Below are 115,343 nucleotides of genomic sequence, written 5' to 3' on the forward strand. Positions count from 1 at the left end.
CCCTGGAACAACTACCCGGGCAACAACTTCGACGGTCTCGTCGGCGGCAGCGGCATGGTCACTGGTGTGAACCAGTTGACCTACACCGCTCAGTTCGGCAACGGCATCTCGGGCACCGTGTCGCTCCAGGATCAGACCCAGTACTCTCAGGCCAACGTGATCAACACGAGTGCAGGCCTCGTCGCTCCCGCGGCCTTCGCAGGTGGCGGCTACGGCGCCAGCGATATCGGCGGCTCAAGGGTTCCGGATATCATCGGCGTGCTCAAGGCCGACCAGGCTTGGGGTATGGTCCAGTTGTCGGCAGTGGGGCATAACATTCACGCTGCTTACTACGGTGCCACTGAACCCACCGGTCATCCCAGCGACACGTGGGGCTGGGCTGTCCAGGGTTCGTTGCAGATCAAGAACATCCCGACCGGTCCTGGCGACACGATCAACATCCAGGCGGTCTACACCGACGGCGCAACCCGCTATAACTTCCAGAACCTTGCTCCGCAGGGCTTCGCGATGTACGGCAGCACCAACGTGCCGGGCGCCTACCAGAGCGTTGGCCTCGCTGCGGTAGCAGACGGGATCTTCGGTTTGGGAACCGGCATTTCCAAGGTTCAGACCTGGGGTATGCGTGGTGCCTTCAACCATAACTGGGATCCCTACTGGAGTTCGTCGCTTTACGGAGCTTACGCCCAGCTTAAGTATGGTAACGGCGGAACTGCTCTGCTCTGCGGCCCCGGCGGCGCTCTCACAGGCCTCGTAGGCGCTGCGGGTATCACCACCTGCAACCCGGACTTCAACGTCGCCCAGCTCGGTGTCGTCACCCGCTGGACGCCTGTGAAGGGCCTGACGTTCTCGGGCGAAGTTACCTATACCCATCTCGACCAGAAGTTTGTTGGCTTGATTGCTCCCGCGGCCCAGGCTGCTATCGCGAAGCCGGCAGCTACCTACGAGCTGAAGGACCAGGACACCGTCCAAGTGCTGCTCCGCGCTCAGCGCAACTGGTAATCCAGTTCGTCTGATCAACGTCTAGCTGAGCCCCCGGCGGGAAACTGCCGGGGGCTTTGCGTTGCGCTTCAAGAAGCTTCGGGGGGGAAAGTGGTTTCGGCTAGGCGTACGAGATCAACTTGAGAGTGAGTATTCGTTTTTTTAAATATCTCCCGAAGATGCCAGCGCGCGGTTGCCAAGGTCATGCCCAACTTTTCGGCGGCAATAGTTAAAGTATCTCCTTGAGCAAGAAGAGTGGTCAGCGCGCCTTGCCGCGGGGTCAAAAGAAGAGATTTAGAAAGCTCGATAGAATTGAAGTGGAGATTTGGTTTTACTTGCGGAAGAACAACCGGGTACCCAACTCGCGACGAACCATCAGCAAAAACCGCTGTAAAACAACGATTGGGGTGGTCGCGCCGTATGGATCCGTTCGTTTGACTGCTCGGTGGGGGGACCCCTGCCGTTGCGATCGTCAACTTCAAGATACCCGCTTTAACGATTCGTGAAATTTCTGCTCGGGTGGTGTAAATGTCGTCTTGCGATTTTTCCTGCTCGCTGTTTCGCAGCTTGACCAACTGCTCGATGAAGCCGGGGAGAACTCCACAATTCAAGAATTCAAAAAAAGAATTCTCGAAATCACCATAAGACCAGCCAAATCTGATACATCCGGTCCTTTCTACGACCGACTTGCAAATCAGGCTTTTAGAATTCCCGTTGCTATGAAATTTCACCGGGCTGTTGCAATAGGCGCACGTAGTAAGCCCGGCAAAGAGGTTCGTGATAAGTCGACCCTTGCGCCCTCGACCGATTGCCAAATTTCGCTGGCGGGCCTCCTGCGCGGCTTGGAATAGACTTTCCTGGATGACGGGTGGGTAATAGCCAGGCTCCGGATCTCCAACCGGATGCTCTTTGCCCTCTATAGTTTGCTTCCTTTGATATTCACCGATCGTTGCCCTGCTGCTCAGCATGTTGTGGATCGTCGATTGATCCCAACGCTTTGAAGTCCCAAATGCAGGAACCTTCTTTGAATTCAGCAATTTTGCGATCGTGTAGCCGCCTAAGCCTGCAATGCTCAGCTCGAAGATCTGTCTGACTATTTCGGCCCGTTCGGGGATGTAGACAAACGAAGTTCGGTCTTCAGACAAACCCAACCAGCCTGGAGCCTTCTTAATTTTCTTTGCCATCCGAGACCTACCGCAACGCGTACAGTTTACCGGACGGCCGAGAACGACGCGCGCTGGGAACGTGGCGAGCGGGGCGCACCGTCCATCGAGACGGCTAGAGGCGATGCCTGCCTCACGACTCTCAAATCAAGTGACCCATTCGCCAAGTCGAAGGGACATCCGTCACTCTAAGGCTAGAACAAAGTATGAAACGCCATGTTGCGACCGTGTTGCGTGGAGTGATTGGGAAAGGTTGGTAAGCCGTTGATTACGTTAGTATGCCCTTGCAACGTCTTGCAACACCAAAACAGGCAATAGAACGAAGCCATAACGGGCAAAATTGATTATTTGCCAATCACTTATGATGGCGCACTCGGAGAGATTCGAACTCCCGACCCTCGGAATCGAAATCCGACGCTCGGAACCTTGCAAGTATTCCATAACAATCGATAGCCGAATTTCAGCCGAGCGATCGATGCTGCTCGCGCCACGACAGCGGCAGAGATTTTGGGATCTGCTTCAGTTCAATCGTCGCATCGCCGTCCAAAGCTGCCATTGTCAGGTCAGGGGGCAGGAACGCCAGCCGCAGCCCTTGCCGGATTACCTTGGGATGGAGATCTGCTGCTGCGGCGAGCGCTTCGATGGATGCCTGGCGCCCGCTTGATAGGTCGTCGAGCCACGTATGAGCCCGGATAATCGATTTCACGAGCTTTTCATCGACCTTGGCGGTCGGTGGGGTATTTATTTCCGTCGAGCCCTTTGGCTTTGGAGTCCAAGGAATATCAATTGAGCGTTGTTTGCCTCTCGTCGGATTGAGCGCCAACCGGATCCGGTTGCTGGATACGGTGATTGTTTCGACCTGCTCAAGTATCTTGTCTGCTGGCAACCGGAGCTTTTCGCTGAGGGCGGTCTGGACCAGACCCTCAATCTCTGTCGCTGAAATTCGCGCAACAGAACCTGCCTGATGCTTCCGCCCGCGCAACGCCGTGCTGATATAGAAGCGATAGCGAACACCGTTCTTGCTTGAAAAGCTTGGCCCCATGCGATTGCCCTTGTCGTCAAACAGTTTGCCCTGGAGGAGGGCTCCGCTTTCAGAAAACGCGACCTTGCGCTTCACGGTGTTGGATTTGAGCAACTCCTGCACGCGATCGAAGGTCGATCCATCTAGGATGGCTTCATGCTCGCCCTTGAACCATTTGCCCCCGTAATGAGTTTCCCCAATATAAATTCTGTTCTTGAGGAAGTGAGCGAGGGGTCCATAGGTGAAGGGTATGCCGCCACGGTATTTTGCGACCTTCACGTTGCGTCGTTTGGTGACAATCTTCCGGCGGTCGAGTTCTGCAACAAGTTTGCTGAACGATCCTTGCTCCAAATAGAGCTTGAAAACCGCTCTTACCGTCTCGGCTTCCGATTTGTCGATGACCAACTTCTTGTCTTTGGTCACGTATCCAAGCGGCACCGTGCCGCCCGTCCATTTCCCCTTGCGCCGGCTGGCAGCCACCTTGTCCCTGACCCGCTCTGCCGACAGCTCCCGCTCAAACTGGGCAAATGACAGCAGTACGTTCAATGTCAGCCTGCCCATGGACGTGGTCGTGTTGAACTGCTGGGTAACAGCGACGAACGAGACTGACCTGGCGTCAAAGGCCTCGACCAGCTTTGCAAAGTCGGCGAGCGAGCGGGTGAGGCGATCGATCTTGTAGACCACGATCACGTCGATCTTGCCGGCGTCTATGTCGGCCAATAGCCGTTTAAGGGCCGGGCGGTCCAGGTTGCCCCCAGAGTACGCCGGGTCATTGTATTGCTGGGGCAAGGCCGTCCACCCCTGAAACGCTTGGCTCTTGATGTAGGCTTCGCAGGCCTCGCGTTGAGCATCCAGCGAGTTGAACTCTTGCTCAAGGCCGTGCTCGGTGGATTTCCGGGTGTAAATGGCGCAGCGAAGGACCTTGGCGTCATTTGCCATCGGGAGCCTCCTGACGCGCTGAGCGCAGCCCGAAGAACCTCGGGCCGTTCCATTTTGTGCCGGTGATAGTGGAGGCGATTTCGGAAAGGCTGGCGAACGTCTTACCGGCATGGAGAAAGCCATCAGCCGTCACGGTGACCCGATACGTCCTACGGTTCCATGTCCGCACCAGTTCGGACCCCGGTTTGATCCGCTGGGGCAGCTCCAGACGGCCGGCGGGCTTGGCAGAAGCAGCTTTCACCAGTTGGTCCAGCAACCGCCGTGTAGGCGAGAGAAGGCCGCCGTAGGCCTTCTCCTGAATCGCGTGAGCAATACTGCGCCGGAGCAAGTCCGGGCCGAAAGCTTTCGGTGGTTCGGTCCGGAACAGTTCGCGGTAGCGCTTCCGGAGGTCGACAATTGGCATTGCCGGTAGCCGATCCAGCTCCGCTTCGACGGCTGGATCGGCCTCAAACATCCCATTCTGGGATTTCACGAGGCTGCGCCCGATTTGCCGATCCGGTAAACGCGCGTGCTGTCTACCTTTTCCGAAGTGAGATTCAACTTAAGCTTCTTCTTCACCACTCCAGCAAAAAACCCGCGCACGGAGTGTTGCTGCCAATCGGTCGCCTTCATGATTGTATCGATTGTCGTGCCATTGGGCTGCCGCAGCAGGGCGAGCACCGCTTCCTGTTTGGAAGAACCGGCTGAGGCGTCCTTTGCCTTTGAGGCTGCAGTCTTGGTGGGCGCTGATGTCTTGCCGGGTTTCCCTACTTTAGGGGCCGATTGCCGAGACTTAGATTTCGAGGATTTTGATTTTGTCTCGGCTTTGTGGGTGGCCATTTAGCTCTCCATCGTTTCAACGACAGCATCGGGTGCTGCCACTGACACGAGCCCGGCTCTAGAAGCCGGGCGTGAGGGAGCCGAAGTAATCTCAGTCCTGGGCCAGCCTGTTCAATAGCGAGGCTGCGTCGTGAAGCCGCCCGGCTTCATAGATCAATTGCTCGATGTCCATCGAAACCGTGACCGCCTCAGAGAGGCTGCCGGCGCGTGCGCAGGCCTGGGCGGCCTTCGCTATTTGGGTGGCCTCGGATAGCCGCGAATGCACCTCATCAAGGCAGGCGATAACCGCATCGTTGAAAACCGGCTTGACCATCTTGTCCTCCAATTCACGAGGACAGTGACGCTCTGGTGGCCGCAGAAGTCGAGCGAATTCGACGCACCACGGTTGGCAATAACAAGGCAGATTAGCCGGCTTTTCGCCCGGTTTTAGCGGGCTTTCCGGCGGCAAAGTCGCGGAAGAGCCTGACCGGATCGGCGCCTAAGGCCCGAGCAATGGCGATGAACTCAACAACATCGATGCGCCGCTCGCCACCCTCATATTTTGCAACGAAGGACTGGGGTCGTCCGAGCTTTTTGGCCAAAGCATGCTGGCGAACGCCAGCGTCTTTTCGCACTGCGACAAGTAGCGCAATTAAGCGGGCGTATTCCGCCGATTTCAGGGACTTCTGCATGCACCGCCAGGCCAAAGATTCGGCGGCAGGCAATTTGATCCCGAAAGAGGATTATCCCAAAACTGGATAATCCGTGTTTCCTGAGCTATCAGAATCCCCGCAGAGGTAGAAGGAGGGGGATTTGGCTAGTTATCATTGTCGAAGCTGCGGTGCGGCCGTTACCCGAGCGGCTGTGTTTTGCTCCGAATGTGGTGTTAGAAACCCGGCAGCGGCCAATCCTTTGTCAGGGTTCGAAGGGTCGCAGCCGCCAAGGCCGCGTACTGGTGCGCCCGGCCCACGGAGAGGAAGTCAGGGCTTGATCCTCGGCGTAATTGGCTGCTGTCTCGGCATTCTCGGCATCTTCACGCTTGGCTTGGTATTCGTGCCGCTCGCAGTGCTATTCAGCCTCATCGGCTTGATGGTGGGGTTAGGAAGCCGAAGCACATCAGGCATCATAGCCGGCATCGGCGGTCTGACACTTTCGGCGATCGGATTTTTCTCATCCCCGAGCCTTATGTTGGTTGCCAGCGGCTTGCTTGTTGCCTCACAGACTGGCACCGGCTCGTCGGACAGCGCCCAAAAGCGGGCCACATCGCAGCCAGTCAATCCATCGCGGATTCCAGAGCAAGAGCAGCGCTTCTGTGACATTACCGCGAATGCATCCGCCAAATATTTTAGCCTCGCCGCTGACATGAAAAAAGCTCGCGACGAGAAGAACGGGATACTGGAAAAGCGTATTGAAGAGGCGATGGCTGCGACCAAGCGGGATCGAGACGCAGCAATTCTCAAGCTCGCTCGAGATCGCAATTTCAAAATTGACGATTGGAGCGTGCGGATGCTGAAGGTGGGTACCCCAAGCAGCAAGCGAGTGACGTTCTCAGTAAGGCCGCTCTGCTCAAATATCGTTACAATCCACCTGACGGCTTCTCCTAATGGAGACATTTTGGAGGTATTGGCCGCAAAGCGTGCGGGAGACGTCTTTCTCGTCTCCGGAGCGTTTGCGGGATCGCGGACCGATACCGACGATCCCTTCGTCGCCCCCGAGGCTGGCCGGCTGGAACAAAGCATAACGGAGCGAGGGGCAATGGAAGAGCCTGAGTACTGGGCGCTATTAAAGTACCAGAGAGAAGCAGGTTAGCGTTATGACATATGCAGGGCTAAAAGCCCTCACTGTCACCGAGCGAGACCGCAACTCCATAACAGAAGGTGTCGAGCAGATCGTCTTCGCGATCGCTGTCTTTGTCGCCGACGCGAAAGCTCTCCACCTGATCGAGCAGGTGATTGCGCGACTTGTTCTTGTAGACCGAAACCTTGTTAAATGCGTGTTCGGAATATTTCACCTTTCCCTGGTGCACATAACCGGACACCGAGATCGCGCGCTCGTCCTTGCCCAGTGCGGTCAACTTTGAATCGATATCTGTTACTGGCAAGCCTCGACGGCGAGCCTGCTGTAGAAGAATTGTCCCGGAATTCTTGTCTTCAATCAAAGCGCCGATAGATCCACCTCGTGCACGGCAGAGTCTGGCCAGTTCTTCCAATCGCTGAAAGACAGAGGGGAGCCACGTCTCTAGGGTCGCCCCTTCGATTTGGATGAGATCCCAGTCCAGGATGGTGAGCGGGGAGCCTCCCGAATAGGCGTTGTGGGCGAAGTATGTGACCGCGGTCGCGTCATGCTCGGTGCCGGTCTTTGAGGCTGTATCAATGACAGCAAAAACGACGTCGCAGGTGGCGGGGAAGGGTACAGGGTGGCCCTGCTCGAGCAATTTCTCGCGGCTGAAGAAGGCGACGCCCGACCAATCTACGAATTCCGCCAGATACTCTTGAGCATAGACGAGCGGATCGTTGTTCTTGATGAGGTCGACTTGAAATAGCTCCTTGCGCGCCGACCAATCTTCGATGCCCTCGTCCTGGAGGCGTTTCGGCAGGAGGGGATTGTCCATGGTTCGAGCGTGGTATTCTCTAAACCCGTACTGAGGATCCGTGCAGATGTTGTAGAAGAAGTTATCGGGATTCTTGCCGGCTGAGTTCGAGCAAACCAGAGCCTCACCGCCATAGTCGTAAAGGGTTGGCTTGATGGCCTTTTCCCAGATCTCCATGGCGGAGCCGTCGGCCTTATTATCGCCGTCCTTGGCGAACGCGGCTTCGTCCATGACGATCCGATGATAGCGACGACCGCGACCGGCGATCGCATTCTCCAAAGACCAGAAGTCCAGTCTCCCGCCGGTTTTTAGTTTTATTTCGCCAGCCGTCTTGGAGGTATGCTCAATGATGCCGACCAATGCCGACGTCGTCTCCGAATACACCTCCGCCCAAGTCTTATGCTGTGGAGCGAACCAAGCGCATTCGAACCCCTGAACAAGTCCTTCCTTGATCCAGGTTTTGGCCAAGTCGGTCTTACCAAAACGACGGCCGCACCGCAGTGCTTTGAAGCGGGAGCCGCGAAGAGCCAGAAAGGCTTTCACCTGTCCGGCATGGAGCGTTCCGACCGATAGTTTTTGTGACGACGTGTGGATCCTTCTCGACATCTGCGTACTCAATCTCTACTAAGCCGGTCCGCGGCAGGCTGGGACCACCACTCAGTCGGGGCAACGTTCCGCTTTCGTGCAAAATCGCGCGTTTTTTGCTCCGCGGTCTGACCGGGATAGTCTGGCAGCCAGTCCTCGACGACGACGCGCTGCTTGCCAGTCTTGCTACGCTCGGCGCGAATCCAAAGCCTAAGCACAGTCATTGCGGCATCGACGTCACCACGTACTCCCCTTTGGACAAGCGCTGTCAGATTGAGTTCCCACGCCGGGGTGGTTTTTTCCTCTCCACCCTCCCGGTGACGAATGGGGGACTCAAGAACGCCCAATATCACCAGAGCCAAGTCGGACGGCTCGGATTTCGGCCGCCCTCTTGGGTTACCTGAGACGCCGGACTTGAATTGCGATGCCTTGGGCGGTTTCCCGTATCCGATCTCGTAGTCAGACATTGTCGACCTCTCCCGAAGCTGCAAAGGCCGTCGTGTAGTCGTTGTCGACGAACACGACCTCCAGTTCTGCGGCGCTGTTCCGCTTTGCGAACTCCTCGAACTTTTGTCGGGTGCGCTCGGCCTTCTTGTCTCCGGCGAGCGACCTCTGCACGAGCTGAAACATGATTGCCTGCAGGGCAGGCATCCTTTCGGGCTGCCCATCCTTTACGGCAGCCACGGGCGCGCGAAGGAGCCGCTCGATCACCGATAGCTGGCTCTCGTCAGGCTTGTTTCGTGCCCGATCCTTGCGGGAATTGCCTTTTTTGCGCTTCTTTGGCGCACGAGGGCCGGCACGGTCGTCGTGCTTTGTTTCAGTCATTTGCGGCGCCCCGCCTGGATTTCACGAAATCGAAGCTCTCTCCGAACTGGCTGTGGGCCTTTCGTCCGGTCATGTGCTGCCAGCGCTCAACTGCCGTATCGACGTAGAGTGGGTCGAGTTCGACACCGAAGCAGCGACGACCCACGCGCTCTGCGGCGAGGAGTGTCGTTCCGCTGCCCAAGAAGGGGTCAAAGACGATGTCGCCACGGTTAGTCGAATCTTGAATGGCATCTGACACCATCAAGAGCGGCTTAACCGTGGGGTGCAGTTCGAGGTTACGTTTTGAGCCTTTGCGCGCGAAAGAATTACCACCGGCGTAGTTCCAGACGTTGGTCCGGTAGCGCCCAAACTTGCCAAGCTGAATATTGTTGAGGTGCTGTTCCGGTCCGTTTCTGAAGACAAAGACCAGTTCGTGTCGGGACCTGTAGAGCGAACCCATGCCGCCGTTGCTCTTGACCCATACACACAGGTTCAGCAACTCGCAGCCGGATGCCTGTCCCGCGGCAAGCGTTTCCGATATGTGGCGCCAATCCATGCAGACGTAGATCACGGCGCCGGGAACGGTGTGCTGGCAGATCTCGGATAGGCTTGATGTTAGAAACGCGGTGAATTCGGATTGAGACATCTCCCCCGTGGCCATCGGAAAATCGCGATGGTGGACGGTCCCCTTGCCACCAACGTGTCCGTCGATCTTAACGTTATAGGGAGGGTCAGTGAACGCCGCGACCGCCTTCTCGCCGACGAAAAGGTTGGACACGGCGGCCTGATCCAGAGCATTGCCGCACGCGATACGGTGGTCCCCCAGCTGCCAAATGTCACCTAAAGCGGAAACTGACGGACCAGTGGGAAGCTCAAAATCGTCACCCCGGTCAATTGCATCGAGATCTTCGAGTGACTGGATCCGGAAATCAATCTCGGGAGGCTCGAAGCCCGTCGCGTCGATGTCAAAGCTCAGGGCGAGCTCAGAAAGTTCCTTAAGCTGGACGGCTAGCGTGGCGTCGTCCCAAGTAGACCGATCTGTAAGTTTGTTGTCGGCCAGCATATAGGCCTTGGCTTTCGCCTCTGACAAGTGATGCAGAAAAATGACCGGGACCTGCAAAAGACCCAAGAGTTTCGCGGCTTCAAGGCGGCCGTGACCTGCGAGAACGTTTCCCTCTCCATCCACAAGGATAGGGGCATTGAAGCCGAAGGCGTCAATGCTTTTGGCGATCGCCCTGATTTGGGTAAGGGAATGCTTGCGGGCGTTGCTCGGATGAGCCTTTAGATCCGCAGGCGACTGCAACGCAATTTGAGGAATTTCGACAGCGGGATCTACGCCTGACCGTGCGCTGTCGTGATTGTGCTTGTTCATCGCGGAGAGCTCCAACTCACCGCAAGACTGTAGAAAAATCGCTGTTTCCGGAATCGAGTATAATGTGCGCGTTTAGATGCGAATTATTTCCGTAGAGAAAACAAAGACATCTCGATGTCGAGTTGCCGGCGTACCTCATGCCGCAACCTGATCAGCGAATCGTCGCCATTGTCGTCGAAATAGCTCTTCCAGCCGAAACGCCTAGTGTTCCCCCAGCCTTCCAAGGGGAGAAGTGACGTCCACAGCTCCGTTGCCGCGTCATAGAGCGCGGTCTTTGAAGGCGTACTGAATCCATTTTCTGCAAGGAACTGTGCCGCTTCCATAATGATCGCAGCGCAAACATATCTAGCCGGCGGCAGGGCACCGGGGAGACGAGCCCTACCTGCTCCGGATGGGACCTTCCCATGTTCATCGAGCAAGGTTTTGCGTGCTTCGTGAGTGGCGACTAGAATTTGGAGCAAAAACGGCTCGAACTGATGTCTTAACCCCTCACTCTGTGGCGAGTGCGCCGTTAGAAAGTCGGTAACAAACGGCTGCTGCAAGAACTCAAAAAGCCGTCTGGCATCGTGGTTTGCCGCGGCATTTGTCTCGAAATGTTGTTTTCTCGTAGGCGAAAAGGCATCAACGTGATTCTGCGTTTTCACGTCAAAGGAAAAACGCGAAAGAACCGCTATCAGGCAACTCGGCGCGGGTGAGGTCAGACATTCAGCAGCGCGCCTAATTCGGGCGCGGTGCGTTTCTTCAAGGCGTCTGTTCGCAGGTAGTTCTACGACAGAGGTGATTTCTACACCCATGAGTTCCTCACAAATGCTGTGCTCAGCAGCATCAGAAACCCTACCGGCCCGACTGGGAAGCCCAAAGCAGGAGCTTTTCCCCAAAGGAACCGACAATAGAGGATAAGCGCCGAATTCGCGTAATGAGCGTTTATGGAACGGCGGCTTCTGGCGCAAAGCTGCCGTTCAGCGCATTGCCGGCCGCCCATGACTACCATGATCAGAAGACGCTATTCTTGGTTACGCTCCGCCACAACTCAGACATCCAGTAGCCGATCACGCCATTCTATCCAAGGTTCGGCCTGCCAGTCGTGTACAAAACATCCGATCGGGATCCCGTCGATGACACGGTCACAGCCGGCGAGGCGCCGGAAGCGGGTACCTTCCAGCAAGGGCGCAAAATGATCGGGGTAGATCGGCGCCACCACATAGAATCGTAAGTTCGGCTCGGTGGCCCAGAGCATGTAGTGGCTGTTCTGCAATGCGTTCATCGCCGGATTCAGTCCGCGCCGTTCGCCCTCAGGCACCGTGAACCTGGACATCAATGAGGTATATCCATCCATCAGTTCTTGCCCCAGCACGTCCCGGACGGCGGATACCACCGGGTCGATGGCAGCACTTTGTTCGTCCAATCCATCGAGCCTGAGGATCTGAGTAACTCCGCACAATTCGCCGTATCGGCGGTGTGCCGTCAGAATCCGCGTTGCCTTGTGGTGGCGCCAGTGATCGAACAGCCTGCGTTCGGCGGGCGGTAATCCCGCATCCCGCAAGCGCGCGATGCCGTCCGCGTCGGCCGCTGCCGCTGGCTTAACCGAAATGCTGCCAAGCGCGGCAAAGTTGAAGAAGCGCTGCATCACGGAGGAGCGGCGCTCGATGTATTGCAATTCAAAGATGCTGTGCTGGATATTCAAGCCGCGTTGCAACTGCCGGATCAAGTGCCGATTGACGGCGTGTTGAAGCGCGCGCGAACCCTCCGGGTCTCGCCAGCGCAACTCCTCATCGATGGCGTCACGCACAAGCTCGTGTGGCCAAACTCCTTCCGGAACGGCGCTGACATAGCTCTGCTCTAGAAGCCACTCGAACAGCATGACCGCGCTCGATGCATCAACCACTTCTGACAGCAAGGAGACCGTCGTGGTACGCGCGCGAGCACATGCCTCAAGCGCAGCGCGGTGCAGCGCTGTCGGCGCTTGTGCGACACAACGCTTAGTCAACGCGCGCACTAGATCCGGGCCCAATTCCGTAGGGACTCGGCCAAGCCGCCGTACCTCGTCGGCAACTAGCACCAACGCAAGCGGGTGGCCGTGGCAGAGGTCAAGCACGCCGGAATGCGCGCCGGCGGCAACGCCATGAGCATCCAGCAGACGGCTGGCTTCCGGCTGCGAGAGCGAATCCAGGCCGATGCAGTGCATGGCGTCGCACCACAGCGGGTGCGCTGTCCAGCGCGTGTCAGGCACTCGGCGGCCGGCCAGTACAACGGTGACTTGCGAAGGTAGCGCTGGCAACAGCGTGTCGCGTACCCAGCCGCTCATCGGTTCCAGGTGTTCAAAGGAATCGACGATCAGCACGCTGCGGTGCTTTGAAAATCCCGCCACCAATTCCTCAATCGCGCCTGCGGGTTCGTTCAGGCCAAGAGCGGTCGACAGGGTAGCCAGCATGGCGTTTGGTTCGGGCGATACGCCCGTGGCGTCAATTCTCACAAAGACGGTCCCGTTGAGCGCAGCCTCTGCTCGCAGTTGCTCCAAAAGGGTTGTCTTGCCGATGCCGCCTGGACCGTACAACAAAAACAGCGGCATACCCGGCTCGTTCGGCGAAATCGCCTCGCGAAGGAGGGCGAGTTCGCTCTGTCTCCCGACAAAGCGCCTCGAGGCCCTCGCACTCAGGCGATCACCAATACTGGCCAATCCTTCCCGCGGGGGAGTTCCGGGCTTGCTCTCGTCGGGAACGAGCATATATCCGCGGCGCGGCAAGGTGCGCAGTGTTGTTCGCCCAGCCTCGCCCAGAGCTCTGCGAATGTCTCCAATCGCCTGGACGAGAGAATCTTCGGTTACTTCGCAGTCGGTCCAAACCTCATCCATCAGTTCGCTCTTGCCTACCAGCCGCCCGGCATGAAGCGCGAGAAACCTGAGCACCAGCCAGGCTCGCGGCCGCAGCGGAACAATAAAGCCGCCGGAATCGATCAGTGCCTCGCGGGATAGGTCAACCGCATGGCTTCCGATGACTATCGTCTGACGAGATGGGCTCATCTGGTTTCCGGCCGCCAGGATACTTTCGGAAAATTTCGGAACAATTTCGGGACGCGCCTCGTAATATGCTCCAAAAACGTCCCGAGGCCGTGCGTTCAGGGCCTCGAGATCTTCGAGATTATAGGGCTTGCATCATGAAGCTTTCAATGATCTTCGCGGCCGCCGCGATCCCGCTTTCGGTCGGCTTTTCGTCCGATGCCGTGGCGCAAAAAAACTACGGCCCGGGCGTTACCGATACCGAAATCAAGATCGGGCAAACCGCGCCCTATAGCGGTCCGCTCTCGTCGCTGAGCGTCTTCGCCAGGATTGAGGCGGCCTATTTCAGGAAGATCAACGAGTCCGGTGGCATCAATGGCCGGAAAATTACCCTGATCTCACTCGACGACGCCTTCTCGCCGCCCAAGACGGTCGAGCAAACGCGCAAGCTGGTCGAAAGCGACGAGGTTCTGGCTGTGGTCGGATCGATCGGAACGCCGACAAATCTCGCTACGTCAAAATACCTCAACAGCAAAGGTGTGCCGCAGATACTGGTTTTGGCAAGTACGCCGAAGCTCGACGACCCCGACAATTTGCCGTGGACCACAACGTTCATGATGTCTCAGCCGGCCGAAACCAGCATCTATGCGGAATATCTGCTGAAATCGAAGCCGGACGCGAGGATCGCGGTGATCTACCAGAACGACGACCTGGGAAAAGGCAATCTGGGCTGGTTCAAGGCGGCACTCGGAGCCAAGGCCTCGACCATGATCGTGAGGGAGGCGGCTTACGACGTGAATGAGCCCACAATCGACTCGCAAATTGTAGCTCTGAAAGCATCTGGTGCCGATACCCTATTCCACGCATCCAATGCACGGTTCGCCGCGCAGTCGATCCGCAAAGCCCATGAGCTGGGATGGAAAGTTCAGCATGTGCTGCTTTCCGGCGCCAGCGTTATTGCAAGCGTACTTCGGCCCGCGGGGTTAGAAGCGTCGACCGGCGCGGTAACAGCCGTCTGGCTGAAGTCGACTGAAAACCCGCTTTGGGACGACGATCGGGACGTGAAAGAGTATCGGGCTTTCATGAAGCAATGGGCGCCTGGCGAAATGATGGAAGAGTCGATCTTCGCATATGCCACTGCAAAAATGATCGTCGAAGTGCTGAAAAGATGCGGTGACGATCTCTCGCGCGATAACCTGCTGAAGCAGGCCACCAACGTGCGCGATCTGCAACTGCCCGCGTTCCTTGACGGCGTGACGATCAATATCTCGCCCACCAGCCGCGTCGCATGGCGGCGGGCCAGTATGGCGCGCTTCGACGGCACCAAATGGGTGCTGTTCGGCGATATTGTTGGCGGCCCCGCTGACAGCCCGGCGTCTCGTTAAAACGCGCAGACGGATCGACGATGACGGCGATGCTCGCCTTTTCGGACGGACGCAATGACCAACAAACTTCAAATCGCTATTGTGGGAGCCGGGATCGGTGGCTTGACCGCTGCCCTTGCCCTAAGGGCGCGTGGCCTGGGCGTGACGGTTTTCGAACGGGCGGATTCACCCCGCGAGCTCGGTGCCGGGGTTTCCATTCATCCCAATGCAGTGCGCTTGCTCAAGCGCATCGGACTCCGGGACTGGCTCGAGAATATCAACACCAGGAGCGTCGGTATTTCACTGCGGACGTCGCGCGGCGAACCCGTTCCAACGCCGATAGCCACTGCCGATAGTACAACCTACCAGGTCCATCGCGTGGAGCTGCTGGAAATGCTGAATGATGCGCAAGCGGACGCTGTGGTTCGCTATGGTCATCATTGTACCGGGGTGAGGGAAACGGAAGACGGTGTCCGGCTTACCTTCGGAAATGGCGTTACCGCCCGTGCGGACGTCGTGATAGGAGCGGACGGTATCCACTCGGTCGTGCAGCGCGAGATAGGGCTGACCGCGCATCCGACAAGTGAAGGGATCATGGCCTACCGAGGCTTGGTCCCGTCGGAGAAACTTTCATGGGCGAAGGACCTTCGCGGATTGAATATGTGGATGGGCTCGGGCCGGAGCTTCATTTGCTTCCCGATTTCACAGGGGCGCGTGATCAACATCGTCGCTTTCGTGCCAACCAACCTCGAGTCGGAAGAGTCGTGGTCGGCACCTGGGGATCTCAGAGCTCTGGCCGCTGAATATGTCGGTTGGGACGCCCCTGTGGTGGAAGCGATCGCCGCGCTCGACGAAGCCTTTCGCTGGGGCATCTACGATCGGGCGCCATTGCCCTACTGGTCGACGGCGCGGGTGACGCTGCTCGGGGATGCCGCTCACCCGGTAGTGCCGCATTTTGGCCAGGGCGCCGGGCAGGCGATCGAAGACGGTTTTGCGCTGGCTGTTTTGCTTGAAGATGCAAAGCCGGCGGACGTTCCGGTGCGGCTGAAAGCCTATGAGCAATTGCGATTTGGACACACCAGCCGGGTGCAAGCCGCCTCGCGTGACGCGGGCCGATTCTATCGATCCGAAAGCGAGGATGTGGCGGAGCGAAACCGGCGCATGGGCAAATGGATGTCGGCGGCAGGATGGATATTTCAGTACGACGTGGAGCAGGCCGCTGCGGCGTTGCTGTAGTGTTCACTGAAGCGATTTTGCGAAGATCAGTTCTCGGCTTTCCTCGAATAACCGAGCTTATCGGCATGTTGGGTCAATCAGGAATCACTTCAATTCTGAAGTGTTGTTTTCAGAGCACGATTAGGTCGTCAGTTCACTGACGCCTCTCAATGGAAAGCTTCGCCGAAGAGCGCTTACGAGGTGTGTACATCGCTAAGGAGTGGAGCGATGCCGATTGGAAGCTTTTTGCTCACGGGGCGATGTTCAAAACGGGTCAAAGGCACGACGCATGCACATTCCACTTGCAATCGATATGATCGGACAAGCAAAAGCAAAAACGAAGGGCTTCCGCATGGTGTGGCTTAAATCAGCTGTTGTCGCCGTAACGTTAGTCGTGGCCTGCTTTCAACCCGCGTCGACCCAGCAAAGTCCCATGCCGGAGGAAGTCGCTGCCAAGCTGCAGCAACTCGGCCGGGTCGTCGATGCGTCAAAGACCGGAGATGTCTATGCGCCGCTGCAGGAAAAAGAGCCGTACCAAGGCGTCAAGATCGAGCGGGACATCAAGTATGGTGCGGACGATCGCAATCTGCTGGACGTCTTTGCACCGGAATCGCGTTCTTCGCCTCGGGCAATCCTGATCTATATCCATGGCGGCGGTTTCGTACGAGGCCCCAAACGCGCCTCCGGCAGCCCCTTCAACGACAACGTCATGCTATGGGCGGTCCGAAATGGCTACATTGGCATCAATGCCATCTATCGGCTTGCGCCTAACGCCATTTGGCCGTCGGGAGCGGAAGATTTGGCCGCGGCGGTTCAATGGGTTTCAGATAATATTGGCGCGCGTGGCGGAGAGCCCGCACGCATTTATATGATGGGCCATTCCGCCGGCGCGGTGCACGTTGCCGATTACGTGTCGCGCCCGGAATTTCATAAGGTGAAAGGCGGTGGTCTTGCCGGTGCGATACTTGTATCAGGCATCTACGATATGCCGGCGACATCGGTCAACGATTACCGGGTTTATTTCGGCACCAATGCCTCACAGCATGCCGAGCAATCCTCGCTGTCGGGATTGCTGACGACCAAGACGCCACTGATGGTGGTTGCTGCGGAACTGGATCCGCCCGGTTTCGTGCAGCAATTCGAACTCTTAAAGCAGGCGAGCTGCAAGCGGCTGAGCGGATGTTCGCGCGCAGTCATGTTGCCGCAGCATAGTCATATGTCGGAAGTGTATTCGATCAACACAGCGGATACGCGCCTGACCGGCGAGATTATCGATTTCATGAACACGGGAAAATAACGCGACTACTCGGGAGTCCGTCTTGGGTTCAAGAGCCGATCTGGAATGCATGTCAGCTTCTGGCGCACAGCGGACATTCGTGACACTGACGATGTCGGCTAAGTGCCAATTTTGTCGCAAAAGTCGGTTGAGGCAGGCGACGAACCGTGATTCCGTTACGTTGACGCGAATCTCGGCGAGGTCGATCCATGATGGGCCGTCTGAAGAGTGACCAAGGTCAACTGTTCTACGAGTTTCATCTTGGCGACGCAGTCCCCGAAGATCATCTGGTGCGGAAGATCGGTGCTGCGCTCGATCTGTCTTGGCTTCGCAACGAACTTGCACCTCACTATTCGTCGATGGGGCGGCCGTCGATCGATCCGGAACTGATGATCCGGATGCTGGTGGTGGGGTATGTGTTTGCGATCCGCTCGGAGCGATTGATCTGTCGTGAAGTGCAGGTGAACCTGGCCTATCGCTGGTTCTGCAAGCTCGACTATTGAGGATGCTGTCCCGGATCATTCGGCATTCTCGCGTGCCCGGAACGAGCGTTTTCGCGAGGGGGATATTTTTCGCCGGGTGTTCGAGCGGGTCGTCGAGGCGTGCATCGCGGCCGGTCTGGTTGGCGGCGAAGGCTTCGCCGTTGATGCGAGCCTGATCCAAGCCGACGCCAACAAGCAGCGCTCAATCGCAGGTCAGGATTGGCGCAGGGATCGTGATCCGGCGAGATCAAGTCGCGCGGTGAAGGAGTATCTGGCGACCCTCGACGATACGGCGTGGGGTGCGGCCAGTGACGTTGTTCCGAAGTTCGTCTCGCCGTCCGATCCCGCAGCCCAGTTGACCCGGGCGCACAAGGGACCAGCATTCTTCGCTTACTCCGACAATTATCTCATCGACGTGAAGTATCGGGGTCATCGTTGACGTCGAGGCCTCCCGCTCCATTCGCCAGGCCGAGGTCGGAGCGGCGAGGACCATGATTGAGCGAACGGAGGAGCGCTTTGGTCTCAAGCCGGAGCGGCTTGTCGGGGATACCGCTTACGGGGCTGCTCCAATGCTGAACTGGCTGGTCGAGGCGAAGGGCATCGCGCCACATACCCCCGTGTTCGACAAGTCGAAGCGAGATGACGGCACCTTCTCGCGCAGCGACTTTCGATATGATCCGACCAGCGACGTCTACCACTGCCCGGGTGGGAAGCAGCTCGGAACGAGCGGCACGGTGCACGAGGGCAAGACACTTCTATATCGCGCCAGCAAACTCGACTGCGATGTATGTCCACTCAAACCGCAGTGCTGTCCAAAAGACCCATCGCGCAAGATCCCGCGCGACATCCATGAACGCGCCCGAGACGTTGCCCGGTCGTTTGCTGATACCGAAGGCTTTGAGAAGTCACGACGTGAGCGCAAGAAGATCGAGATGCGGTTCGCGCACCTGAAGCGCATCCTGAAGCTCGGTCGGCTTCGACTGCGTGGACCACGAGGCGCGCAGGATGAGTTTGTTCTTGCTGCCATCGCCCAGAACCTGCGGCGGCTCGCGTCGCTCGCCGCTCGTCCACCACCCGCTCAGGCTCTGTGTGTCGCGTAGCGTTCGAGTTGGGAGAGCGTCAGGGCCGGCGGATCAAAGCCGGTCGCCCCTAGCGAAGTAGCCGAACTGTCCATCGTAAACAGCCGACTTTTGCAACAAAATCTGCCAATTGCAGACATGCCGCCAACGGAATTCACGTTCTTGAGCGGCTGCACCTCCCGTCACTGATCGAGGCGCCCGACACACGCTGCTCCCGCCAGCAGCGCCGCCTCTGCGGGCATCACAACCTCGTTGAGAAACTTCGTGGCCCCTCCGGGAAGGGAAGAGGCGGATGCCAGTGCGATCACCAGGTTGCGGTCCGGAAAGTTCACAATGAGCTGGCTCTGCGAGCCGGAAGCAAAATAGGCCGGCGACCCGTCGCGTGTCGGCCTTGTCCACCACAGGTATCCGTAACCGGCGTGGATCGGCTCACCGCCGTCGATGTGCTTGCGCGTGGAATCGAGGACGTAGGCCCGCGATATCAGCTGCCGCTCCCGCCACCGGCCTTGTTGAAGGTAAAGCAGGCCGATCTTCGCCATGTCCCTGCCGGTCAATGAGAGGCCGATATGTCCGGGCAGGTTTCCATCCGCATCGACAGCCCACTGGTAGCGATCGATCTGCAGCGGCGCGAACAGTTCGTTCCTGGCAAACTCTGCAATGTTGCCGCCGACCGCACGCCTCAAGATGATCGCAATCAGCTTGGTGCCCTCATCGTCATAATAAAAATGCGTCCCCGGCGGATACTTGACCGTGCGCCTGATCATCCAGACGCTGGAATTCCAGATACCCGGCACCTCTGCCGTCTCGTGCGGAGCGAAGCCCGACGACATCGTCAAGAGGTCGCGCAGCGTGATATCGGCCGCGCGCGGATCAATGGTTCCTTCCGTCGCTTCGGCAGCCAGTTCGGTCAGCTTCTGATCCAGCCGCAACAGGCCCTTGTCGATGGCAATGCCGACGAGAATGGACAACACGCTCTTCGTCACCGAATACATCGGCCATTGCGCATCGGGCGGATTGGAGGTGTAGTATTCATGAAGGATGCAATTGCCGCGCGCCAGTACCAGCGCCCTGGCCGACGGGTATTGCTCCGCGATTGTCGCCGAGAGCTTGGCAAGTGTTTCTGCCGTCGATGCAATGGCTTGCTGTGCGGTGGCCTGCCGGGCCGGAAACCCTGCGGCAATGAACGAGATGCCGATTGCCGCCATAAAAGGTCGCGCGCTGCCCATCGCCCTTCCCCCGCCGTTCGGTCCGTACCGCCTCTTGATTGCCGAGTTGGGTCAAACCGGCAAGGTTTATTATTTCAGTGAGCTTTGGAAGTCCCATCATGACGAGGAATTCCCGCCGCAGCATGTGCATCCTGTCGTTCAGCGTCGACTCCGATTAGAAGCTTGTCCCAGGAATGAAGCAAAACACGACCTCCCCCAAGCCAAGCTTCAAAATCCATGGGACTCGCCGACTGCAGAGGTGGCTGCGACCGTCAGGACTCTCGCGATCATGCTCGATTTTAGACGGCGGAACTACGGTCCAAGAGCCGTCCTCGCCGACTTTGCGAGCAACCCAATTACCGTCTTCAATCCTAGATTCTGCCGGCGAACAGTCTTGGTTGCTGCAACATGGCACGGTGCGTTTGTCTGGCATCATCCCGGTGGAATAAAACCGCTCATGGATGGCCTGATCGTGCGGTGGATGATGATGTTGTTGCGCTATGGCAGAGCTGGCGGCGAGAATGAGGCTGCTCCCGGCCACACCGGCAACCGCGCGCGCAACACAGGTGGTGCAATCAGGGCTTCGCATGGCGGCCTGCTAAGAACGCGCGCAATCGATGCCTCGGAACTCTAACACTTTGCGAGAGGAAAGCCACTCCAAACACATGAATAATCGACCCCGCGGGTCATTATGCGAAGTCTGTTGTGGGTCAAAAGCTGACTTGGGTTGAACGTCCGATTCTGGCGCGAAGCGGACATTCGATCAGGCGCCGACAACGCTTAGGCAAATAGCAGAGAAACTGAAAAATATTACCGCGATATGCGGGAAGTGTTTCGCGATTTGGCTGGCGTGCCGTCGATCCATTCGACGCCGGGTGCCTGCGCTTGGTGCAGGGTGGTCTCGACGAACTGGGTCAACAGATCGCGCACCGCGTCCGCCGCATTGGCTAAAGGAAAATTGCCGGACGAGATGATTGAACAGGTGAGATAAACCGGCGGTTCGATTGCCTCGGGCGCGCCGAGATCGTCGCCCGACATGTCGGAAAGATCGCCCCTCGGCAGCACCGAGCCGCCGACGTCCGCACGGACCGCCGCGATGATGTTTGCCACGACGTCGGCTTCCATTACGACGTTCGGCGTGAGCTTTGCCGTTGCGAAAGCGCGATTTAGCGCGGTGCGCGTCATGTTCGGAGCAGGCGGCAGGATCAGCGGCAGCGCTGCAAGGTCGGCAAGCTGCACTGGCTTGCCTTTTGACGCCGCCTGGTGACGGATCAGAAACAGCCGCTGCCTGAACAGCGGCATGCGTGCTAAGGTCGGCGTAAGCTCGTCCTCCAGCACCAACCCAAGGTCGAGTTCATGTTCGGTCACACGGCGCTTGATGGTCGGGCTGTCGGAGACCGCCATCCTGAGCACGACATCGGGCAGCGACGCCTTGCATTGCTCCATGAATGCCGCGGGCGCCGTCGTCACGAAGGTTGACGACATCCCGAGCCGGACGACGCCCTTTGCCGTCCCGGTGCCGGACCGCACGATGCCGGGAAGTTGCTGCAACCGTTTCAGAATGGAAGACGCCTCGCGATACAGCACCTCACCCGCGGCGGTCGGGCGAACGCCACGTGCACTGCGCAAGAGCAGGCTCACGCCGAGTTGCTCTTCGAGTTGCGCGATCTGCTGGCTGAGCGCCGGCTGTGCAACGTGGATCGTCGATGCCGCGCGCGAAAAGCTGCCCGCCTCGACCACGCTGACGAAATAATGCAGGTGGCGGTACTGCATCATGTGATCAGCTCCGCGCCTGGCCGCGTATTCCCTGCAATTTGATCCTCCACGAAGCGGATCAACACTTTTTTCACGGCTTCGCCCGCATGCGTGAGCGGGAAATCGCTTGAGGAAACCAGCGAGCACGTGAGGAAGATCGGCGGCTCGATCAGCAGCGGCTCGGCGAAAGCGCCCGGATAGACGTTGGCAAAGGTTCCGGCGTTGTAGATCGAACATCCGACCCCGGAGCGCACCGCGGACAGCTCGCTCAGCCCGGCATCGGTCTCGGCGATGATGTTTGGCGTCAGCCCCGCCTGCGCAAAGGCGCGGTCGATGACGGCACGCCGGTGCCTGGGGAGTGGCGGGAGGACGAGCGGCAGTTTAGCGACCTGCTCGAGGGGGACCACCCCCCGGCACCCTGCCAGTGGCTCACGTGCCACCAGGTAAAGACGTTGCCGGAAAATGGGATGGCGTGAGAAGTTCGGCACGAAGTGATCTTCGAAGACCAGAGCCATGTCGAGTGTTTGCGCCTCGATCCTGGCCTGAAGCTCGTCGCTTTCGCCGTCTGAGAACTTCAACGTCACCTTTGGCAGGGCTTTCTTGCATGCCGCGACGGCAGGGCCCGCGATGCCGCCCGCAAGCGCTACCGTGATTCCGAAGTTGACGATGCCCTCAACCTCGCCGCTGCTCGACCGTACAATGCCGGGAAGCTGCTCGAGCTGGCGAAGGATTTCGGAGGCCTCGCGGAACACGATCTCGCCAGCGGAGGTCGGGCGCACGCCGCGCGAGCTTCGGTCCAGCAAGACAAAGCCAAGCCGATCTTCAAGCTCTCCGACCTGCTGACTAAGCGCGGGTTGTGCGACATGTATATCTGCAGCCGCGCGCGAAAAGCTGCCGGCTTCGACGACCTTCACGAAATAGCGCAGATGACGAAACTGCATGACCGCGTGCTTCTCCGCCGCTTTCTTCTTCGGGCTTGAAAGCCATCTTCCCGCCCCCTTCGACGGCGGACCCGCCGGTCCGTAATTTTGCATACGGCAGGCGGCTCCGCACCTGCAAAGTTGTCGCGATATCGTGGAAGGTTTTGCAAACTGTTAGATGCGGGCGGCAGCCAGCGCGTGGTTCGGCCTCGGGCTGAGCCTGGAAAGGTTCAATCGAAGGGACATCACAACCGCTTGATGACGCGACCGGCCATATCGGGCGCCGATACCTGCATATCGAAGCCATATTTGTTTTTGAACTCGGCTTGGATCATTTGTCCGCCTGCGCTGGCGGCGAACCATTCCGGATTGCCCTAGTCGATCAAGGGGCACTTCAATGCCAAAGCTCGTTTACCGTGTTATCTCGGCCTGTGGCGCACTCGGCTATGGCTACCCGAAGGAGTCGCTGGAAGCGGCCCTGCAAGGGCAGGTCGACGCCATCATCTGCGACGCCGGCTCGATGGATGCCGGCCCGTACTACCTCGGCACCGGCACCGAATATTTCGAGGGCGAGGCAGTCAAGCTCGATTTCCGTCATATGGTCGAAGCCGGTGCAAGGATCGGCTGCCCGGTGATTCTCGGCAGCTGCGGGATGGCCGGAGGCGACCGCAATCTCGACTGGATGATCCGCATCGCCAAGGAAGTTTTCGCGGAGCTCGGCATCAATGGCGCCAAGGTCGCGGTGATCCGCTCCGAACTCGATCCAGAGATCGTCATCAAAGAATTTCGTGCCGGTGCGCTGCGCGCCACCGGAGCCGGTCCAGATCTCGATGAAGACGCGTTGCGCGACAGTACCATCGTCGGCCAGATGGGAATTCATCCCCTGATCACGGCACTTGAGAGTGGTGCCCAGTACATCCTTGCCGGCCGGAGCTGCGACGTCGCACTGTTCGCTTCCGACATGATCCGGCGCAATATCGATCCGGGATTGGCCTACCATGTCGGCCATGTCCTGGAGTGCGGCGCGCTGGCTTGCGATCCCGGTTCACCGTCGGACTGTCTGGTGGCGGAAGTCTATGACGACGGCTCTGCGACCTTTACCGCGCCGAATCCAGCCCGTCGCTGCACGGCTTATTCAATTGCGGCGCATTCGCTTTATGAGGAAAGCCATCCCCAGCTGCAATACTATCCGGAAGGCATTCTGGCGATGGAGAAGACGCAGTTCTTTTCCCGGGACAGTCGCAGCGCCGGAATTCGCAACAGCCGCTTTGTCCATTCCTCAAAGCCATGGCCGTGCTCAATCAAGCTCGAAGGATCGCGCCGGCTCGGATCGCGAAAGGTTTCGCTGATCCATATCGATCCGGCCGATCTGTCGAAGATACCGGCGGATGTCCTGCTCTATGGCCGCAATGGCGTGCAGCTGCAGCCGGTCGAGGGCGTGGAGCGCGAATTGGGCATCATCGTTGAAACGACGGCCAAGACCCACGAAGCCGCTGTGCTGCTGGCCAGCCTGTTGACGCATTATCTCATTCACTACGGCTATCCCGGCCGAAAGGCGACCGCCGGCAATATTGCCTATCCGCTGTCGCCCAATCTCGTCAGCTTTTCGCGTGAGGACAGCACGTTCGGTGCCATTGTGCCGAGTGGAACACGCGATCCCGTGTTCTTCGAGAACTATGCGGCGATCAAGGCCGCCGTGCTCAAGCTGATCGCAGATGAGTTTCCGGACGCGCTTGAGAACGCGACCTTCGTCATAACCGACGCGGACGCCTCGCATCCCGTCGCGCTGCTCCGCACCGTCGACCCTGATCCGGCAGAGCTGGCCCAGCGTCACCAAAAGGAAATCGACCGGATCAAGGGTCTTGCTGAGCCACAATCCGGCTCGCTGTTCAGCCTCGATGCGCCTGATGCCTACGGCTGGTCGCTCTATCACCTGCTGCAGAACGAGGACGTGATCAAGAACACCATGTTCCCGATTACTTACTTTGCGGCCAACGGAGGTGACTGGACGGAGCAGGGCTCGGAACGTCCGCGTTACTTCGACATCGGCGACCGCGACTACCGCGGCAATGTCAACGGCCGGACACTGTCGCTTATCGCGGATCATCCGCCAATGGGGGCTCCGATCGGTTCGCATCCGTTGCTCGACATGGCGGTCGTCATCCGCAGCAAGGACGCCGGCATCAACCGCCTGACCTTCGACATCATCTTCACGTCGGGCGAGAATTACGAGGCCGCGCTGCACGCCAACGTATTCACCCGCGGCAATGTCGCCGAGATTCTCGGGGTGCGGCCGGAGAGCGTGGTCGGCAGCTATTTCGTCGATAGCTGCAACGCGATCAAGATTTCCATCGACCGTCCGAACATATCGGCTTCGATGGATGAGCGGGATGTGTTCGGTGCGCAGCAGCAGGTCGCGATCGAACGGATGAGCATCCCGATCTATTCCGCTGCGCTGGCGAGGGCGTCGTCTTTCTAGCGCAGCTTACTGTCCCCCTCACAGCCCCTGAACCAAAGCAAAAGGAGATTGCCATGTTGAAATCTGTTGTACTGGCGTTTGCGGCAACGCTCGCGCTGTCGAGCGCAATGCCCGCCAACGCCGAAAATCTCGAGACGGCGTCGATCGATCGATGATCGTTCCGGTGTCCGACGGCTGCGGCCCCGAAGCCTGGCGCGGTCCGTGGGGTCATTGCCGCGACACGCCCTATTACGGCCGGCTGCCCGATGGTGAATGGAAGGTAAAGCCGAGCAACGGAAACGGTTGCCCTCCCGGTTCATGGCGCGGCCCGTATGGTCACTGCCGTAACACGCCGTTTCATGGCCGGTTGCCCAATGGCGAGTGGACCTGAGCGTTCCACACCGAACATGCGGTGCGCCTTCCGGCGCATCGCGATCACAAGTTGGCGGCAAGTCGAGCAAGCATCATGTCCAATCGAATAGCCGTCCGAACCCGCAGCGACAGCCTGTCATCTCACATCCTGCCGGTGTCGGGCACGATGATCGGGGTTTGCACCACCCTGATCGGGCTGGTGAAGCTCGCTGCGACCAAACATGGCGCGTCGCATGTCGATGAATACGCAGCACTTGTGGCGGTGATGTTTCTTGCAAGCGCCATGACCTCGTATCTGTCGATACGCTGGTCGTATCGGGCGCGGTTGAGCATTCGCATCGAGCGCCTGGCCGACGTCATCTTTCTCTGTGGCCTGGTCGGCATCACGCTCGTCGCGACATTGTTTGCCTATCAGGTGATCTAGATCGGCATTCCCGCATCCGGGAGGCGGAACATCGCATCCATGCGGGTGCGTGACGGAAACATCACGATTTAATAAAGGAGATGGAAATGTATCGGAATTCGCTTCAATTGATTGGCGTTGCGCTGGTTGCGTTTACGATCGGCGGTGGTGGTGCGGCCTTCGCGCAAGGCTCGATGCAACAGCAGAACGCATGCCGGCCGGACGTGTTCCGGCTCTGCGGCAGCTATATCCCTGATGTCGGCGAGATCGTCACCTGCCTGAAAGGCAACGAGGCGAGGCTCAGTGAGCCGTGCCACGAGGTCATGTTCCCCGATCATGGCGGCCACGAAACATACCGCAGAGCAACACAGCTCCGCTCCGGCGAGCAATGAGGCGCGACCATGAACGTTCCCGTGAAATTGAGTGCCGGCTGCTTGCGCGTCACGAACTATCTCGTCGTGCTGCTATCTGCGGTCCTCTGCCTTCTGACCGGCGCCGCCCATGCGCAAACGCCATTTTACCATGCGACGGCGCAGGAACTCGCCGGGCCTCCCGGTTCGTTGATCCGTTCCGAGCCGATGATGTTTGCGCCTGCGGGCGCGCAAGCCTATCGGGTCCTCTACCGATCCGTCGGTATGCAGGGTGAGCCGATCGCCGTGTCGGGCGTGATCATCGTTCCGCCCGGGCCGGTACCTCCGGGTGGCAGGCCGATCGTGGCCTGGGCGCACCCGACCACCGGCGTGGTGCCGCATTGCGCGCCGTCGCTTGCAATCTTCGTCTTTCAGCAAATGGCCGGATTGCGCCAATTGATCGAGCAGGGTGCTGTGGTCGCCGCAACCGATTATCCCGGCCTCGGGACGTCAGGTCCGCATCCCTATCTCGTCGGCGACAGTGAGGCGCGGGCAGTGATCGATTCGGTGCGTGCCGCGCGGAGCCTGCCTGATGTGGGCGACGGCAACAGCTTTGCCGTATGGGGCCATTCGCAGGGCGGACAGGCTTCGCTCTATACCGGGCTAATCGCAAAAACCTATGCGCCGGAACTTCGCCTGGTCGGCGTCGCGGCGGCAGCACCGGCGACTTCGCTCGTCACCCTGATGGGCGACGACTTCAAGAGTTCGGGCGGCAAGAACCTGACGGCGATGACGTTGTGGTCGTGGTCGCGCGTCTACGGCGCACCGATCGACAAGGTGGTCCTCCCCGAGGCGATGCCTACCGTTGAGCGGCTTTCCAATGAATGCATCGAATCGATCTTCGACATCCTCGAGCGGCGGCAGACCGAGAAACCGCTTGAGCAGCAATTCCTGTCGGTGCCGAACATCGCCACCGTCCAGCCATGGCGATCGCTGGCGATGCGCAACACCCCGGGTACGCTCGCGCCGCAGATCCCGTTGTTCCTGGCCCAGGGCACGACGGACAACATCGTGCGGCCGGAAGTTACCCGCGGCTACATGCAGCGGCAGTGCAAGGCAGGCGGCGAGGTCGCCATGATGTGGGTGCCCGGGGTCGGTCATGGCTTTGTTGCCAAAGACAGCGCGGATGCCGCGGTGTCCTGGATAATGGATCGCTTCGCGGGGCGCCCCGTACCCAATGATTGCGGCAAGGCCGTTGCCGCAGCGACGCTGGCCGAGGGCGCAGCGCAATAGACCGATCAAACCAGTTTTAGTCCAGCAACGAAATACCGAGGTCTTTCCATGAATCCCGCTTTTACATCGCGCGTTCGCCAAAACCAAAAAGCCTTCGGGCGCTCAACGCTTGCCGGCCTTGCCCTGCTCGGCCTCGTGGGCGTTTCCCCGGCGGCCAATGCGGCTGGGAAGCCGCCGCTCGCGCCCGATACGGTCGCACCCTTCAGCACCCATTCGCGGTTGTCGGCGTCGATCGAGTTCAGCCTGCCGGCGCTCGCTGCCGATATCGAGCGGGATATCCCGCAGCGGCTCGCCAGCATCGACGAGAAGATCAGCTGTGTGCATCGCCGCGTGCTGTTCTGGAAGGTCAACGCCAATTGCGACGTGTGGGGTTATGTCGAGCGGTCCGGCCCGGTCTCGCTGTATGGCCGCGGCGACCGCGTCTATGGTTCGGTCCCGATCCATGGCGCGCTCGAGGGGCAAGGCGCCAACCGGTTCACCGCGCGCATCCATGGCGAGACCGAAGCCAGCGCGACGATCGAGGCTTCCGCCCGTCCGCAGCTCGGCCGCGACTGGTCGCTCGACCTCGATTTCAGCGACGGATTCCGTTGGAGCGAGCCGCCGGTTTTGCGGGTGATGGGGCACGAGATTCCGCTGGCGAAATATGCCGAGCCTCGCATCCGATCACAGCTGGCGGTGGTGCGTTCACACGCACTTTCTGCTGCGCGCCGCCTCGACTTGCAGGACAAGGCCGCCGCAGCATGGCGACATGCATTCGAGCCGATCCAGCTTTCCGACAGTCCGGCCGTCTGGCTGCAGATGAATCCGCAGAGCGTATCCTTTGCCGGCATGCGGGCGAATTCGCGGACGCTGCGTGGCTCGATTGCACTCTCCGGGACAGCCGAGACAATCGTCGGACAAAATCCGCCGGCGATGGCCGCAACACCCTTGCCGCCGCTCGATCACGATATCAGTGCCCCCGGCACGTTTGACGTCATCCTGCCGGTACGGATCGGCTATGGAATGTTCAAGGACAGGCTGACGCAGGCGATTGCCGCGATGCCGCCGCTGCCAGGCATCTCGGTTCGCGACATCGACGTCTATCCGTCGTCGGGCAAACTCGTCATCGGGCTTCGCGTCGCCAGGGCGGCCGATACCGATGCGGTCGCCGGCAAATGGGTCTATCTCTCGGCTGCGATCCAGGCCGATGCGGATGGTCGTGCCATCAGATTGTCCAACGTCGGCATCATGACCGATGACGAGGGCCTCGCTCCGCTGATCGAGCCGATCGCAGCGCAGCTCGGATCGAAGGTGAATGTCGATTATGGCATCGCCTGTGACAATCTGCTTAACGCTGCCAACGCAAAGCTCAATCGGCCGCTGAACGACGGCTTCCGCATTGAAGGGCAGCTTTCCTCCGCGACGCTGCAAAATGTCTACTTGCCCTCCGACGGCATCGTCATCGCGCTTCGTGCCAGTGGCGAACTGAACATCCTGTACGGGATGTGAATCGAACCCGCCGCCGTGATCGCGTGGTCGCGGCGGCATGCCTGAAATCAGCATCCATTGAATGACGTGAGAGACCGATGACACTGCAAACCCTGGCCTGGCTATCGATGGTCGCGTACGCGCTGCACATCATGGAAGAGTATACGTTCAATTGGCGCGACTGGGCGAGGGCGGTCATCAAGCTGCCCGTGGAGTGGAGCGATTTCTACGTGACGAACGCGATCGTCGTCGCCATGGGCATCGCCCAGGCGCATCTGGCTCCGGCCCTGCCGCTGGCGCCACTGATATTTGCATCGCTGATGCTGATCAACGCCGTAGTCTTTCACATCCTGCCCTTCGTGCGGGAAGGCGGGCGGTTTTCGCCGGGCCTCATCACCGCCGTGCTGCTGTTCTTTCCGGCCGGAATAGCCGTCTGGTGGAAAGCAGCGCACGACGCTCCCCTGGAATGGTCTACGGTAGGGCTCGCGATCGCCGGTGGCGCGGCTTTGATGGCCTACCCGATCGTAATGCTGAAGCTCAAAGACAGGCCTTATTTTCGGCAGAGTTGATCTTCCGGCCGCGTGGCACGTGGTGCTCTTTCTGGCCGCTGACGAGCGGGCCTATTGGCCCGTCAACCCGGAAGGGCTAATAATTGCAAGCGCATCGCGTCTCCTGCCATCAGGCCGCTTTTGGCGCAAAGCGGACAGTCGGCGGATTGTCGGTGAAAGCCAGGGCCACGTGTTCCATCCGTTTAGAAGGCGCCTGGACCCCCGTCGCCGAGAGCGGAGCAATCCGCCACGATGTTCGATCCAACTTTTCTCGGGCGGCAAGCGTTCCGTCGGCGGAACGTAACCATCTAGGCCCCGTGGACACGGGTGGCAATGGATACTGTCGACGCGGGATGATATCTGGCGTCAATTGTTGCGGTGCGGCGTGGCTATCGATGCCTCGGCATCTTGAGACCGGCTCGATTTTGACTTTCCACGCGGCTCGATTTGACGTTTTTCGTTTTGAGAACGACCAGATTTCATATTAGTTCGTTCTAACAAGAAAGGGAGGAAGCAATATGAGCCGGACCTCACTCACTCGCAGATCTCTGATCGGAGTGGCCGCAGCAACCGCCTTTGCTCCTTATGTGAAGCGCGCGCATGCGGCCGGACCGATCCGTGTCATCAGTCATCGTCAACCGGCATTGGAATACTATACGGACCAGATGAAGAAGGCCCTTCCCGAGGGACAGGTCTCGGTCGAACTGATGCCAATCGACAAGGAAGTCGAGCTGGCTTCGATCACGATGTCGTCCGGTTCCGACGCCATCGATGTCGCCTATCTGAACGATACCACGATGCAGAAATTCGCGGCCAGCGGCTGGCTGGAACCGCTGGACGATCTCTGGGCGAAGCACAAGGATGAATTCAAACTCGACGACTTTCCCAAATCCATCATCGAATCGGTCAGCTACAAGGGCCGCATCTACTCGATGCCGATCCTGACCAACACGGAGATGTTTTTCTATCGCGAGGACCTCTTCAAGGAAGCCGGCCTGGCGCTTCCAAAGACGATGCAGGAGTATCTGGAAGCTGCGAAGAAGCTGCATCAGGGGCGCGTCTCCGGAACGGTCATGACGCTAAAGCCCGTCGACGGCTGCCTGAATGAATCGCACTGGTACCTCAATGCGGTAGGAGAGGGCTGGTTCGACAAGGACTGGAAGCCGATCTTCAATCAGCCGGCTGGCGTGAACGCCATCACCATGATGAAGCAGATGACGGCCTTCGCGCCGCGCGGCTTCACTTCCGCCGCCAACGACGAATCGACTATCAACCTGCAACAGGGACTTGCCGCCATGGGCCTGCAATGGTTCACGCGTGCAGCTTCGATGGATGACGAGAAGAAGTCGCGCTTTGTCGGAAAGATAAACTGGATTGCGCCTCCCGGCGGCGGTCAGCGCATCGCCAACGATGGATATGCCATCTCGAAGTATTCGTCGAAGGACAAGGACGCGATCTTCAGAATGCTCGCAACGGCGGCCGGTCAAAAGAGCATGCAAAAGGGCGCGGAGCTGGCCATGCCGCCACGTCTTTCCGTGCTTGGCGATGCGGAACTCAACAAGAAATACCGCTGGTATGCGGCTGCCCGTGCCTCCCTCGAAGTTGGAAAGCCATTTCCCTCGATGCCTGATTTTCTCGACGTAGGGGCCATCGTCACCCGGTATATCCTGCAGGCCGTGACCAACGAAAAGGAAGTCAAGACCGCGCTGGATATGGCTGCAAAGGAAACCACCGAACTGCTGCAGTCCCGCGGCTACTACAAATAGTCCTTCGGATCAGCGGCCGGTGTGAACGCCGGCCGCTCGAACCGAGCCCTCCCCCAGAGATCTCCCGTCATGCGTTGGCAGCGCGGCCTGTGGCTATTCCTTGTTCCCAGCTTTGGGCTGATGGCGCTCGTCCTGCTGTGGCCGCTGGCCTATGCCGCCTACCTAAGCACGTTCGATTATTATCTCGGCTCCAAGGAGATGCGCTTTGTCGGGCTGGCGAACTACGTTCAGCTGCTGAGTGAAGCACGTCTGTGGCAATCGCTATGGACCACGATCATTATCGCCCTGGGCTCCGTCGGCGTCGAATTTGCCTTAGGTTTTATTCTCGCGTTCGCGCTTTACCGGCTGACGTTCAGTGCGCGCGTCTTCATGATCCTGCTGTTCCTGCCGCACATCATCACGCCTGTCGTGGCGACGCTTTTTCTGAAATGGATATTGACATCGAACTGGGGTCTGATCGACGCGACGTTGATGACCTTCAACATCGGTCCACCCGATTGGCTCGGTAATCCCTACTGGGCGAAGGTTTGCGTCATTCTCGCCGACGCCTGGATCTTTACGCCGTTTGTCATGCTGGTGCTCTATGCCGCCCTGCAGGCGCTGGACCAGGCACAGATCGAGGCGGCGAGCATCGACGGGGCCGATAGCTGGCGTCTCATTCGCCACATCATCCTGCCGTCCCTTGTACCTGTCATCGTCTTCACCGTATCGGTCCGGCTGATGGACGTTTTCCGGTTTTTCGACGCCGTCTATGTCCTGACCGGTGGCGGTCCTGGCACCGCCACCGAGACGGTAACGATGTACACGTATCAGCTCGGCTTTCAGCTGTTGCAGGTTGGAAAAGCGTCCGCCCTCGGAATCATCACGCTCATCATCGTGGCCACGATCATCGCGACGTTCAGCCACATCTTGCAGCGCGGTTACCGGAGAAGCGCATGAAGGCACGCAGAATGGCGCGTGTGCGCAACCAGACGCTGCTGTTTGCAGCGCTGACAGTCTTCACCGTCATGAACCTCATTCCGCTGATCTGGGCCGCCCTGACGTCCATCAAGAACCCCGCGGACGCGTTCACGATACCGCCGACCATTTTTTTTCCGCCGACGTTCGAGTACCATCGCCAGGTCTGGCTCGATCGCGGCTTTGCGCACTACCTGATCAACAGCCTGATCGTCTCGGCGGGCACGGTGTTCATCTCGGTCCCGATCGGCAGTCTGGCCGCCTACGCGCTGTCGCGCATGCCGCCGCGCCGCGCCTCCCCTGTCCTGTTCGGGCTGTTCACGATCCGCATGTTTCCCCACATGCTGCTGGCGATTCCATTCTTCGTCATGGGCAGTTTCCTTGGCATGATCGACACCTATCCGCTCCTGATCCTGGCGCTGGTGGCGATCAACCAGCCGTTCACGATCTGGCTGATGTACAGTTTCTTCCTGGAGATTCCGCGCGACCTCGACGAGGCGGCGGCCATCGACGGCTGCAATCTCTGGCAGACATTCTGGATCGTGATCCTGCCGCTGGTTCGCCCGGGCCTCACGGTCGCGGCGCTGTTCAGCTTGCTGCTTTCATACAATGAGTTCCTGTTTGCCCTCGTGCTGACGGGCATCAAGACCAAAACCTTACCCGTCGCGATTGCCGCCTTCGGAGGCGAGGACGTCAGCGACTGGTCGATTTCGGCGGCGGGCGCCATCGGCATCATGCTGCCCATCGTGGTGATCATGCTGTTCGTTCAGCGCCATCTCGTGCGCGGGCTCACCATCGGTGCCGTCAAGGGCTGAACCATCCAAGCTTACAAGCGTGACAAGGATCATCCATGACCGAAGCTGTCATCGTTCTCGATCCTGCCTTCGTGGTGGGAAAGACCGACCCCCGCCTCTTCGGCAGTTTCGTCGAGCATCTCGGACGATGTGTCTATGGCGGGATATTCGAGCCGGGGCACCCGACCGCTGACGATGACGGTTTTCGGCAAGATGTACTGGAACTGGTTCTCGAACTTGGGGTCACCGTGATCAGGTACCCCGGCGGGAATTTCGTGTCCGGCTACAATTGGGAAGACGGCGTCGGTCCACGCGATCAGCGGCCCCGACGTCGGGAACTGGCCTGGTTCAGCACCGAGACCAATGCGTTCGGCACCAATGAATTCATGGCTTGGTGCGCGAAGGGCGGTATCGAACCCATGATGGCTGTGAACCTCGGCACCAGAGGCGCAGACGAAGCCAGGGCGCTGCTGGAATATTGCAACGTCGAGAGCGGAACAGCGCTTAGCGACTTGCGCCATCAACACGGGCATCCGACGCCTCATCACGTCAGGCTCTGGTGCCTGGGCAATGAAATGGATGCGCCGTGGCAGATCGGCGCCAAGACCGCGCAGGAATACGGCGCGCTTGCGCGTGAATCCGCCAAACTGATGCGTTGGCTCGATCCCGACATCGAACTGGTCGCCTGCGGCTCCTCCAGCCGCAGCATGGCGACATTCGCCGAATGGGAACGAGTGGTTCTAGAAGAGACTTTCGACGTGGTGGAGTACATTTCCCTCCACGGCTATTTTTCCAAGCACGGTGACAGATCCCGCGACTTCATGGCCGAAGCCGATTGGGTCGGACGCTACATCGACGAGATCGTCGCCGTCGCTGACGGCGTGGCCGCCCGCCGGCGATCGCCGAAGCGGATCATGCTTTCGTTCGATGAGTGGAACGTCTGGTATCGCACCCGTGACCGCGCCACACGAACCAAGCCGGGTTGGCCCGAGGCGCCAGCCATTCTGGAGGAGATTTACACGATGGAGGACGCCCTGGTGTTCGGCAGCGCTCTCCTGATGCTGATCAACCGATGTGATCGGGTGAAGGCCGCGTGCGTGGCTCAACTCGTCAACGTCATCGGGCTCATCATGACCGAGACAGGGGGGCGGGCGTGGCGGCAGCCGATCTTCTATCCGTTCCAGCATGCGGCCCGTTGGGCTCGGGGAACCGTCCTCGACATGCGCCTGACCTGCGGGACCTTCGCGGCAAGCAATGGCGAATCGTTTCCCGATATCGTCAGCGCTGCCGTACTGGCCGAGGACGGCAACAGCCTTGTCTTGTTCTGCGTCAACCGGAATTTCGATCAGGCGATAGAGGTCGGGATCAATTTGCGCGGTTTCGAATTCAGCAATTTTCTCGAAAGTTTCGTCATGAAGTCGGATGATTTGAACGCGACGAACACCGCGGACGATCCGGAACGGGTGAGGGCAGAAGACGGCCCAGCCGCAACGGTCCGCGAAGGTGTTTGGCGCCTGACTGTACCGCCGGCATCGTGGAGTGTGTTCCGGTTCGAATGCAGGCCTACGAGGAATATCCCACTTGCCTGAATCGGCGATCATCCGTGGACGTCATCCAGGCCGAACGGCAACTGGGTCCTCGTTTTCAGGCGTGCGGTGAAAGCCGGCGATATTGCACCAGATCCGGTTGGATCAAAAGCAGATCAGTCGGAAATGTCCGCTTCTGGCGCAAAGCGGTCATTCGCTGGTTTGCCCACGTCTGCTAAGTGCCATCAAGGGAAGTGGGAAGCGGACTTCGGCCTCCAATGTTCCAGTCAAGAGCTTCGCTAGTCCGTGGGGCGACTTCCTCATCGCGTGGCGATTAGCAAATCGTATCGGCCCGCCGGAAACAAGTGCGCGACGTGAAGACCGGCACTGGTCACGAGCTCGCAATAGGCCGCTTCGGTTCGTTCGCGGCCGCCGGGCCCGCGCAACATGTTGAGGTCGCCCAATGCCGTCGACGCGGACCTGCTGGAAGAATCTCGCGGCGGCAAGAAGCGCTCGGCGATGACGACGCGGCCCGCATCTATCAGCGCTGAGCGGCAGTTGGCGAGCAGTACGGCGCAGTGTTCGTCGTCCCAATTGTGAAGCACGTTCTTGAGAAGGAGCGTGTCGAAGCCGGCAGGCAGGCCGGCAAAAAAATCCGCGGTGAGGAAGCTTGCGCGCGACTGCATGCCGGCGGCGGCTATGGCCCGCCGGGCAGCGGCTTCGCATCTTTCCAGATCGAGGATACTGCCCGACGTTGTGGGACAGGCGCGGAGTATCTCGATGAGCAATGTTCCGGCGCCGCCGCCGACATCCAGAATTCTGCCTGCGCTGTTGAAATCGCCGGCTGCGATTAGATCACGCGCGACGAGGCGTGTCATGTTTGCCATCGCCGCGTCGAACACCGATGCGGCCTCGGGATCACGATGCATTTGTCCATATCGTCCGCCTTCGGCTCCCACCAGCTCGGCCGCCGTTCTGCCGCTCCGTACAGAGTCGGCAAGCCCCATCCACGAACGCGACAGCATTTTTCCCTCGAACAGCGCCCAATTGCGCAGTGAATGGTTCGCGTCGTTGGCGAGGCATGCGCCCATATCCGTCAGTCGATAGCGGTTCGGGCCTGCCGATTGACAGATGCCGAGCGCCACCAGGGCGATTAGCAATCGATCGGTTGAAGGTGCGTGGGTCGAGCATTCATTGGCGACCTCGGTAACGGTTCGTTCGCCGGCAGCGAGCGATTCGACCACCCCAAGCTCAACGGCAGTGTACAATGCGGCGGTGACGCGGTGTCCGCCGAGGAGGTCCAGCAAGCGATCCGCGAACACGATGCCATCCGACACGGCGTGCCTTCCGTCTATCTGACTGACTTCAGGTCGATCGACCTCGAGATTTCGACAACACGCGCCGCCTGCTGCTCCACGAGTCTCCTCAGCACGTCGGGGCCGCCACCGATCACTTGCTGGCCTGCCGCCTTTAGTTTTCCGGTGATCACAGCGTCTGACAGCACCGCATTGACGTCGGCGATGACACGCTCGCGGATGCTGGCCGGCATGTCGTTTCCCACAAACATGCCCGCGCCGCCTATAAACGAGAGTTCGTCGTAGCCTGCCTCAGCCGCGCTGGCGACCTCGGGCAGTATCGTCGTGCGTTGCGGCTCGGTGGTCGCAACAAAGCGCGCTTTTCCGGCAGCGACCGCGGGCATCGACGTCGGAATGGCCGCGACGAAGGCATGGATGCGGCCTTCCCCAAGATCGGCTTGTGGTTGGGAGGCGTCACGATAGCCAACATAGTTCATTTCGAGACCGCGTTGCTTCAGGAACATCGTGAACACATAGCGCGGCAATGTTGGGCTGGAAGCCCATGCGAATTCGCCCGGTCGCGAACGGATGAGGGCTTCAAGTTCGGAAAGTGTTTTCACCGGAAGACTACTCGTGACGGATACGGCGACAACCACCGACACCGTAGGGACGAGTGGGACCAGGTCGGTTTGCGGATTGAACGGCAGGTTGTCTGCTGTGAGCGGCAGAACGGAGACCGTCCCGAACGTAGTGTAGAGCAGCGCGTGCTGATCGCGCGCGGAGACAAATGCACTTGTGCCAATGATCGTCTCTCCACCGGGCTTGTTCTCGATCACAACCGATTGTCCCCAGCGTCTGGCCAACCCATCGCCGATGATGCGCGCTGCGACGTCGATTGCGCTTCCGGCTGGAAAGGGGACGACGATCCGAACGGCACGCTGCGGCCAGCTTTCGGCGACCGCGAACCTTGATCCGCCAACAATGACGAAGACGAGAATGAGCGGGGACACGACTTTTCGAAGCCAACAGAGCATGGGAGCATCCTCATACGGCTACTGGTGATCTCTTCTTTCGGCCCGTGCCAGGGCGGGCAAGCACTTCGTTCGCGTTGATCACGCGGATCAGCATTTGGATGAAAAAGTCGCGCTCGGCAGCGCTTAAGCCCGAGAGGAGTGTGTCCTGGCCGCGGCGCACGATCGGCGCGAGGTGTTGGTGAAGCGCCTCGCCACGCGGCGTCAAGCGCAGCTGGCGAACGCGTCGGTCCGTCTCACTGAGGCGGCGAACCAGCAGGCCTTTCGCTTCGAGCTGATCCACGAGTAGTCCGGCGTTGGTGCGATCGATGCCAACGCGCAAAGCAAGTCCTACCTGATCGACGTCGGGCTCCCCCCACACATAGGCGAGCACCCCATACTGAAGCGGTGTGAGTTCGTTGCCTTCAAGCGACTCCGCCATCGCCGTCGTGCAAATCTGCTGAAACCGCCGGGCCAGAGGCATCGGCGCGAGCCGCACCGGAATTTGTGTCCGTTTTTCGGTGGGACTGGGCGCGCGTGTCATGTCGAGCTCTATATAATCAAATATTTTATCATCATATATTTGATTATATCTCGCGTCAAGGAGGGGTTGCCGGAATGTGGAGGTGTGAACAACGCTTGCCAGCGCGGAGTGTCCGCTTTGGGTCATCAAAAGCTGACGGAAAGGTCCGCTCCTGGCGCAAAGCTGCCGTTCGGAGGAATGTCTGCTCCTGGGGGTAGAACGGACATGCCGCACTGGCGGATTGAGGTCTCAGTTTGACCCAAAGCGGACTCGGGGCTACTCCCCGCCCGGGCCGTATTTGCATGGCCATTCCCAAGCTGATCTGGTTCAATACGACGCTTGCAGTCAGTCGTGAGAGTAGCGCCATGAAAGCACTCACTCACAAATTCTGTGGCGCCGTACTGGCTTTTGCATTGGTCGTTGCATTCGCACCAGCCAACGCTCAGCAGACCGCGCCGAAGTTTTCCACCGAAGAACTCGCTCGTCGAACACTGGAACGCCGCGCTGTCGATGCCGCGATCTGGGGCATGCCCATGATTGGCTTGGACGCGCTGCGGCAGGCCTACTACCGGGACGGCAAGGCAAAGAACGGCGACATAATTTGGTGGCCAAAAGGGAGCACCTGGAAGAACCAGTCGCTCACTCCCAATACGAGCCTTCGCTACCTCTATGTCTTCGTCAACACAAACGACGATGGGCCGGTCGTTCTGGACTTGCCGCCGGAAGCGAACGGGTCCAGTTTCTTGGGTACCATTTGTGATGCTTGGCAGGTGCCGCTTACTGATGTCGGCTTCGAGGGCAAAGGTGGCAAATTCTTAATTCTGCCTCCCGATCACGCGGGCGAGGTGCCTGCCGGCTATATCGCCGTGCGTTCCAAGACCTACAACACCTTCATGGGCATCCGCTCCATTCTGGCAAGCAACTCGACAGATGATGAGCAAAAGGGCAACGCGCTGGTGAAGCTGGTCAAAGTTTACCCATTGGCAAAAGCCACCAACCCACCTCCGCAACGGTTCGTGGACATGACCGACACCATGTATAACGGCCTCGTGCGTTATGACGAAAGCATTTACGCCAGTCTCGCTCGCATTTTGAACGAGGAGCCTGTGCAGCCCGAAGACCTGCAAATGATGGGTATGCTCTTGCCGCTCGGGATTGAGAAGGGCAAGGAGTTCAAGCCTGATGTCGCGACCGTGGCCCAGTTGAAGTCCGCAGCGGCAGAGGCTAAGGCTTGGCTCCTCGCACAGCAGGCCCAGATCGGTCCAGACTGGTGGCCGGGCAGTCAGTGGAAATTGCTGATCCCGGCGATTGGTCCAAAGACAGGATTCAAGTGGGCGGTCCCCAACTATTTCGATGTGGATACGCGCGGCGCTGCGTTTGCGGGCTTCTTCTTGCCTCCCGCGAAGCTCGGCGGAGGCAGCTTCTACCTCGCCGCGAACTTCGACAACAGCGGCCAGCCGCTGCGCGGCGAGAACAATTATCGACTGCACGTTCCCGCGAACGTTCCCGTGAGCCAATTCTGGGCCGTGACCATTTATAACAGTGAAACCTCGGCCCTCTTCCTCGACTTGCCACGCCCGACTCTAGACTCGTTGGACAAAGGGCTGCGTAAGAACACCGACGGCTCGGTAGATATCTATTTTGGACCGAAAGCGTCCGCTGGTCAGGAGTCGAACTGGCTTCTCACACCGGCGGGGACGAGCTGGTTCCCGTGGTTTCGATTCTATGGCCCTGAAAAGGCGGTCTTCGACAAAAGTTGGAAGATGCCGGACATCGAGAACGTGAAATAACACTACTCGGGCGGACGTCTCTTCGTGGCACTTTTCGGACCTCCGCCGCTCATCTGACCACGTCCGTTCACGGTGGCACAGCAGACATCGCCGATAGGAACGCCGACTTCCGAAATGACCCATAGCGGACGTCGCGATCCGCCCCCCCTCGACCCAACTCCCTCTATCTTGTTCGGCCCCGTTTGGCTCCATTTTGCCGTTCTATTTGAAATGGAGGTGGCGTATAAACGCTGCGCCGCGCACCCTCCACAGGCCACGACATGGCAATTGAGCGCACCAACAACTCGTTTGACCCTCTGGAGTTTCTCGCCAAAGTTGGGACGGGAAAAACGATATCGGTTTATCGCAAGGATCAGATCATTTTCTCTCAAGGAGAAGTCGCTGATACGATTTTTTACCTTCAAAAGGGCGGCGTCAAAATTGTCGTGCTATCTGACCAAGGCAAGGAAGCGGTCGTCGGTATTTTAGAACCTGGCCAATTCTTCGGCGAGGGGTGTATGAATGGCCATTCGATACGGATCGCGACGAGCACCGCGACGGAAGAAAGCCTAATCACCTCGATATCAAAGTCTGCAATGATTGCGGTCCTGCATGACGAACCGAAATTTTCGGAGCTATTTGTAGCTTATCTATTGACCCGAAACAGCCGGGTTGAAGACGATTTGATCGATCAACTATTTAATTCGAATGAGAAACGACTTGCGCGGCTGCTGCTTCTGCTCGCGAGATTCGGCAAGGAAGGCAGCCCAACACCTATCAGCCCAAATATCAGTCAAGAAACCTTAGCCGAAATGATCGGCACGACGCGATCTCGCGTGAGTTTCTTCATGAACAAGTTCCGCAAGCTGGGCTTGATCAGTTACAACGGAAAAATAGAGGTTCACAATTCGTTGTTGGACGCGGTCCTGCGTGAAAAGCCCCAACTACAAAGGGATGGGGAAGCAGATACCCCTGAGAAACGCGGTGCGTGACCCACCGCTACGCGGGCTCTTGCGTCATAGAACGACGCTGCATCAAGCACGAAGTTTCCTTTGAAGAACGACTGGCAGAACAGGCCCGAAGGTTTAGAGAGCAAGCCAAAACGCTACCGCCCGGCAAAGAGCGTGACGGCCTGAAAACGAAAGCGCACTACTCCTCGTCGGCACTGTTAGGGTCTAATGCTCCTGCGGGAACGTAGCGATCTTTCGGGCACCCTGCCATAGACATTATGGCCGTCTACAGCGGCGAGACGATTTTGCGAGACCGTTTTGGTGCCGTATGACATTCGTCGCTAGCGCGATTCGACATAAGCCGCACAGCGGTGGCGCGTTAACGCGCCACGTCATATTCTCTCCGCGCAACCTTTTATTATAGCTTCCTTGTAAACGTCCTTTAGCCCGGGATCGGCGAGAATAGCATCGCCTGCGTTGAAGGTGTTATCTTCAACCCACTCAGCAGCGGGCAGCGATTTAGACAAAGCCGCCTTGCTCGTGGCGTAAGCCACGCGAGTAGACGATTGGCCATATGGAACTTTTTCGTAGAATCGACGAAGCCGGTTCATTCATTCGATCCGTTGCGTTTTGCGGTGGCTGCATCCACCTCCTCGGCCAGCTTTTGCCACTCTTCGGCAATCTTGAGCCAATTCGCCTTATCAGCTGGCGTGCGAGCTTGCAGGGATCGTAGGCGGCAGTCGTCAGCATTGTGGCGATACAGTTCGACGTCCGTCACTTCTTCACACTCACCGAGACAGATTCCTTCGCTGCCTTAAAGCGCTCAGAAGGGCTCGTTCTGACGGCCCATCGCCACAAATTTCCCTCACTGTAATTCCTGCGTTGCTCAGAGACCAAAGTGAGTTTCAATTTCTTTACCCGAGCTTGGACGCCCATGAATGACCGCTTCAGCTCTTTGCCGATCAAGCGCGCGTCCCTTCCGGCGTGAACGAGAGACCGCAAGGCGTCGTCCTCTTCAGCCGTCCACCGGCGTGTCTTGTAGGGTGCCCTCTGAGTCGTCATTTACCCCCGCCGTCAACGGTCATCCCTGAATTTACGACCTGGGGGACTGTTTGAGCAAGTAGGGTTGCGGACTATGCCGGGCGGTGATCCCCGTGTCGATGCGATCCAAGTCGCCTGTTGGCACGAAGCTGAAGAGCCGAGCCGATCTGGCGATGTCCGTTAACCGGGGTAGACCGGAAGTGGCTGACCGACCGTCAAACCGACGCCTTTGACCCGGAACGGACGTCCAGACAATCGTTGTCCATGGTATTTTTCCGGAAGCAATCCGGCTAAGCTCCTCCTTCCTGCCAGGAAGTGAGCCGTTTTGTCCCTCGATGCTGTGTAATAATCACCCAACGCCAAGGCGGGACCGCACATGCGCACGCTGATTGCTGCATTCTGGTTGGCGATGGCCGGGCCAGGCGTGGCGGCCGAAATTGTCGTGACCAATGGCGATACGCTTCAATTGGATCGGACGATCTATCGGCTGGATGGTATCGATGCTCCCGAGATTGACCAGTTGTGCCTCGACCGACGCGGCGACGTCTGGCCGTGCGGGGCTGAGGCGCGCGATCGATTGAGCGGGCATATTGGCAGCCGTGCCGTTAGTTGCGAGGACAAGGGGCCTGACCCGATCTACAAGCACCGACAGATGGGGATTTGTTCGATCGAAGGTGAGGCCACGACACTCAATGGGTGGCTGGTTCGCGAAGGATGGGCTATCGGTTTGGAGCCTTCCGCAAAGGGTCGTTTTGCGGTCGAGGAAGCTGATGCAAGTGAGAACCGGCGCGGACTGTGGGAGAGCTGTTTCGCACAACCGCGCGACCTGCGAGGATGGAATCCCAGTGGAGCACGACTTGTTGGCCGCGGTTGTCAACCTGCCCATCAGAACCGGACGCGCGATAAGCTCTTCCGTGTCGACACCGCGATGCCGCAGGGATGCCCGATCAAGGCCAAGCTGGCGTTGCGGGCCATCGGCTATGAAGGCATTTATCACCTGCCGGCCTGCGGGAGCTATGGACGCGTAAAGCGGGTTAATCGGTGGTTTTGCTCGGAGGAAGATGCGTCGGCGGAGGGATTTCGCAAGGCGCTAACTTGTCGATAAGCCGCGCGCTCGACAAAGTTCCAACTTCCGAGATGGTATAAGAAGGTCGGCGACGCGCCGTGACTGCCCCTCTCCGGATCAGCGACGGACTTGTCCGCAACAGCGCTTGGCGGCGGTGTTACCGGCACCGCTCTCTATCACTGAAGCGATTGAGCGCGGCTGGTGACTTCCGGTTTTGGCACATTTGAGACATCCCGACGCACGGTAACGATGTCTGTTTAAAGGGGGTAGAGCGGAAGTCGTCGGTACGCAGCTAAACCGGACGCGAATGACCCAGAGCAGAACAGGGCTGCGGTAGCCTATGTTGAAATACTATTGGCTGAACGGTTCGGTCAATGGCAACATCCTCGCGGAACCATCGTCGCCGTAAACGGAGGATATTCCGATGGCAGCCGACAGCGCAGAGTTAGGCGTTAAAGCCGTACTGGGCAGGTGGGAAGCCGCCTGGAATGCTTCGGACATGACAGCAATGTGGCAATTAGCGACCGATGACGTTCATTGGGTCAACGTCGTTGGGATGCACTGGCGCGGAAAAGCAGAAGTACAGAGAGCGCATCAGTTTTACCAAGACCTGCTGTTCAAGGACAGATCGTGTAAGCTCGACGAGATTGAAAGCATTGTGCCATTGCCCGGCGGCGCGTTCGTTGCGGTCGTTCGCTGGGCGATGGGCGGCTATCGACGGCCAACTGGGCAAATGAGACCTCCCGGCAAGGATCGCATGTCGTTAGTGCTGGTCCCCCGGGGCGAAGGTCTAGCCATCGCGCATGGCGCGAACGTACTCATCGATGAAGAGGCTGAGGCCTTTAATCCGATCAAGCGTTAGCGGATGCTGCCCGCATAGATAACCCAATCTGTTTGCACGAACGGCTGCATGTCTGGATGTGGCACCAAACGGTCCAGTCGGGCCGGAGTGGTGATCAGGGCGGATCGGACGTGGGCGCTCACCGCCAAATGAGAATGACCCGGACCGATGTCGAGCAGCCTAGCTGCAACAACGTCATTTGCGATCTTAGCTAACGCCTTGTTCTTCAATGGCCGTCCAATTGGCGTAGCTATATTCGCCGGACCAGGAGTAAACCTCAATTCCGCAAACCTGACATTTGAAGCTGCCCGACCTTTGGTCCAGTTGCTTACGTTGCGTGGCTTGATAGCCCGCACCGCAGTTCGTGCAGCAAAATATGACGATGACCATTTGGGAGTTCCAATTTGCCAGAACTTTCCTCCATCAGGTCAAATAGCCGCTGCACATAAAGTTCCCGGCGGGTCGCTGGTGCCGGTTGTGCGATGCTGTCAGCGCGGGATCGGGGAGAATTTGATTAACGCTTCCCTGATATGGTCCGGATCGTCGCGGATTTGTTTCGCGTACCGCGACCATGGTGCCCGCATGCAAACTATCGAAATCACCAGTGCATTAGAGGCTCGACGTTGCCGCTACGCGCAATACCGGGGTGAAAAGGCGACGTTGGTGCTGAATGGACTGGCAGTCACCGGCATGGTCCGTGCAATCATGGAAGTTAAGGCCAGCGCTCCGATGCGATGGACTGTTACGATGGTGTCTAGCCATCACTAACTTAGCGAGGCTGACGCCACTGCGAGCCGCTTGGGCCGACGTGAAGTCACGCCGCCATGATCGTCACCTGGATCCTTGTGCCTTCCATCATAAACTCGGATTTTTCCCAGGCGCCCCGTCCTATTTCGCTATGCGAAATGGCGTCACTGGAGAAAATCGAAGCTTTCTAAAATCCGATCTGAACATTTCCAGCGTCTTCACGTCGTATTTAGTAGGGCCCCGGGGAATGTATGCGGTGCACTCAAGGAACGAGCGCGTGGAACTCGAAATGCAGATTATGCGATACCGGCAGTTCGCGAGCCGGACCACTGACGCAGACTTTCTTAAGCGATCAATGAGCGGATTGCGGAGCTGGAAAAGAAGCTCCGCGAAATAGATGATTAGCGAAACCCATTGCCAATTTCGGCGTTGCCAAAAAATGACTGATCCCGACCAATATCTAGCCGTGATTACATCATCGACCACCTTATTGCTGGTGGCCTGTGCGCTCGCATTTACGATGCTGTAAGGCCGCTCCTGTTGGCGGCCTCGAGGGGGTGGCCCCTTTTCGCTTTTATCAGCGGATTAAATCGCGGCCATGTGTGCACTAGTCTACATACTGCGGACGAAAATAGGTTTACGGTTTGATCATCACCGCTCCGACCAACGGTATCTCGCGGTGACTGTGAGTTCGGTAGTGCTCCCGCCCCATTCCAATGAGGGAGCCGCGCAATGCGCCGACGCTTCAAGCCAACAGCCCCACTCGATCAACGCTTAGCCGAACAAGCCGAGCGCCTGCGCAAAGAAGCCCAAGGCACCCCGCCAGGGGTTGCTCGTGACAATCTCATTCTCCGTGCCCGACAAGCGGAAGCGGCGGCGCAAATGCAGGAATGGCTTGTTTCGCCAAGCACGAAGGCCCCTGAGTAAGCTGCCTGAGTATCGCGCCTATATGTTTGCAGCAGATGGCCACATTCAACGCCGTGTGGAGATGGTCTGCGAGCACGATGATTCAGCTATAGCGTGGGCCCAGCGGCTAGTTGACGGCCACGACGTAGGACTCTGGCAGGGCACCCGAAAGCTTGTCCGATTTTTTCACAAAGAGTAATGAGTAGGACCGCCTCAGTTGGCGGTCTCTTCATGTCGCATGTTGGCACCTTTCGGACATGGCTAATCTGGTGAGCGATGTCCGCTTCTGAGTGAAAAGAAGACATCCCAATTGATCAATTTGCGACCGGCCGCTTCTGGCGCGAAGCCGACATCGTCGCCGGTGGTATTCTAACGTCACTCCTGAACGACTTCCGTCTCAATCAGACGATTGTCTTCAGATATAGGTTTGGATCGAAGTACTTGCTCGCTGGCGTGAAGTCCTTGATGTTGGCGTTCGCCATGAAGAAGTCGGTGGTCTGCTGTAGCCAGTTGGTGACGGTCCCGTCCGAATAGAGCTGCTTCCAGTCGCGTGAAGTGAACATCTTCTGCGCCTTGAAGGACTCGTTGATGTCGGCCAGCGGCGTCTGGCTGTAATGGCCCTTCTGCAGCTTCTCCATCGCTTCGTTGCTGTTCGCGATGATGTAATCGTTGGCGTCGGCCCAGCCCCTGATCAACTTAGCGAGAGTTTCCTTGTTCGGTTCGTAATAGTCGTTGGCTGCTGCCCAGCCGCCAATGATGGCGGCCTGCGGATAGTACGCAGACGCATCGGCGAGCTTTATCGCGCCGGGGACCTTGTCGCGGGCCGTTACGTTGAAAGGAACCCAAAGCGCCACCGCGGGTACGGCGCCCGACACGAATGCTGTCACCGCTGCAGGCATGGTTTGATTGACGAGTTCGACTTCCTTGGGGTCGATTTTGTTGGCGCGCAAGGCCTTGTCCAGGAACACGTGCGCCGTGGTGCCGGTCGCCGTTGCGATTCGCTTGCCTTTGAGGTCCGCGAACGACTTGATGCCCTGGTCAGATCGTACCCAGAGTTGCGCAGTCGCCACCTCGATGTCGTTGATCAGGAACACTTTGCCTTGGCCGCGTGCCGGAAAATTTGAAAGCACCGCACCCGTTGCCAACACGTCGAGGCTGCCTCCGATCAGGGCCTGGAAGATTTCGAGGCCGGTATTGAACTGCCGCAATTCGAGATTGAGGCCCTCCTTCTCGAAGGAGCCGCGGTCCATGCCGGTCCAGATCTGTCCGTCAACCGCGACGGTGTGTAAGTAGCCGACGCGAACCTTGGTCTTGGCTTGCGCGATGGCGGGCGCGGAGGCTGCAAACCCTCCGAGGGCGAGGCCCGCGGCAGTGTTTAGGAATTGTCGTCGATCCATGGCATTCCTCCTGTGCTTTTTCTGGTTTATTCCGAAAACGAGGCCGGCATTATCTGCGCCTGCTGCGCCTGGTATTCATTCATGACGAGTTCCCTAATATGGCTGCGCAGTTCGCCGAATTCTGGACGTTCCTGCAGCGATTCATTGCGCGGATAGGCGAAGGGAACGTCGATGATTTGCTTGATGCGGGCTGGTCGCGCCGTCACCACCACGATGCGTGAGGCGAGGTAGATCGCCTCTTCCACCGAATGCGTGATCAGCATGACGGTCTTGCCTTCCGCGGCGAGCACCTTCAGCAGCAGGTTCTGCATGTTGCCACGCGTCTGGGCATCGAGGGCGCCGAACGGTTCGTCCATCAGCAGAAACTGCGGCTTGACCGCGTAGGCCCGTGCGATCGCGAGCCGTTGCCGCATGCCGCCCGACAGGTGCTTCGGATAGGAATTGGCGAAATCCGACAGACCCATCAGCGCGAGATAGTGCTCGCAGATCTGGTGCTGCTCCTTTGCCGGAACATTATTAGCCTTGAGCTTGAGGCCAAACGCGATGTTTTCCTTGACCGTCAGCCAAGGGAAGACGCCATACTCTTGAAAAATCACGCCGCGTTCGGGACCCGGTCCCTTCACGGGATTTCCATCAAACAACACCTCGCCGGTGGTCGGCTTCTGAAATCCCGCGAGCATGCTCATCATCGTGGTCTTGCCGCAGCCAGACGGTCCGATCACGGCGATGAAGTCGCCGTCGTGGATGGCATAGCTGACATCGTCCACCACCCGCAGTTTTCCCTTGGGCGTATCGAAGGACAGCGAGACGTGGTCGAACTGCGCGCGTTTGGCGCTGACTGGACCGCTCATGCGACAGCTCTTTCCTGCCATACCAGCAGTCGCGCGCTGATCCGCCGCAAGATCGTATCCATAATCAGCGCAATGCAACCGATGCAGATAATGCCGACATAGATGACGTCGAGCAGGAAGTAGGTCGAGGCGTTCTGGATCATGGCGCCGAGCCCGCGCTGGGCCGCGATCAGTTCCGAAGCGACCAGGGTAGCCCAGGCCACGCCCAACGCGACACGGAGTGCGGTCAGGATATGCGGTACCGTCAGCGGGATGATGACCTTGCGAAAAATCTCGAGCTCACCGGCGCCGAGCGTTTGGGCGACGCGGATGTAGAGGGGGGTGATTTGCGAGACGCCTTCATACATCACGATCACGCCGGCGAAGAACGAGGCATAGAACAGAATGACCAGCTTGGCGATTTCGTCGACCCCGAAATAGACGATCACCAGCGGGATCAGCGCGATCGGCGGCAGCGCGCGAAAGAAGTTGATCATCGGATCGGCGAAGGTCCGCGCCGGCCTGTACCAGCCAAGTAGGAAGCCTACGGGAACGGCGACGAGGATGCCGAGCATGACGCCGAGAAACACCCGCCGCGTCGAAGCAAAGACGTCGTACAGCAGGCCTTCGTGCAGCAGCAATTCGACGAACTTGGCCGCAACCTGATGCGGCGACGGGATCAGGGAAACATTGACGAATCCGCTCCAGCGCACGGCGTACCACAACAAGATCGCGCCAACCCACGGCGCAAGTCCAAGTAAAAAGCGTCTTGCGACACTTCCGTTCATTTTGGCGCTTCCGGCTGCAATTGCGGTTGATGTGAGGAAGGTCATATTATAAATAGGATGACCATACAAGAGGCGGCGACGTTGCGCCGCGCTCCGGGTTCTTGAAATGACATCGCCGAACTTCACAGTCCGTAGCGTCCAGGCCTTCTGCTATCGCTATCCGCTGTCGACGCCGGTCGTCACCTCGTTCGGCCGAATGCTGGACCGGCCGACGGTATTCGTCCGTGTGGAAGACGCCGACGGAAATGCGGGTTGGGGAGAGGTGTGGTCGAACTTTCCATCCACCGGCGCCGAACATCGCGCGCGACTTGTGAATGAGGTGTTGGCTCCCGCGGTCTCGGGATTTGCAGTCGGGGAGCCGTCGCAGGTGTTCGAGAAACTCACACAGGGTACAAGCGTGCTCGCCCTGCAATGCGGGGAGCCTGGACCATTCGCACAGGCGATCGCGGGCATCGACCTCGCCATATGGGATCTCCATGCACGGCGTCGAAAGACAGCGCTATGGAAGCTCCTCGGCGGCGCCCGCCAAACGATCAGGGTCTATGCCAGCGGCATCAATCCGACCGGGTCGCGGCAAATGGCCGAAGCAGCGTTGGCTCGCGGGCATCGCGCGCTGAAATTGAAGATCGGCTTCGAGCCGGCGGCCGACCGCGCCAACCTCGCATCGCTTCGCGACCTCGTCGGCAACGGCATGCTGGCCGCCGATGCCAATCAGGGCTGGTCGATCGACCAGGCACTGGAGATCGCGCCCGGATTGGCTGAGTTCAATCTCGCCTGGCTGGAGGAGCCGATCCGTGCCGACCGGCCATGGCAGGAGTGGCAAGCCTTAGGGAAGCGCGCGGGCGTACCGCTCGCCGCGGGCGAAAACATCGCGAGCCGTGACGGTTTCAAGCAGGCTATCAGTGACGATACGTTGTGTGTGGTACAGCCCGATATCGCCAAATGGGGTGGGCTGACGGAGTGCAGCGCCATCGCCCGCAATATCATCAAATCCGGCAAGACCTTCTGTCCGCATTATCTGGGCGGTGGGATCGGCCTGCTGGCATCAGCGCATTTGTTGGCAGGGGTGGGTGAGGACGGCCTGCTCGAGGTCGACTCCAACGACAACCCGTTGCGCGATCGATTTTGTGGTCCCGTCGTCGATGTCCGCGACGGCGCGGTCACCTTGAGCGACGATCCCGGCCTCGGCGTCGAGCCGGACCTCGCTTCAATCGAACAGTACCGGACGGCCTGACATGACGGCGCAAGGCTACGACTACATCATCGTCGGCGCTGGGTCGGCCGGCTGCGTCGTTGCCAACCGGCTGTCAGCCGACCCCTCCTGTCGCGTACTTCTGCTGGAAGCCGGCGGTTCGGACCGGAATTTCTGGCTCAAACTGCCGGTCGGCTACTACCGGACCATCTTCAACGAACGTCTTTCCCGCCTGTTCAAGACCGAGCCGCACGAGACCACCGGCGGTCGCTCGATTGTCTGGCCTCGCGGCCGCGTGCTCGGCGGTTCGTCGTCAATCAATGGCCTGATCTTTATCCGCGGTCAGCACGAGGACTTCGATGACTGGAATCGGCTCGGCGCGTCGGGATGGAGCTACCGCGAACTGCTGCCGTACTTTCGGCGCTACGAACGTTATTCGGGCGGCGAAAGCCAGTACCATGGCGGCCTCGGCGAGTTTGAGGTTTCGAACCTGCGCAACAACAATGCTGCATCCGCGGCTTGGGTCGAAGCCGGCGTCGAGTTTGGACTGCCGCGCAATTCCGATTTCAACGGTGAGACGACCTACGGCGTCGGCAGCTACCAGCTTGGCATCGGCAAGCATTGGCGGACGAGTTCGGCGTCGGCCTTCCTGAAGCCGGTCGCGTATCGGAAAAATCTGTCTGTCATCACCGGTGCGCAGGTCAGCAAAGTTAGTTTTCGCGGAAGCGTTGCCACCGGTGTCGAGTGGGTCGCGAATGGCCGGACGTTCAGCGCCAGCGCGGACAGTGAGGTCATCTTGTCAGCCGGCGCGTTGCAGTCGCCGCAAATACTGCAATTGTCAGGCATTGGTCCGCCCGGTTTGTTGCGCGGGTTCGCCATTCCCGTCATCGCTGATTCCCCGGAAGTCGGGCGTAATCTGCAGGATCACTATCAGGCGCGGTTGATCGTGCGACTACAGCAGCGCATCTCGCTGAACGATCAGGTGCGCAATCCCGTGGAGCTTGCCAAGATGGGATTGCAATGGATGTTCGCCGGCAGCGGCCCGCTGACCGTCGGCGCAGGGCAGGTCGGCGGCGCTGCCTGCACGGAATACGCCGCAGGCGGGAGGCCTGACGTTCAGTTCAACGTCATGCCGCTGTCGGTCGACAAACCCGGCGATCCTCTGCACCTCTATTCCGGATTCACGGCATCGGTTTGGCAGTGTCACGCCAAGTCGCGAGGACAGCTTGCGATCCGTTCGACCGATCCTTTCGAGCAGCCGCGCATCGAGCCAAATTACTTTGCCGAGGAGATCGACCGCAAGACGATCGTCGCCGGCCTGAACATTCTGCGCAGCATTTACCGGCAGAAATCGTTCCGCGATCTCTGGGACATCGAGATGGTGCCGGGCGAAGCTACGCGTGGCGATGCCGGCCTGTGGGATTTTGCGCGCAAGACCGGCGGCACGGTTTTTCACTGCGTCGGTACCTGCCGGATGGGGGGCGACGAGACATCGGTACTCGATCCACAATTGCGGGTTCGCGGCGTCGAGAGACTGCGCGTGATCGATGCATCCGTGATGCCTCAGATCACATCGGCCAACACCAACGCCACCAGTCTGATGATCGGGGAGCGCGGTGCTTATGATGTCGTATCCGCAAGCCGGAGAGCGTGAGATGGAACTGATTTCCGACAGTCACGTCCCAAAATATGCACAGATTGCCGATATCTTCCGGCAGCGTATCGCGCGGGGAATATGGGCGCAGGGCTTGCGGTTGCCCGCGAACGAGAACCTGGCGGCCGAGTTCGGCGTCTCCCGCGTTACCATTCGCCAAGCAGTCGACCTGCTGGCTCGTGACGGCATTATCGAGGCCCGGCAGGGCCGTGGCACGTTTATCACCGGCACCTTGAAGCAGGATCGCTGGCTCAAGGTCGAAACCACTCTGTCCGACCTTGCGGAGGTTTACCGCGACACTTCGCCTGAAATCATCAACATTTCGGAGAGCCGCACCGATGCGCCGCTGTTGCCCGAAGACGGCAAGGCTGCGACAAATTATGTCTTCATGCGGCGCGTGCATTCGCGAGATAAGCGGCCTTATTGCGTGATCTCGATCTATCTCGACGAGAAGGTGTTCCGGAAATCGCCAAGGCGCTTTCGCAAGGAGACGGTGATTCCGATCCTGAAGGATATGCGCGATCCGACTATCAGCAGCGCCCGGCAGACGCTGACGATTGGCACCGCCGATCTCGAAGTCGCGAAGTTGCTGCAGGTGCCCTTGAATTCGCCCGTTGCCGAGGTCCGGCGGGTGTTTACGACCGCGGACCGAACAGTGATTTATTTGGGTGAGGTCACCTATCGCGGCGATTTTATCCGCATCGACATGGATTTGCGGCCGTGAAGGCTCCCTCATCGGAAGAACCGTTTCGGATTTTGAGCGAGGGTCCGCTTCTCGCGCCAAGCGGTCATTCGGTCGAACATCCATGTCCGCTAGGTGCCAATACCCGCAGTATGGCCGGAAGACGAAGCTCGTGTCGGCTATACCGGCGTCGCCTCTATGAGTGCTTCGGAGATATCCAAAGGTGTGATCCGTTGAAGTTGAAGACCGGCGCGGGCAAGAAGGCCGGCAAACTCATCGGCAGTGCGCTCCCGCCCGCCAGGCGTTCGCACCAGCATCATCAGGTCAATGAGCGTGTTTCTCCGCGCCGTCTCGGTGGGCTCGACACGCTCAGGCATCACACGATCAAGGATCAGGAGCTTGCCTGCGTCTGACATGGCTTGGCGACACGATTTCAACACTGCCGTTGCAGCCTCATCATCCCAGTTGTGCAGAATGTGCACCAACAAATAGAGATCTGCGCCTGACGGCACCGCGCTGAACATGTCGCCATCGACGAGGGCGCAGCGATCCCTGAGGTCCGCTCCGGCGATCTTACCGGATGCGCCCTGAATGACGGACGGCAATTCGAAAAGGGTGGCGCGCAGGTGGGGGTACGCATGCAGAATCGCTGCAAGAACCTCACCGTGCCCGCCCCCGACGTCGATCACCTGACATACGCCATCGAAGTCGTAACTCTTGATGATTGCCGCCCCCGTGAACCTGGACGCCGCGCTCATGCCATCGTTGAAGACCTGCGCCAGGTCAGGCCGACCTTGCAGGTAACTAAAACCGCTCTCTGCACCGAAGGCGATCTCGAACGCACTCCGGCCGGTGGCGATGCATTGCTCCAGGTGGCCAAACATCTGCCGCGCGTGCTCACTCCCGTACATCAGGACCAGAGGCCGCACGGAGCTAGTCGAATTGGAGGTCAGGCATTGTCCCACGAGGGTCAGCTCGAATCTGCCGGCGCCGACATCCCGCACGAGATCGAACGCCGCAAGCGCACGCAGCAACCGCTGCATGGACTTAACATGCGTGCCGGCCCTGCCGGCGATTTCGCTTATCGTGCAGACCTCGGCCGCCAGCAGATCCCAGATCCCCAGACGGGTTGCGACATAGAGCGCGTGGGACACCTGATAGGAGAGTGCAAGCCGAACGGCCGCAGCTGCTGCGGGCGCACCCGTCTCGATGCCTGTGCGGTTGCTCACCGAAGACTCCTTGTGCGATGCGATTGATCAGTTCGCGGCTATTATCCCGGCCGTCCGGATCACCCGCGTCCACTTCTCGCTCTCGCTTCTGAAAAAGGCCGCGCATACCTCCGGCGTACTGGCGACAGGTTCGAAGCCGAGCGCCGCGGTGCGCGTGGCAACGTCAGGCAGCGCCAGAATTGCAGCTATCTCCCGGTGGAGCGTGACTTTGACAGGTGCCGGCGTTCCCGAGGGTACGATGAATGCGAACCAGCCCTCGCCTTCGATTTCCGGATAACCCGCGTCTGACATGCTCGGCGCATCGGGTAGCGCCTGCGCCCGTGTGCGGCTGGTCACCGCCAGAGTTCGGAGACCACCGCGCTTGATGTGTTCGATGACTGGTGGAAGTGAGCAGAACAGGATCGGCGTATGCCCGCCCAGCGTTGAGGTAACGGCCGGGGCACCGCCACTGAAGGGAACGTGCGCGAGGTCGAGGCCCAGGGACAGGCGAAACTGCTCCCCAACAAGGTGCGGCGGCGTACCCACCCCCGGCGACGCGAAGCTGAACTTCGAAGGACTGGACTTGATCAGGGCGACGAGCTCGGAAACGGTGCCTGCGGCCACCGACGGATGCACGGCCAGCACAATCTTGGCGCTTACGGCCAACGTCACCGGATCGAAATCCCGAAACGGATCATAGGGCACGCTCGCATACAACACTGGATTGACAATGAGATTGGGCGGCACAACCAGGATGGTGTGCCCGTCGGCTGGCGCTTTCGCGCCTTGCCCCATCCCGATGCTGCCGCCGGCACCGCCGACGTTCTCAACATAGAATTGCTTGTCCATGCGCGCTGACAGTTTCTCCGCGACGATGCGGGCCAGTATGTCGTTTGGTCCACCCACTGCGAACGGCACGATCACGCGCACCGGCCTTGCGGGATATGCAGTTGCAAGAGAAGGCAGCGCGAAAGTGGCCGCAGCCGCTGCTGTACCTTGCAGAAATTGTCGCCGTTGCAATGTCATGGTTCACCTCCCGGGCCGGTAGACATGCACTTGCCATGGCAAAAAGGTACCACCGCCCACCAAAATCAGGTATGATATCCAAACGACAAAATTGATATCGCTGGTGATATGGCACTCGAGCTCAGGCATTTCCGCTATTTCGTGGCTGTGGCTGAGGAAGGCCACATCACGCGAGCTGCCGAGAGGCTGGGCATGCAGCAGCCACCTCTCAGTCAGCGCATTCGCTTCATCGAAGATGAGCTTGGTGCGCAACTCTTTTTAAGACGCGCGCGCGGCGTAGAGCTAACTCAGGCGGGCCGTGCATTTCTGGAAACCGCCCGATCGATGCTCAGCCAGTACGAAGGCGCCTATGAGACCGTGCGGCGCGCGGCGCGCGGCCAGACAGGGCGTCTGTGTGTCGGAGCTACGCCGACGAGTGCGTTCCATCCCATCGTGCCGCTGGCGATCCGCTCATTCCGCGACGAGTTTCCCCAGGTCAACCTGACATTGGAAGAGCGCTTGCCCGTCGAGTTGATCAGAGGTCTTCAGGAGAAGAACATCGACGTTGCCTTCTTACGGGCCGAGACGTTCGTGGAGGCCGAGCTTTCCGTCAAACCTTTGTTGGCCGAGCCGATGATCGTCGCTCTGCCAACCGGACACAAACTTGCTTGCGGCAACGGCGCAATCGCGCTGAGAGATCTGGCGCGGGATGCGTTCATCGTCTATGCGCGTCAGACAGGCCCTGCATTCTTCGAGGCAACGATCGCGGCGTGCCGCGACGCCGGCTTTTCTCCCACGCTTGGACAGGAAGCCCCTCGGGTCACGTCAGCCCTGAACCTGGTGGCCGCGGGGTTAGGTGTGTGTGTTGTGCCGGCCTCCGTCAGACGGATGGCAATGGAGGGTATCGTCTACCATCCGCTCAAGGGATCGGGGCAGTTGAAAGCGCCAATCAATATCGTCTCCCGCCGCGGCGACTCGGCAGCTGTCGTCCGCAACTTCCTGAACTCGATCAGGAGAGCGAAGGGGACGCTCGCAGACCCGCAATAACCGCTTTGGGTCAAATGGCGGCATCTTCGGAATGTCCGCTTCTGGCAGATTTTGTTGCAAAAGTCGGCTGCTACCGATGGATTGTTCGGCCATTTTGCTAATGACCACCGGCTTTGATCCGCCGGCCCTGACGCTCTCTACGCAACTCTAACGCTACGCGATGCACAGAGCCTGAGCGGGTGGTGGACGAGCGACCAGCGACGCGGGCCGCCGCAGGTTCTGGGCGATGGCGGCCAGAACAAACTCGTCCAGGGCACCTCGTGGACCACGCAATCGAAGCCGACCGAGCTTCAGGATACGCTTCAGGTGTGCGAACCGCATCTCGATCTTCTTACGCTCACGGCGTGACTGTTCGAAGGCTTCAGTGTCCGGAAGCGAACGGGCAACGTCTCGGGAGTGTTCATGGATATCGCGCGGGATCTTGCGCGGTGGGTCTTTGGGGCAGCACTGCGGTTTAAGCGGTCACACATTGCAGTCGAGCTTGCGCGATCCAGAAGCGTCTTGCCCTCCGGGATAGCGTCCGCGATACCGAGCCTGCAGAACCAGCGATAGGTCAAGTTCACCTGTACTTCACGGCAGATCAGCCGCTCCGAGCGGATCGCAAACACATACCCCACGACCAGCATCCGGATCATCAGTTCCGGATCGATCGACGGGCGACCCATCGACGAATAGTGAGGTGCACGTTCGCTGCGTAGCCAGGATAGATCGAGAGCAACATTCCGCACTAGGTGAGGGAACCGCGTCGCCAAGATGAAACTCGTAGAACAGTTGACCTTGGTCACTCTTCAGACGGCCCGATCATGGATCGACCCTACCGAGAATCGCGTCAACACAACGGAATCACGCTTCACGGCCTGTCTCAACTGACTTTTGCAACAAAATCGGCACAAAAAGGACACCGCAGAGTTGGCGGCCAATGTTCGATGTTGAGGGCACAGCGGACATCCTTGGACCGCTATAAATTTCCCAGAAGTGACACGCCCGTTCGACGGGCCCTCAACACCTCAGTCGCGATCGCAACCAGATCGACAGACCAAAGAAACTCCCTGTTACGTTGCGAGGATAGCCCTGTTAGGCCAAAAAAATTCCCTGTTAATTGGAGTGGGGAATTGACCCAGAAAACGGCTGACGTGCAGCGTTTCTGACTACTTGCCATGTCTCCTAGCCTCCAAAACCGCTAGATTCCCTGTAAAACTCCCTGTTAGCAAGGGAATCTGCGCGGAGACAGGTGCGATCAGCACTGCGTCGCCAGCCAGCCCCAACACTCTGAATTATCTACCGAAATGGCTTTGTTGTCGCGCAGGCTCTGAATGCATTTGGAAATGGTTTTCGCCCGCCATTTGGAAATTATGTGCTGCTTTCGTTTTCATCGGAAGCCCCAGCAGCTTGTTGAACGCAGAGTTGCTACTCGGCGCTCAGGCTGAACCAACGTTACGTAGTGCGCTGAGGGCTGCGCGTGGAACGCTAGCTCGTTGCGGAGCGATCTCGAACGGCGGCGCTGCCTTACGAAGTCGTGCGGCCAGACATTACCGGCATAGACAGTGCAGCAAGCGTCCGTCCCACTTGGTCAAAGCAGCTGGCATACGACGCGGCCAATGGCGCCGAACGGATCTGTTACATGGCCTGGGCATTACTTGGAATCGCTGGCGCTCTCGAAATCGCATTCGCCCGCTGGCCTGCCGTCAGCGGGCCACCAACGGTACGTAGTGTTCGAGTTCGGGGTCGGGGAAATGTACCGTCTGGCCGAGTTCCGCGGAGCGATAGAGTCCCATCAGCATTTCCATCACGCCGACGCCGTCATGAAAGGTTTCCGCGGGGCTCAGCCCGCGCCTGAACGCTTCCACCATGTGTCGGTTCTCGTCGGTATAGCCGTAGATGCCGGCCTCGTCTTCGACCACCGGCATCAGGCCCTGCTCGGCATTCTGCTTCTCGACGAGATCCTCGCCCTCCGATCCGGTAACCGCGCGCGAGAGAAACACCTTGAGACCGGTCGAGAGCGACGAGAATTCCATCGAATATTCGGGGCCGAGCAGCTCAAGCTGGATGCGCAAGCCGGCGCCGACATAGGCCCATGACGTCGTCGCTTCGATCATCAGCTGATGGCCATCGGCGTCCTCCATCGCAAGGATGCCGCGCGCGAAGTCCTCGACCGGGCGTTTGGCGAAATCGATGCCCATCCGCGTCTTCAGGTCGGCCGCATAGCGTGGCCGCGTCCATTTCAGGTTGGCCGTCGTCGCACTTGCGCTTACCAGCCGCAGGCTGTCGCGGGTCGCGCCCGGCGCGGTCAGCATGAAGCGCGCGACTTCGACTGAATGACACATCATGTCGGAGAGCACGCCGCCACCTTGCCTTTCGCCTTGCCAGAACCAGGGCTCGTGCGGGCCGGAATGTTCCTCCGCCGCACGGGCCAGATAGGGCCTTCCGCCCTGCGGCACGGCGCGCCGCCAAATGATGTCCTTGCCGCGCATCACCGCGGTCGAGAACAACTGGTTCTCCAGATAACCATGCAGCAGGCCTGCATCCTCGACGAGCGCGAGCATTTCGCGTGCCTCGGCGAGCGTGCGGGCGAGCGGCTTTTCGCAAGCGACGGCGCGCAGCGGCGCGCCGGCTTTCGCCACGCGATGGATATCGCGCATAATGTCGAGGCGGGTGTCGTTCGGCGTCAGCAGCCAGAGCGCATCGACCTCGCCCGACATCGCCATCGCTTCGATGCTGTCGAACACATGCGCCTGCCCAAGGCCGAGACTGCGCGCTTTATCGGCGATGCGCGTGCGCCGCTCGACCGAGCGGCTGTAGACGCCGCCGATGCTGACGTTGCGCACGCCGACCATGGATTGCAGATGGAAGGCGGCGATGAAGCCGCTGCCGATGAGGCCGACGCGCAGCATCGGGAGTTCCGTGAGCTTCGGCATATCAGAGACCTCTCCTTCAATGGCGTACGTCGTCGTGTAGGGCGTCAGGTGATACGAGCGGTGCCTTGCGCTGCCGGCCGGGGATGGCGGCCAGCAGCGCCTGAGTATAGGGATGCTCCGGCCGGCTCAGCAGGTCTGCGGTGGGCCTGATCTCGACGATTTCGCCAAGCCGCATCACCGCGATCCGATCGCAAACCTGGGCCGCGACATTGAGGTCATGGGTGATGAACAACATCGCCAGCCGCAGCCGCGTTTTCAAGGTCTCGAGCAGCGCGAGCACCTGGGCCTGGACCGAGACGTCGAGCGCCGACACCGGCTCGTCGGCCACCAGCACGTCGGGGTCGAGCGCCAGCGCGCGCGCAATGCCGATCCGCTGCCGTTGCCCGCCCGAGAATTCATGCGGGAAACGCTGCATCGCGCTCGGGTCGAGGCCGACCAGCGTCAGCAGCTCCTCGGCACGCGCAAAGGCCTGCGCCGCCGGGACGCCATGGGCGATCGGCCCGTCGGCGATGATCCGCCCGACGCGGCGACGCGGATTGAGCGAGGTGAATGGATCCTGGAACACCATCTGGATATGCTTGCGCGCGGCCCGCAGACCAGCCCCGCGCGCTTGCGTGAAATCCAGTTCGCCGACGCGCACGACGCCCGCATCGGCGTCGGTCAGCCGCATCACGAGCCGGCCGATCGTGCTCTTGCCTGAGCCTGATTCCCCGACAAGGCCGAGCGTTTCGCCGCGCCGGATTTCGAAGTTCACGCTCTTCGCAGCCGCGACCTCGCGCTGCGAGCTGAACCAATTGTTGCCGCGATAGGTCTTCGCAAGGCCGGTTGCCGCGCAGGCGACCGGCGCGTCCTCGACCGCAGCGCGCACCGGCGGGGTCAGGCCAGGCACCGCGGCGAGCAGCCGGCGCGTATAGGGATGCTGCGGACGTTCGAGCACATCCGCGACCGAACCCTGCTCGACGACGCGCCCTTTCTCCATCACTGCGACGCGGTCGGCAATGTCGGCGACGACGCCGAAATTGTGGGTGATGAACAGCACGGCCATGCCACGCCGCTGCTGGATGTCGCGGATCAACCGTAGAATCTGTGCCTGGGTGGTGACGTCGAGTGCGGTGGTCGGCTCATCCGCCACCAGGATCGACGGTTCGAGCGCCAGCGCCATCGCAATCATGGCGCGTTGACGCTGCCCGCCTGAGAGCTGATGCGGGTAGCTGTTGATGATCCGGTCCAGATCGCGCAGCCCCACTTCCTCGGCGAGCGCGCGCGTGCGGGCGCGCCGCTCGGCATGCGCGAGGTGCCCATGTGCCTCGAACGCCTCCATGATCTGGTCGCCGATCCTGATCACCGGATTGAGTGCCGTCATCGGTTCCTGGAAGATCATCGCGATGCGCCGCCCGCGCAATGTCCGCCACTCGGCTGCCGGCAATTTCAGCAAATCGCGTCCCTCGAAGCGAATTGCGCCCGCGACCGGTCGAATATCGTTCGGCAGCAGGCCCATCACCGCGGAAGCGCAGACCGTCTTGCCGGAGCCGGATTCACCGACGACGCAAAGGATCTGCCGCGGGTGCAGCGCGAGCGAGACCGCCTCGACGGCAAAGGCTCGATCGGCGTCGGCGGGCAGTGCCAGTGTCAGCTGCTCGATCGACAGAATCGCATCTTCCGCCACCGTCTCGCTCATGGCGTCCGGCCTGACATCATTTGCTCCATCCTGGTCACGCCGCCAGCGCGATGCCGTCCTTGCGATGGTCTGACGCACCATACATGACGCCGCTGATGGGATCGACCTGCACCGCCTGGAAACCGCCAAGCGGCTCGTCCGCCCACGTCACACGATGGCCGCGTCCGATCAGATCGTCAGCCACCGAGCCGGACACCGTCGGTTCGAGCGACAGCGTGCCGTCAAAGGCGAAGCTGCGCGGCGCGTCCGAGGATTGCTGGATGTCGAGGCCGCAGTCGAGCACCCCGCTCAGGATCTGCATGTGTCCCGCGGCCTGATATTGTCCGCCCATCACGCCAAATGCCATGACGGGTTTACCGTCCTTCGCGAGCAAGCCCGGAATGATGGTGTGAAAGGGACGCTTTCCCGGCGCGATGGCGTTGGGATGGCCTTCCACGAGACGGAAGCCCGAGCCGCGATTGTGCAGCAGCACGCCCGAACGGGGAGCGTAGATGCCGCTGCCGAAGGCGAAGAACAGCGAGTTGATGAAGGACACCATGTTGCCGTCGCGATCGGCGACCGCAACATAGGCGGTGTCACGATGGACGGGCATCTCAAAATCCGCCGGGGCGCTGGCGCGCTTCGTGCTGATGGTGGCGCGCAACGCGGTGATCGAGGAGTCCGACAGCAGCGCCTCGACATCGAGCGGATGGAAGGCCGGATCGGCGACCAGTGCGTCGCGTTGCCGGTAGGCCGCTTTGGTCGCCTCGGCAAGGAGATGAATGCGGTCCGCTTCGCCGAGCGCCGGGTCGGCCATGTCGAAGCCGGCGAGGATGCGGGCGATCAGCAGCGCCGCGACGCCCTGTCCGTTGGGTGGACATTGCCAGACCAGATGACCGCGATAGTCGGCGCTGATGGGCGCAACGTACTCCGATCTGGCGTTTGCAAGATCTTCGAGCTGCATCAGTCCGCCGAGCGCCCTCAACGTTGCCACGATCTCTTCGGCGACGGCGCCTTCGTAGAACGCGGCGCGTCCCTCGCGCGCTATTCGCCGCAGCGTTGCACCGAGTGCAGGATGGATGAGTTTGCCGCCGATATCAGGCGCAACGCCACCAGGCAGATAGACCGGGACGCCTGTCTGATGTCTTTCGATGCGGTCGGCATAGCGCGCCCAATCGAGCGCGGAGCGGGGAGGGACCACGAAGCCGTTCTCGGCCGCGCGGATCGCCGGCGCCAGAATCTCATCCAGTCCTTTCGAGCCATAATCGGCGGCAAGCCGGCACCAGGCGTCGACCGCTCCCGGAACGGTGACGGCATGGGGCGAATCGTCAGGGATCGACATCAGCCCCTGTTGCCGGAACCAGCCGAGCTCGGCCTTCGCTGGTGCTCTGCCTGAGCCGTTGATTGCGACAGGCTGGCCCGAGGCCGGAGCATAAATCGCAAAACAGTCGCCGCCGATGCCGGTCATGTGCGGATCGATGACGCCCTGGAGAGCGATCGCGGCGATGGCGGCGTCGACGGCGTTGCCGCCGCTGCGCAGGATGTCGATGGCGGCGAGCGTGACCGCGGGATGAGAGGCCGCGGCCATGCCGCGGTCACCCACCGCCAGCGAGCGTCCCGGCACCATGAAATCGCGCTGCCGCCAGCTCATGCCGTTCTCCGATTGTTGTTGTGAGGCCGGTTGGCGAGCGCTGCGGCGGCCGCTTCGTCGCAAAGGACATGAACATTGTCGTGCAGGCGGAGCGCGGAGGCGGGACAAGCCGGCCCGATTGGACCTTCAATGGCGGCTGCGAGGGCGGCCGCCTTCTCTGATCCGGTTGCTATCAGCAGGATGCTGCGCGCTTCCAGGATTGTCGCAATCCCCATCGTGATCGCACGCTCGGGAACCGATGCGAGATGAGGAAAATTGCCGGCATTCGCGATGCGGGTGGCTTCGTCGAGCTTGATCTCGCGGGTGCGTGACGCAAAATCCGAACCCGGTTCGTTGAAGCCGATGTGGCCGTTGGCCCCGATGCCGAGCAGCAGCAGGTCGATGCCACCGGCAGCCGCAATCAGCGCCTCATAGCGGGCCGCCTCGGCGGCGATGTCGCCGGCCATGCCGTCGGGAATTCTCGCCCGTCCGGCTTCCATGTCGACATGCCCGAACAAATGCTCTTGCATATAGCCATGGAAGCTTCCCGGCGATTGCGGCGCAACGCCGACAAATTCATCGAGGTTGAAGCTGGACACCGCCCTGAATGAGACATCGCCGGCGCGTGTAGCGGCGACGAGGCGGGCATAGACCGGTCTCATCGTTGCGCCGGTCGCAAAACCAAGTGTGACCGCGTGCTCGTTGCGCAGCCGGGCAACGATGTGCGCAGCCGCGCGTTCCGCGACGGCGGTGGCATTGCCCACAATCTCGATTTGCGGCGCGTGCTGTCTCATGCCGCGACATCCGAAGCTGTGAAGGGCAGGGCCAGCGGGCTCGCATCCTTGCCGATGCCAAACAGCGCGCGGTGCACGTGGTCGATCGCGCTGCCGATCGCGCCGATCAGCGTGGCGCGATTGCCGAGTGCGCTGAGTTCGATCCGAACCGGCTCGCGCGTGCAGCGTCCGAGATGCGCATCGATTCGGAGCTTCAATTCAGGACGCGCGCCGATGCTGCCGCCCATGATGATGATCTCGGGATCGAGCATGCTATGCACGGCAAGAATTGCCGTCGTGATGACCCGGCCGACCTCGTCGATGGTGATCCGCGCAGCCTCATCGGTCTCGAGCCGATCGAAGACGTCGCGCACAGTGCTGCCGGATGCGCCGCCGAGTCCGGTGTAGCGCTCGATGATGCCTGCGCTGCCGACGGCGGTTTCCAGGGTGCCGAGCCGTTGGCCACGCGCATCATAGGGGTCTCCGCCGAGCGGCAGGTAGGCGATTTCGCCGGCCGCGCCACGTGCGCCGCGGATAAGATGGCCATTCGCGAAGATGCCCATGCCGATGCCGGTGCCGAGGGCGATAAAGGCGAAGGTGCGGGCTTTGCGGCTATTGCCACGCCAATGCTCCCCGATTGCAGCAAGATTGACGTCGTTCTCGATGCCGATGTCGATGCCGAGCCGGGCGCGCAGCGCGGCGCGCACGTCCAGGCTGTCCAGTCCGGCGATGTTGGGCGCGATCACAATGCCGCCCGACGCCGGCTCAATGATGCCGGGACTTCCCATCACGCCGCCGCGCAGACGTTGCGAGGACACACCGGCGCGCTCGAGCAGGGCGTCGGTCATGCGCCCGATCTGAGCGACGACAGCGGCGCCGCCATCGCCTGCAGTCGCTTCGATGCTCTCGGCGACGGTCACGCCCTGCAAGTCGGCAAGGGCGACGTGCAGTTTGGTGCCGCCCAGGTCGATGCCCAGCACGAAGGCCGCGTCTGGCCGCAGCGCATAGGTTACGGCGCTACGCCCCACGGTGCCCTGGATCTGCCCGTCTTCGTACACCCAGCCATCGCGTTCAAGTTCGCGCATCACCTCCGAGATGGTCTGCTTGGACAGGCCTGTGCTGCGGGCGATATCGGCGCGGGACACCGATCGATCCCGCAGCAGGCGCTCCACCACGAGGCGGACGGATTGCTGTCGCGCAACGGGCGAGGATGGAGAATCTTGCATGAAGCCAGTCCAATTAGTCAAGGTGACGAACTAATATCCTTGGTTGAATGGCGTCAAGGGGATTTTGTAATCGCATATGTGCTATTTCTCCCTCGAATGCTACGAAATACCGGGTAGTTTGTTCGCAATATTTACAAATAGAGTCGAACGTGCTTGCTTTGTCGTCCGACGGCAAGGCCATGGGAGTCCGATATGAGGCGTGCAGCTACGGTGTTGACGGCAATTTCGATGACCGCATTGGCTCTGGTCTCGGCCGAGGCGGCGACGCTGCGGGTTGGCCTTCAGGACGATCCCGATGCACTCGACCCGGCGGTCAGCGGCACCTATGCCGGCCGTTTTGTGTTCGCGGCGCTGTGCGACAAGCTTGTCGACATCTCGCCCGACCTCAAGATCGTACCGCAGCTCGCCGAGGCCTGGGAGTGGGCTCCGGATGGCAAGTCGATCACCTTCGCCCTGCGCAAGAACGTCACCTTTCATGACGGTACCGCGTTTGATGCGGCGGCGGTGAAGTTCAATATCGAGCGCATGAAGACCATGCCGGATTCCAAGCGCAAGGCCGAGCTGGCGCCGATCGCGAGCGTCGAGGCGCTTGCGACGGACAAGGTCAGGTTCAACCTGTCGGAGCCCTTCGTGCCGCTGCTCGCCAATCTCAGCGACCGGGCCGGCATGATGGTGTCGCCCAAGGCCGCCGGCGAGAAGGTCGGCGAATTCGCCGCGGCGCCGGTCTGCGCCGGTCCGTATCAGTTCGTCGAGCGCAAGTCGCGTGACCTCATTCGTGTCAAGAAATATCCTGGCTACTGGAATGCCGGGCAGATCGGTTACGACGAGGTCGTCTATCACTATGTGCCTGACTCAACCGTGCGGCTGTCGCGGGTGCGGGCCGGCGATCTCGACCTCGCCGAACGCGTCGCGCCGACCGACCTCAAAATCGTGCGTGAAGACGCCAACCTCGCTTTGCATTCCGGCCAGGGACTTGCCGTCGCGCATCTGATGTTCAATGTCGGCGCGGGAGCGAAGGCCGACACGCCGCTCGGCAAGAACGCGACGCTCCGCCAGGCTTTTGAGCTGGCGATCGATCGCAACGTCATCAACCGCGTCGCCTTCAACGGGGAGTTTCTGGCCGATAATCAGATGATCCCGCCGTCGTCTCCGTTCTACGACCGCGCCCACAAGATCCCGGCGCGCGATGTGGCGAAGGCCAAGGCGATGATCGCTGCTGCCGGCATGACCCGAGTGCCGGTCGAACTCCAGTACGAGAACACGGCCGGCGATACCCGTGTCGCGCAAATCATGCAGTCGATGGCGGGTGAGGCGGGCTTCGATGTCAAGCTGTTGCCGATGGAGTCGGCTACGGCGATCGAGCGCTATATGAATGGTAATTTCGAAGCCTATATCGGCAACTGGAGTGGCCGTGCCGACCCGGATCCGACACTGATTGCTTTTTTCAGTTGCGCCGGCTCGCAGAACGTCAACAAATATTGCAACAGGGATCTCGATGTGATCTTGACCGAGGCCCGCGGTGAGGCCGACGAAGCCAAACGCAAGGCGCTCTACGTCAAGGCTACGGACATCTACCTCACGGCGCTATCGTCGATTCCCCTCTACCATCCAAACTGGTTCTTTGCGGCACGCAAATCGGTTGGCGGCATCGTCATGGTACCCGACGGGCTGCTGCGCCTTACTGGCGTCAAGCCTGCGAACTGACGCGCAACGCCTGGCGCGCGTCGGCGCGCCGGCCAAGTGAGGAACTGACTGCCAAGATGAAGACACTGCTTCTGCGCCGGCTCGGCGTCTCACTGCCGACATTGTTGCTGGTGTCGATGATGGTGTTCGGCCTGCAGAAGCTGCTGCCCGGCGATCCGGCGTTGGCGCTGGCCGGCGAAGAACGCAACCCGGAGGTCGTCGAGTATCTTCGGCAGAAATATCGCTTCAATGATCCGGTTCCGGTGCAATACGTCGTCTGGCTGAAAGGCGTGGTGCAGGGTGACTTCGGTACCTCGGTGCGCACCCGGCTGCCGATCGGCACCATGCTGGTTGAAAAGCTGCCGGTGACCATCGAACTCGCGATCCTGTCGATGCTGGTTGCGCTCCTGCTCGGGCTGCCGATCGGAATCTTCGCGGCGCTGCGGCGCGGAACGCCGTTCGATTACGGTGCCAGTCTGTTCGGACTGGCTGGCCTGTCGATTCCGCATTTCTGGCTGGGGATCATGATGATTCTGGTGTTCTCGGTGAATCTCGGCTGGTTGCCGGCCGGAGGGTTTGTTTCGCCTTTCGAAAGCGTGGGGCGCAACCTGCTTTCAATGCTGATGCCTGCCCTGGTTCTCGGCACCGGCACCGCCGCCATCATGATGCGCCATGTCCGCAGCGCGATGATCCTGGCGATGAAGCAGGATTATGTGCGTACCGCCCGCGCGAAGGGTGTCCGCGATCGCACAATCGTGCTGCGCCATGCGCTGCCGAACGCGCTGATTCCGGTGGTGACGCTGGGCACGTTGCAATTCGGCGAATTGCTGGCTGGCGCGGTGCTGACAGAGCAGGTTTTTTCCATACCCGGTTTTGGCAAGATGATCGTCGATGGCGTGTTCAGCCGCGATTATGCCGTGGTCCAGGCCGTGGTGCTGTGCACGGCGGCCGTGTTCCTGTTGATGAGCCTGATTGCCGACGTCGCCTATGTGCTGCTCAATCCGAGGCTCAGGTCATGAGTTCGATTGAGACGGCGCCGGTTGCAAGTCGGGTGCGCGCAGCCGGTTCTCCGGAGATTCGCCGCCTGTTGCGCGAGCCGTCCGCCGTGATCGGGGCTACGATCATTCTGTTCTTTGCCGTGCTTGCGGTGTTTGCCTCGTGGATCGCGCCCTACGATCCAAATGCGCCGGACTGGATGGCTATACGCGCGGCTCCCAGTGCAGCCCACTGGTTCGGCACCGACGATCTCGGCCGTGATGTACTGTCTCGCGTCATCTTTGGCACGCAGGCTTCGCTTGGAGCCGGTATGGTCTCTGTGACCGTCGCAGTTCTGATCGGCCTGCCGTTTGGTCTCGTCGCCGGCTATTTTGGCGGCCTCGCTGACATGGTGATCTCGCGCTTCGCCGATGCGCTGCTGGCTTGCCCCTTCCTGGTGTTGGCGATTGCGCTGGCTGCATTCCTGGGCCCCAGTCTCCAGAATGCGATGATCGCCATCGGCATTTCCGCCGTACCGGTTTTCGTTCGTGTCGCGCGTGCCGAAACACTGGTCGTCGGCACCGAGGATTACATCGCGGCGGCCCGTGCCCAAGGCCTCGGCGATCTCGCCATCCTGACCGGACAGGTGCTGCCGAATGTGCTTGCGCCGACGATCGTGCAGGCGACGCTCACCATGGCGATTGCGGTCCTGGCCGAGGCGAGCCTTGCCTTCCTGGGGCTTGGCCAGCTGCCTCCGGCCCCGTCATGGGGCGCCATGCTTGATGTCGCCAGGCAGTTTCTCAGCGAGGCGCCATGGATGGCGTTCTGGCCCGGGCTCGCGATCATCGCCCTCGTAATCGGCTTCAACCTGATGGGTGACGGCCTGAATGATGCTCTCAATCCCAGGCACTAGATGCGGGTTTTCGATTTGCTTCCTCCTTCGGACCCGTCGCTTGATGACATATCAGAATTCGGCGGCATGGTTACAGGCGCCGCGGATTTCATTCGCCTCCTGATGCGGACTTGACGTTCGGATCCCAGCGGCTTGTCACTTGCCGCCTTCGTTCGGGGGCGTTGACGCGGTGGATCGCAGGCCATGAATGGTCAATTCGATCTGGTCGTATCCGAGACGCGCGGCGCTGCGTTAACGGTTGTTTATTGAAAGCTCCCAAGCAGCATGGCAAGACGGTGCGGGCGACGCAGCCGATTTTGGACCAATTGTTCGGTCGTGGATCTCGACTTTTACAACGGCCATCGTCCGCATTCGGGCCTTGACGACCGCACCCCGGATCAAGCCTACTTCGATCTTCCTCCGCTCAGCGCGGCGGCCCAACCCTGCCAGAGGCTTCACCTATCGACGCGGAAAATCTATTCAGCCGGGACCACTTCATTTTGCCGAGTTGCCGGATGGCTGCAACGCCGGAGAAAGCGGCATGGTGTTATAGACGCTGATGCGACCTGCTTCGCTGTGAAGGAATGTTGTGGTGACCGCGTCGGAATATAATCGCGCGGCGGTCGCGCTCAACCGATCGGCCGACAACAGCGCCCCCGTCGCGACCAATGCGGACGACAAAGCGTTGAACAACCCCTGAGAGGCGATCGGATCGAACGCCATCGCCGCATCGCCCACTGCGATCCACCCCTCGCCCGCAGCCTCCGAGAGGACGCATGCGGATGCGTCCTCGCTGCGCAGCGCGTCTCCAGCTGGCGTCCCGGAGGCGCGGATGCGCCATGTCTGCACACGACCTCGCGGTCCACGGATGCGGTAGGACCAGGTCGGTCCATCGCTGCGGTAATCGAGCCACAAAGCGGAGTCGGCGGTCGCGTCGACAGCCGCATCCTCGACCAGTTCGGCAACCATGCGATCCCGGGCAGCCACGCGCGCACCCAGGCGCCGCGCGATCGCGCCGGCGCGGCCCGTGGCATCGACGACGATTTCCGCACGGACGAACTTCGTCGTGGCGCTATCGCTCGCACGACAGATGACGCCGCGGTCCGGCGTGACGCCGATTGCGCGCAGCCCCCAGAACGTAACCCCGGCAGCGACAGCCTCTTCACGAAGACGCGCGTCGAAACGTGCGCGATCGACCACATGGCCAACACGGCAGGGATGACGCAGGAAGTCCTCGTAGTCCAGTTCGCCCGAGCGGCGCGTTCGCCGAATGCCGAGACACCCTCGGGCAATCGCCGGATCGTCAAGCAAATGTTCAAGTCCTAGCGCCGCGACGGTGACAAGCGACGCCGGGGCAAGAAGCTCGAGACGAGTCGTCGGAGCGGCGCCGGAATCTGCAACGACAACCGTGCGGCCCTTGAGAGCCAGCAGTCGTGCGGCGGTCAAGCCGGCAGGCCCCGCGCCAACCACGAGACAGTCGGTGCGCAGCTCCTCCAAGGTCAGATCTCGCCCTGGCGGTAGGTTCGCTTTGGCGGCGGAGCTGTCTTGCGAGCGGCGCGCCGCTGCGCCAAGCCCGCTGTCGCCTGCGGCGAGAACAGGCTCTCCATGTTTTCGACGGCGTGGTACTTCGGATCGGTCGTGACATCGATCGGGACGCCGTTATCGCTGCGTCCCTGCTCGACGCGCACGTCCTGCACCGGCAAAGATGCAGGAGCGTTCTTCACTGGCAACACCATGCCGAGCTCAGACCATTCCGCAATCATGTTCGACAGGCGGTCATTGTAATCGTTGCCGCGCACGTCGCGCAGCCAATCGACCCGGTTCATCAGGTGCTTGAAGGTCTGCTGTTGGGCTGCCTGACCGAGAGGTGCGATGGCGGCCGCACGCAGATAGTTTCCGTCTGCCAGAACCTGATCCGGTGCACGCGGTCCCCAGAACGTCGGCGTCGACAGGAACGTCGACGGGAAATAGTCGGCCGCTGAATTGCACGAGGTATGATCGGTCTGCCACGGCACGCCGAGGAAGCGGGTGAGGCAGCCTGCAGCAACACCATCGTGTGGACCGTTTGCGCCGGTGCAGACCGCCGGCGTGAGAGCACTCCCGAAGTCCTGCCGCGCCGGTTGCTCGCCGGCCAGGATTTTCAGACGATACGCCGACGTCCACATCAGCGGAACCCGCATCACCCATGTCATCTCCATCGCGGGATGGAATGGGCCGCCGAGACAATCGTGCAAAGGCGCACGCTCGAGATGCTCCACCTGGATCTCAGGAGGCAGGGCAGAAAAGCTCTGCTGCCGTGCCGGTGCATTCGACCCATCGGCGTCAAATGTTCCAGCAGCCCAGCGCTTGAGATGCGCATACTGGGTCTTTGTCACGGCAAGCAGCGAATTCGGTGGCTTCGGCGGATTGCCGAAAAACTCGTCGACGGCATCGCCGAAGACCTGCGGGATCTGATCTTCGATCAGCGCGCCGCCGGCACCCGGATCGCGAAACAACGCCAGCACGGCGGTGCGCCACGCCGCATTCGCAGGAGACGCGTCGTTGAGCTTCGCGACGACTTGCGCATTCTGCGCGTCGAGTGGTGAGCCAAAGCCATGAACGACGAAGAGCCCATGGTTGACCCATTGCAGTCCGGTCAGGCGCTGAAACACCGGCAGCACGTCATTGGTGAATGAGGTCTTGACGGGTTGTGGAATCCATCCCTTGTCGTAGAAGACTTCCCGCACCACGTCGTCCATCGTCACGAGACCGAACAGGCCCGGCGCGTAATTCGGCGGCGTGACGCAGACGTAGCCGGGCTCCGCATCGATCGGTGTGTGCCCCGGGAATGTCACTTGGGCCCGCACCGGCCCATCGCTGACGTCATCGTGCCAACCTGGATTGTTGGCGAATGTGAGGGGGCGTGTCCCGCTGCGGAATGGGCGCGAGACTCCGTTGCCGCCGAGGAAGATCAGCCGTCCGTCGCCGTCGGTGCGAAGCTCGCCGAGATAGACCGGCGAGGCCCAGAATGCGCCATCGTCCAGCCTGATCGGGCCGGCCTTCTGCCCCGCAATGCTTTTTGGGGCTGGCGTGATGTCGAGCTTCCACCTGCTGTCCGGCGAAACCAGATCGCGGTTTCGTCGCAACGCGTTCTGGCTCAGCGGGCCGAGGTCCATCGCCTGATTGAAATCGTACCAACCGGCCTTGAGGTTCGCGATGGTGACGCGCCACTCGATCCTCGCGGATGCGGCGGTCACCTCTTGCACGCTGCCGTCCTTCATATGGGCGTAGATGCGGAAGCGCGCGGCCTGCCGCTTGATCTCTCCGTTCGGGGTGCGGAAGTCCTCGACAAACCGAGCCGGCTGCTCCGGCATCGTGCCGGGCAAGGTCGGCGCGCCGCTGATAATTTCGGGGCCGATGACGTAGTCGTCGGCGCCCTGCGCATTGCCGACGCGGGCAACGCCGATGGGCGGATAGACTTTCAGCGCTGCAATTGCGTTGGGATCGATCATCGTCTGACCTCAAGATCAAAAGCGATTGTCCAAAAGCGAAGATGTTCGCACCAAAAGTGCCGCGAGGCATTAGCGCGGATGGTCCGGCTCCTCCATCGGCTGCCCGTTCAGGCTGCGCCTCACGGCGGCGGAGGCCGGATAGGAGATACGCCTTGCGTCGGCAATCGAGCCGAGGGGCCTGTTCTCGTACAAAGTCCGCCACGGCGAGAACGCGAGGCCCTCGCCATACGCGGCCTGACCCGCCTGATCGATGTCTTGCGCCGGAATATCCAGCCGGGCGACCGGCACGAAAGGAGAGATCGCCTCCTCCCACCGCTCGGTTGCGCGATCGATGGGCGTGACACTGTTGTCAACGAATGACTGCGCTTCCATCACGAAACTGATCGCGCCGGCCTTGAGCCGCACCTTTAGATCCTCAGCGAGGTAGATCGGAGACGGGCCCGGCGCGGCGGTCTGCACCGGTTGTGCGGCGATGAGACGATATTTGACGATCTCCTCGCCCGCCGCGTATGGAAGTGTGCTGTAATAGCGCGCCGCCGCGAGACTTTTTTCTTCCTTCGCCATCTCATTCAGGATCAGCAGCGACCGCTTGTGGATCGCGGTGAAAGCATCCGTTTCGTCTTCCGACGATATCGCCGCCATCTCCTGCGCGTTGTCGACGAAAAAGATGTCGCTGTTCTGGAAGATCAGGTCGGCCGTAGACGCGAGCGGATTGTCGGTTGCCAGCGTCGGGCCTTTGACCTCGAACAGCTTGAGCGCGAAGCCGAGCGTATTATTCTTCTGATCCGGAACGTTTGGCGGCACGTCGCTGGACCAGCGCATCCAGACGTCATAGGGGCCGCCTTGCCACAGCCCCTTGCGAAACTTCGGTGGGCACTCGTTCGCGACTGTCAGCTTGCCCTTCGCGACGCCGTGCTGTTTGCGGAAGACGGCCCGTTCGGCGGGCTTCTCGCCTCGCTCGATCCGCCGCCTCTGAAATTTGTCGATGAACGAGGCGCGGATGTCCTCGATCGGCTCGATCACCGAGCGTGGCGGCACTGTGCTCTGCGGAGCGGCCGCCGCGCCGAGCCCGCGCGACTGAAAACGATGCAACATCGAATGTCCTCCTGGGGTCACGCAAATCGTTCGTCGCGGAACTTACTGCGCCGGAGCCGTTCGCATCCGGCACCGGCGACAGGCTACGTCAACCGTGCTGCGTCGAAATGACCGACCAGCGGGAGCTTGGCTTGATTCAATTATAGCGAGTACTATAATATCAATGTAGACCTGAAGTCCACACGACAAAGCGAAGCTGCGCTCGTGTTGCGGGTCATGAAAGCCGGGACAACACCATGTGCATGATGTGCGTGAATCACGGCTCGGGCGTTCCCAGACTAAAACCTCGCAAGCGCCGCGCGCTCGGCCTTGCTCAGCCAGGGGCCGGCGTGGAGGTGCGCGGCGTCGAGATCGTCCAGTGCGTTCAGGACGTGACGAACTCGGTGCCGCTGGTCGCCGATAAGGCGACGCTCGTTCGCCTCTATCTTGACCCGACCTCGGTGTCGCAGCCCGGCCAGATCACCGCTGAGATTGCGTGGAGCCGGAGCGGCGGAGGAGACACGTTCCTCCCGGCCATCAACTCGCTTCGGCTGGACCCAAGCTCGCCCTTCAGCCTCGGCGAACAGCGGGAGGACATCGACAAGAGCCTGAACTTCCGCCTGCCGGCCGCGGCCATCGGCGCGGGCATACTCAGCTTGCGCATCAGCCGCATCTTTCAGCCCGGAGGCAGTGAGCTTCCGGCGGCGGCGTTCAACATCGCGCCCGTAACATTCACGGCGGCGCCGCTGCTGCGCATTCGGGTGATCGGTCTTCGGTACAGGGTGGGCACGACAACCGTCACCCCCGCTGCGATCCACTTTTCGTATCTCAGGTCGTTTCTCAACCGTGCCTATCCCGTCGCCGCGCTCGAATGGTCCCACATGGTGGTGGACGCGGACTTTGCCGCACCGTTCGACGACTCGACCGTCGATCTCGCCAATGCGCAGATCGCCGCGCTGCGAAGCCGCGAGGTGAGCAGCGGCGTCGATCCGCGCACACACTATTACGGTCTCGTCGACGACAACGCGTCCAACAACTTCATGCGCGGAAAGGCATTCGCCATTCCGGGCACGCCCCAGCCGGACACCGTCGCTTCCGGACCCGCGGGCGTGCCGAACGGCTTTGCCGGCGATCGCGACGCGTCATACGCCGATTGGTACGGCGCTCACGAGCTCGGGCATACGTTCGGCCGGTTTCATCCGGGATTCCCTCCCGGCGCGCAGGATGCAAGCGATCCGACATTCCCTTATGAGAACGGTTGTATCAGCCGGCCGGACAACAAATATGTCGGTGTCGACACCGGAGATCACGAACTCGGTTTGGCGGCCGCTGCTTTGCCGGGGCTCACATATCACGATGTGATGACTTATGCGGACAACCAGTGGCTATCGGCGTATACCTATCAGGCGATACTCGCCCGGCTGCTGGAAGAGAATGCCCTCGGTTCGCCGGTCGCCTAGGAGGATCCGATGAAGGCCGAAATCAAGACCGGATCGTTCGTTCACGTCGTCGCCACCATCAACAAGACCGCTGGTGACGGCAAGATCATGTACGTGAACCCCTCGGTCTCCACCGTCGCGTCGGACGCCGCCGCTGACAAGGACGTGGAGCTTGTGGCCTACGACGACAACGGCAAGGAAGTTTATCGTGAACCAGTCGTTGTCCGCCGGTCATCCGCCGAACCCGACCGGCCGAACGATGTCGGTCTGATTCAGGCGGACCTTCCGCGCGTGGCCGGCATGAAGTCGGTAAGCCTCCAACTCAAGGGGCAAGAGATCAGCCGGTACGAGGCCGGAGCGGCGGCACCCGGGCCGGCCGCAGGTGCTGCCTTCGGACTCGAGCTTGCTGGAGCTGCGGCAGCCAGCCGGCGGCCATTGAAGATCGACCAACTCAGCGGCTTGCAGCCCGTCGCCGGCGTGACCTACTCGGTCCAGGTCAGGCCGGACAACAAGTCGACGTGGGACACGATCGCGGTGAGTCGCCCCACTCCCGAGGTGGACGTCGATCGCAATCAGTTCGCGGGCGCCACACACGCCGACGTACGGGTGTTGCGGACGACTGGATTCGACGAAGAAATCATCGCGGAAGGTACAGTCGACTTGAAGTAGGCGCTCACGACAGAGTCGTTGAGCGTTAGAAACACACGACTCCGCGGTCGATCGATCCGCAGGATAACGTCGGCTTGAGCTGCGCCGTTCCGCCGTGGCGCAGAAGCTGTCAAACCGTGCCGCGAAGGCAACGTCGTCTCCGGCATGGCTTGCGGCCATCAAGGCGACGCGTACCAACTGATCGACGCTCCAGTCGCTGGGATCGAGGCCGGGACGCAGCGCTTCCGCCCGCGCCAGGTCGATCTTGGAGAGCGAGAGATCGGTCTTACCGAGCCGCTGGGGCGCAAGGCCGATCGCAACATTGAGCGGCCGTTCGTTACCGGCTTGCGCGACATCGCGGATGGCCCCGCGGAACCATGCCAGGCCGCGATCGTCTGCTTTTTGCGAAACCCACTGATCGGCGAGCTGGAGGAATCCGTCCAATGCTCACGTCGAGCCAGGAGCTGAACAATGCCACGCTGCCGTTCGGTCTGGCGTTAGCGAAGAAGGGATTTGCAGCCGTGCTGGAGGATCCGCATCTACGTGCTGGTCTGAACGTCTACCGGGGCCGGCTGACCTACAAGGCTGTTGCGGAGAGCCTTGGTCTACCGTTCTCACCGATCGAAAAGGCTGCGGCCTGATCCCCAGAGGTCCCTCGTGGACGTTTCCTCCCTGACTTGGGCCACTCTTCGGAGTGGCCCTTTTTTGGAACAGCGCGGCGAGCGGACTTGAGCACGCGATCGTTGTACCAAACCGTCAATGGCGTTCGATGGTAGAGGCGGCGAGTTTTGCGGGTCGCCGCTCTCAGCTGTCTGCGGCGCAGAAGCGTTCGCGGCTTGCCACCAGATATTGCCGGGACTGATCCCCCCGTTGAGGCCGTTTTTTCATTTGGAAACGAGCGCCAAGCTATCGAAATTGCTGGCAGGGATCTTTCGCCGTTTTTTCAAATGCGCATTGAAATCATTGAATAATCAAACGGATTTTGATTCCGCCATTCGGAGGTTCGATCCCTCCCGCCCCAGCCAGGCAGTCACTCAACCAGAGAGAGTGGCCTCATATTGGTCAAATATACCGCATCTAATAGGGTTTTGGTGCGATTTTCTCGAGTCTCTAGTCTCCAGAAAGCGGCAACCTCGGCGAGAACATGCCGAAAGTCTCCAGCCCAAACCGCAGAAATTCCCGTTTTCGTGGAGACGATTGGCAGAGACAGGTTCGATCACTACTGAGCGGTAGGGTTGGCAGTACATGCTGGCGGTTCCCCGACGGATAATCTGATGAAGCTTCGGCGTAAGGGCGGACCTTTGATTTGGAAGAGCGTTTCGGTGTGGCCTGCGTTCATGGCTCGCGATAACAGCAGGTCGGCAATCGAAACAATACTACCGCGATGTAGGGGTAGTGTTCAGCGATTCGGCTCGCCCGGCGTCGATCCATTCGACACCGGGCGCCTGCGTTTGGTGCAAGGTGGTCTCGACGAACTGGGTCAGCAGATCGCGCACCGCCTCCGCCGCATTGGCCAGAGGAAAATTGCCGGACGAGATTATCGAACAGGTAAGATAAACCGGCGGCTCGATGGCCTCGGGCTCGCCAAGATCATCGCCCGACATGTCGAAAAGATTACCCTTCGGCAGTACCGCCCCGCCGACGTCCGCACGCACCGCCGCGATGATGTTTGCTACCACGTCGGCCTCCATCACGACGTTCGGCGCAAGCTTTGCTTGCGCAAGAGCGCGATCGAGCGCGGTGCGCGTGATGTTCGGAGGAGACGGCAGGATCAGCGGTAGCGCTGCAAGATCGGCGAGCTGCACCGGCTTGCCTTTCGACGCCGCGTGATGGCGGATCAGAAACAGCCGCTGCCTGAACAGCGGCATGCGTGCGAAGGTCGGCGCAAGCTCGTCCTCCAACACCAGTCCAAGGTCAAGTTCATGCTCGGTCACACGGCGCTTGATCGTCGGGCTGTCGGAGACGGCCATCCTGAGCAAGACATCGGGCAGGGACGCCTTGCATTGCTGCATGAATGCTGCGGGCGCCGTCGTCACGAAGGTTGACGACATCCCGAGCCGCACGGTGCCCTTCGTGATCCCGGTGCCGGACCGCACGATGCCGGGAAGCTGGTGCAGCCGTTTCAGAATGGAAGACGCCTCGCGATAGAGCACCTCGCCTGCGGCGGTCGGGCGAACGCCGCGAGCGCTGCGCAAGAGCAGGCTCACGCCGAGCTGCTCTTCGAGTTGCGCGATCTGCTGGCTGAGCGCTGGCTGTGCCACGTGGATCGTGGATGCCGCGCGCGAAAAGCTGCCCGCCTCGACCACGCTGACGAAGTAATGCAAGTGTCGATACTGCATCATCGGATCAGCTCCGCGCCGGGCCGCGTATTCTTTGCTATTTCGTCCTCCACGAAGCGGATCAGTACGCTTTTGACGGCTTCCCCGGCATGCGTGAGCGGGAAATCGCTGGAGGAAACCAGCGAGCATGTGAGGAAGATCGGCGGCTCGATCAGTAGCGGCTCGGCGAAGGCGCCCGGATAGACGTTCGCAAAGGTCCCGGCGTTGTAGATCGAATATCCGACCCCGGAGCGCACCGCGGACAACTCGCTCAGTCCGGCGGTCTCAGCGATGATGTTCGGCGTCAGCCCCGCCTCCGCAAAGGCGCGGTCGATAACGACACGCCGGTGCCTGGGGAGTGGTGGGAGCACGAGCGGCAGTTTCGCGACCTGCTCGAGGGATACTACGCCCCGGCACCCTGCCAGTGGCTCACGTGCCACCAGGTAAAGACGCTGCCGGAAAATGGGATGGCGCGAGAAGTTCGGTACGAAGTGATCCTCGAAGACCAAGGCCATGTCGAGCGTTTGGGCCTCGATCCGGTCCTGAAGCTCATCGCTTTCGCCGTCGGAGAATTTCAACGTCACCTTCGGGAGTGCTTTCTTGCATGCCGCAACGGCAGAGCCCGCGATGCCGCCCGCGAGCGCTATCGTGATTCCGAAGTTAACGATGCCCTCAACCTCGCCACTGCTCGACCGCACAATGCCGGGAAGCTGCTCGAGCTGACGAAGGATTTCGGAGGCCTCGCGAAACACGATCTCGCCGGCGGCTGTAGGGCGCACGCCGCGCGAGCTTCGATCCAGCAAGACGAAGCCGAGCCGTTCTTCGAGTTCCCCGACCTGCTGGCTGAGCGCGGGTTGTGCGACGTGGATCGCCGCAGCGGCGCGCGAAAAGCTGCCGGCTTCGACGACCTTCACGAAATAGCGCAGATGACGAAACTGCATTACCGAGAGCCACCCTGCGGCTTTCCTGGTCGGACCTGAATGCCGTCCTCCCGCCCGGTACGACGGCGGATTCCGCTGGTTCGTAATCTTGCACAGGGCAGACGGCTCCGCACCCGCAAAGTTGTCGCGATATCATGGAAGGTTTTGCAACCTGATCGCTGCGAGCAGCAGCCAGCGCGGGCTCTGCGTCGGGCTGGGCGCGGAAAGGTTCAATCGAAGAACATCACGACCGCTTGATGACATGATCGGCCATATCAGGCGCCGATACCTGCATATCGAAGCCATATTTGTTTTCGATCCCGTCCTGGATCATTTGTCCGCCCGCGCTGGCGGCGAACCATTCCGGACTGCCCCAGACGATCAAGGGGCACTCCAATGCCAAAGCTCATTTATCGCGTTGTCTCGGCCTGCGGCGCACTCGGCTACGGCTACCCAAGAGAGTCGCTGGAAGCGGCCCTTCGTGGCGAGGTCGACGCCATCATCTGCGACGGCGGCTCGATGGATGCCGGCCCTTACTACCTCGGCACCGGCACCGAGTATTTCGAGAGCGAGGCGGTCAAGCTTGATTTTCGCCATATGGTCGAAGCCGGCGCCCGGATCGGCTGCCCGGTGATTCTCGGAAGCTGCGGCATGGCCGGTGGCGATCGGAACCTCGACTGGATGATCGGGATCGCCAAGGAAGTGTTCGCGGAGCTTGGCATCAGGGGTGCCAAGGTCGCGGTGATCCGATCCGAACTCGACCCCGAGATCGTCATCAGGGAATTCTGTGCCGGAGCGCTGCGCGCGACCGGTGCCGGTCCCGAGCTCGATGAAAATGCGCTGCGCGAGAGCACCATTGTCGGCCAGATGGGAATCCATCCCCTGATCACGGCGCTGGAGAGCGGCGCGCAATACATCCTGGCCGGACGGAGCTGCGACATCGCGCTGTTCGCCTCCGACATGATCCGGCGCAATATCGATCCTGGATTGGCCTATCATGTCGGCCATGTCCTGGAGTGCGGCGCGCTGGCTTGCGATCCCGGTTCACCGTCGGACTGTCTGGTGGCCGAAATCTATGACGACGGCTCGGCGATCTTCACTGCGCCGAATCCTGCCCGCCGCTGCACGGCTTATTCAATTGCCGCGCATTCGCTTTATGAGGAAAGCCATCCCCAGCTGCAATATTATCCGGAAGGCATTCTGGTCATGGAGAAGACGCAGTTCTTTTCCCGGGACAGCCGCAGCGCCGGAATTCGCAACAGCCGCTTTGTTCATTCCGCGAGGCCATGGCCGTGGTCAATCAAGCTCGAAGGATCGCGCCGTCTCGGTTCGCGAAAGGTTTCGCTGATCCATATCGATCCGGCCGATCTGTCGAAGATACCAGCGGACATACTGGTGTATGGCCGTAATGGCGTGCAGCTGCAGCCAGTCGATGCGTCACAACGAGAACTCGGCATCATTGTCGAGACGACCGGCAAGACGCGCGAGGCGGCGGTTCTGCTTGCAAGCCTTTTGACGCATTACCTCATTCACTACGGCTATCCTGGCCGAAAGGCGACCGCCGGCAATATTGCCTATCCGTTGTCGCCCAATCTCGTCAGCTTTCAGCGCCAGGACGGTACGTTCGGTGCCATCGTGCCGAGTGGAACGCGCGATCCCGTGTTCTTCGAGAACTATGCCGCCATCAAGGCCGCCGTCGTCAAGCTGATAGCCGATGAGTTTCCGGACGCGCTTGAGAACGCGACTTTTGCCATTACCGATGCCGATGCGTCGCATGCCGTCGCGCTGCTCCGTACCGTCGACCAGGATGCCGACAGGTTGGCGCAGCGTCACCAGCAGGAAATCGGCCGGATCAAGGACGTCGTCAGACCCGGACCCGGTTCGCTGTTCAATCTTGATGCCCCTGATGCCTATGCGTGGTCGCTCTACCACCTGCTGCAGAACGAGGACGTGATCAAGAACACCATGTTCCCGATCACCTACTTCGCGGCCGAAGGAGCCGACTGGACGGAGCAGGGCGCGGAACGTCCGCGCTACTTCGATGTCGGCGATCGCGACTATCGCGGCAATGTCGACGACCGGACGCTCTCGCTCATCGCGGATCATCCGCCTGTGGGGGCTCCGATCGGATCGCATCCGTTGCTCGACATGGCGGTTGTCATCCGCAGCAAGGATGCCGGCATCAACAGGCTGACCTTCGATATCATCTTCACGTCGGGCGAGAATTACGAGGCTGCGTTGCACGCCAACGTATTCACCCGCTGCAACATCGCCGGGATTCTTGGCTTGCCGCCGGAGCGCGTGGTCGGCAGCTATTTCGTCGATAGCTGCAATGCGATCAAGATTTCCATCGATCGACCGAACATCTCGGCTTCGATGGATGAGCGCGACGTGTTCGGTGCCCAGCAGCAGGTCGCGATCGAACAGCTTAGCATTCCGATCTATTCCGCCGCGCTGGCGAAGGCATCGTCCTTCTAGCGCAGCCCAGCACGCCTCACAACCACAAACCAACCGAAGATAAGGAGATCCTCCATGTTGAAGCCTGTTGTTCTGGCTCTCGCTGCCACGCTCGCACTGTCGGGCGCATTGCCCGCCAATGCCGAATATCTTGAGAACGGCGTCGACCAATCGATGATCGTCCCGGTGTCGGACGGCTGCGGCCAAGAAGCCTGGCGTGGCCCGTGGGGGCATTGCCGGGATACGCCGTATTATGGCCGGCTGCCCGACGGCGCATGGAAGGTGAAGCCGAGCAGCGGGAACGGCTGCCCTCCAGGTTCATGGCGCGGCCCGTATGGTCACTGCCGCAACACGCCGTTCCATGGCCGGCTGCCCAATGGCGAGTGGACCTGAGCGATCCACCGAACGTGCGGTGCGCCGGTCCGGCGCATCGCGGATCGCAGCAATCGGCAAGTCAAGAAAACATCATGTCCAATCGAATAGCCGTCCGAACCCGCAGCGACAGCCTGTCATCACACATCCTGCCGGTGTCAGGCACGATGATCGGAGTTTGCACGACCCTGATCGGGCTGGTGAAACTCGCTGCGACGAGGCATGGCGCGTCGCATGTCGATGAATATGCCGCGCTTGTGGCGGTGATGTTTCTTGCAAGCGCCATGACGTCGTATCTGTCGATACGCTGGTCGTATCGGGCGCGGTTGAGCATTCGCATCGAGCGCCTGGCCGACATCATCTTTCTTTGCGGCCTGGTCGGCATCACGCTCGTCGCGACGTTGTTTGCCTATCAAGTGATCTAGATCCGCATTTCCGTATCCGGGAGACGGAACATGCGCATCCATGCGGGTGCGTGTCGGAAACAACAAATTTCAAAAGGAGATGGAAATGTATCGCAATTCGATTCAAGTGATTGGCGTTGCGCTAGTTGTGTTTGCGATCGGCGGTAGTGGCGCGGCTTTCGCGCAAGGCTCGATGCAACAGCAGAACGCGTGCCGGCCGGACGTGTTTCGGCTCTGTGGCAGCTACATCCCTGATGTCGGCGAGATCGTTGCCTGCCTGAAGGGCAACGAGGCGAGGCTCAGTGAGCCGTGCCATGAGGTCATGTTCCCCGATCAGGGCGGCCACGAATCATACGGCAGAGCAACACAGCTGCGCTCCGGCGACCAGTGAGGCGCGACCATGAACGTTCCCGTGAAATCTGGTGCCGTCCGTTTGCGCGTGACGAACTATCTCGCCGCGCTGCTATGTGCGGCGTTCTCCCTTCTGACCGGCGCCGCCCATGCCCAGACGCCGTTCTATCACGCGACGGCGCAGGAGCTGGCCGGGCCTCCCGGTTCGTTGATCCGTTCCGAGCCGATGGTGTTTGCGCCGGCAGGCGCGCAGGCCTATCGGGTGCTCTATCGCTCGGTCGGCATGCAGGGTGAGCCGATCGCGGTGTCGGGCGTGATCGTCGTCCCGCCCGGTCCTGCACCTGCGGGTGGCAGGCCGATCGTGGCGTGGGCGCATCCGACCACCGGGGTGGTACCGCATTGCGCGCCGTCGCTGGCGATCTTCGTCTTTCAGCAGATGGCCGGGTTGCGCCAATTGATCGAGCAGGGCGCCGTGGTCGCCGCGACCGATTATCCCGGCCTCGGGACGCCAGGCCCGCATCCCTATCTCGTCGGCGACAGTGAGGCGCGGGCGGTGATCGACTCGGTGCGTGCTGCGCGCAACCTGCCTGGTGTGGGCGACGGCAACAGCTTTGCCGTGTGGGGCCATTCGCAAGGCGGCCAGGCTTCGCTCTACACCGGGTTGCTCGCCAAAACCTATGCGCCGGAGCTGCGCCTAGTCGGCGTTGCAGCGGCAGCACCGGCCACCACGCTGGTTACCCTGATGGGCGACGACTTCAAGAGTTCGGGCGGCAAGAACCTCACAGCCATGACGCTGTGGTCGTGGTCGCGGGTATATGGCGCACCGATCGACAAGGTGGTCCTCCCCGAGGCGATGCCCACCGTCGATCGGCTTTCCAATGAGTGCATCGAATCGATCTTCGACATCCTCGAGCGGCGGCAGACCGAAAAGCCGCTTGAGCAGCAGTTCCTGTCGGTGCCGAACATCGCCACCGTCCAGCCGTGGCGCTCGCTGGCGATGCGCAACACGCCGGGTACGCTTTCTCCGCAGATCCCGCTGTTCCTGGCCCAGGGCACGACCGACAACATCGTGCGGCCGGAAGTCACCCGCGCCTACGTGCAGCGGCAATGCAAGGCGGGCGGCAAGGTCGCCATGATGTGGGTGCCCGGTGTCGGTCATGGTTTCGTTGCCAAAGACAGCGCGGATGCAGCGGTGTCCTGGATGATGGACCGCTTTGCGGGGCGGCCCGTGCCCAATGATTGCGGCAAGGCGGTCGCCGCAGCGCAATAGATCGACAGAACCAGCTTTGTATCCACGAAAGAAAAACTGAGGTCTTGCCATGAAGTTCGCTTTCACGTCGTTTGTTCGCAACAACCAAAAGGCCTTCGGGCGCACAACGCTTGCCGGCCTTGCCGTGCTCGGCCTCGTGGGCTTCTGCCCGGGGGCCGATGCGGCGGACAAGCCGCCGCTGGCGCCCGATACCGTCGCCCCCTTCAGCACCAATTCGCGGCTGTCGGCGTCGATCGAGTTCAGCCTGCCGGCGCTCGCGGCCGATATCGAGCGGGATATCCCGCAGCGGTTTGCCAGCATCGACGAGAAGATCAACTGCGTGCATCGCCGCGTGCTGTTCTGGAAGGTCAACGCGAATTGCGACGTGTGGGGTTATGTCGAGCGGTCCGGCCCGGTCTCGCTGTATGGCCGCGGTGACCGCGTCTATGGTTCGGTGCCGATCCATGGCGCGCTCGAGGGGCAGGGCGCCAACCGGTTCACCGCGCGCATCCATGGCGAGACCGAAGCCAGCGCCACGATCGAGGCTTCCGCCCGCCCGCAGCTCGGCCGCGACTGGTCGCTCGACCTCGATTTCAGCGATGGCTTCCGCTGGAGCGAGCCGCCGGTTTTGCAGGTGATGGGGCACGAGATTCCACTGGCAAAGTATGCCGAGCCTCGCATCCGATCGCAACTGGCGGTGGTCCGATCGCACGCCCTGGCCGCGGCGCGGCGCCTCGACCTGCAGGAAAAGGCCGCGGGAGCATGGCGACATGCGTTCGAGCCGATCCAGCTTTCCGACAATCCGGCAGTATGGCTGCAGATGAATCCGCAGAGCGTGTCCTTTGCCGGCATGCGGACAAATTCGAGGACGCTGCGGGGCTCGATTGCACTTTCCGGGGCAGCCGAGACAATCGTCGGACAAAATCCGCCGGCGATGGCCGCAACCCCCTTGCCGCCGCTCGAGCACGATATCAGTGCCCCCGGCACGTTCGACGTCATCCTGCCGGTACGGATCGGCTACGACGTGCTCAAGGACAGGCTGACGCAGGCGATTGCCGCGATGCCGCCGGTCGCGGGTATCTCCGTTCGCGACATCGACGTGTATCCGTCGTCGGGCAAACTCGTGATCGGGCTTCGCGTCGCCAAGGCGGCCGAGACCGATCCGTCCGCCGGCAAATGGGTCTACCTCTCGGCTGCGGTCCAGGTCGATGCCGACGGTCGTGCTGTCAGGTTGTCCAACATTGGCATCATGACCGATGACGAGGGGCTCGCTCCGCTGATCGAGCCGATCGCAGCGCAGCTCGGATCAAAGGTCAATGTCGATTATGGCATCGCCTACGACAATCTGCTCAACGCTGCCAATGCAAAGCTGAATCGGCCGCTGAAGGACGGTTTCCGGATGGAAGGGCAGCTTTCCTCCGCGGCGTTGCAGAACTTCTATTTGCCTGCCGACGGCATCGTCATCGCGGTTCGCGCCAGTGGCGAATTGAACATCTTGTACGGGATGTGAACCGAAACCGCCGCCGTGATCGCGTGGTCGCGGCGGCATGTCTGCAGCATCGAATTTGAATGATGGGAGCGACCGATGACACCGCAAACCCTGGCCTGGCTATCGATGGTCGCGTACGCGCTGCACACCATGGAAGAGTACACGTTCAATTGACGCGACTGGGCGAGGGCGGTCATCAAGCTACCCGTGGAGTGGAGCGATTTCTACGTGACGGACGCGATCGTCATCGCAATGGGCATTGCCCAGGCGCACCTAGCACCGGCCCTGCCGTTGGCGCCGCTTGTGTTTGCGTCGCTCATGCTGATCAATGCCGTGTTCTTTCACATCCTGCCCTTTGTGCGGGAACGCGGGCGGTTCTCGCCGGGCCTCGTCACCGCCGCGCTTCTGTTCTTTCCGGCCGGAATAGCCGTCTGGTGGAAGGCAGCGAACAGCGCTTCGCTCGATTGGCATACGGCCGCGCTCGCGGTCGCCGGTGGTGCGGCGTTGATGGCTTATCCGATCGTCATGCTGAACCTTAGAAGGAGGCCTTACTTTCAGCAGGTATAACTGGGGCCGACAGATCTCGCGCCGCATTCAGGCGCCTTTTTAGGATACAGTGCGGATACGGCGTTGGCTTCGTAAGTGCGCCCGCGGTTGGCACAGAGTGGATCCTTCCAGCCTGCATCGACTGCGTCCTTTCAGGGACGGAGCAGACTGCGCGGTGTGCCATCGAGTGCTCGAAAACGGCCTAATTCGTTTTTCACGGAGTCTCCCGGCTCCCACTTCGATTGTGAGAAGGCCGAAAAGTCTCCGGGCATGAAAACGAGGCTTTCGAGGCGAAATTCTCTTGATATTTCAAAGGCCGAAACTCAATCGGGAATGTCTGAGTTCGATCCCTCCCACGACAGCCACGCACTCGCTCAACCGGAGAGAGTGGCCGAATAATCGCTGAAATTGCCGTATTTCATAGGCTTTTCTTACAAAAGTTTCGAGTCTCCGATCTCCGAAAAATGGCAACCCTAGCGAGAATTCACCGAAAGTCTCCGGCTCAAACTGCAGAAATTCCCGTTTTCTCAACAAGTCGCACTCCACGAAGCCGCGGAAGTTTGCGAATGGGCTATTGGGGATCCAGCGGATCAGGCGCAGTGGTCTGCTGCGTCATCAATACGACATGCAGGTTGTACGCATCGTCGAACTCCAAGTCAGTGCCCAGTAGCGTCTCAGTCCGGGTAATCACTTTCTGCGTATCTTCGATCGTCTGGAAGGTAATTTTTTTGAAATCCGTATCTTCGAGGGCAGAGGAAATTGCTTGTTTTATAGCAGCATCATTTTCCGGTCGCAGGTCATTCTTAAGATACCAACGCCAACGTCTGACCAGCATTTGATGCTTTCCTTTGGCGAAACTCACAAGGTCATCTTTGACGACAGGCACAGTCATGGCCTTGGAAAGGGTGACATCGAACTTGCCGCCGGGACTCCCCGGCGCTGTGGGCGTTGTAGTAACGGTTGTGCCGCGCTCAATTTTCTTTCTTCCTCCTTTGATGCAGCTAACTGCCGCGCCCGCGTCGATAAAAGTTGGGATCGCGGCTATGCCCGCAGGAAGCGCAAATCGCAGCACCGTGGAAGATACGACGGTGTCGACCTTCATTGTCGCACTGGGGTAAAGTACATCGTTTCCCCCGGCGGGCCATGTTGGTGTTGTTCCTCCTGTGGGTGGGATAGCATTCTGTGCTATGAACGCGTCCGAAATCTCCAATAAGCCATTTGCCGCTTTTTTGAACGATTGAGAGAGAAATTCACCGCCACTATTTTTTACCCTTCGCGCCAGCGTAATGCCCGCCGCGGCGTCATCAGAAAAAACGTCATTGAACCACCTCGCGAGCCGCTGCGTCCCCTTGGTCTGAATCAGTCCGCCCATTTTTGTCTCCCGATTGGTACCATTAGGTTACGAAAGTTTATTCGTACAATCCATGGCTGTCATCAGAAATCAAAGCGAAAGCCTCTAGCGCACAGCTTGGCATACCTTGGCCGAGTGCGCCCGAGCGCAAGATGCGATATCGGCAATCCGGCGACAGGTCGAATTCGTCGTCCTCGATCTGGCTTGCAACCATTTTTTGTAATTCCACGATCTCCCGAGCCGCCCTCAATGTCGCTTCACACGCACGAGATCCCCAAATTCTCGGCATCGCAACACTCGCTGCCCAATAGTCTGCCTGACCTTGCCAGGTCAGCCATGGCATCGCGGGATCGCATGGTGGGCCTCCTAAATGATGACCGGTCTCGTGCGCCAGCATCAGAGCTATGCCACATTTTGTAATCGCTTGATGACGTACCAATCCGCCATAAACTCGAACATAACGATCTGAGCCGAGACGCCAAGCCTGAGCATTGACCGACGGCGATTCCCAAAACAATTCGTAGGTTATTTCGGGAAATGCTTGGGCGAACTGGTTCAGCAGCGTGAGGGCAAGCGCTTGCCTTCGCTGACGAGCACGCTGACTGAGCTCATTTTGTTCGACAGGCCAATTCAAGAAGCTCATTCAATCAACCTCGGAAACCGCATCGATATCAATCACGTTTAAGAGCCAGTGAGCGGGCCGTAAGGAGCCGTCTGGTGGTCGCTGGGAGGGGAGAGGGTGCGCTGTCATTTGCTTCAACTCGGGGCACTGAAAAGGTGATAGGTAGCTCAGCGTCGGGAAATAGTATCCTATTGCCGAGCAGCATAGAATTGATCGTAATATAGCGCTATATTTACACTTAGATGCAGACCCCTGTCCCTGCTATCTGAGAGGCCACTGATGCAATGTCTGGGTTGCGGTTGCCAGAACAAGGCGACCAATGAGTATTGCGAAGGATGCGGGGCTACCCTCGGAATTGAGTGCAGCGCCTGTGGTCACTTCAATGGGCCGACAGCTCGCTTTTGCGGGCGATGTAGCGTTGTCCTGAAGCCAACATCCACGCAGATATCCAATCAATCGTGGCAACAAGTCCTAAAATCCCTTCAAGCCAAGGGCGGAGAGCGCAAACACGTTACGATTCTATTTGCCGATATTCGCAATTCCACCGGTCTTATGGATAGTTTGGGCGATCCCGAATTAGGAATGAAACGTCTTCAGCCCATTCTCGACCTAATGAATGAAGCCGTGGTTCGCTATGACGGCATCGTCAACAAATCTCAAGGCGACGGGGTGATGGCGCTATTTGGTGCCCCACAGCCTCATGAAGATCATGCCGTTCGTGGCTGTCTCTCAGCGTTGGCAATGCAAGATGGAATGACTCGCATTGGCGATCGTGATTTGCAAATCCGAGTCGGAGTTCACACCGGAGAGGTTGTTGTTCAGGCGATAGAGCATGGGATGTATCAAACCTATGATGCAGCTGGTGCAAATGTGCATCTCGCGAGCCGAATGGAGCACCTCGCAGAGGCAGGCAGCATCCTGATTTCCCGAGAAACGTATGTCGCTGCGAAACAGTTTGTCGAAGTCGAGCCGCTAGGGCCGCAATCTGTTCGTGGGATCGCGGCACCCGTTGAGGTATTCAGCCTAAAAGGACTCCAACATGCTCCATCGAGCGGAGTTTTTCGAAGCGGGATACGGCTGAGTCCGCTCACAGGTCGGTCGGAGCAAAACTCTGCTCTTTTGTCTGAGCTAGAGCATACCAAGAACGGCGATGGTCGGGTCGTGGGTGTAGTCGGTGAGGCTGGAATCGGGAAAAGTCGCCTCTGTTTCGAGTTCGCCGAAAGCTGTCGGGGAAAAGACATCCGTGTGTTTGAGGCTCGCGTCTTGGCGCACGGTAAGGCCACCCCATTTCAGCCGGTACTAGAATTGTTGCGCGACTATTTTGGACTGCGAACGAAAGAACTGGCAGACGTCTTGCGCGATCGAGTCCGTGATAGGTTAGCAGCCCTTTCAGTTTCGGAGCAATTTTCGCTCATACTGCTGGAGTTCCTAGGACTGGGCAATCCACAGCACCCGGCTCCCAAGCTCGATCCAAAGGCCAGGAAAACGCAGCTCCTCGACTTTGTAAGAACGCTGCCTCGTTCAGGAAGTAGTGTCGTCATCATTGAAGATTTGCATTGGATCGATTCAGCCAGTGAGGAGTTTGTCGAGGCACTAGCCGATGCCGTAGTCGGCACGAAAACGCTCTTGGTCCTCAACTTCAGACCCGGCTTTGTGGCCCCACTGATGCAGCGATCGCACTATAGACAGATCAGCATGCCGTCGTTGGGCCCAGCGGAAGCGACCTCTCTTCTGCAAGATCGTCTCGGCAATGATACATCATTAGCGTTGTTGACTAGAAACATCGTTGCGCGCGCCCAGGGCAATCCATTCTTTATCGAGGAGCTTGTCAATGCACTTGTGGAGCGGGGCGACTTCGAAGGAGAGGAGGGTGCCTACCGCCTGAAAGGCGGTATTGATGCAATCCCGCTACCTTCCACTGTGCAGGCGGTGATTGCAGCTCGGATTGATCGACTTGAGGAGGATGCAAAGCAGGTACTCGAGGTCGCGTCCGTGATAGGTCGAGAAATTTCAATCTCTGTTCTAGAGTCCGTGTGCGGCTTGGATCAATCAGGGCTTTCCCAGGCAGTTCAACGGTTGAGACGGTCAGAGCTGCTTTATGACGTTCCGCCCTTCGAGCAGCGGCTGGTCGCATTTCGTCATCCCCTCATACAGGAGGTTGCTTATAGATCGTTACTTCAGGACCGTCGAAGGGAACTCCATTCAAAAGTGGCTCAAGCGATCGAAACGCTCTTCAAGGATCGCGCCGACGAGAGGGCGTCTCTCTTGGCATATCACTTGGAGCAGGCGGGCGAAAATCTGAAAGCAGCTCAACAGAATATGCGGGCGGCGGTTTGGATTGGCACAAACGATCCAAGTCAAGCACTGAGGAGCTGGAAGAAGGTTCGCGAGTTGTTGTCGGATCTGCCATCGTCTCAACCAATAGACTATTTAAGGATGATGGCTTCCGGCCAAATCGTAAACTTTGCCTGGCGCGAAGGAATTCCGGCGCAAGATGCTCTGATCTACTTCGAGGAAGCTAAACAATTAGCACTGGCCTTAAGCGATATCAGAGCCAATGCGCTGATTCATGCGGCTTACGGAAGGATGATAGCGAACGGCGGATCGGCAGATGAGTATGTCGAGAAAATCCGAGAAGCTAAAGCGATCGCCGATAAAGGCAACGATCCAAGCGTTCAAATCACGCTTAAGGCGGTACTCTGTCACGCATTGCGGCTCTCAGGTCGCATGTTGGAAGCGCTGCAGATGAACACCGAGGCCATGGACCGGGCAAACGAGATCGTCAAATTCGACCGACAAACACTGGGCTTCGACGTTGACATATGGCTGACTGTGATGCGTGGCCAAACCCTGGTGATGCTTGGTCGAACGGAAGAAGCTTGTCCGTTACTTGATCGCATCATTCAGTTAGAAAGTAGCCAGGTTGATGCCATTAATTACGGCATTCCGAGTTGGGCGTATGTGGATCTCGCCTGGGCTGAGGGAAACATCGGATTGGCTCAAGAACATGCCGATCGAGCGTTTTCTATCGCTGTGAACGCCGGTAATCCCTACCTGCGAGTCTATGCCCAAGCCTGTCGTGGTGTTTCTCATATCGTCGCGGGGAGGCTGACTTCAGCCGTAGAAGACTTGTCCGACGCCCTCAGCTTTGCTCGATCGCGAAAGGCCGGTCTAGAAAACGAACCCCGTATTCTAGCTGACTTAGCAAACGCCTACAGACTGAATGGCGATACAGCAACTGCGCTGACCACCGTTGATGAGGCGATCAAGGTTGCGACCGAACGTCATGCCCGGGTTCCTGAATGCCTCGCCCGAATTATCCGCGCAAAGCTGTTGTTACGATCTGCAAAGAGCGATGAGAAAGCCGAAGGAGAGCAGGAGTTAGATCGCGCAAGAGCGCTAACGCGAGAGACTGGGGCTGTGCTTTTTGAAGCTTTTCTCAACGACACAAGCGTTCAGCAGAGCGGCCTATTGCAAACATCGACCAAGGTCAGCTAAGCTGATGGCAGGTGGCTGATTTAGCCGAGAGGCGATCTTTTTGGGAGGTCTGCCTTCATTAGTGACTAGCTGGAGTGAGCATCCTCCAACTTGTGCATTTGCCCTCTCATTCCGCTAACCCCTTCGAGGAATGCTTTCCGAACTCAACGGGGTTAGTTTCGCTCGCGCTTCTTATTTAATCAGTAGGTCGGCAAGACCGGAAGCCATTTGATCAAAAGTGGCTCGTCGGTCCGATACATTTGCACTAAAAACATCGCTGCGGCGGCGATACTAACGACACCAGTTTCAACACTCCGGCTCCAGCCGAAAGGTTTTGTTTGAGTGGGAGAGGAGGCCTCAGTCTTTTTCGACATACGGAACTCCCTCTGTTTTGATCACGGGTTCGTAAAGGCTAATGTAGCTGTGCGCTCGATTGCAACTGACGGTAACTAGTGGGGGTCAGCGAAAAGGGCCCCCATCTGCTAGAAAAGTTGCTGCTTTTGGCTTGGCTCACTTTGTTCGGCCGTCAGCCATAGAGATAAAGCAGACTGCTTGGGGTGCCATCCAGTGCTCAAAAAAGGGCCCTAGTTCGTTTTTCACGGATAGTCTCCCAGGCTCCCACTTGGATTGTGAGAAGGCCGAAAAGTCTCCTGGCGTGAAAAAGAGGTTTTCGAGGCAAAATTCTCTTGATATTTCAAAGGCCGAAACTCAATCGGGAATGTCTAAGTTCGATCCCTCCCAAGGCAGCCAGCCAGTCCTTCGTATGCCCATAGTTTGCAACCTGCGCCTCACAGGCCCGGAAATCCGGGCTTTTCGCGCATTCGACTTTGTCTCCATGCTCCCGATTTCCCAATCCCAAGGGCGAAATCGTCGAAAGTCTCCGGCCTTGACCGCGGAAATTCCCGTTTTGGAGAGATTATCGGCAGAGACCGGTTCGATCACGACTGCCGCCCGACCGAGGCACTCTTCCTAGGCCAGTTCGTCCGGTCGGGCTGCACTGGAAGAGGCGATCAAGCGCGGGGGGTGGGAGCGGACCGGATAGCTGCACACCGAAGCCCGAAATGCGCAAGCCGCGCGACATGTATGTACCGGACTTGCATATCGACACGTTGAATTTGAAGTCGCGGAATTTTCGGTAACTTGCATCAGACATACCGAAGGTATTGTTCACCTCTGACTTCGGACAGAGCTACATCCAGTTCATACTGGAAGTCAGAGGACGAGAGACGCGCTTCGGTTCCTATCGCATTCCGTGCGACAGCATATCCTGCCGGATCGAACCAATAGGTGAATTCCTGCTGTTGGATTGGAAACACGACCATGCGCGCTTGCAAATAGTTTTGCGCAGGTCGTGCTAACTGAACGGCCACTCGCATCGACTCTTGCCTTGCGCTGCGCTCTCCCACAGGTCGAATGGCCTCAACCCAATCTCGTATACGACGGGGATCGAGCCGATCATTCGCCGAAACATCCAAGGCCAAGGAGCCGTAATATGCCGCCGCCAACGCTTCTGCTTCCGGTCTACTAACAACTTGGCCGCGCGCGAGTAGAAACGCAGCAACGGGTTCCAACGTACCCCACGTAATTAATTCCTTTAGCCAGAACGCTATCCAGGGAAGGCCGCTTCGAGGCCAATCATCGATTTCTAATGCTCTGATTGGCTGACCATCCTGCGTAAGATCGAGGAGAAGCCCTAGGGCACTGCCTACACCCCATACTCCCCTATATATAAAATTCGTCGCGACGAACTCATACCAATTGGTGACCTGCGAAGGCGTGGGCTGAGTACGCAGCGTCGTCTTCGCTAACCACCACCGAAGAACGTTTTGCCACTCCCTAAAAGACCTCGCCCTGCCCATTTTTGTGCTGATTTCAAAGGGTCGAATACCAGACAGGAGATCAAGCACCTCGGCAACGAACATAAATTTGGTTTCGGTCGTGCTTGCTGGCGGAATGCTGACGATAAGCACGGAACGGTGCACGTAGCTCGAACCTGACAAGGTCGGTGCGGCAGGACCACGCTATGCCGATGGCCCATTTAGCAGGGCTCTTGCCGCGCGCAAATCTGGCGCATCGAACCCTTCGGTAAAGCGATTATAGACTCGCGCCAAAGTGCGCCTCACCTCGTCATGGTGACCCTCGGCCGCGCATAACTGGGCACGGCTAAGGGCAATCCGCAGCTCCCAAAACAAGGCGCCCTGCTCACGAGCGATTTCGTTTGCTATCCGAAAGCACTCTTCCGCCTCGATAGCGGGCGAAGTTTTCGACCGCAGCATTAATTCGCCCTTCATACGCATAAGCTCCGCCTTGTACCAACCCTCTTCGTTTTTGCCTGCCCACGCGATTGCACGCTGCAAAGTCGAGCCAGCCTCCTCAAGACGACCAAGCCCGGCCAAGCCTTCTGCAAGACAACTGAGGAACTGGACATAGTGCATCTGCCAACCTGACCGCTCGCAGGCTTCCAATGTCTGCGATATCAACTCAACGCCTCGACCGAATTCACCACGTTCGATCAGCAGCTGTCCTTTCCAGCAGGTCGCCATCATCTTCCACAGAGTTGCATCGAGGCGTGCCGCCCAGTCGCTCATCGCCGCGATAGCGCGTTCGGCGGCTGCAAGATCACCCGTCATCAGCGCGATCGGGCACAACGCATCGTGCACGACCCAGCAGACGGTGATTCCCGCGCCGGACGATTGAGCCATCTCGAAGCTGGACCGGGCCTCCGCGTAGGCTCGATCTATGTAGCCACGAAGGCTGAGCACGCGCGCTAGTCTCACGCGCGCTAACACTTGCGGGTCGCGGCGGAACAGCATCGAGTGATGCCCGTCCGAGGGAGCGACATAGAAGTCGACCACGCGCTGGAGGTAGTCTTGTGCGTCGGTCAACTTGCCTGCAAAGAGCAGAGAGGCGCCGAAAATGCGGTCGCCTACTAACTTCATGGTATCGCCGCCGCGTGTTGTGACGGCGGCAAGGTGCTGAGCGGCAGTCAGTGCGGCTTTATGGTGGCCAGACGTGAACTCGAGGGACCATTGCAAGTAGAGTAGGCCTGCCTGTAAATCCAGGTCATCGATGTCCGCAGCGAGATCTATCGCCTTCATGAGCGCAGCGCGAGTGCGCTCGACCGGCGCAAATGTCATTGTGAGCGCCTCTTCGTAGGCAATCCACATGCGAAACTCCGTCGCCTGGCTCAACTGGAGGCCAGGCGACCGCGTCGCCAGCATGCTTTCGACACGGTCGCGACACTCTCCCATCAGCGACAACATCTGGCAGATGGGCGCGAACGCAGCTGTAAGCTTCGCGCCGATTTCGGCATCGCCACCGGGCGAGAACGTCCAGTCGAGCGCAGCGCGGACATTGTCGAGTTCGCGACAGCAGCGCGCCACATCATCGCGACTGAGCCACGCTTTCGCGCCGGCCGCTATTGGAGAAACGAGATCCTGGAGATATTCGGCATGGCACCGCGCGGCGCCCGGATACTCACCATGTTGGGTGAGCTTCTCCAGCGCGTACGCGCGTATCGTCTCGAGCAGGCGCCATCGCATTGGCGGCGTCGAATTGACGCGCTCGCAGAGCGACTTGGACACAAGGCTGGACAACTCCTCGACGATCGACTGACCGGATCGGCCTATAACGCCCACGGCCTCGGCGGCCTCGAACGTAAATCCCGCTGGGAAGACTGCAAGGCGACGCAGCAGGCGTTGCTCTTCCTCCGAGAGTAGCTCGTAGCTCCAGTCAAGCGCGGCGCGCAAGGTTCGATGCCGCGGGATCGCGGTGCGACGTCCACTGGTCAGCAGCGCAAAGCGATTGCGCAGGCCGGCAGCCACCTGTTCGGTTCCGACAAAGGCTGCGCGCGCCGCAGCAAACTCGATGGCGAGCGGAATGCCGTCGAGGTGTCGGCAGATCTCGGCGATCGACAGAAGATCCTCTGGCTGTGGCGAAAAATCGGTGTCCAGTGCCTTTGCCCGGGTGATGAACAGCTCCACGGCACTGTGGCCGAAGATGATGTCGGGTGCCTCTTGGTCAAGCGCGGGCACGTCGAGCGCCGGCACGCGGTAGACGGCCTCACCTTGGATCCGCATGACTTCGCGGCTGGTCGTCAGAACCGTGACGCGCGGGCACAAGCGCACCATGGCCTCTACCAGGTTGGCCACCGCGTCGATCAGATGCTCGCAATTATCGAGCACGAGTAAGAGTTGCCTGTCGCCGATGCCGTGCGCGAGCGACTCCGCCGTGACCCGCTCGCCGCCGAGCTTCAGTTCCAGCACGCCGGCCACCGCGGACGGCGCGAGAGCGGCGTCGGAAAGCGACGCCAGTTCGACGAGCCACGCGCCATTCTCGAAGTCGGTGAGCAAACCGCGGGCGGCCTTAACAGCAAGCACCGTCTTTCCGATCCCCCCCGGTCCGGTCAAGGTCACCACGCGATAGGCGGAGACGAGGTCACGCACGTGCTGCACCGCCGTCGACCGGCCGACGAGCTGGCTGACGATCACTGGGAATTTGGTGGACGGGCGCTCTGCGGATTGGGGGCGGGGCAGGGGCGTCGCCTCGGTCGTCTCGCCGTGCCGAACGGTCCAATCTCCGACCAGTCGGTACCCCCGACCGTGTGACGTCTTCAACATGCCACGATCCCTGCCGAGCGCCTTGCGGACAGCGGATATGTGAACTTGAAGCGTATTGTCCCCGACGATGGCGCCTGGCCAGATGCGCTCCATCAGATCATCTTTGGTGACGAGCTGACCGCCCGCCCGGATCAGGACCTCGACGATCTCAAACGCACGGTTGCCGAGGGCTATGGGCGCACGGCACGACCGAAGCTCACGTCGGCCGAGATCGACCTCCCATGGCTTGCAGGCGTAGATCAGATTTGGAACTACTCCGGACATCCTGAACTCTTGGTGGGGACTGCTCACGCCGCGTACAATTGAAGCTCGAAAGCGGTATCAAAGCACCGTTAAGCCAAGCTCCCACCCGTGTCGACGGTTCCCACGACTAGCCCGTGTCGGCCAGATTGCGGACCCGTCCGCGCATTTCGCCCCCGAAATTGAATGCTTAGCAGCTTTGCTGACAACGGGCGGCGGTGCAAGGCGCTGTGCCGGTTCCCCGTGCACCGCCGTTCTGAGGCGGCCGCTTCGCTTAAGAATTCTTAAGCCCCTGCCCAAGGATTGGCTGCAGGCGAACAGATAAACGGGCTTCTCTCTGTGGGGAGTAAGACATGGTTGGATCCGATGCGAACATCAAGTCGCCCATCCTCGGCCCCGCCCGAGGCGGTCTCGCCCCAAGGCAGGTGAAGCGCGCCTGCGAAAGGATTGAGTCCGAGCTCAACGGGAAACTTTCATTGCGAAAGATCGCGGCCGAGTTTGGCCTCTCGGTCAGCCAATTCTCTCGCGCGTTTCGGATTTCTACTGGTCTGCCGCCATACCAGTGGCTACTTGGGCAGCGCATTAGCGCGGTTAAGCAAAGTGAGGCGCGAAAGACAGCGATCCTGAATTCAGCGCTCGACTGTATCATTACGATCGATCACGAGGGATCTATCACTGAGTTCAACCCGGCTGCCGAGCAAACCTTCGGCTATCGCCGGGACGACGTCCTTGGCAAAGATCTGGCCGCCATTATCGTCCCGCCTTCAATGCGGGAGAAACACCAGCATGGGTTAACCCGCCACTTGGTGACCGGTGAGGCGAAAGTCCTCGGAAGGCGCGTCGAGATGACAGCGATCCGCGCCAACGGCAGCGAGTTTCCCGTGGAGTTAGCAATCTCCCGTATCCCGCTGGACGGCCCGCCGTCATTTACGGGCTATCTGCGTGACATCACCGAGCGAAAACAATGGGAAGAAGAACTGCGGCGAAGTGAGGCGTTTCTCAGCGAAGGGCAACGCCTCAGTCGTACGGGCAGTTTCTCATGGTGTTTGGCGACAGGCGACATTATGTGGTCTGATCAAGTTTATCGTATTTTCGAATTTGATCAGGCGGTTCCTGTAACGCCCGAACTGATTGCCACTCGCGTTCACCCAGAAGACGTGCACCTGTTGCGCGACATGATGAACCGGGCGAACAGTGCAGCTGACGGTTTCGAGTACGAACACAGACTCCAGATGCCGGACCATTCGGTGAAGTATCTGCACCTCGTCGCTCACGCGACCCGAAACCAACATGATCAGTTAGAATACATTGGTGCTGTTCAGGATATCACGAAGCGACGCCTCGCGGAAATGGCGCTCGGCGAAGTCAGATCAGAGCTGGCTCACGTCGTGAGGGTCGCAAGCCTTGGTGCATTGACGGCGTCGATCGCGCATGAAGTTAACCAACCTCTGTCGGGTATCCTCACCAATGCCAGCACCTGCCTGCGAATGTTGGCTGCCGACCCTCCCAACGTTGAGGGAGCGCGCGAAACTGTGCGTCGGACGATTCGCGATGGAAAACGAGCGTCGGATGTGATCGTTCGATTGCGAGCGCTATTCGGCAAGAAAAGATTTGCGATCGAATCAATAGATCTGAATGATGCGACGCGAGAAGTGATTGCGCTGTTGTTGGTCGAGCTTCAGAGAAATCGAGTTAGGCTTCAGACGGAGCTTGTTGAAGGCCTTCCGCTAGTTATGGGCGATCGCGTACAGCTTCAGCAGGTCATCCTGAACCTGCTCCGAAATGCGTCAGATGCAATGAGCGCAATAGAGGATCGACCGAGGCAATTGTTCGTCCGAACCATGCGAGACCGTGACGATCATATCTGCGTGACTGTGCAGGATGCCGGTGTGGGTTTTAGATCGCAGGATGCCGGCAAGCTATTTGATGCATTCTATACCACCAAGGCTGGCGGTATGGGGATCGGCCTATCCGTAAGCCGTTCCATTATTGATAGTCACCGTGGCCGGTTGTGGGCGACTGCGAATGAGACTCACGGTGCTTCTTTTTCATTTTCGATTCCAGTGAAACTTGAGAAGGACGGCCTTACTGACCTCAGGTGAGGGAGTAGGTCGTGAGGGGTCCGTGATGTCCGTTCGTTTGCTTGTTGCGGGTGCAACAATGGCCCGGGCCTACTTAGACGGAGCCCCTTCGTCACCGGTTTCGTTGGTGTGCCTAAGTGGACAAGCCGAAAGAGCCGAGCGTGTGCTGGAATGTTTCGGCCAGAACAAGTCGAATTTGCTGGCCGTGCGGGAGTGCCCAGTTATCCGCGAGCTCGCCCAGAAGGGTATTAGTTGCCGTCACGACGATGCCTCCCTGCATCATGCGCAAACGAGCGGCATCTTCGGAAATCTGAAAAGGCGAGCCGCCAGCATCGAGGACCGCGTGAACTTCGTAGCCAGCCCGCCGAGCGCTGAGGGCGGTATAGAGCAGGCAGCCGTCATTGGTGGTCCCAGCCATGATCAAGCTATGGCGTCCCGTTGCCTCGACGGCACGGACAAAGTCCGGATCGTTCCAGGAATCGACAATGCCGGTGCGCTTGATCCGGCGCGCATAGGCATCGCGGTTGATCTCTTCCAGACCTGGCATCCACCAGTCCTTGTTGGCGTCCTCGTTGCTGCTGGTCCAGACACTGGGAATGCCGAGGATTTTAGCCGCCTTCACCAGGGCGATGTTGTTGTGCTTGGCGATTTCAAGGGCTTGGGTTTTGATCATGGACATCGAGATGATCTGATGATCGATCAGGATCAGGGCACAATCCTGGGCCTTGAGTGCCTTTGACATATTATTCTCCGGTTTCGTTTGGGTCGAGTGGCCGAAGCAGACGTCCTGAGGCTTATCGGCCAAGTCCGCTTATGACGCGGAACACACGATCGATGCATCACGTTTTTCCCCGCAAATTTCGTTTTCAAGACTGGTTTACAAAAAGGCTTCCGTTGAAAGCCATCTCGATCGCACCACACTAGGTCGCGATACGAATGCGACGTCGGCTTGTGGCACGACGATGAGCCTATGCAGCAACTCCGGTTCGCGCCGAAGAAAGCGGGAGGTGTACGGAACGCAGTATGATGAACCTAGTGAAGCAAATCTTTGATGCGTGCACGATATTTCAGTTTCGGCGGGGAGCTCGCCAACGAAGCCGGACTCGATCATGATGTGCTCTCGAGGATGTCTGGCAACAAGCCTTCGACTGCAGGCAAACGACCGCGCACAAATTGCTGCGTGACCCTTGCCACGCGCTCGCCGAGGTATTCGGCGGTCAGAAGATCGGATTCGGGTGGGGCAAAGTCAGGCCCTTGATCGTTGTTCGACTGTGCCGCGGCGCCTAGCCAGAAGCCAAGCCGATTGAGGTCGTGATCTGAGCCGTACGTACTGTTGTTGCCGGACGGAAGACCGAGATTGACCCAATGCATGCGGTGTTGCGCCGCGAAGATGGCGAATTGGGTCAGTGTAGCGAGCTTGTCACCCGACTTTGACCCCGAGTTTGTGAAGCCTGCCGCGATCTTGTCCTTCCACGCGCCCGTAGCGTAGGGTTTTGACGTCGAATCCATGAAGGTTTTGAACCGTCCGGACACGCTTCCCATGTAGGTCGGGGCGCCGAAGATGATTGCGTCTGCAAGTTTAAGGTCATCCAAGCGGCCCTGAGCCTCGTCTGATGTCAAAAAGAGGACAGATGCGCCCGCGACCCGTTCGACACCACGCCGCACGGCTTCTGCCTGCCGAGCAGTGTGGCCAAAGCCGCTGTGAAATAGCACGGCAACCGTTATTGGAATGGCTGGTACTTCGTGGTTCATGGTTGACACCGATCGGAAATGTGTTCTGTCCCCTTTTGGGCTCGGTCAGTGCTTAGTCCGAACAATGCGCGATCGTCTTTCATGTTGTCCGACCAATGTCGAGAATGCACGACCTGCTGTGCTGGACCGATCAACGCCGGCTCGGATGTTACCGAAGCGGTGATGGCAAGTTGCTCCAGCCTGCGCGTCCTGGCCGCTTCGAAACCATGCATGCCTGTCTGCCACTGCAGACCGACGATTGCGCCCTTCGTAGGTTGCAGAAGGCCGAGCGAACTCACGAGAGTTAGTGGTAGCCAGATCAGCGCGTGTAGCCAGTAAGGTGGCGAGTAGGCAACTTCGACGGCCAGAACGGCCGGAACGATAACATGGCCAACCACGATGATGACGAGATAGGCTGGCAAGTCATCGGCACGGTGGTGATGAAATTCTTCGCCGCATTCTTCGCATTGATCAGCAACCTTCAGATATTTGCCGAACAGATGACCTTTGCCACAGTTCGGGCATCTGCAACGAAATCCACGCATCATCGCCTGGTAAAGCGAGGTCGTTTCTTCAGGGCGGGCGGGCGCTGGACTGATTGTCGCCCGCGCCACAGGGATTGTTTGCGTCATCTCGATGCCCTCCTCATTGGCAGCACCCATATCCTCGCCTTCTGATCGAATTTATTCTTCCTGCCTTGAACTGTTTTTTTACATTCGCAGGTCAGTCGGCCGATGGCACTGAAGTCTTGACGACACCTTGGTCCAATAGATTCGCGCTTCGCTTAACATCATCCTTTATCTCACGGTCCCGGTATTCCCCGGCCTCACGAGAGCTATTCTGAATGGATTGAGGGGCTCGGACAGACTATGTTTCGTATGATTGCCGGGTTTCCCCTCTCTGCGTGGGCATTTGCGTTCCGGACGTGGGCCGCCATGGTGACGGCCCTGTATGCGGCTTTCTGGCTGCAGCTCGACAGCGCGTCGTCCGCCGCGGTTACCGTCAGCATTCTCGCCTTACAGACGCGGGGGCAGGTCTATCAAAGGGCGCTATACCGAGTTCTCGCCACTATCATCGGGATTATCGCGTCTATTGTGATTGCTGGATTGTTCGCGCAAACTCGTGAGCTGTTCATAATCGTCTTCGCGGCTTGGCTCGGACTCTGCGTTTACGTCGGCGGGCTTTTGGAGGACAGCAGGGCCTACGGCGCCGTGTTATCCGGTTATACGGTTGCTCTGGTGGCTGTGGTCCAGATCGACTCGCCTCAGAACATCGTCCTGGCCGGCTTTAACCGCGGTGCGGCTATTGTGGTCGGAGTCGCCGCGCTCGCTCTGATCGGCGAAGTATTCGGTGCTCCGAACTTGGATGCGAGTCTGTTGTCCAAGCTCACAACCATCCATCGGCGAATAATTGCCGTTGCACTTGCTATCCTCGGTGGCAAGAGCGCCGACCCGATCCGGTCGGCTAATCTGCTGCGTGAGATCACAGCGCTTCGTCCCGACATCTCGGCCCTTGCGGTCGAATCGGGTCGTGGGTCGGCGCGGCGCGCGGCAGCCCGTAACGCGGCCGTAGCATTGGTCGGTGTAGTCAGCGCCGTAGGCGCATTGGCATCACTCCCCCCGACGACGTTGCGATCTCTCCGAACCGGGCTAGGGGAGGCACTCGACAATGGCCTGGCGGAAGAGAACCGTGTTTTGCCTGGACGCCTGCAACAGCATGCGAATTCCGATAACTTCGACCCGTACGAGGCGATTTTCGTCCGTTACGCTCTAGAATTGCTGGTCGAGAACCAAAGAGCTAAAGACGCTATTGGAGCTCTCCAAGCAGGCCGTCGCCCTACACATGAGTTTGATGCGCCCATCTACCGTTCGAGCCGAGTGGCGGCACGAAACGGGCTGCGCGCGTTTCTGGTAGCGCTGACGATCGCGGCCTTATTGTCCCTTGGCGGCTGGCCGTTCGCATCGCTAGGCATCGCTTTGACAGGAGTGATCATTGCCCTGAGTGCCAACGTTCCGAACTCGGGCGCTTTCGCCACAGCAGCTGTTATCGCTGTACCGATCGCTGTGATGCTTGCGGGTGTAACCGAATTTTTTATTCTGGACGGGGTCGACCAGTTTCCTCTCTTGGCGATCGGTATAGCACCAAGCGTCATTGCCACCGCCCTCCTATGCACGGCGCCCAACCCGAGACTGGCCGTGACCGCGTTCCTTGTGCTGGTTGTCCTTCCCGTGATGCTCTCGCCAACGAATCCGCAGCGTTACGACCCCGAACCCTACCTGTTCTCCAGCCTTATTGCGATCGCATCGGTTATCCTGCTGTTCGTCCTTCTCCGGGTTATCCTTCCAACGTCCGATGCGCTTCGGCGGCACTGGTACCTGATGTCGGCGCAAGCAGAGATGCGCGGACTCCTTACCGATGGCTACTCTCGGCGCCCAAATGAAGAGGCCCTGTTCCGAGACGCGGACCGCATTAGGCAACTCGCAGCGCTGCAACCTTCGTCAGATGGACACCGGGATGACCTCCGTCAGGCTATGGAGTTGTTCGGACGTGCGGCGGCTGTGCGCCGGGTTCGGACAACGCTGACCGAACTAGTTGCTCGAACGGGCTCACGGTTGATGGTCGAGACCAATGCGGCTCTGGCTGCCTGTGATCCCCTTCGCCTTCGCCGAATTGCCGACGATCTCGCAGGCGCGACCGCTGGGTTCAGTCGTGATGACCTGGCCCTCGCTCGCGCGGCCCGCCTGGATCTGATCTGGGCTGCTTCCCTGATCGACCCCACCGCCGCGCTCGGCTTCCATCCGCATGGGTCTTTTGCCTCATGATGCATACCTTCTCTGAATTGGTCCTCGACGGGGTGCTCGTCTCGCCTTTCGTCCTCTATGCAGGTGCCGCCCTTGCAATCTTCGCTGTGCTGCGTCCCTTGCTGTACCTCGTATCGTTCGAACGCGCCTTCAGTAATCCGCCGGCGGCGGAGTTGAGCCTCTACGTCTTGGTTCTCGCGCTTTTGATTGCGGTGTTCTAGAGGGAGAAGGTCTTGCAGCTGCACGATACCATCACAGACGACCGGACGAAGGATAACACAGCCGATACCCGCGCCACGGTGGCTGAGCGCTCTGTGAGTAATGGCGGCCTCGCGCCGGGCGGAGATCAGCCTGGCGTTACCCTTGAACGGAATCTGAGCGTCGAAAGGCCCGTTTTGAAAGGGCAGGTGACTGGGGTTCGAGGCCCTACGGCTCGCTTTGCTCGGGAGGTGTTCAAGCGCGCGACGACGGCGGCCATCCTTGCGCTCGCCGGGTTAGCCGCTCTCCTCATCTGGGACGTTTATGTCAACGCGCCGTGGACGCGAGACGGCCGCATCCGCGTGCAGGTAGCGAGCATTGCGCCTCAGGTGTCGGGGCAAATTACGGAAATCCGAGTCGTCGACAACCAGTTCGTTCGCGAAGGTGACGTGCTCTATGTGATCGATACGTTCGACTTCAAGGTGGCGCTCGACACGAGCCAAGCGATATTGCGTCAGAAAGCCACCGATTTGCAGGTCAAGCGAATCCAATCGGAACGGCGAATGCGGCTCTCCGACCTCGCCACGACACCCGAAGAGCAGCAAGTGTTTGCCGGCAATGCTAACCAGGCGCAGGCGGCCTTCGACGCTGCCCAGCAGCAAGTTGCACAAGCCGACATTAATCTCAAGCGGACGCAGGTGCGCAGTCCCGTCAATGGCTATGTCACCAATCTACTGATGCGGGTCGGAGACTATGCTCACGCTGGCGCGACCAACATTTCGGTCATCGATGCGGATAGTTACTGGATTGACGGCTACTTCGAGGAAACCAAGATGGCTCATGTCTGCGTCGGCATGCATGCCGAAGCGGCACTGATGGGATATCGCGACCCGATCCTGGGGCTGGTCGAGAGTGTGACCCGCGGCATCAGCGTCTCCAACGCCGCACCGAGCACCCAGGGGCTGCCCAGCGTCGATCCGGTCTACACCTGGGTGCGACTGGCGCAACGAGTGCCGGTGCGCCTCAAGATCACCAATGTACCGGCCGGGGTTCCGCTCGTTTCGGGAATGACTGTTACGGTGACGATCCGCGACGAGCGGGCGAGTGACAGTGGTGGCTGGCTTCACCGGCACTTTCATAACCTTACGAATCGCTTGAGTAACGTCATTCACGGTCCGCAGGGTTCACCCGACTGCGCACCCCGCGGTAGGTGACAAGAACTGCGCGATCGCAACCCTTCTTGCTTCAGTGAACAGGAAAGCTAATGCCTTGTCCAAGGAAGACAGTCCAAGGAAGTCACACCAGCCTATCGCGATAGTTCGCGTATGAAGTCAGGGTCCGTTTCCGTGTTCCGCTATGACGTTCTAGCGAAGTCAGGCGCTTTCTCGAATCAAGTCGGAGGCCTTTTCGGCAATCATGATTGTCGCGGCATTGGTGTTGCCGCCGACTATGGTTGGCATGATCGACGCATCAACCACGCGCAACGCGCCAACACCCCGCACGCACAGCTTTGCATCAACCACGGCCGTCGAATCGCTTTCCGGGCCCATTTTACAGGTGCCGATCGGGTGATACTGCGTGTCAGCGCGGCAGCGAATATCCTTCTCCAAGCCGGCGGGATCGTTGGATCGCGTCGGGTACAGCATCTTGCCGCGGAGCCGATCGAAAGGTCGGGATTCGATGATGCGTTGCTGGATCTGGGCTCCCTTGACCAGCAGTTTCAGATCGCGCTCATCTGAAAGGAATTTGGGATCAATTCGGGGAGCATCGCGCGGGTCGGTGCTGTCAAGTCCAACGGTGCCCCGACTGTACGGGCGCAAGACGTCCACATGGCAGGAGATGCCATGACCCATGTGGAGTTTGCGTCCGTGATCGTCAACTATCGCGATGACGAAGATCAACTGCAGATCGGGAGCTGGGGCATCGGGCGACGAACGGATGAATGCGCCGGAAGTGCCATAGGTCGTCGTCACGAGGCCTGTGCGCGCCTTGCGCCATTCGAAGATCGCGCGTGTCAGCTTCAACGCGCCTCGGAGCGAAATGCCAACTGTTTCAGTATCGTTCGGCACGCGCCACGATTGAACGTAGTCAATGTGGTCCTGTAGATTCTTGCCGACGCCAGGCACGTCATTCTCGACTGGAATGTCGAGCTTTTTCAGCTCTTCGCCGGGCCCAATGCCGGAAAGCTGCAGTAGCTGCGGTGAGCCAAAGGTCCCGCCCGCCAGGATCACTTCTCGTCGGGCTCGCACTTCTTTCAATCCGCCTCCTTGGTAGTACATCACGCCACATGCACGGCGATTTTCAAGCAATACCTTCGCCGAGATGGCATGGGTCAAAACCCTGAGATTTTTTCGCGAGAGGTTGGGGGTTATGTACGCCTTGGCAGCGCTCCAGCGCTCGCCGCCCTTGTGAGTGACCTGATATTTGAAGGCGCCCTCTTGTTCGGCTCCATTGTAATCGGGGTTTGGCCGAATCTGGTGCAGGGCAGCGGCCTCTAGAAACAGGTTGGTGAGCGGACTCTGGTGTCGCGGATAGGTAACGTTCAGTGGACCACCCTGTCCGTGGAAGTCATCTTTGAATTCTTCGTTGTTTTCAGCGCGCTTGAACAGCGGCAATACCTCGTCATAAGACCAGCCCGGATTGCCGAGCGATGCCCAGTGGTCGTAATCCCACCTGTTTCCTCGCACATAGAACATCGCATTGATCGAGCTCGAGCCTCCAAGCGTCTTGCCGCGCGGTTGATATCCGCGGCGGCCATTCAGGCCGGACTGAGGTACCGTCTGATATGCATAGTTATTGATTTTGGTTGGCACCATCGCGACGAAGCCAGCCGGCGCATGAATCAAGACGCTGGAATCCCGCCCGCCGGCTTCCAACAGGCAGACCGTAACGTTTGGATCCTCCGTCAGGCGAGAGGCCAATACGCACCCGGCCGAACCGGCGCCAACGACGATGTAGTCAAATTCACAATGGTCCATGGCGCGCTCCCGTCGAGATAAGATGCGTTCTTCAATGAGAGATCGGCTGTCCCAACGCGCGGTTTCACCGACGACCGCTGCTTGGGACTGCCGAGCTTCGATGCCGTTGCGAAACCGCCTCGCATGGAATGGAAGCACCGAAATTGCTGACCTGTGATTACGCAGGATCGAACGTGAATCCATTGCACCTAGGTGTTGTGGGGATTTGCATCCGGTGTTTCTGGATGAGCGATCATCCCGCTCGCGTCCATCAGCGAGCGTCCGACGCTGCCCATAAGTGCTGGATATATCGGGTGAAAATCGGTTGTGGCTCGGTCGTTGGGCGGAGTATGCTGGCAGAATGTCAACTGCTCAACCGACACCAAGGTATCATCGACCTCTTTTCGCAATTTAGAACACTATCGTATCATGGCGATCGTCGAGAAAGGGTCGACATGAAAGACGATCTTGGTCCCGCTCTTCACACGCTTCCCGGATTGGTGTGGACGACACTGCCTGACGGGCATGTTGATTTCCTCAGCGAGTCTTGGCGTGAGTTCACAGGACTCAGCATTGATGATCTGCTCAGAACGGGGTGGTGCGCGGCAAGCCACCCCGAAGATGTGCCTAAACTGATCGCGTGGTGGAAACCCGGCCTGTCGGTTGCCGAACCGAGGACAATGGAAGCGCGGCTCCGTAGCCGTGATGGGGAGTATCGCTGGTTCGTTTTCCGAATGCGTGCCGTGGTCGATGCGTCTGGAACGGTAACCAAATGGTGCGGATTAGGTTTCGATATTGAAGACCAAAGACAATCAGCAGACCCCTTGGGACCGCGCCATGAGCAACACCGCAATGTCACCGACACAATCCCCGCCTTGATGACGTTCTTGACGCCGGCTGGCGAGATAGAGGATGTCAACCGCCATTATCTGGAATACGTCGGTGCAGATGCAACGCCCCAAACTCTGAATGAATGGAAAACGAGTGATCTGGTTCATCAGGACGATCTTCGCTTTGTGACAGGTGCCTGGGAACGCGCGATAGCCACCGGGGAAACTTACGAAATCGAGCATCGAATACGACGGGCGGACGGCGTCTATCGGTGGTTCCATGTCCGCGGATTGCCTCTTAGGGATGCGCGCGGTCATATCGTTCGTTGGTACGTGCTGCAAACCGATATAGATGACCGAAAGCGAGCTGAGGCGCTGCTCGCCAGCGAGAAGCGGCTTCTTGAGATGGTGGCAGGACGCCAATCATTGTCGGAGATACTCGAAGTGCTCTGCCAGTTGGCCGAAGACACCATGGATGGCTGCTACTGCAGTATCCTGTTGGTCGATGCCACTGGTAACAAGTTCGAGGAAGCGATAGCGCCGAGCCTCGCGGCTGAATTCAACGAGGCAGCGCGCGGCTGGTCCTTGCAGGATAGGGGCGGCCCATGCGTAACGGCCGCGCGGGAAAAGATACAGGTAATCATGTCGGACGTTGCGACCGACACCCGCTGGCGCAATGGATGGCGCGATCTCGCGAAACGCCACGGTCTGATCTCGTGTTGGTCGACGCCGATCGTGTCCTTGACCGGAAAGACTCTGGGGACCTTTGCGCTCTATTATCGCGAGCCGCGATCACCCACGGTGGAACATCAGTCACTTATTGAGCGATTTACGCACATCGCCAGCATCGCCATCGAACGTTCGCAGAGTGACGCGGCGCTGAAGCGAAGTGAGGCACGGAAGACGGCGATCCTCAATTCAGCGATCGACTGCATCATTACCATCGATCATGAGGGATCCATTACCGAGTTCAACCCAGCCGCGGAACGGACTTTTGGCTATCGAAGAAATGCCGTCGTTGGCAAGCAATTGGCCGAAGTTATCGTCCCTCCCTCAATGCGGGAGAAACACCAGCTGGGACTAGCCCGTCATTTGGCGACAGGTGAGTCCAGGTTAATCGGAAAGCGCCTTGAGACGGTCGCGGTGCGCGCTGATGGAAGCGAGTTTCCGGTTGAGTTGACGATCTCTCGTATCCCGCTGGACGGGCCGCCATCGTTCACAGGCTACCTGCGCGACATTATGGAACGAAAACAATGGGAGGAAGAACTACGGCAAAGCGAGGCATTTCTCAGCGAAGGGCAGCGCCTCAGTCGTACGGGTAGCTTCTCATGGTGTTTGGCGACAGGCGACATCATGTGGTCTGATCAGGTCTATCGCATCTTCGAGTTTGATCAGGCGGTTCCTGTAACGGTCGAACTGATTGCCACTCGCGTTCACCCGGATGACATGCACTTGCTGCGCGACATGATGGCCCGGGCGAACAGTGCAGCTGACGGTTTCGAGTACGAACACAGACTCCAGATGCCGGACCATTCGGTAAAGTACCTGCACTTGGTCGCTCACGCGACTCAAAACCAGCATGACCAGCTGGAGTACATTGGTGCTGTCCAGGATATTACGAAGCGCCACCTCGCGGAAATGGCGCTCGGCGAAGTCAGATCAGAGCTGGCTCACGTCGTGAGGGTCGCAAGCCTTGGTGCATTGACGGCGTCGATCGCGCACGAAGTTAACCAACCTCTGTCGGGTATCCTCACCAATGCCAGTACCTGCCTTCGGATGCTGGCCGCTGAGCCCCCCAATGTCGAAGGAGCGCGCGAAACCGCGCGGCGCACGATTCGGGACGGCAACCGCGCATCCGATGTCATCGTTCGGTTGCGTGCGCTCTTTGGCAAGAGGAAGTTCGTATTCGAATCGGTTGACGTGAGTGAAGCCGCGCAGGAGGTGATTGCGCTGTTGTTGGGCGAACTTCAAAAGGACCGCGTCTACATTCAGGCCGAATTTGCAAATGAGCTTCCGCTTGTCATGGGCGATCGAGTTCAGCTGCAGCAGGTTATCCTGAATCTGATCCGAAATGCGTCAGACGCGATGAGAGATGTTGAAGATCGTCCGAGGAAGCTGGTTGTCAGAACCGAGCGAGATCCTGATGATCAGGTTCGTGTGACTGTGCAAGACGCAGGAGCAGGATTCAATCCTCAGGATACCAACAGGCTGTTCGATGCTTTTTACACGACCAAGGCTGGCGGCATGGGGATCGGCTTGTCGGTTAGCCGCTCCATTGTCGAGAATCATCGTGGCCGCCTTTGGGTGACGCCGAACGAAACTCATGGCGTTTCATTTTCGTTTTCCATTCCGCTTGGATTAGAGAGCGACCACAATCAGGAAACGAGCACAAGTCGGACACTCCCGATAAGAAGCTGAGCATGAGAGGCGTTTGAAGGCAATTTCTGGTCGTTGATTGCTGATTGTGACCAGTCGTTGCCTGGACAAAAAAAGCCCGATGACTGTTCAGTCATCGGGCCAGTTCAGGGGGAGGCGTCCATGGAGAGGCCCAGGACGGCGAGGGGCCGATCGGTAATCTCTCCATGACGTCTTCTTCTATCGGATCCAGACGATGGCGTATTTCGCGCGACTCTCGCAATTTACAAAAAGAAACGATGCCGTTTGCATTGGCGAGTTGACGGCTCTTACTCAGGTGGCGGTCTACGTGAAGCAACCGATGAAATATTGAAGGCGGAAATGCCGCGGCCGCTCCTAATTATTCTCCCGGCGCAAGATGGAGTGTCGCGGCCATCGCCGCCAAGTCGACGAGAGAGTCGGCCTTCATCTTTTGCATTACCCTGCCTCGATGGGCTTTCACCGTGATCTCGCTGATGCCGAGCTCAAACGCGACCTGCTTGTTTAATTGTCCAGTCACGACCAAGGCCATGACCTCCCGCTCTCGGCGGCTAAGTGACGCGTAACGGTCCCGGATCATTCGCACCTTCGCGCCGTGATCAAGGACGCCGCGGCTGCGCTCGAGCGCGTGTCGAATAGCGTTCAGCAGCACCTCGTCGCTGAATGGCTTCATCAGGAACTCAACCGCTCCCGCCTTCATTGCCTGGACGGTCATGGGCACGTCGCCGTGACCCGTAATGAAAATGATTGGCATATCAATCCGGTCGGCAGCGATGCGCTTTTGCAGGTCGAGGCCGTTGAGGCCCGGAAGGCTGACGTCCAGCACCAGGCAGTTCGGGACGACAGCCGGGGCGCGCGACAGAAACTCCTGCGCCGATACGAATGTCTCCGGCTCCCAACCCGCAAATCGAATCAATGCTTCCAACGATTCGCGAACGGATATGTCATCGTCGACAACGAACACAATTGGCGTGGCGAGTGACATGAGTACCGACCCCGAGCTATGGCCAGGCGCACTGAATAATTTCATTAGATTCCCTCCCGTGCAATAGTATGCCCTGCCGCTATTTCGTTCCAAGCGCGGCGTTGATTGCCTCCCGGAGAGCCGTGTCGCTGAAGGGCTTGGACAAGCATTCGGTGGCGCCTCGCTCGAGTAATTGCGGACGGATGGCTTCGCATTCCTGGGCGGTAATGAAGACGATCGGTATTTTCTTCTGACGTTGCAGTAACTCCTGTTGCACGGCAGGCCCGCTCATGCCGGGCATTGCGATGTCCAGGATCAGGCACGCCGTCTCGGAGACGTATTGAGACGCGAGGAACTCTTCGCCCGAAGAGAACGTCTGCACGGAGAGGCCGAATTCCTTCAGCAGATCTGGCAACGACTCGCGGACCGACTCGTCGTCGTCGACGACCGATACAAGCGGGCGCTTGGTAATCACGAGTTCCTCATAACGCACTGCGTATCTGCCGCCATCGTTGCCGGTCACCATCACGGACTCTGCGCCAATCTACGGGTCAAGGTCGATCATACCTTGGTGTCGGTTTGGGGGGGCTTCATTGAAGGCCCCCAATCGCATTCCAGGTCCTCAGACCGGAGAACTCGTAGCGGGACCGCCTCCGCTGCCTCGGTAACCGTCTCGAAGGAACGCCGGCGATTGGGCTGGGTACGTTCTCCAAGCGCAGGGATGCCGGCACAGCACGGACTACCGAAAAGTATCGACGACACCATGGTGTAATAGATTCGCGTGTGCGCTTCCCGCATCGTGCGATCGCAAGCGAAAGTCGATCAAGGTGAGAAAAGGTCAGTTCAGTTCAAGATTCAGGCTAATCGCACAAACCCACAAATTATTCAGGATTACGCTATGCGGGCGATCCGATTACAAAATGAAGTCGCGGACGTTGTTGCGTCCAGTGAGCCGATGAAGACGAGCGAGTATCTCCTGGTTCGCGAGCTCGCACATCGAATCAACAATGAGTACGCCTCCCTTATTGGAGTTTCGTCAAGGATGGCCTCGCGCTCGAGCAGCGATGAGGTGAAGGCGGCGTTGCTCGAAGTGATAAATCTCTTGCATAATTATGCCGACATGCATCGGGCCCTTCAAATTCCGACATACAGTTCAGGTGTCGATGCATCCAAGTACATCCGTACACTTTGCCAATCGATCAAGCGTGCCGTCCTGGATCGACGAGGGATCGAGATGGTGCTGTCCGAGTCTGCTCTCCATCTGGACGCCGAGAAATGCTGGAAGCTTGGTATGATTATCTCCGAGTTGATCACAAATTCTGCTCGGCACGCTTTCGGCGACCGAGGAGGAACAATTAGAATCGAATTGTCGAGCTTCGGACCATTTGCGCAATGCAGCTTCATGGACAATGGGTCGTCAAGGCATTCATCTACCCCGGGTCAAGGATTGAAAATCATGGCGGCCCTAGCGAGCGGGTTGAATGGAGAGATCGTTCATCGATTTGGGGCGGAGGGCGCCACTTCAGTACTTATATTTCCGATCGACGATAACACTCTGCAGACGCGCAGCGATCTGCAGTTGGATGGCTGTGATTGGATTGCTGCAAACGCCGAGGCAGCCGGCGCCACTGCGTCTGCGAAACAAGTTTCAGATACAGCCAGTACTAAATGATTCTCGGGGGGGCGTTTCGGCAATCAGACGCGCGGGCAGCCGGTAATGGGCCGCGCAGCTCACGCCGCAATTCGATGGAAGAAAAAGATGTCCTGCCAGACGGTTAGGGTCAGACCTGATATCCAGCGAGCCGCAACCCATCGCGCGTTACAGGCTGCGGAAGGGCATCACATAACGCGTCGAGGCCTTTATGAGGAGCGAGTTTGGCGTTGCCCGGGTGCTATCGACGAACGGCCGCGCGAACAGGACATTCTGATATCGCGCTGGATCGATCGCAGGAGCCTTCGTCGTTGCGAGAATGCGGTGTCGCCCACCGAGCGGTATGTTATTGGCGTTGCGTTGAAGACAACGCGTCTCAAGTTCATGAGAGGTCCACATACTATATATGACGGCATTATGCCTGCCGGGACGCTGCACGTCACCGGTCCGGGTCAGTTATTGACCGCCGAGTTTTTTGAGCCATGCGACTTCATCCATTTCCACGTATTGAGCGGCTATCTTCGAGACCGCCAAAATGCAGCGGGGGTTGAGCCAACAAAGGCGACGTCGAACCCGAATGACCTTATTATTCGCGATCCCCTAGCGGATTTGCTGGGCCGCACGTTGGTCGAGGACAACAATACGAGCGATGAGTGTTATGTTGATAGCGTAGGCCAAACGCTTGTAATGCATATAGCTCGAATGGAATTGTCGCCGCCAACGACAAATGTGCTACCCAAGTGGCGACTGAAGCGCGTGCAGGACTATGTTGAGGCGCACTCTGACAAGGCCTTGACTCTCGCGGATCTTGCCGCGGTTGCTGGATTGTCGCGGATGTATTTCGCTGGACAGTTTCGAGCCGCGACCGGATTGCGTCCCCACGATTATCTGCTCCATCAACGCATCGAACGCGCGAAGTCCATACTATTAGGCACGGATATGGGGCTGGCAGAGGTGGCGCTTACGGTCGGTTTCCAGGCTCAATCTCATTTCTCGACCGTCTTCAAACGCCTCACTGGCCAAAGCCCAGCGCGCTGGCGGCTTGTTGTTAGGAGCGAACGCCAAATTCCCGCCGCGCCCGTGTCCCGGGAAGAACCGGGGCGGCCCCAAAGTGCCACGTGCTCTCCATCTTGGTCCGGCGTCTGAATGATTTCGGATTTGAGTATCGACCCCCGCCGAGTGGCCTACACCCGCGGGGCAATGGCTAGGTGCAGCATCTTATCTATTTCCTCGGGGACGCGTATCGCCTGTGCTATTGCCGGAGTACCCACGCAACGTGGGCGCAATAGTCTGCGGTTTGGCATAGCCGGGTGATGGCGCCGGAATTTGTGGGCCGGCGCGCAAATCGTGCCAGGCCTCCGTCCACCTCCTCCGATCGGAACTGGCGTTCGGACTGACCGGCTTAGGCCGCGGATTTGTCGGCAGGCACGGAGCGTCTGATTGCCGATACCAGCTCGGCCGTCGTCAAAATCTCATGAGCAAAGGTCGGGCCGTCGATGTTGAGTGCAGCATGCAGGGCTTCATGCGAGCGGGCCGCTGTGCCGTCTCGAACCAGCGTGACGTGGAAGCCGAGTTCCATTCCGACGCGTGCTGTGGCTTCAAGGCAGGTGTTCGCAAGCAGGCCTGTGCAGATGATCTTTTCCTTGCCGTACCGCTTGAGCTTGTGTTCGAGGTCTGTATTCGGAAAACCGCTTGATGCCCAGTGTTCGGTGGCAATGATGTCGCCCGGCTGAACCTGGAAGTCGTCATGCAACGTCCCACCCCAAGTGTCCTTCGCAAAGGCCTGGCGCTCTGCCGCGCCGAGCTGATAGGGAGAGGGGTATTTCCAGTCCACATAGTCGCCTGGTTCCCAGCGATGATGCGGAACGTGATAAATTGCGATTTCCGCCTCGCGGGCTGCCCGTACGATCGTGCGAAGATTGTCGAGCAGGTTGACCTCCTCGGCGATGTCCTTGACCCACGGCCAGAGTTTCCCGCCTGCGCTCAGGAAGTCGTTGTAGAAGTCGATGCACAGCAGCGCGGTAATCTTCGGGTCGTAAGTGGGCGTCATCGAACTCTCCTTGCTTAACCAAGACAATGGTAACTTCGCCTATGCGGCATTCTCCGCCTTGACGGCAGCAGCGGGCGGCGTACGGAACGCAATCGACAAGCGATTGAACACGTTAATCAAGCTGATTGCGTATGTTAGATCTGCAAGATCTTTGTCGCGGAATACGGCCTTGGCCGCTTGGTAGTCAGCATCGGGAATGTTGGTTTCGGCCACGCGGGTTACGGTTTCCGCCCAAGCAAGCGCGGCGCATTCGCGGGCACTGAAAAGCGCGCCGGCGTCCCGCCAAACCGGTACGAGTACGAGCTTGTCTACGGTAACGCCGAGCTTGAGGAGGTCGCGGGAATGCATGTCGATGCAGAATGCGCAGCCGTTTATATGCGAAACCCGCAGGTAGACGAGATTGACGAGTTCTTTCTCGAGGCTGCTGTTTTGAAGATGAACGTACACGCCGCCGAAAGCTTTGTATCCTGCGGGCGAAGCCTTGGCGTAGTCGATGCGATTGCTCATGATGACTCCCTGGATTGACGGTTTCGATAGCGCCTGAACGGTCTTTGACGACGACTGCAAGCGCAGAAGGCGTTCGCTCTGGCGCTTCAAAGGAAATGGTCGTCCATCACGAGACGTCCATTGTCCTTTGGTGTCGGAGCGCCGGCAGCATCGAGCATCTTCGCGGATGGCGCTCTTGCCGGCTGGCCTCACCTGTACGGATTAGCGGCGCTGAATTGGTTCGCGCAAACCGATCCCAAGGTATCGGCGACACCTAGGTCTGATAGAGCGGTCTCGAATTTGCTGTCATCAGGGTGCGAGGATAACGGGCTCTCGCGAGCCCGCATCGCAGCCACGCCGACCATGTTGCGCGGCTGCTTGATCCTGGTGCAGCAAGGAGAGAGCCATGAGAGAATTCAAGCTACTTATCGACGGCAAACTGGTGTCGGGCGCCGCAAGGCTTGATGTCATCAATCCCGCGACCGAGGAAGTGCTGGCGGAGGCCCCGCGCGCCGATCGTGCGCAGCTTGACGAAGCGGTCGCGGCCGCCAAGACAGCGTTCCCCGCCTGGTCGGCCAAGCCGGTTCGCGAGCGTGGTGCGCTGTTGGTCAGGTTAGCCGACGCGCTCGAAGCAAGAAAGGATGAGTTCGCGCGGTTGTTGACTCAAGAGCAAGGTAAGCCGCTTTCTGAGGCGCACTGGGAGATCGGCTTTACCGTCGGTATTATTCGTTACCACGCAACGCTCGACCTGCCGTTCGAAGTCTTGAAGGACGACGCTACGAGGAAAATCGTACGGCAGCACACCCCGCTTGGCGTGGTTGCGGCGATAGTGCCGTGGAATTTCCCGATGCTCCTTCTCGTCATCAAGGTGGCGCCGGCGCTGCTGGCCGGCGACACCCTGGTCGCGAAACCGGCGCCAACGACACCTCTAACGACGCTGCTGTTCGGGGAGGTCTGCGGCGAGATCTTGCCCGCCGGCGTGTTTAACGTCATCGTCGACCAAAATGATCTGGGTGATGCGCTCTCGAGCCACGTTGACGTGGCCAAGGTCACCTTCACTGGCTCGACCGCGACCGGCAAGAAGGTGATGGGCAGTGTGACTGGCACGTTAAAGCGGCTTACCCTGGAACTGGGCGGTAACGACGCCGCGATTGTGCTCGATGACGTCGATCCGATCGAGGTGGCCCCCAAGGTGTTCGGCGCCGCCATGATGAACGCCGGACAAATCTGCCTCGGGGCCAAGCGGATCTACGTGCACGATTCGCAGTACGAGCAGATTTGCGATGAACTGGGACGCCTGGCGCGCGAGTCAGTGGTCGATGATGGGCTGAAGCAGGGGACGCAGATGGGTCCGCTGCAGAACAAGGCGCAGTTCGAGAAGGTTAAGGGCTTTCTCGAGGATGCAAGGCGGAACGGCAAGATCGTGGCGGGGGGCGAGGTGCTCAACCGCAAGGGCTACTTCATCCGGCCAACGATTGTCCGGGATATCCCCGACGATGCGCGGCTGGTGAGCGAGGAACAGTTTGGCCCTGTTGTTCCGGTGCTGCGCTATTCTGACATCGACGACGCGATCGCGCGTGCCAACGACTCGGAATATGGGCTCGGTGGAACGGTATGGGCAAAGGATCTCGATCGGGCGTTCCGCGTCGCAGCCAGGATTGATTCAGGCATTGTCTGGATCAACACGTTTCTTGATGTGTCGCCCGATATTTCCTTTGGTGCCGCCAAGCAATCGGGTATCGGCACCCAGCTGGGTCCGGAAGGGCTTGAAGAATTCACCCAGGTCAAGACCATCACGATGCTGAAGTAGCGGGCGCTTGGCACGTGGGAAGGTTTAACCTTCGCACGTGCCGCAATGGGAGAGTCGATCAGGGTTGAGAGTCGGGGGCGAGGGCAAGCTGGACAGAGCCGATCGCGGCGAAATCATCGTTCATGATTGAAGCGTCGCATCTAGTGTTATTGTGGCATTGAGCAGCTTTGACACAGGACAACCGATCTTTGCCTTGCCGGAGAGATCTTCGAAGGTGCTTTGGTCGATGCCGGGAATTTTGGCCTTCAATGTCAAATGTACTGCGGTGATAGCGAAACCATCGGCGACTTTTTCGAGCGTGACCTCGGCCGTGGTATCCATCTGGTCTGCTACAAAATTTGCCTCACCCAGGATCAGCGAAAGTGCCATGGTAAAGCAACCGGCGTGGGCCGCCCCAATCAGTTCTTCCGGGTTGGTGCCGGGCTTCCCTTCAAATCGACTGCCGAAGCCGTAAGGGTATCTTGTCAGCGCGCCGCTCTTGGTCGAGATAGCGCCCTTGCCGTCCTTAATGCCGCCGTTCCAGCTTGCTGTGCCCTGCGTTTTCATCAGATTCTCCTACCTTTTGTCTATTAACGCTACTGTTCATGACGCTTGAAGAGATGTTTTTCACTAAGTTTCAGATCATTCCCATTCAGCCATAGGCGCCGTCTTTCTAATCTGACCCCCCTTGCGTAATCGCACGCGGGCATAATTGGTGCGCTTGCTACTGAGGCACAGTTCCTATTGCTCTTGGAATTGGGTTGCGGATCACCGTCGTAGGAAACCACGCCGTGCGGTCTCAAACAAATCGAAGACGTAGATCGTCCCTCTGCAGTGACACCATGCGGCGGATCCGCTGACTTTCAGCTTTGACAGCCGTGCATTCCGGAAAAGCATCTGCCTCTTTCGAAAGATGCAGCGCGTCATGGGTGTCATTCTGCGTCTAACACGCCGGCTTGATTATGAAGGAAGACACCCAATGGACTCAAAATTTGCTCAGATTATGCCCGTGGTCGCCGCGTACCTCATCGGGAGCGCAAACATCGCACTCGCTGATACCAGCGACGTCAAGGGCCCAGCGCCGGTGATTGTGGCAAAATCCGGCAAGCACTGCAAAGATGATCCAAATTGCTTTAACCGGATTCATTATGCGGTCAAGCCAGTCGCTCGCGTGAAGCCCGGTCAGAAATTCATACTCGAGACGCGCGATGGTTTGGATTCGGAGCTCGACTTCAATTCGACGTCGGCGGATGTGGCGGCGATCAATTTGAATCTTTGTCATCCACTGACCGGGCCAGTTTACATCGAAGGGACGAAGCGTGGTGACGCCATTGCGATAACCGTGGTGGACATCGCGCCCGACGAGTTTGGTTCCACCACTATCGTGCCGGGATTTGGGTTCCTGCGAGATTTGTTTCCCGATCCTTACATCGTCCGCTGGGAGCTGAATCGGCTTGAAGCTCGCTCGAAAGACATGCCGGGAATTGCGATTCCCAACAACGCCTTTATGGGCACCATTGGAGTGCTCCCGGACAAATCAGAGCTCGACAAATGGCTGAAGCGGGAGCAAGCGCTGGCTGATGCGGGTGGCGCGGTGCTGACGCCCCAGCCGGTGGACGCCCTGCCATTGGACCTTTGCGGCGTCGATGGCACAGCGAAGGCCGAATGCGTGCGGACCGTTCCGCCGCGTGAGAATGGCGGTAACGTCGATGCCAAGGAGACCGTCGTCGGTACTACGGTGCTGTTGCCTTGCTTCATTGATGGATGCGGGCTCTTCGCCGGTGATGTGCATTACGCCATGGGAGGCGGCGAGGTGGCCGGCACGACCATCGAGACGGGCGCCAAGGTGACGCTTCAGGCCAGGGTGATCCCGGGTGGGGCTCCACTCATCTCAACCATGCACTTCGAAGGCGGCTCGCAGCTCAAGAAGCTCGCCCCGTCGAGTTTTTACGCGGTCACGGGACTTCCGCTCAAGCCCGAAGGCGAGGTGCCGTTGTATTCGACCTACCTTGGCGGACAGAAAATTGCCCCGCTCGCTAACCTCTCTGAAGACCTCACCCTGGCGGCTCGAAACGCCACCATCAATATGATCGATTTTCTGGTCAAGACGAAGGGGCTGACCCGCGAGCAGGCCTACGTGCTAGTCAGTGTGGCCGTCGATCTCAAC

The 115,343-nt window shown here is 59.4% G+C and carries 95 protein-coding genes, 1 tRNA gene and 7 pseudogenes (1 of these 103 running past the window's edge); 50 read left to right on the plus strand and 53 right to left on the minus strand.

The window, feature by feature from the left end; all coding sequences use genetic code 11:
- Positions 1 to 999, plus strand: a 999-nt coding sequence (locus JQ629_RS09050) for a porin (RefSeq protein ID WP_212412359.1), incomplete at its 5' end; no start/stop codon positions are given.
- 68 nt (positions 1,000 to 1,067) lie between these two features.
- On the opposite strand, the gene JQ629_RS09055 is transcribed toward JQ629_RS09050, so the two are convergent.
- The 7 genes from JQ629_RS09055 to JQ629_RS09085 form a co-directional block, all read right to left on the minus strand.
- Entirely contained in the window at positions 1,068 to 2,162 is a 1,095-nt protein-coding gene (locus JQ629_RS09055; protein WP_212412360.1) for a recombinase family protein, read from the minus strand.
- 344 nt (positions 2,163 to 2,506) lie between these two features.
- Positions 2,507 to 2,620, minus strand: a tRNA-Arg gene (locus tag JQ629_RS09060).
- Positions 2,602 to 4,101 (minus strand): recombinase family protein, encoded by a 1,500-nt coding sequence (locus JQ629_RS09065; RefSeq protein ID WP_212412361.1) that lies wholly within the window; start codon positions 4,099 to 4,101, stop codon positions 2,602 to 2,604. The genes JQ629_RS09060 and JQ629_RS09065 overlap by 19 nt, the downstream gene beginning before the upstream one ends.
- Entirely contained in the window at positions 4,091 to 4,555 is a 465-nt protein-coding gene (locus JQ629_RS09070; RefSeq protein ID WP_212412500.1) for a DUF2924 domain-containing protein, read from the minus strand. Before JQ629_RS09070 ends, JQ629_RS09065 begins: the two co-directional genes overlap by 11 nt.
- Before the next feature lie 14 nt (positions 4,556 to 4,569).
- On the minus strand, positions 4,570 to 4,920 hold the full coding sequence (locus JQ629_RS09075; protein ID WP_212412362.1) for a DUF3489 domain-containing protein: 351 nt from the start codon (positions 4,918 to 4,920) through the stop codon (positions 4,570 to 4,572).
- A 91-nt stretch (positions 4,921 to 5,011) separates the two neighbouring features.
- On the minus strand, positions 5,012 to 5,233 hold the full coding sequence (locus JQ629_RS09080) for a hypothetical protein (RefSeq protein WP_212412363.1): 222 nt from the start codon (positions 5,231 to 5,233) through the stop codon (positions 5,012 to 5,014).
- Between the two features lie 91 nt (positions 5,234 to 5,324).
- Entirely contained in the window at positions 5,325 to 5,591 is a 267-nt protein-coding gene (locus JQ629_RS09085) for a helix-turn-helix domain-containing protein (RefSeq protein WP_212412364.1), read from the minus strand.
- 295 nt (positions 5,592 to 5,886) lie between these two features.
- On the opposite strand from JQ629_RS09085, the gene JQ629_RS09090 reads away from it, so the two are divergent.
- Entirely contained in the window at positions 5,887 to 6,708 is an 822-nt protein-coding gene (locus JQ629_RS09090) for a hypothetical protein (RefSeq protein WP_212412365.1), read from the plus strand.
- Positions 6,709 to 6,727: 19 nt separating this feature from the next.
- Here JQ629_RS09090 and JQ629_RS09095 read toward each other — a convergent pair whose 3' ends face one another.
- The 6 genes from JQ629_RS09095 to JQ629_RS09120 all read right to left on the minus strand — a co-directional run bounded on the left by JQ629_RS09095 (position 6,728) and on the right by JQ629_RS09120 (position 13,269).
- Entirely contained in the window at positions 6,728 to 8,095 is a 1,368-nt protein-coding gene (locus tag JQ629_RS09095; protein ID WP_212412366.1) for a hypothetical protein, read from the minus strand.
- An 8-nt stretch (positions 8,096 to 8,103) separates the two neighbouring features.
- Positions 8,104 to 8,541, minus strand: a complete 438-nt coding sequence (locus JQ629_RS09100) for a DUF5681 domain-containing protein (RefSeq protein WP_212412367.1) — start codon at positions 8,539 to 8,541, stop codon at positions 8,104 to 8,106.
- Positions 8,534 to 8,899 (minus strand): hypothetical protein, encoded by a 366-nt coding sequence (locus tag JQ629_RS09105; RefSeq protein WP_212412368.1) that lies wholly within the window; start codon positions 8,897 to 8,899, stop codon positions 8,534 to 8,536. The genes JQ629_RS09100 and JQ629_RS09105 overlap by 8 nt, the downstream gene beginning before the upstream one ends.
- Positions 8,892 to 10,250, minus strand: coding sequence for a site-specific DNA-methyltransferase (locus tag JQ629_RS09110; RefSeq protein ID WP_212412369.1), 1,359 nt, complete (start codon positions 10,248 to 10,250; stop codon positions 8,892 to 8,894). Before JQ629_RS09110 ends, JQ629_RS09105 begins: the two co-directional genes overlap by 8 nt.
- 83 nt (positions 10,251 to 10,333) lie before the next feature.
- Entirely contained in the window at positions 10,334 to 11,044 is a 711-nt protein-coding gene (locus JQ629_RS09115) for a hypothetical protein (protein ID WP_212412370.1), read from the minus strand.
- A gap of 236 nt (positions 11,045 to 11,280) precedes the next feature.
- A complete protein-coding gene (locus JQ629_RS09120) occupies positions 11,281 to 13,269 on the minus strand; it encodes an AAA family ATPase (RefSeq protein ID WP_212412371.1) in 1,989 nt (662 codons plus the stop codon).
- On the opposite strand from JQ629_RS09120, the gene JQ629_RS09125 reads away from it, so the two are divergent.
- From JQ629_RS09125 to JQ629_RS09140, 4 genes and pseudogenes are all read left to right on the plus strand, one after another.
- Entirely contained in the window at positions 13,260 to 14,630 is a 1,371-nt protein-coding gene (locus JQ629_RS09125; RefSeq protein ID WP_349631235.1) for an ABC transporter substrate-binding protein, read from the plus strand. The genes JQ629_RS09120 and JQ629_RS09125 overlap by 10 nt on opposite strands.
- Positions 14,631 to 14,684: 54 nt before the next feature.
- On the plus strand, positions 14,685 to 15,845 hold the full coding sequence (locus tag JQ629_RS09130) for an FAD-dependent monooxygenase (protein ID WP_212412372.1): 1,161 nt from the start codon (positions 14,685 to 14,687) through the stop codon (positions 15,843 to 15,845).
- Between the two features lie 268 nt (positions 15,846 to 16,113).
- Positions 16,114 to 17,121: an alpha/beta hydrolase gene (locus JQ629_RS09135; RefSeq protein WP_349631236.1), complete on the plus strand. Its 1,008-nt coding sequence runs from the start codon at positions 16,114 to 16,116 to the stop codon at positions 17,119 to 17,121.
- A gap of 188 nt (positions 17,122 to 17,309) precedes the next feature.
- Positions 17,310 to 18,682: pseudogene (locus tag JQ629_RS09140) on the plus strand (transposase).
- 161 nt (positions 18,683 to 18,843) lie between these two features.
- On the opposite strand, the gene JQ629_RS09145 reads toward JQ629_RS09140, so the two are convergent.
- A complete protein-coding gene (locus JQ629_RS09145; protein WP_212412373.1) occupies positions 18,844 to 19,866 on the minus strand; it encodes a serine hydrolase domain-containing protein in 1,023 nt (340 codons plus the stop codon).
- On the opposite strand from JQ629_RS09145, the gene JQ629_RS09150 reads away from it, so the two are divergent.
- Positions 19,841 to 20,500, plus strand: coding sequence for a hypothetical protein (locus JQ629_RS09150; protein ID WP_212412374.1), 660 nt, complete (start codon positions 19,841 to 19,843; stop codon positions 20,498 to 20,500). The genes JQ629_RS09145 and JQ629_RS09150 overlap by 26 nt on opposite strands.
- A 176-nt stretch (positions 20,501 to 20,676) precedes the next feature.
- Here JQ629_RS09150 and JQ629_RS09155 read toward each other — a convergent pair whose 3' ends face one another.
- Positions 20,677 to 21,642 carry a LysR substrate-binding domain-containing protein gene (locus JQ629_RS09155; RefSeq protein ID WP_212412375.1) on the minus strand — a complete coding sequence of 322 codons (966 nt, stop codon included), beginning with the start codon at positions 21,640 to 21,642 and terminating at the stop codon, positions 20,677 to 20,679.
- Positions 21,639 to 22,655, minus strand: coding sequence for a LysR family transcriptional regulator (locus JQ629_RS09160; RefSeq protein ID WP_249134917.1), 1,017 nt, complete (start codon positions 22,653 to 22,655; stop codon positions 21,639 to 21,641). The genes JQ629_RS09155 and JQ629_RS09160 overlap by 4 nt, the downstream gene beginning before the upstream one ends.
- Positions 22,656 to 22,938: 283 nt before the next feature.
- Here JQ629_RS09160 and JQ629_RS09165 point away from each other — a divergent pair, with 283 nt between their 5' ends.
- The 11 genes and pseudogenes from JQ629_RS09165 to arfA all read left to right on the plus strand — a co-directional run bounded on the left by JQ629_RS09165 (position 22,939) and on the right by arfA (position 34,538).
- Positions 22,939 to 25,020 carry a DUF4387 family protein gene (locus tag JQ629_RS09165; protein WP_212412376.1) on the plus strand — a complete coding sequence of 694 codons (2,082 nt, stop codon included), beginning with the start codon at positions 22,939 to 22,941 and terminating at the stop codon, positions 25,018 to 25,020.
- A 154-nt stretch (positions 25,021 to 25,174) separates the two neighbouring features.
- Positions 25,175 to 25,390 (plus strand): annotated as a pseudogene (locus tag JQ629_RS37865) (GCG_CRPN prefix-to-repeats domain-containing protein); the annotation flags it as partial.
- A gap of 75 nt (positions 25,391 to 25,465) precedes the next feature.
- Entirely contained in the window at positions 25,466 to 25,795 is a 330-nt protein-coding gene (locus JQ629_RS09170) for a hypothetical protein (protein WP_212412377.1), read from the plus strand.
- 86 nt (positions 25,796 to 25,881) lie between these two features.
- Positions 25,882 to 26,166, plus strand: coding sequence for a hypothetical protein (locus tag JQ629_RS09175; protein WP_212412378.1), 285 nt, complete (start codon positions 25,882 to 25,884; stop codon positions 26,164 to 26,166).
- Between the two features lie 9 nt (positions 26,167 to 26,175).
- Positions 26,176 to 27,417: an alpha/beta fold hydrolase gene (locus JQ629_RS09180; RefSeq protein WP_212412379.1), complete on the plus strand. Its 1,242-nt coding sequence runs from the start codon at positions 26,176 to 26,178 to the stop codon at positions 27,415 to 27,417.
- 48 nt (positions 27,418 to 27,465) lie between these two features.
- Positions 27,466 to 28,905, plus strand: coding sequence for a DUF4403 family protein (locus JQ629_RS09185; RefSeq protein ID WP_249134918.1), 1,440 nt, complete (start codon positions 27,466 to 27,468; stop codon positions 28,903 to 28,905).
- 77 nt (positions 28,906 to 28,982) lie between these two features.
- Positions 28,983 to 29,453 (plus strand): HXXEE domain-containing protein, encoded by a 471-nt coding sequence (locus JQ629_RS09190; protein ID WP_212412380.1) that lies wholly within the window; start codon positions 28,983 to 28,985, stop codon positions 29,451 to 29,453.
- A gap of 536 nt (positions 29,454 to 29,989) precedes the next feature.
- Positions 29,990 to 31,198 (plus strand): extracellular solute-binding protein, encoded by a 1,209-nt coding sequence (locus JQ629_RS09195; RefSeq protein WP_212412381.1) that lies wholly within the window; start codon positions 29,990 to 29,992, stop codon positions 31,196 to 31,198.
- A 21-nt stretch (positions 31,199 to 31,219) separates the two neighbouring features.
- Positions 31,220 to 32,137: a carbohydrate ABC transporter permease gene (locus tag JQ629_RS37015; protein ID WP_212412382.1), complete on the plus strand. Its 918-nt coding sequence runs from the start codon at positions 31,220 to 31,222 to the stop codon at positions 32,135 to 32,137.
- Complete coding sequence (locus JQ629_RS09205; RefSeq protein ID WP_212412383.1) at positions 32,134 to 32,970, plus strand: carbohydrate ABC transporter permease; 837 nt, start codon at positions 32,134 to 32,136, stop codon at positions 32,968 to 32,970. Before JQ629_RS37015 ends, JQ629_RS09205 begins: the two co-directional genes overlap by 4 nt.
- Before the next feature lie 35 nt (positions 32,971 to 33,005).
- Positions 33,006 to 34,538 carry an arabinosylfuranosidase ArfA gene (gene arfA, locus JQ629_RS09210; RefSeq protein WP_212412384.1) on the plus strand — a complete coding sequence of 511 codons (1,533 nt, stop codon included), beginning with the start codon at positions 33,006 to 33,008 and terminating at the stop codon, positions 34,536 to 34,538.
- Between the two features lie 257 nt (positions 34,539 to 34,795).
- On the opposite strand, the gene JQ629_RS09215 is transcribed toward arfA, so the two are convergent.
- Genes JQ629_RS09215 through JQ629_RS09225 form a run of 3 tightly spaced genes read right to left on the minus strand, consistent with a single transcriptional unit; the run spans position 34,796 to position 37,324 of the window.
- Complete coding sequence (locus JQ629_RS09215) at positions 34,796 to 35,812, minus strand: methyltransferase (RefSeq protein ID WP_212412385.1); 1,017 nt, start codon at positions 35,810 to 35,812, stop codon at positions 34,796 to 34,798.
- 14 nt (positions 35,813 to 35,826) lie between these two features.
- Positions 35,827 to 36,780 carry a Bug family tripartite tricarboxylate transporter substrate binding protein gene (locus JQ629_RS09220; protein ID WP_212412386.1) on the minus strand — a complete coding sequence of 318 codons (954 nt, stop codon included), beginning with the start codon at positions 36,778 to 36,780 and terminating at the stop codon, positions 35,827 to 35,829.
- 34 nt (positions 36,781 to 36,814) lie between these two features.
- On the minus strand, positions 36,815 to 37,324 hold the full coding sequence (locus tag JQ629_RS09225) for a MarR family winged helix-turn-helix transcriptional regulator (protein WP_212412387.1): 510 nt from the start codon (positions 37,322 to 37,324) through the stop codon (positions 36,815 to 36,817).
- A gap of 281 nt (positions 37,325 to 37,605) precedes the next feature.
- On the opposite strand from JQ629_RS09225, the gene JQ629_RS09230 reads away from it, so the two are divergent.
- Positions 37,606 to 39,093: a DUF1254 domain-containing protein gene (locus JQ629_RS09230; RefSeq protein WP_212412388.1), complete on the plus strand. Its 1,488-nt coding sequence runs from the start codon at positions 37,606 to 37,608 to the stop codon at positions 39,091 to 39,093.
- Between the two features lie 260 nt (positions 39,094 to 39,353).
- Positions 39,354 to 40,064, plus strand: coding sequence for a Crp/Fnr family transcriptional regulator (locus JQ629_RS09235; RefSeq protein WP_212412389.1), 711 nt, complete (start codon positions 39,354 to 39,356; stop codon positions 40,062 to 40,064).
- A 565-nt stretch (positions 40,065 to 40,629) separates the two neighbouring features.
- On the opposite strand, the gene JQ629_RS09240 is transcribed toward JQ629_RS09235, so the two are convergent.
- Positions 40,630 to 40,800 carry a hypothetical protein gene (locus JQ629_RS09240; protein WP_212039114.1) on the minus strand — a complete coding sequence of 57 codons (171 nt, stop codon included), beginning with the start codon at positions 40,798 to 40,800 and terminating at the stop codon, positions 40,630 to 40,632.
- Positions 40,801 to 41,439: 639 nt separating this feature from the next.
- Here JQ629_RS09240 and JQ629_RS09245 point away from each other — a divergent pair.
- The 3 genes from JQ629_RS09245 (at position 41,440) to JQ629_RS37020 (ending at position 43,738) form a co-directional block, all read left to right on the plus strand.
- Positions 41,440 to 42,168 (plus strand): thermonuclease family protein, encoded by a 729-nt coding sequence (locus tag JQ629_RS09245; RefSeq protein ID WP_212412390.1) that lies wholly within the window; start codon positions 41,440 to 41,442, stop codon positions 42,166 to 42,168.
- 385 nt (positions 42,169 to 42,553) lie between these two features.
- On the plus strand, positions 42,554 to 42,991 hold the full coding sequence (locus JQ629_RS09250; RefSeq protein ID WP_212412391.1) for an SgcJ/EcaC family oxidoreductase: 438 nt from the start codon (positions 42,554 to 42,556) through the stop codon (positions 42,989 to 42,991).
- 147 nt (positions 42,992 to 43,138) lie between these two features.
- Positions 43,139 to 43,738, plus strand: coding sequence for a hypothetical protein (locus tag JQ629_RS37020; protein WP_249134920.1), 600 nt, complete (start codon positions 43,139 to 43,141; stop codon positions 43,736 to 43,738).
- A 1,286-nt stretch (positions 43,739 to 45,024) separates the two neighbouring features.
- On the opposite strand, the gene JQ629_RS09260 is transcribed toward JQ629_RS37020, so the two are convergent.
- Genes JQ629_RS09260 through JQ629_RS09270 form a run of 3 tightly spaced genes read right to left on the minus strand, consistent with a single transcriptional unit; the run spans position 45,025 to position 47,638 of the window.
- Complete coding sequence (locus tag JQ629_RS09260; protein ID WP_212412392.1) at positions 45,025 to 46,020, minus strand: ABC transporter substrate-binding protein; 996 nt, start codon at positions 46,018 to 46,020, stop codon at positions 45,025 to 45,027.
- A 26-nt stretch (positions 46,021 to 46,046) separates the two neighbouring features.
- Positions 46,047 to 46,871, minus strand: a complete 825-nt coding sequence (locus JQ629_RS09265) for an ABC transporter ATP-binding protein (protein WP_212412393.1) — start codon at positions 46,869 to 46,871, stop codon at positions 46,047 to 46,049.
- Complete coding sequence (locus JQ629_RS09270) at positions 46,868 to 47,638, minus strand: ABC transporter permease (protein WP_212412394.1); 771 nt, start codon at positions 47,636 to 47,638, stop codon at positions 46,868 to 46,870. Before JQ629_RS09270 ends, JQ629_RS09265 begins: the two co-directional genes overlap by 4 nt.
- A gap of 106 nt (positions 47,639 to 47,744) precedes the next feature.
- On the opposite strand from JQ629_RS09270, the gene JQ629_RS09275 reads away from it, so the two are divergent.
- The 3 genes from JQ629_RS09275 to JQ629_RS09285 are packed head-to-tail and all read left to right on the plus strand — an operon-like array spanning position 47,745 to position 51,208.
- Positions 47,745 to 48,872 carry a mandelate racemase/muconate lactonizing enzyme family protein gene (locus JQ629_RS09275; RefSeq protein WP_212412395.1) on the plus strand — a complete coding sequence of 376 codons (1,128 nt, stop codon included), beginning with the start codon at positions 47,745 to 47,747 and terminating at the stop codon, positions 48,870 to 48,872.
- 1 nt (position 48,873) lies between these two features.
- Complete coding sequence (locus tag JQ629_RS09280) at positions 48,874 to 50,484, plus strand: GMC family oxidoreductase (RefSeq protein ID WP_212412396.1); 1,611 nt, start codon at positions 48,874 to 48,876, stop codon at positions 50,482 to 50,484.
- A 1-nt stretch (position 50,485) separates the two neighbouring features.
- Positions 50,486 to 51,208, plus strand: coding sequence for a GntR family transcriptional regulator (locus JQ629_RS09285; protein WP_212412397.1), 723 nt, complete (start codon positions 50,486 to 50,488; stop codon positions 51,206 to 51,208).
- A 137-nt stretch (positions 51,209 to 51,345) separates the two neighbouring features.
- Here the strand turns inward: JQ629_RS09285 and JQ629_RS09290 are convergent, their stop codons facing one another.
- Positions 51,346 to 52,395, minus strand: coding sequence for a methyltransferase (locus JQ629_RS09290; protein WP_212412398.1), 1,050 nt, complete (start codon positions 52,393 to 52,395; stop codon positions 51,346 to 51,348).
- A 27-nt stretch (positions 52,396 to 52,422) separates the two neighbouring features.
- Positions 52,423 to 53,400 carry a Bug family tripartite tricarboxylate transporter substrate binding protein gene (locus JQ629_RS09295; protein WP_212412506.1) on the minus strand — a complete coding sequence of 326 codons (978 nt, stop codon included), beginning with the start codon at positions 53,398 to 53,400 and terminating at the stop codon, positions 52,423 to 52,425.
- Between the two features lie 108 nt (positions 53,401 to 53,508).
- Here JQ629_RS09295 and JQ629_RS09300 point away from each other — a divergent pair, with 108 nt between their 5' ends.
- Positions 53,509 to 54,426 (plus strand): LysR family transcriptional regulator, encoded by a 918-nt coding sequence (locus tag JQ629_RS09300; protein WP_212412399.1) that lies wholly within the window; start codon positions 53,509 to 53,511, stop codon positions 54,424 to 54,426.
- A gap of 153 nt (positions 54,427 to 54,579) precedes the next feature.
- On the opposite strand, the pseudogene JQ629_RS37870 reads toward JQ629_RS09300, so the two are convergent.
- The 7 genes and pseudogenes from JQ629_RS37870 to JQ629_RS09330 all read right to left on the minus strand — a co-directional run.
- Positions 54,580 to 54,885: pseudogene (locus JQ629_RS37870) on the minus strand (transposase); the annotation flags it as partial.
- Between the two features lie 38 nt (positions 54,886 to 54,923).
- Positions 54,924 to 55,218 (minus strand): annotated as a pseudogene (locus JQ629_RS37875) (transposase); the annotation flags it as partial.
- A gap of 893 nt (positions 55,219 to 56,111) precedes the next feature.
- Positions 56,112 to 57,341 carry a Gfo/Idh/MocA family protein gene (locus JQ629_RS09310; protein ID WP_212412400.1) on the minus strand — a complete coding sequence of 410 codons (1,230 nt, stop codon included), beginning with the start codon at positions 57,339 to 57,341 and terminating at the stop codon, positions 56,112 to 56,114.
- Between the two features lie 16 nt (positions 57,342 to 57,357).
- Positions 57,358 to 59,019 (minus strand): ABC transporter ATP-binding protein, encoded by a 1,662-nt coding sequence (locus JQ629_RS09315; protein ID WP_212412401.1) that lies wholly within the window; start codon positions 59,017 to 59,019, stop codon positions 57,358 to 57,360.
- Positions 59,020 to 59,053: 34 nt separating this feature from the next.
- Positions 59,054 to 60,649, minus strand: coding sequence for a gamma-glutamyltransferase (gene ggt, locus JQ629_RS09320; RefSeq protein ID WP_212412402.1), 1,596 nt, complete (start codon positions 60,647 to 60,649; stop codon positions 59,054 to 59,056).
- Positions 60,646 to 61,422 (minus strand): glucosamine-6-phosphate deaminase, encoded by a 777-nt coding sequence (gene nagB, locus JQ629_RS09325; protein ID WP_212412403.1) that lies wholly within the window; start codon positions 61,420 to 61,422, stop codon positions 60,646 to 60,648. The genes ggt and nagB overlap by 4 nt, the downstream gene beginning before the upstream one ends.
- Positions 61,419 to 62,627, minus strand: coding sequence for an ROK family transcriptional regulator (locus JQ629_RS09330; protein WP_212412404.1), 1,209 nt, complete (start codon positions 62,625 to 62,627; stop codon positions 61,419 to 61,421). The genes nagB and JQ629_RS09330 overlap by 4 nt, the downstream gene beginning before the upstream one ends.
- Positions 62,628 to 62,819: 192 nt before the next feature.
- On the opposite strand from JQ629_RS09330, the gene JQ629_RS09335 reads away from it, so the two are divergent.
- Genes JQ629_RS09335 through JQ629_RS09345 form a run of 3 tightly spaced genes read left to right on the plus strand, consistent with a single transcriptional unit; the run spans position 62,820 to position 66,198 of the window.
- Positions 62,820 to 64,331, plus strand: coding sequence for an ABC transporter substrate-binding protein (locus JQ629_RS09335; RefSeq protein WP_212412405.1), 1,512 nt, complete (start codon positions 62,820 to 62,822; stop codon positions 64,329 to 64,331).
- 56 nt (positions 64,332 to 64,387) lie between these two features.
- The gene (locus JQ629_RS09340; RefSeq protein WP_212268256.1) at positions 64,388 to 65,329 is read left to right on the plus strand and encodes an ABC transporter permease; all 942 of its coding nucleotides are present in this window, start codon (positions 64,388 to 64,390) and stop codon (positions 65,327 to 65,329) included.
- A complete protein-coding gene (locus JQ629_RS09345) occupies positions 65,326 to 66,198 on the plus strand; it encodes an ABC transporter permease (RefSeq protein WP_249134922.1) in 873 nt (290 codons plus the stop codon). The genes JQ629_RS09340 and JQ629_RS09345 overlap by 4 nt, the downstream gene beginning before the upstream one ends.
- Before the next feature lie 474 nt (positions 66,199 to 66,672).
- Here the strand turns inward: JQ629_RS09345 and JQ629_RS09350 are convergent, their stop codons facing one another.
- From JQ629_RS09350 to JQ629_RS09360, 3 genes are all read right to left on the minus strand, one after another.
- Positions 66,673 to 67,674 (minus strand): NAD(P)/FAD-dependent oxidoreductase, encoded by a 1,002-nt coding sequence (locus tag JQ629_RS09350; protein ID WP_212412406.1) that lies wholly within the window; start codon positions 67,672 to 67,674, stop codon positions 66,673 to 66,675.
- Between the two features lie 2 nt (positions 67,675 to 67,676).
- Positions 67,677 to 69,668, minus strand: coding sequence for a LodA/GoxA family CTQ-dependent oxidase (locus JQ629_RS09355; RefSeq protein ID WP_212412407.1), 1,992 nt, complete (start codon positions 69,666 to 69,668; stop codon positions 67,677 to 67,679).
- Positions 69,669 to 69,737: 69 nt separating this feature from the next.
- On the minus strand, positions 69,738 to 70,763 hold the full coding sequence (locus JQ629_RS09360) for a catalase family protein (protein WP_212412408.1): 1,026 nt from the start codon (positions 70,761 to 70,763) through the stop codon (positions 69,738 to 69,740).
- Between the two features lie 236 nt (positions 70,764 to 70,999).
- Between JQ629_RS09360 and JQ629_RS09365 the strand changes: the two genes are divergently transcribed.
- Both JQ629_RS09365 and JQ629_RS09370 read left to right on the plus strand, forming a co-directional pair.
- The gene (locus JQ629_RS09365) at positions 71,000 to 72,202 is read left to right on the plus strand and encodes a zinc metalloprotease (RefSeq protein ID WP_212412409.1); all 1,203 of its coding nucleotides are present in this window, start codon (positions 71,000 to 71,002) and stop codon (positions 72,200 to 72,202) included.
- 9 nt (positions 72,203 to 72,211) lie between these two features.
- The gene (locus JQ629_RS09370; protein WP_212412410.1) at positions 72,212 to 72,850 is read left to right on the plus strand and encodes a hypothetical protein; all 639 of its coding nucleotides are present in this window, start codon (positions 72,212 to 72,214) and stop codon (positions 72,848 to 72,850) included.
- Between the two features lie 99 nt (positions 72,851 to 72,949).
- Here JQ629_RS09370 and JQ629_RS37880 read toward each other — a convergent pair.
- Positions 72,950 to 73,273: pseudogene (locus tag JQ629_RS37880) on the minus strand (EboA domain-containing protein); the annotation flags it as partial.
- A 2-nt stretch (positions 73,274 to 73,275) separates the two neighbouring features.
- Here JQ629_RS37880 and JQ629_RS09375 point away from each other — a divergent pair.
- A pseudogene (locus JQ629_RS09375) lies at positions 73,276 to 73,470 on the plus strand (alanine dehydrogenase); the annotation flags it as partial.
- A 735-nt stretch (positions 73,471 to 74,205) separates the two neighbouring features.
- On the opposite strand, the gene JQ629_RS09380 reads toward JQ629_RS09375, so the two are convergent.
- The 3 genes from JQ629_RS09380 to JQ629_RS09390 form a co-directional block, all read right to left on the minus strand.
- A complete protein-coding gene (locus JQ629_RS09380) occupies positions 74,206 to 75,171 on the minus strand; it encodes a LysR substrate-binding domain-containing protein (protein WP_249134923.1) in 966 nt (321 codons plus the stop codon).
- Complete coding sequence (locus tag JQ629_RS09385) at positions 75,168 to 76,088, minus strand: LysR family transcriptional regulator (protein ID WP_212412411.1); 921 nt, start codon at positions 76,086 to 76,088, stop codon at positions 75,168 to 75,170. Before JQ629_RS09385 ends, JQ629_RS09380 begins: the two co-directional genes overlap by 4 nt.
- Positions 76,089 to 76,311: 223 nt before the next feature.
- Positions 76,312 to 76,452, minus strand: a complete 141-nt coding sequence (locus JQ629_RS09390; RefSeq protein WP_212412412.1) for a hypothetical protein — start codon at positions 76,450 to 76,452, stop codon at positions 76,312 to 76,314.
- A gap of 11 nt (positions 76,453 to 76,463) precedes the next feature.
- On the opposite strand from JQ629_RS09390, the gene JQ629_RS09395 reads away from it, so the two are divergent.
- The 7 genes from JQ629_RS09395 to JQ629_RS09425 all read left to right on the plus strand — a co-directional run bounded on the left by JQ629_RS09395 (position 76,464) and on the right by JQ629_RS09425 (position 82,956).
- Positions 76,464 to 78,545 (plus strand): DUF4387 family protein, encoded by a 2,082-nt coding sequence (locus tag JQ629_RS09395; protein ID WP_212412413.1) that lies wholly within the window; start codon positions 76,464 to 76,466, stop codon positions 78,543 to 78,545.
- Positions 78,546 to 78,599: 54 nt separating this feature from the next.
- Positions 78,600 to 78,917: a GCG_CRPN prefix-to-repeats domain-containing protein gene (locus JQ629_RS09400; protein ID WP_212412414.1), complete on the plus strand. Its 318-nt coding sequence runs from the start codon at positions 78,600 to 78,602 to the stop codon at positions 78,915 to 78,917.
- A 74-nt stretch (positions 78,918 to 78,991) separates the two neighbouring features.
- Positions 78,992 to 79,321: a hypothetical protein gene (locus tag JQ629_RS09405; protein ID WP_212412415.1), complete on the plus strand. Its 330-nt coding sequence runs from the start codon at positions 78,992 to 78,994 to the stop codon at positions 79,319 to 79,321.
- A gap of 40 nt (positions 79,322 to 79,361) precedes the next feature.
- The gene (locus JQ629_RS09410) at positions 79,362 to 79,691 is read left to right on the plus strand and encodes a cysteine rich repeat-containing protein (protein ID WP_249134924.1); all 330 of its coding nucleotides are present in this window, start codon (positions 79,362 to 79,364) and stop codon (positions 79,689 to 79,691) included.
- A gap of 9 nt (positions 79,692 to 79,700) precedes the next feature.
- Positions 79,701 to 80,921 carry an alpha/beta fold hydrolase gene (locus JQ629_RS09415; RefSeq protein WP_212412416.1) on the plus strand — a complete coding sequence of 407 codons (1,221 nt, stop codon included), beginning with the start codon at positions 79,701 to 79,703 and terminating at the stop codon, positions 80,919 to 80,921.
- Positions 80,922 to 80,970: 49 nt separating this feature from the next.
- Positions 80,971 to 82,410 carry a DUF4403 family protein gene (locus JQ629_RS09420; RefSeq protein ID WP_212412417.1) on the plus strand — a complete coding sequence of 480 codons (1,440 nt, stop codon included), beginning with the start codon at positions 80,971 to 80,973 and terminating at the stop codon, positions 82,408 to 82,410.
- A gap of 207 nt (positions 82,411 to 82,617) precedes the next feature.
- Positions 82,618 to 82,956 (plus strand): HXXEE domain-containing protein, encoded by a 339-nt coding sequence (locus JQ629_RS09425; RefSeq protein ID WP_349631237.1) that lies wholly within the window; start codon positions 82,618 to 82,620, stop codon positions 82,954 to 82,956.
- A gap of 550 nt (positions 82,957 to 83,506) precedes the next feature.
- Here the strand turns inward: JQ629_RS09425 and JQ629_RS09430 are convergent.
- Together JQ629_RS09430 and JQ629_RS09435 are read right to left on the minus strand one after the other, a co-directional pair.
- Positions 83,507 to 84,307: a hypothetical protein gene (locus JQ629_RS09430; protein ID WP_212412418.1), complete on the minus strand. Its 801-nt coding sequence runs from the start codon at positions 84,305 to 84,307 to the stop codon at positions 83,507 to 83,509.
- Positions 84,308 to 84,344: 37 nt separating this feature from the next.
- On the minus strand, positions 84,345 to 84,929 hold the full coding sequence (locus JQ629_RS09435; protein ID WP_212412419.1) for a M48 family metallopeptidase: 585 nt from the start codon (positions 84,927 to 84,929) through the stop codon (positions 84,345 to 84,347).
- A 258-nt stretch (positions 84,930 to 85,187) separates the two neighbouring features.
- Between JQ629_RS09435 and JQ629_RS09440 the strand changes: the two genes are divergently transcribed.
- Positions 85,188 to 88,406, plus strand: a complete 3,219-nt coding sequence (locus JQ629_RS09440; RefSeq protein WP_212412420.1) for an adenylate/guanylate cyclase domain-containing protein — start codon at positions 85,188 to 85,190, stop codon at positions 88,404 to 88,406.
- Positions 88,407 to 88,585: 179 nt separating this feature from the next.
- Here JQ629_RS09440 and JQ629_RS09445 read toward each other — a convergent pair whose 3' ends face one another.
- The 3 genes from JQ629_RS09445 to JQ629_RS09455 all read right to left on the minus strand — a co-directional run bounded on the left by JQ629_RS09445 (position 88,586) and on the right by JQ629_RS09455 (position 93,268).
- Positions 88,586 to 88,759 (minus strand): hypothetical protein, encoded by a 174-nt coding sequence (locus JQ629_RS09445; RefSeq protein WP_212412421.1) that lies wholly within the window; start codon positions 88,757 to 88,759, stop codon positions 88,586 to 88,588.
- Positions 88,760 to 89,530: 771 nt separating this feature from the next.
- Positions 89,531 to 90,355 (minus strand): hypothetical protein, encoded by an 825-nt coding sequence (locus JQ629_RS09450; protein WP_212412422.1) that lies wholly within the window; start codon positions 90,353 to 90,355, stop codon positions 89,531 to 89,533.
- A gap of 51 nt (positions 90,356 to 90,406) precedes the next feature.
- The gene (locus JQ629_RS09455) at positions 90,407 to 93,268 is read right to left on the minus strand and encodes an ATP-binding protein (RefSeq protein WP_212412423.1); all 2,862 of its coding nucleotides are present in this window, start codon (positions 93,266 to 93,268) and stop codon (positions 90,407 to 90,409) included.
- Between the two features lie 329 nt (positions 93,269 to 93,597).
- Here JQ629_RS09455 and JQ629_RS09460 point away from each other — a divergent pair, with 329 nt between their 5' ends.
- Complete coding sequence (locus JQ629_RS09460; RefSeq protein WP_212412424.1) at positions 93,598 to 95,346, plus strand: PAS domain-containing sensor histidine kinase; 1,749 nt, start codon at positions 93,598 to 93,600, stop codon at positions 95,344 to 95,346.
- Positions 95,347 to 95,458: 112 nt separating this feature from the next.
- Here the strand turns inward: JQ629_RS09460 and JQ629_RS09465 are convergent, their stop codons facing one another.
- The 3 genes and pseudogenes from JQ629_RS09465 to JQ629_RS37030 form a co-directional block, all read right to left on the minus strand.
- A complete protein-coding gene (locus JQ629_RS09465) occupies positions 95,459 to 96,067 on the minus strand; it encodes an isochorismatase family protein (RefSeq protein WP_211995956.1) in 609 nt (202 codons plus the stop codon).
- A gap of 365 nt (positions 96,068 to 96,432) precedes the next feature.
- The gene (locus JQ629_RS09470) at positions 96,433 to 97,077 is read right to left on the minus strand and encodes a flavodoxin family protein (RefSeq protein ID WP_211995955.1); all 645 of its coding nucleotides are present in this window, start codon (positions 97,075 to 97,077) and stop codon (positions 96,433 to 96,435) included.
- A 179-nt stretch (positions 97,078 to 97,256) separates the two neighbouring features.
- Positions 97,257 to 97,688, minus strand: a pseudogene (locus JQ629_RS37030) (DUF983 domain-containing protein); the annotation flags it as partial.
- A 237-nt stretch (positions 97,689 to 97,925) separates the two neighbouring features.
- On the opposite strand from JQ629_RS37030, the gene JQ629_RS09480 reads away from it, so the two are divergent.
- The 3 genes from JQ629_RS09480 to JQ629_RS09490 all read left to right on the plus strand — a co-directional run bounded on the left by JQ629_RS09480 (position 97,926) and on the right by JQ629_RS09490 (position 101,269).
- Complete coding sequence (locus tag JQ629_RS09480) at positions 97,926 to 99,878, plus strand: FUSC family protein (RefSeq protein ID WP_211995954.1); 1,953 nt, start codon at positions 97,926 to 97,928, stop codon at positions 99,876 to 99,878.
- Positions 99,875 to 100,078, plus strand: a complete 204-nt coding sequence (locus JQ629_RS09485) for a DUF1656 domain-containing protein (protein ID WP_211995953.1) — start codon at positions 99,875 to 99,877, stop codon at positions 100,076 to 100,078. The genes JQ629_RS09480 and JQ629_RS09485 overlap by 4 nt, the downstream gene beginning before the upstream one ends.
- Positions 100,079 to 100,333: 255 nt before the next feature.
- Positions 100,334 to 101,269 carry an HlyD family secretion protein gene (locus JQ629_RS09490; RefSeq protein WP_502752713.1) on the plus strand — a complete coding sequence of 312 codons (936 nt, stop codon included), beginning with the start codon at positions 100,334 to 100,336 and terminating at the stop codon, positions 101,267 to 101,269.
- 159 nt (positions 101,270 to 101,428) lie between these two features.
- Here the strand turns inward: JQ629_RS09490 and JQ629_RS09495 are convergent, their stop codons facing one another.
- Positions 101,429 to 103,033, minus strand: coding sequence for a GMC family oxidoreductase (locus JQ629_RS09495; protein WP_212412425.1), 1,605 nt, complete (start codon positions 103,031 to 103,033; stop codon positions 101,429 to 101,431).
- Between the two features lie 434 nt (positions 103,034 to 103,467).
- On the opposite strand from JQ629_RS09495, the gene JQ629_RS09500 reads away from it, so the two are divergent.
- A complete protein-coding gene (locus JQ629_RS09500) occupies positions 103,468 to 106,260 on the plus strand; it encodes a PAS domain S-box protein (protein WP_212412426.1) in 2,793 nt (930 codons plus the stop codon).
- Between the two features lie 337 nt (positions 106,261 to 106,597).
- Here JQ629_RS09500 and JQ629_RS09505 read toward each other — a convergent pair whose 3' ends face one another.
- Positions 106,598 to 107,221, minus strand: a complete 624-nt coding sequence (locus JQ629_RS09505; RefSeq protein ID WP_211995951.1) for a response regulator transcription factor — start codon at positions 107,219 to 107,221, stop codon at positions 106,598 to 106,600.
- 79 nt (positions 107,222 to 107,300) lie between these two features.
- The gene (locus JQ629_RS09510) at positions 107,301 to 107,726 is read right to left on the minus strand and encodes a response regulator (RefSeq protein ID WP_211995950.1); all 426 of its coding nucleotides are present in this window, start codon (positions 107,724 to 107,726) and stop codon (positions 107,301 to 107,303) included.
- A gap of 372 nt (positions 107,727 to 108,098) precedes the next feature.
- Here JQ629_RS09510 and JQ629_RS09515 point away from each other — a divergent pair, with 372 nt between their 5' ends.
- Positions 108,099 to 108,872: a histidine kinase dimerization/phosphoacceptor domain -containing protein gene (locus tag JQ629_RS09515; protein WP_212412427.1), complete on the plus strand. Its 774-nt coding sequence runs from the start codon at positions 108,099 to 108,101 to the stop codon at positions 108,870 to 108,872.
- A 303-nt stretch (positions 108,873 to 109,175) separates the two neighbouring features.
- Positions 109,176 to 109,997, plus strand: a complete 822-nt coding sequence (locus JQ629_RS37710; protein WP_212412428.1) for a helix-turn-helix domain-containing protein — start codon at positions 109,176 to 109,178, stop codon at positions 109,995 to 109,997.
- 256 nt (positions 109,998 to 110,253) lie between these two features.
- Here the strand turns inward: JQ629_RS37710 and JQ629_RS09525 are convergent, their stop codons facing one another.
- A complete protein-coding gene (locus JQ629_RS09525) occupies positions 110,254 to 110,901 on the minus strand; it encodes a cysteine hydrolase family protein (RefSeq protein ID WP_212412429.1) in 648 nt (215 codons plus the stop codon).
- A 39-nt stretch (positions 110,902 to 110,940) separates the two neighbouring features.
- Positions 110,941 to 111,408, minus strand: coding sequence for a carboxymuconolactone decarboxylase family protein (locus JQ629_RS09530; RefSeq protein ID WP_211995946.1), 468 nt, complete (start codon positions 111,406 to 111,408; stop codon positions 110,941 to 110,943).
- 385 nt (positions 111,409 to 111,793) lie between these two features.
- On the opposite strand from JQ629_RS09530, the gene JQ629_RS09535 reads away from it, so the two are divergent.
- Positions 111,794 to 113,197 (plus strand): aldehyde dehydrogenase family protein, encoded by a 1,404-nt coding sequence (locus tag JQ629_RS09535; RefSeq protein WP_211995945.1) that lies wholly within the window; start codon positions 111,794 to 111,796, stop codon positions 113,195 to 113,197.
- 120 nt (positions 113,198 to 113,317) lie between these two features.
- On the opposite strand, the gene JQ629_RS09540 is transcribed toward JQ629_RS09535, so the two are convergent.
- On the minus strand, positions 113,318 to 113,743 hold the full coding sequence (locus JQ629_RS09540; protein ID WP_211995944.1) for an OsmC family protein: 426 nt from the start codon (positions 113,741 to 113,743) through the stop codon (positions 113,318 to 113,320).
- Positions 113,744 to 114,155: 412 nt separating this feature from the next.
- On the opposite strand from JQ629_RS09540, the gene JQ629_RS09545 reads away from it, so the two are divergent.
- Positions 114,156 to 115,343 carry the 5' portion of an acetamidase/formamidase family protein gene (locus JQ629_RS09545; RefSeq protein ID WP_249134926.1) on the plus strand. 78 nt of this gene lie beyond the right edge of the window, so 1,188 of the gene's 1,266 nt are visible here — the first part of the coding sequence; its start codon is at positions 114,156 to 114,158; its stop codon lies off the right edge, out of view.

Source organism: Bradyrhizobium sp. AUGA SZCCT0222 (assembly GCF_018130205.1).
Taxonomy (GTDB): Bacteria; Pseudomonadota; Alphaproteobacteria; order Rhizobiales; family Xanthobacteraceae; genus Bradyrhizobium.

What these genes read in the sequence shown, in the direction of transcription:
- JQ629_RS09455 (WP_212412423.1), bottom strand. Translation starts at nt 93,268, where the DNA reads ATGTCCGGAGTAGTTCCAAATCTGATCTACGCCTGCAAGCCATGGGAG.
- JQ629_RS09400 (WP_212412414.1), top strand. Translation starts at nt 78,600, where the DNA reads ATGTTGAAGCCTGTTGTTCTGGCTCTCGCTGCCACGCTCGCACTGTCG.
- JQ629_RS09070 (WP_212412500.1), bottom strand. Translation starts at nt 4,555, where the DNA reads ATGTTTGAGGCCGATCCAGCCGTCGAAGCGGAGCTGGATCGGCTACCG.
- JQ629_RS09155 (WP_212412375.1), bottom strand. Translation starts at nt 21,642, where the DNA reads ATGATGCAGTACCGCCACCTGCATTATTTCGTCAGCGTGGTCGAGGCG.
- JQ629_RS09260 (WP_212412392.1), bottom strand. Translation starts at nt 46,020, where the DNA reads ATGGATCGACGACAATTCCTAAACACTGCCGCGGGCCTCGCCCTCGGA.
- JQ629_RS09430 (WP_212412418.1), bottom strand. Translation starts at nt 84,307, where the DNA reads ATGGGCGGACTGATTCAGACCAAGGGGACGCAGCGGCTCGCGAGGTGG.
- JQ629_RS09270 (WP_212412394.1), bottom strand. Translation starts at nt 47,638, where the DNA reads ATGAACGGAAGTGTCGCAAGACGCTTTTTACTTGGACTTGCGCCGTGG.
- JQ629_RS09395 (WP_212412413.1), top strand. Translation starts at nt 76,464, where the DNA reads ATGCCAAAGCTCATTTATCGCGTTGTCTCGGCCTGCGGCGCACTCGGC.
- JQ629_RS09515 (WP_212412427.1), top strand. Translation starts at nt 108,099, where the DNA reads ATGCGGGCGATCCGATTACAAAATGAAGTCGCGGACGTTGTTGCGTCC.
- JQ629_RS09120 (WP_212412371.1), bottom strand. Translation starts at nt 13,269, where the DNA reads ATGAGCCCATCTCGTCAGACGATAGTCATCGGAAGCCATGCGGTTGAC.
- JQ629_RS09435 (WP_212412419.1), bottom strand. Translation starts at nt 84,929, where the DNA reads ATGAGCTTCTTGAATTGGCCTGTCGAACAAAATGAGCTCAGTCAGCGT.
- JQ629_RS09250 (WP_212412391.1), top strand. Translation starts at nt 42,554, where the DNA reads ATGGCAGCCGACAGCGCAGAGTTAGGCGTTAAAGCCGTACTGGGCAGG.
- JQ629_RS09285 (WP_212412397.1), top strand. Translation starts at nt 50,486, where the DNA reads ATGGAACTGATTTCCGACAGTCACGTCCCAAAATATGCACAGATTGCC.
- JQ629_RS09165 (WP_212412376.1), top strand. Translation starts at nt 22,939, where the DNA reads ATGCCAAAGCTCGTTTACCGTGTTATCTCGGCCTGTGGCGCACTCGGC.
- JQ629_RS09465 (WP_211995956.1), bottom strand. Translation starts at nt 96,067, where the DNA reads ATGTCAAAGGCACTCAAGGCCCAGGATTGTGCCCTGATCCTGATCGAT.
- JQ629_RS09185 (WP_249134918.1), top strand. Translation starts at nt 27,466, where the DNA reads ATGAATCCCGCTTTTACATCGCGCGTTCGCCAAAACCAAAAAGCCTTC.
- JQ629_RS09280 (WP_212412396.1), top strand. Translation starts at nt 48,874, where the DNA reads ATGACGGCGCAAGGCTACGACTACATCATCGTCGGCGCTGGGTCGGCC.
- JQ629_RS09470 (WP_211995955.1), bottom strand. Translation starts at nt 97,077, where the DNA reads ATGAACCACGAAGTACCAGCCATTCCAATAACGGTTGCCGTGCTATTT.
- JQ629_RS09190 (WP_212412380.1), top strand. Translation starts at nt 28,983, where the DNA reads ATGACACTGCAAACCCTGGCCTGGCTATCGATGGTCGCGTACGCGCTG.
- JQ629_RS09135 (WP_349631236.1), top strand. Translation starts at nt 16,114, where the DNA reads ATGCACATTCCACTTGCAATCGATATGATCGGACAAGCAAAAGCAAAA.
- JQ629_RS09445 (WP_212412421.1), bottom strand. Translation starts at nt 88,759, where the DNA reads ATGTCGAAAAAGACTGAGGCCTCCTCTCCCACTCAAACAAAACCTTTC.
- JQ629_RS09510 (WP_211995950.1), bottom strand. Translation starts at nt 107,726, where the DNA reads ATGGTGACCGGCAACGATGGCGGCAGATACGCAGTGCGTTATGAGGAA.
- JQ629_RS09380 (WP_249134923.1), bottom strand. Translation starts at nt 75,171, where the DNA reads ATGATGCAGTATCGACACTTGCATTACTTCGTCAGCGTGGTCGAGGCG.
- JQ629_RS09530 (WP_211995946.1), bottom strand. Translation starts at nt 111,408, where the DNA reads ATGAGCAATCGCATCGACTACGCCAAGGCTTCGCCCGCAGGATACAAA.
- JQ629_RS09075 (WP_212412362.1), bottom strand. Translation starts at nt 4,920, where the DNA reads ATGGCCACCCACAAAGCCGAGACAAAATCAAAATCCTCGAAATCTAAG.
- JQ629_RS09125 (WP_349631235.1), top strand. Translation starts at nt 13,260, where the DNA reads ATGGGCTCATCTGGTTTCCGGCCGCCAGGATACTTTCGGAAAATTTCG.
- JQ629_RS09205 (WP_212412383.1), top strand. Translation starts at nt 32,134, where the DNA reads ATGAAGGCACGCAGAATGGCGCGTGTGCGCAACCAGACGCTGCTGTTT.
- JQ629_RS09265 (WP_212412393.1), bottom strand. Translation starts at nt 46,871, where the DNA reads ATGAGCGGTCCAGTCAGCGCCAAACGCGCGCAGTTCGACCACGTCTCG.
- JQ629_RS09230 (WP_212412388.1), top strand. Translation starts at nt 37,606, where the DNA reads ATGGCCATTCCCAAGCTGATCTGGTTCAATACGACGCTTGCAGTCAGT.
- JQ629_RS09505 (WP_211995951.1), bottom strand. Translation starts at nt 107,221, where the DNA reads ATGTCACTCGCCACGCCAATTGTGTTCGTTGTCGACGATGACATATCC.
- JQ629_RS09525 (WP_212412429.1), bottom strand. Translation starts at nt 110,901, where the DNA reads ATGACGCCCACTTACGACCCGAAGATTACCGCGCTGCTGTGCATCGAC.
- JQ629_RS09245 (WP_212412390.1), top strand. Translation starts at nt 41,440, where the DNA reads ATGCGCACGCTGATTGCTGCATTCTGGTTGGCGATGGCCGGGCCAGGC.
- JQ629_RS09360 (WP_212412408.1), bottom strand. Translation starts at nt 70,763, where the DNA reads ATGTTGCATCGTTTTCAGTCGCGCGGGCTCGGCGCGGCGGCCGCTCCG.
- JQ629_RS09150 (WP_212412374.1), top strand. Translation starts at nt 19,841, where the DNA reads ATGAACGAGATGCCGATTGCCGCCATAAAAGGTCGCGCGCTGCCCATC.
- JQ629_RS09345 (WP_249134922.1), top strand. Translation starts at nt 65,326, where the DNA reads ATGAGTTCGATTGAGACGGCGCCGGTTGCAAGTCGGGTGCGCGCAGCC.
- JQ629_RS09275 (WP_212412395.1), top strand. Translation starts at nt 47,745, where the DNA reads ATGACATCGCCGAACTTCACAGTCCGTAGCGTCCAGGCCTTCTGCTAT.
- JQ629_RS09315 (WP_212412401.1), bottom strand. Translation starts at nt 59,019, where the DNA reads ATGAGCGAGACGGTGGCGGAAGATGCGATTCTGTCGATCGAGCAGCTG.
- JQ629_RS09170 (WP_212412377.1), top strand. Translation starts at nt 25,466, where the DNA reads ATGTCCAATCGAATAGCCGTCCGAACCCGCAGCGACAGCCTGTCATCT.
- JQ629_RS09115 (WP_212412370.1), bottom strand. Translation starts at nt 11,044, where the DNA reads ATGGGTGTAGAAATCACCTCTGTCGTAGAACTACCTGCGAACAGACGC.
- JQ629_RS09485 (WP_211995953.1), top strand. Translation starts at nt 99,875, where the DNA reads ATGATGCATACCTTCTCTGAATTGGTCCTCGACGGGGTGCTCGTCTCG.
- JQ629_RS09365 (WP_212412409.1), top strand. Translation starts at nt 71,000, where the DNA reads ATGTGCATGATGTGCGTGAATCACGGCTCGGGCGTTCCCAGACTAAAA.
- JQ629_RS09105 (WP_212412368.1), bottom strand. Translation starts at nt 8,899, where the DNA reads ATGACTGAAACAAAGCACGACGACCGTGCCGGCCCTCGTGCGCCAAAG.
- JQ629_RS09370 (WP_212412410.1), top strand. Translation starts at nt 72,212, where the DNA reads ATGAAGGCCGAAATCAAGACCGGATCGTTCGTTCACGTCGTCGCCACC.
- JQ629_RS09540 (WP_211995944.1), bottom strand. Translation starts at nt 113,743, where the DNA reads ATGAAAACGCAGGGCACAGCAAGCTGGAACGGCGGCATTAAGGACGGC.
- JQ629_RS37020 (WP_249134920.1), top strand. Translation starts at nt 43,139, where the DNA reads ATGTCGAGCAGCCTAGCTGCAACAACGTCATTTGCGATCTTAGCTAAC.
- JQ629_RS09295 (WP_212412506.1), bottom strand. Translation starts at nt 53,400, where the DNA reads ATGACATTGCAACGGCGACAATTTCTGCAAGGTACAGCAGCGGCTGCG.
- JQ629_RS09415 (WP_212412416.1), top strand. Translation starts at nt 79,701, where the DNA reads ATGAACGTTCCCGTGAAATCTGGTGCCGTCCGTTTGCGCGTGACGAAC.
- JQ629_RS09095 (WP_212412366.1), bottom strand. Translation starts at nt 8,095, where the DNA reads ATGTCGAGAAGGATCCACACGTCGTCACAAAAACTATCGGTCGGAACG.
- JQ629_RS09440 (WP_212412420.1), top strand. Translation starts at nt 85,188, where the DNA reads ATGCAATGTCTGGGTTGCGGTTGCCAGAACAAGGCGACCAATGAGTAT.
- JQ629_RS09110 (WP_212412369.1), bottom strand. Translation starts at nt 10,250, where the DNA reads ATGAACAAGCACAATCACGACAGCGCACGGTCAGGCGTAGATCCCGCT.
- JQ629_RS09340 (WP_212268256.1), top strand. Translation starts at nt 64,388, where the DNA reads ATGAAGACACTGCTTCTGCGCCGGCTCGGCGTCTCACTGCCGACATTG.
- JQ629_RS09065 (WP_212412361.1), bottom strand. Translation starts at nt 4,101, where the DNA reads ATGGCAAATGACGCCAAGGTCCTTCGCTGCGCCATTTACACCCGGAAA.
- JQ629_RS09235 (WP_212412389.1), top strand. Translation starts at nt 39,354, where the DNA reads ATGGCAATTGAGCGCACCAACAACTCGTTTGACCCTCTGGAGTTTCTC.
- JQ629_RS09460 (WP_212412424.1), top strand. Translation starts at nt 93,598, where the DNA reads ATGGTTGGATCCGATGCGAACATCAAGTCGCCCATCCTCGGCCCCGCC.
- JQ629_RS09300 (WP_212412399.1), top strand. Translation starts at nt 53,509, where the DNA reads ATGGCACTCGAGCTCAGGCATTTCCGCTATTTCGTGGCTGTGGCTGAG.
- nagB (WP_212412403.1), bottom strand. Translation starts at nt 61,422, where the DNA reads ATGAGACAGCACGCGCCGCAAATCGAGATTGTGGGCAATGCCACCGCC.
- JQ629_RS09175 (WP_212412378.1), top strand. Translation starts at nt 25,882, where the DNA reads ATGTATCGGAATTCGCTTCAATTGATTGGCGTTGCGCTGGTTGCGTTT.
- JQ629_RS09225 (WP_212412387.1), bottom strand. Translation starts at nt 37,324, where the DNA reads ATGACACGCGCGCCCAGTCCCACCGAAAAACGGACACAAATTCCGGTG.
- JQ629_RS09385 (WP_212412411.1), bottom strand. Translation starts at nt 76,088, where the DNA reads ATGCAGTTTCGTCATCTGCGCTATTTCGTGAAGGTCGTCGAAGCCGGC.
- JQ629_RS09480 (WP_211995954.1), top strand. Translation starts at nt 97,926, where the DNA reads ATGTTTCGTATGATTGCCGGGTTTCCCCTCTCTGCGTGGGCATTTGCG.
- JQ629_RS09500 (WP_212412426.1), top strand. Translation starts at nt 103,468, where the DNA reads ATGAAAGACGATCTTGGTCCCGCTCTTCACACGCTTCCCGGATTGGTG.
- arfA (WP_212412384.1), top strand. Translation starts at nt 33,006, where the DNA reads ATGACCGAAGCTGTCATCGTTCTCGATCCTGCCTTCGTGGTGGGAAAG.
- JQ629_RS09100 (WP_212412367.1), bottom strand. Translation starts at nt 8,541, where the DNA reads ATGTCTGACTACGAGATCGGATACGGGAAACCGCCCAAGGCATCGCAA.
- JQ629_RS09130 (WP_212412372.1), top strand. Translation starts at nt 14,685, where the DNA reads ATGACCAACAAACTTCAAATCGCTATTGTGGGAGCCGGGATCGGTGGC.
- JQ629_RS09055 (WP_212412360.1), bottom strand. Translation starts at nt 2,162, where the DNA reads ATGGCAAAGAAAATTAAGAAGGCTCCAGGCTGGTTGGGTTTGTCTGAA.
- ggt (WP_212412402.1), bottom strand. Translation starts at nt 60,649, where the DNA reads ATGAGCTGGCGGCAGCGCGATTTCATGGTGCCGGGACGCTCGCTGGCG.
- JQ629_RS09410 (WP_249134924.1), top strand. Translation starts at nt 79,362, where the DNA reads ATGCGGGTGCGTGTCGGAAACAACAAATTTCAAAAGGAGATGGAAATG.
- JQ629_RS09495 (WP_212412425.1), bottom strand. Translation starts at nt 103,033, where the DNA reads ATGGACCATTGTGAATTTGACTACATCGTCGTTGGCGCCGGTTCGGCC.
- JQ629_RS09405 (WP_212412415.1), top strand. Translation starts at nt 78,992, where the DNA reads ATGTCCAATCGAATAGCCGTCCGAACCCGCAGCGACAGCCTGTCATCA.
- JQ629_RS09335 (WP_212412405.1), top strand. Translation starts at nt 62,820, where the DNA reads ATGAGGCGTGCAGCTACGGTGTTGACGGCAATTTCGATGACCGCATTG.
- JQ629_RS09085 (WP_212412364.1), bottom strand. Translation starts at nt 5,591, where the DNA reads ATGCAGAAGTCCCTGAAATCGGCGGAATACGCCCGCTTAATTGCGCTA.
- JQ629_RS09420 (WP_212412417.1), top strand. Translation starts at nt 80,971, where the DNA reads ATGAAGTTCGCTTTCACGTCGTTTGTTCGCAACAACCAAAAGGCCTTC.
- JQ629_RS09330 (WP_212412404.1), bottom strand. Translation starts at nt 62,627, where the DNA reads ATGCAAGATTCTCCATCCTCGCCCGTTGCGCGACAGCAATCCGTCCGC.
- JQ629_RS09180 (WP_212412379.1), top strand. Translation starts at nt 26,176, where the DNA reads ATGAACGTTCCCGTGAAATTGAGTGCCGGCTGCTTGCGCGTCACGAAC.
- JQ629_RS09355 (WP_212412407.1), bottom strand. Translation starts at nt 69,668, where the DNA reads ATGATCGATCCCAACGCAATTGCAGCGCTGAAAGTCTATCCGCCCATC.
- JQ629_RS09145 (WP_212412373.1), bottom strand. Translation starts at nt 19,866, where the DNA reads ATGGCGGCAATCGGCATCTCGTTCATTGCCGCAGGGTTTCCGGCCCGG.
- JQ629_RS09310 (WP_212412400.1), bottom strand. Translation starts at nt 57,341, where the DNA reads ATGCCGAAGCTCACGGAACTCCCGATGCTGCGCGTCGGCCTCATCGGC.
- JQ629_RS09160 (WP_249134917.1), bottom strand. Translation starts at nt 22,655, where the DNA reads ATGCAAAATTACGGACCGGCGGGTCCGCCGTCGAAGGGGGCGGGAAGA.
- JQ629_RS09535 (WP_211995945.1), top strand. Translation starts at nt 111,794, where the DNA reads ATGAGAGAATTCAAGCTACTTATCGACGGCAAACTGGTGTCGGGCGCC.
- JQ629_RS09080 (WP_212412363.1), bottom strand. Translation starts at nt 5,233, where the DNA reads ATGGTCAAGCCGGTTTTCAACGATGCGGTTATCGCCTGCCTTGATGAG.